This is a genomic window from Streptomyces sp. NPDC046557, assembly GCF_040645975.1.
Lineage (GTDB): Bacteria > Actinomycetota > Actinomycetes > Streptomycetales > Streptomycetaceae > Streptomyces.
The window spans coordinates 57,672-166,791 of the sequence record NZ_JBEYZH010000004.1; the positions used below are offsets into that span (position 1 = coordinate 57,672).

Below are 109,120 nucleotides of genomic sequence, written 5' to 3' on the forward strand. Positions count from 1 at the left end.
CGCACCGGCCGAACCGATCGACATCAGCGCCCTGGCACCCGCCGACTACCGGCTGCCGATCTGGTTCTTCGCCTTCGAAGGCGTGCTCGCGGCCGCGTTCGACATACTCCAGGCGTTCCCCTCGGCATGGCCCGTGCTTCTGGTGGCCCTGGCTGTGAACATCACCGTTTCCCTGACGTTGATGCGCAAGCGCATCGGTCTGGCCAAGGCATTGTGGCGCGGAAAGGAAACCCGCAAGATCGCCTTCGGGCTCATCGCTCTGCGCGTCGGCAGTCACTTCGCCCTCAAGGCCTTGGGACTGACGATCACTTCCACCTTCGGCCACGCCCTTTTCGCCGTCGTCATGAGCGCGATCACCATCGGCCTGCTCGCCTACTCCCAGCACATCGCCATCCGCGCCCTGACCACGGCCAGGCGGTCCGCGCCCACCGGCCTGGCGATATGACCCGGGTCATGTCCAGCCGGCGAGACCGTCCTTGAACAACCGGCACGCTCCGGCCGGGCGGGCGGGCGGGCGGGTGAACCCCGGCCGGCTCAGCCCGTCTCCGTCTCCGCCTCCACGCAAGGGGTGAGCCGCATCGTTCGCCTCACCCATGAGGCAGCCCGAACCGTATCTCTGTCACGCGGTCCCGCTGGCCACGATCGAGCAGAACCAGGGAAGTGACGCCCGGGAGCCTGCTCAACCCTTGGCGTTCGACTCGCGACAGCAGTCTCGTCAGACCCCTTTGGTGGAGGTGGAAAACACGGCGCGACGCCAGCCGACGACGGGCGTACTGACCCGACAGCGCCTCTTCGGGGCCGACGTCCAGCATGACCATGTGCAGCGGGCGCCCCGCCCGGCGAGCCGTATGCGCGAGCCAGCGCCGCATCCAGCCCCTGCTGCCACAGTCGTGGATGAGCACAGGGCGGTGGTGGCCCCGTAGTTCTCCACGCGTCCGGTGCATGTGCTCCAGCCGCGCCCACGGCCGGTAGGCCGAGTAGGGAAGCCACGTCGGCATGCGCGCTTCGCAGGCGGTGCGGGTGACGCGGGGATCGACCACTGTGGCGGTAGGGGACCACGCGCGGAGCAACGTGCTTTTCCCGCTGCCGGGAAGTCCGGCGACCACAACCGCCGCGTCGCACGGGTAGGAGAGCCGGACATCCCGACCGGCCGGCCCTCGGAGGTCGACGATTCCGCGTGGGGATATGTGACCGCTCGCCCACGGGCCCCCGAGCCGGTCCGCGGGCGACCGACAGCCCGGTCGGGGTTCCGACGCGTGCTCGGTGCTCGGGTGCGTGCTCACAGGTGATAGGCCGTCCGCTACGAGGTCTGGGAGTACGTCGACATTACGTGAGCCCTCTGTCCAACGGGGCAGGACCATCTCCCCCCGCCCCGCCCCCCCCGCCCTGCCGCACCGCACCGCACCGCACCGCACCGCAGGAGATCAACACCTGACCGCCGGCATCGGAGGCGGTGATGTAGTGGGCGCCGGAGGTCACCGCACTGCTGGCCAACGACCCGTAGGTCCGCGCCTTGCGCGCTTCGGCGAACCCGGCACGTTCCAGCACCATGACTCCCGCGCCCTCGCCAATGACGAAGCCGGACCGCGCCACGTCGAACGGGCGGGACACCGCCTCCGGGTTCTCGGACGCCGCGGACAACACCTTCACCTGGGCGAAGGCCGCAAGCGTGAAGGGGTGCAGGCACGCCTCGACGCCGCCGGCGACCACCACGTCGGCCCGCCGGCGCGGATCAGGTCCTGGCCCATGGCGAGGGCTTCGGCTCCGGACGCGCAGGCGCCGGCGTCCGCGCGCCACCCTTCGCACCGAGGTCAGCCGGACCGGTCGGACCGGTCGGACCGGTCGGACCGGTCGGACCGCTTCCGGTGGACGCCATGGCGCTACGACGCCGGCAGGGCGGCAGTCGCCCGCTCCCGTTAACCGGGGAGGCGGAAGCCGTCGAACAGGTCGTCCATGCCGCGTAGGGCGAAACGGGCCGGGGTGGCGCGGACCGCGAGGTCGCGGGCCGCCACCGCGAGCGGGTTGCGGAGGGCGCCCAGGCGGCCGACGCGGCGGGCCCGGACGCGCACGGCGTCAGTGCGGTCGCGGCGGGCGGCGGTGTAGGCGGCGAGGGCGGCCGGGATGCGATCCGAGCCGTCCGCGCCGTCCCCCGCCGGCAGGAGGTGGGCGAGGACCACGGCGTCCTCGATGGCCTGGCAGCCGCCCTGGCCGAGATTGGGCGCCATGGCGTGGGCGGCATCGCCGAGCCAGGCGATCCGGCCGTGATGCAGGCGTGGCAGCGGGGCGGCCAGATCGTAGAGGTCGTTGCGGAGGATGTCGGCGGGGTCGAGGCGGTCGACGCGGTCCAACAGCGCCGGGATCGGGTCGTGCCACGAACCGAAGCGACGGCGGAGTTCGGCGCGGGGGTCGACCGACCCTGTGTCGGCCGGGACGACCGCGGTGGCGTAGAGGTACAACCGGCCGTCGGACAGCGGGGTCACGCCGAACCGCTCGCCCCGCCCCAACGTCTCGCTCATGGTGGATATGTGCAGGTCCGGGGCGTCGACGATGGTCCGCCAGGCGGTCTCCCCGATGTAGTGCAGACCGGGGTGGGCGGGAAGTACGCGCGCCGCAAGGGGCTGTGGATTCCGTCGGCGGCGACGACCAGATCGGCGGGAAGGTCCGGGCCGCTCGCCGTGCGGGCCGGTCCGGTTGCCATACGATCCGGGCCCGTTGCCGTACGGATGACCGGGCGGCCGGCGTCGTCGACGGCGGTCACCGCGACGCCGTAGCAGAGCGCCTCCGGCGGCAGGGCGGCGGCCAAGGCGGCGGTGAGGGCTTGGCGGGGGACGGCGATCGGCGGCATTCCGTAGCGGGCCGCCATGTCGGCGGTGTCGGTCCGGGTGAGCCACTGGCCGTCGGGACGGCGTACGCCCATCGTCGTGGGTACGCCGCTGCCGGCGGCGTGGGCCGCGTCCACGCCGATTGCGTCGAATGCGCGCAGCGCGTTGGGCGCGAGGCCGATGCCGGCGCCGGTGCTGCGCGGCTCGGAGGCCCGTTCGCAGACAGTGACCCGCCAGCCCCGGCGGTGCAGTGCGACGGCGGCCGTGAGGCCGCCGATTCCGGCCCCGACCACAACCGCGTGCCGACTCGCCATGGGACACCTCATCCGATCCGTTCGAGCATCGCACCCTCTACGAATGTAGAGGGTTTCCTCACTCTACAGCTATAGAGTGAGGACATGTCCACTTCCGACCGACGCACCCTCATCGCGGACACGGCGATCGCCACCGTGGCCGCGGCCGGCCTGCGAGGACTCACACATCGCGCGATCGACACCGCGGCGGCGCTGCCCGCCGGCAGCACCTCGTACTACTTCCGTACGCGTACGGCGCTGATCGGCGCCTGCTACGCCCGCATCGAGGAACTCGACCTGGATGACATCGAGCCGGCGCAGCCGGTCTCTCGGGACGAAGCCGCAGCCCGCCTCGGGGCAACGCTCCACCGCTGGCTGACCGCGGGCCGCGAACGCCAACTAGCCCGCTACGAGCTCAGCCTTGAGGCCGCGCGCACAGCGGAGTTGGAGTCTGCCTTCCATCGGGCCGGCCTGGCGTCCCGCGCCCGTGCGACCGCCGTGCTCGCGGCGCTGGGCGCCGCCAGGCCCCACGAGTCCGCCGAGCTGCTGGTCGCCTGGACCGAAGGCGTACTCTTCGACCGTCTCGCCGGCGCGATGGCCCGCACCCGACCGGCGCCCGACCTGGCGGAACTCACGGCGGTCGCCGGCCGAATGCTCGACGCCGCCCTGCACAGCTAGTCGGTACGCGGTACGTCGCGACGAACTGCCGCATGTCGAGTGTGAGTTCCTACGGCTGGCCCGTCGGCACCCCCGACCTCCACGTCCTCAACGGCACCGGCAGGCAGGTCCACCACGGCGATGTCCTGGTCATGCTGACCAACGGGCGCATCACCGCCAACGCCGTCCAGTTCGCGAAGTCCCAACGGCTCCACCTGGTCGACCGCCACCTGCTCGCCGAATGGGCCGGCGGCGCCCGCCCCCTGTGGGACCTCTTACGTGCGCTCCCTCCTGCCGGCAAGCAGACCGGCCCCTGAAGGCGCGCCGAACTCGGCCCGCGCCCGCCCGTTCGTCACCGGTGAGCCGGGCCGGGCTCGGGCGGCCGCGCTTGCGGCCATTTTCCGCCGCGGCCCTTGCCCTGGGTGGTGCGCGGCGAGATGGCGCAGTCGAGGTGACCCCACCCGTTGCACCACCAGATGGCCTCGCCTCCGCGGACGACGGCATGAAGGCCCAGGCCATGAGTGCGACAGAGCGGCCACACCGTGACGTGGCGGTCGGCGACGTACGTCTGAACGGCGTCGGCGACTTCCGCCCACACTCCTTGGCGATCGAACGACTGAATGGCCGATCCCGCGACGGCCACGTTACCCATGGGCAAATCCGCACTGGGGGGCAGGAATTCCGGCGTGGTGGGGATGTCGAGTCGCGTGGCGGTTCCCGCGGCATCCGCTACGCACTTCAAGGCGCCCGACGTGGTCCGCGCCTTGCGGTCGAAGGCCAGGAGGGCGAAGCGGCTCGCCGGCAGCTCACCGTGCTCACGATAGAGATCCCGGATCCAGTCGATCGACCGGCCTTCGGGCCCCGGAAGAAAGGCGAGCTCGCTGTCGACCTTCCGCAGCCAGCACTTGAACCGCTGCTCGTAGCGGAGCTCGAACCGGCGGCGGACCTCGAACTGACCGACTTCCATCATGCTTGACCCCTCCGGCCGATGTGAAGGCACCTCGGTGAATCGCAGGCCGATTTCGGCCGGTGCCACAACCAATGGGGTTCGGCGCCGTGGTGCCACGACGGACCTACCGCAGGAACCTACGCCCCACCGTCCCGGCCGAGGAGTACGACGGGCCGGCCTACATCGCCGTCACCTCGGGCTCCGAACCGCTCTCCCACCGCGAGGGCTGACGGACCGCCCCGCCAGGCGCGCGACGCCTCGTCGACGGGCCCCCGGACGATCTGACGTCGCCTCACGGCATGATCAGGTACATGACCGCCGAGGAAGCACGCGTGAGCACATTCACCGCCTACAGGCGGGTCCTCTCGGGTCGACTGTTCCGCCGGTACTTCCTCGGTGAGAGCTTGTCCGGCTTCGGGGACGCGATGAGCGAGGTCACCGTCGTGGTGTTCGCCATGCGGCTGGCGCACGGAGACACCAAACCGATCGCCATCGCCCTCGCGAGCGCGGCGTACCTGGTCCCGGGCATCGCCACCAGCATGCCGGCCGCGCGCCGCATCGCGCGGGTACGCTCCCGCACCCTCCTGCTGATCGACAGCGGCTGGCGCGGTGGTGTCCTGGGCGCGGCGGCCCTGCTCGCACTGTTCGACGGGCTCGACTTGGCGGGCTACTTGATCCTGCTCGGCCTGGCTTCTCTCACCCGCCCCCTGGCCGGGGCCGGTGCGCGGGCGATGACCCGGGAACTGGTCGAGCCCCAGATGCTGTTCACGGCGAACACCCTGCTCGCGAACGCCGTACAGGGCGCGTCGATGGTGGGACCGGCGCTCGCCGGCCTGCTGATCTCCCTCACCGACGCCGGGCTCGTCCTCGGCATCGACGCCCTGAGCTTCCTTTTCTACTCGGCCCTGCTCCTGACCCTGCCCGGCGGGCCGCACGAACCACAGGAGCCGCAGGGAGAGACGCACGCGCGGGCGCGGGTCGGGGAGGGACCCCGACGCCGCCGCCTCCTGGGTGGTGGGCTCCGCGACCATCCGGACGTCCTGGGCCTGTTCGTCCTGGCGGCGCTCTTCCTCCTCCTCTACGGGCCGTTCGTCGTCGGCCTGCCGTTGATCGCACAGGAGCGCGCGGGCGGCCGGAGCGCGGAATCCGTGCTCGGCGGCCTGTGGGCGGCATTCGGCATCGGCGCCGTCCTGGGGAACCTGCTCGTCGGCGCCCGCCGCTCATCGGCCCACGGGCGGTACGCGGCGTTGATCGCGGCGGCCTGGGGGGCCGTGACCGTCGTCGTGGCCGTCCCGACGCACCTGGCCGTGGCCTGGGCGGCCATGCTGGTCGGCGGCCTGATCTACGCCCCGTTCCCGGCGATCATCAGCACCGTGATGCAGCAGCATCTTCCCGAACGGCATCTCAAGGAGGCCGGCGCCTACTACGTCGCCCTCACCAGCACGTTCGGCCCGCTGGGAACCTTGCTCGGCGGCATCCTCATCGCCTCGGTCAGCGCCGGCACGGGTCTGGCCGTCGACGGGGCGTTGCTCGTCATGGTGGGACTGGCCATGGCATGGCTGCTGCGTACCGACGCCGCGCCCGCAGTCACCCCGGACGCGGCGGGGAAGCCCGCCGCCTGACCATGACCGTCCGATGTGGCGGCTCGCGCAGATATTCGAACACCTGATTGAATAAGTGGATGAAGTCCCTCCCCTTCCCCGATGACCTCATCCAGCTCCAGCAAAGGTGGACCCGTACGTACAATCTGCTCGCCCTCCGGCCCGACGGGAGCGGGGGCGGAGCCGGGCTGCGGCGGGAGCTGATCCGGCTGTCGTGCCGGATCAGCGCGCATCCCTACTGGCGCAGCGGCGGGTACAGCGGGGCGCGTCGGGTGGAGCTGCGGCGTGCGGCGGAGGCCGCTTCGGGCGGGGAGCGGGAGCTGGTGGTGCGCTACGTGGACGGGACCTTCGCGGTGTCCGATCCGGTGTCCGATCCGGTGTCCGATCCGGATCTCGGCCGCAGCGACCGGGACCCGGGACCGGCGTGAGCAGCGTGAGTGGCATGAGAGGCGGCGGACCGCCCGGGTGAACGGACATCGCCCGGCGCCCTCCCCCGCACCGCGGGGGGCCCGGGTACTCAAGACGAGGTGAGTACGCGAGCGCTTCCCGGGCGCCGGCCGGGGCAGGGACGCTGGGGCCATGCGCCCGAGACCGTGGAAATCCACCCCCGTACACTTCCCCTTCGCTTTCCTCTTCCTGCTTCTCGCGCCGGTTGCGGCATGGGGCGCCTGGCTGGGCTGGGACCAGCGTCGCGACGTGCACCCCGACGGGTCGGTGACCGGCCCCTATGAGGCCTGGCAGGTGATCGGGCTCGTGGTGACCCTGGTGGGGCCGGTGTGCTGGGCGGCATCCCGGCGGCACACCCCGATCGCCGTGTTCGGCACCACGGCCGGTCTGACCGCCGCCGCCTGGTACGACTGGTCCGACGACTCCAGCGGCCTGTTCGTGATCGGCGTCGGCCTCATCATGGTGACGACGCTGGTGGTGACCTTCGCGCTCTCCGCCTTGATCACCTTCGTGACGCGGGACGGACGCCGCGCGCCGGAGGCGTGAAGCTCGGCCCCTCACGCGCCGTTGCCGCGTTTGCGCAGCGATTGCGGCTTGTGGACGGCCCTACGGCCGGACGCGTCGCTTTCCACCTCGTACTGCGGCTCGTCCTTCGAGGCGTCGACGATGCGGCCTGCCGGCTTCGTCCGCTTGGTGATCTTCTTCTTCACCTCGCCCGACACGGTCGTGCCGTGGCCGTTCCAGGTGACCCGGTCGCCCTAACCGAGCTTGTCGTCCTTGGTCATGGCGGTGTCCTCTTCTTTCATCCGATTGGATGCGCCTTCTATCGGATTCATCCGCGCGCAGGTGGACCGGCAGGCGTCGGATCCGGTGCCTATGGTGAGAGAACGACTCGCCGGGCCCACGCGGTGCGAGGCGCCGGCGGGGGCACCTTCCGTAGCGAGGAGGACCACGTGACGACAGGCTCTGTACGTCCTCTGCAAGACCGCACTGCCGTCGTGACCGGCGCCGCCCGCGGACTGGGCGCGGCGCTGGCGCGGGAACTCGCCCGACGGGGAGCCGCGGTCGCCCTCCTCGGCCGGGAGGAGTCGACCCTCGCCGAGGTCCGGGATTCGATCCCCGGAGTGGCGCGGTGCTGGGAGGTCGACGTGACCGACGACGACGGGATGCGCCGGGTGGCCGCCGCCGTACGGGACAGCCTGGGGCCCCCCTCCATCGTGATCGCGAACGCCGGGGTGGCCGAGGGCGGCCCCTTCGCCGAGTCCGACCCCTCGCTCTGGCGCCGGGTGATCGAGGTGAACCTCATCGGGAGCGCCGCCACCGCCCGCGTCTTCCTGCCCGACCTGCGCGCCTGCCGCGGCTACTACCTGCAGATCGCCTCGCTGGCCTCGATCGGGGCGGCGCCCATGATGAGCGCCTACTGCGCCTCGAAGGCCGGTGTGGAGTCGTTCGCCCACTCGTTGCGGGCGGAGGTCGCCCACGAGGGCGTCGACGTGGGCATCGCATATCTCAACTGGACCGACACCGACATGATCCGCGACGCGGACGACCATCCCGTCCTGCGCGAGCTGCGGGCACACATGCCGCGACCCGCCAGGAAGGTCTATCCGGTCAAGACGGTGGCCGACCGTATGGTGCGGGCCGTCGAGCGGCGCAGCGCGGCCGTGTACGCCCCGGCCTGGCTCCGGGCCACCCAGCCCGTCCGCGCCGCGATGCCGCCGGTGGTCACCTTCCTCTCGAAGCGGGAACTCCCGCGCCTCCAGCGGCGGAGCGCCCTCCAGTCGACGGGCCTCCTCGGGGCCGGCGGTCGGGCGGACTCCGCCGTAACCCGGCCCGCGCGCCCACAGGCCGACTGACCGCCGGTCACCGCGTCGACGTCGACCAGGGCGCGGTGCGGAGGTCGGCAGCGCTGCGGCGCTGCCGTACCGCGGGCGGCTCGTCGGCCGCCCCGCCTATCGCGAGCATGGAGACGATCTCCCACCCCGGGTCGGGGGCCAACTCCTTGGTGAGGGCTTCGAGGTCGAAGGCCCGGAACTGGTGGGTGGCCAGCCCCATGCTCTGGGCTTGGAGGCTCAGGTGGGCAACCGCTTGGCCGAGGTCGTAGTCGGCGAACTCGGAGTACACGAGCGGAGAATCGTCGACGTAGCGTCGGGTCAGCGTGACGACGAGCAAGCCGGCGTCCTTCGCCCACCGGAAGGAGCTGGGCGCGAGGTGTGGCAGTACCCGCGCGTGATCCCGCTCGCCGGGCCTGGCCGGCAGGAAGCCCCACGGTTGGGAGTTCCCGGCGGACGGCGTCCAGCGGGCGGCTTCGAGGAGCAGATGGAGGGTGTGATCGTCGACGCGACGGGACGGGTCGAACGCATAGGGGCTGAAGCGGTCGGCCAGCAGGGGATGGACGCGGTCGGTCCGGCGGGAATCGTGAGACACGCCCCGTACAACCGCCCGCAGTCGTGATCCATTTCCCCGGTCCGCCCTCCTCAACAGTTGTCGCCGACCGCGTCCATCTTGGAGCCGAAGCGCTGTCCGTAGTTGCTGCCGTAGTCACCCTTGTGGACGGGGTGGCAGTCCTTGCCCTTCGCCCAGTCGATGAACGCTCCGGTCCTGTTGGCCCGGAAGGAATAGACGTGGTCGACGAACTTGGCGGGCAGGTCAACATATCCGCCCCGCCAGACGTAGAGGTCCCCGGTGCCGTCCTGGAACCTCCACAAGCAGATCGCGTTGCTCGGGCACGCCGGCAGCGCCTGGGCCGGCGTCGTGGTGGCGAGCGTGGTCAGGAGCACCGCCCCGAAGACGACCCAAGCACGCGGGTGACGTGCCAGACGTGCGCGTAAGCCTGGCGCCCATGGCCCGGGAGCCACGAGCCCGTGCGTGCCGTGTCCTCATTCGTCCTCCTCGGCGAGCCGGTTCTCCCATCGTCCTCGTCTCGGACGGGAAAATGTGAGGAAACGACGACATCACCCGACTCGCGCCTCGGCGCAGACGCAGACGCAGACGCTGTCGCTGTCGCTGTCAGGCCGGCGTGAACACATCGTCGCGCGCGCCGTCGAGAACGAAGCCGTTGTCGAAGCGGACCCGGACCGTGACGCCCGCGCCGTGCGCCTGGTGGGCGGTCCATGCGGGCTCCAGGGAGGCGATCTTCTCCTCCAACTCCCTCTTGCTCTGCGGCGGCATGTCGTGGCCGAAGGAGTCGAGGAGCGAGGCGAGCCGCTCGTACTCGCGGACCTCCCGGCCCGGATCCCGCTCCCCCACCACCCGATCCACGGTGCCCTCGGTTCCCGCCGCCAGGATCAGGAACCCCGCGCCCGCCCCCGTCGGGGAACCCGCGGTCAGGGCAACCGCCTCGGTCAGCCCGATGTCCACCGCCAGCTTCACCCGCCGGCCTTCCGTCAGCGTCATGACCGTCCACTCTCTTGATGGGAGTCGCCATTATCCGTCCCGCTCGGCCCGCTCCGGCGACCCGGGCGGAAGGGGGCCGGGCAGCCACCAGGCTGCGGGCGTGCCGTCGTATTCCATCGGGCAGGCCGCCGATCCGCTGCGCGTGAGTTCCCGGGACCGTCCGCCGGTGGGGGGAGTCGGGTCGGCTCCGCTCCCACCGCACGCCGGAGGGGGCCCGGTGCGTCGACGGCGCGGTCCTCGCCGCGTTCGCCAAGAAGCGCGCCGCCGGGCCGCATCGGCTGCGGGGCCGACGAGCGCGGGGAGGTCACCACGCCCGCCTTCCGCCGCTACCGGCTCCCGCAGTTCGCGGACGTCCCGCGCACGGAGGTGCACTTCATGGAGACGTTGGACGCGATCGGGCCGCTGGGCGCGAAGTCGATGAGCGAGAGCCCCTTCAACCCGGTGGCCCCGGCCTTCGCCAACGCCCTGCGCGACACGACGGGTGTTCGCTTCACCGAGACGCCGGTGACACGGGACGTCGAATGGCGAAGCACGATCGGAAGATGCGAGGAAGAAACGCATGAACGCCTGACACCTGCGAGTTGTATCAGGCTTTCGAACTCGCAGATGAGGTTCCGGGAGGCGACGTTCCGGGAATGACGTACGCATGGCCAAACTCATGCTGCACGGCGACCTGGACCACCCGGCGACCCTGAGCGTCGCCGACCTGCGGGACTGGGCACAGCACCGAGCCGCGGTCACCTTCGACTGCGCGACGAACGGTCCCCAACACCATGTGTTCGAAGGCCCCTTGCTCCGTGACGTGGTCGCGGACGCGGGGCCGGCCTTCGATGCCCGGCGGCGCAAGGACCGAAGCCGCTTCCTGCTCGCGGTCGGCGGCGGCGACGGGCACCACACCGTCCTGTCCTGGGCCGAGCTGGACACCGACTTCGGCGGCAGCCCGGTCCTGCTGGCCACCCGCCTCGACGGGGACGACCTCGACGAGGCGGGCTGCCAGCTGGTGGTCCCCTCGGACCGGTGCGGGGCGCGCTACGTCAGCGCCGTCACGCACGTGTGGTTCGGCGCGCTGTCCCCGCCGGGCCTGGGTCTGTAGGCCAAGGCCGCCGGCGACTCGGCCATTCGGCTTGCGATTGCCCGTGCACGGGATGGGCGGCGCGACACCGCGGCGGGCCCTCCCTACCTTCTAGGGTGTTCCTTACCCGAACGAAAAAGGTGGATTCGTGCGATCTGTACGTGCTCTCGTCACCCTGCTCGCCGCCGGTGTCGTCATCCTCGGCGGTGCGTCCGCCGCCAACGCCGACGTGAACGTCACCTACCAGCCCGAGCCCTCGTACACCTTCGTCTTCGGCAACTGGCTCCAGTTCGCGGCCGACGACGTGTTCAACGCGGGCCACGACAACACGGTCGGCTCCAACAACTGACCGCAACACGCGGCGATGCCCCCCTGCCGGACGGCAGGGGGCATCGCCATGGGCGCGGGCGCCCAGGTCACCGCCGGTTCACGGCGTCGACGGCGGTTGGGCGGCTTCCCGACCGAGCGGGGTGGGCCGGAGGGCGGTGGGGCGGGGCAGGAGGCAGGCCAGGGCGCCGAGGAGGCAGCCGTAGACGGCCACCAGACCGTGGCCGTTGGACTGCGCGAACCACATGACCAGGCCCGACACGGGCACGGCGAGGGCGAGCAGGGCTTCCTTCGCGTTCACCCCGCCCCGGCCGGCGCGCAGGGCGCGGAGCAGAAGGGGTGCGGCGAGCGTCGCGGCGAGGAAGTAGGTGGCACCCGAACTGCCGGCGAAATTACGCGGGTCGGTGCTGTGGGCGGTCTCACCGAACAGCATGTCGATGTAGGTCGGCAGGAGGATTCCGGCGACGAACAGGCCCAGCATGAGGGGTGCGCCCCAGAACCACTCGGTGAGCGCGGCGACCACGGCGATGGTCGCGAGGTTCCACGCGTCGCCGAACAGGCCGCCGTTCTGCATGAAGACCGAGGTGACGACGCGCCACCACCCGGACTTGGAGGGGTCGCTGTCGAAGGCGTCCATCGCGCCCGACCAGCAGAACTGCGTCACCAGTCCGGCCACGACGAGGCCGGTGAGGCCCACTGCCGCCCAGGGCGTGCGACGCCCGCGCAGGGTGTCCTCGCCGAGCAGGGCCAGTCCGCCCTTGAACATCACAACCATCAATGCCGCCGTGGTCACGCTGAACACCAATGAGCCCATCGTCACCACCCCCCTTCGGTCCCCGTCACTTGTCTCGGGCATGACAGTAGTCGTACGCCCGACCAATTTCAAACAGTGTTTGAAAAGCGCGGGTAGGCTGCCTCCATGAAGCTGACAGCGGAGCGGATCATCGAGGCCGGCATGGCGGTGTTCGCCGAGTCGGGGTACCACGGCCTGTCCATGCGCAAGGTGGCCCAGCGGCTCGACGTCCATGCCGGGAGCCTCTACTACCACGTGGCCGGCAAGGCCGAGTTGATCCGGCTGATGGCGGACCGGGTCGCGCGGGAGGCGTACGAGGCGGGGACCGCCGCCCTGGCCGCGCTGGGCCCCGAGGTGCGCTGGCAGGAACGGGTCGAGGCCCAACTCGTCGCGCTGCGCCGCACGATCCGGCGCCACCCCGGCGGGGCCGTGATGTTCGCCGACAGCCCCAAGGTGCTCAGCACCGGGGCGCTGACCTTGATGGAGCGACTGCTGGAGACCTTGCGCGAGGCCGGCCTGCCCGCCCGGCACGGTGGTGTCGGGGCGGACGCCCTGCTGAGCCATGCCACCGGCTTCGTCCTGCAGGAGCAGAGCGAATCCCCCTCCGTGGCCATCGGGGTCGAGGAGAGCGCGGCCCTGCGGGAGCGGTACCCCATGACCGTCGCCGCCGCCTTCGCGGTGAAGGCGGACGAGAAGTACGTCCGCAGCGTACGGCTCCTGTGCGCGGGGTTGGAGACCCTCCTGACGGAGGCCCCCTGAGGGGCGGGCGGGAGGGGAGCCGGCGGGGAGGGAAGCCCGACGCCTGTCGGCCTGCCCGGACGGCGGGCGGCCGAATCGCGGGCTCCGAAAGGGCCCGGCATGGAACGGATCGACGGATAAGCCTGTCTAAGCTGACGCGCGCCGAACCCGGCTGCGACCGGGACGCCCGCGGCGGCCCGTTCCGATACGACGCAGAGGCTTTACCGACCCGTGAGTCTGACAAGCGCCACCCCCTTGCTCATCGCCGTACTGGTCCTCGCCCTCACGTTCGCCGCCGCGATCCGGTGGTGGCCTCGGCTCGGGGGGCGGGGCCGGAGACGGGTGGCGGGGCGGGTGGGGTTGCTGTGCCTGATACAGGTGCTGCTCCTGGCCACGGTCGGGCTCGTCGCGAACCGCACCTTCCTGCTCTACGGATCCTGGGCCGAACTGGCGGGCAACTCGCAGCCGGCGCCTCCGCCCGCTCGGGACGCCGCCGACAAGCCCGTACGGGTCCTCGGCCGGCAGCAGACCGGGACGCCCGGCGGCGGGCCGCCCCAGGTGGCCGGCGTGATCGAGAAGGTCATGGTGCACGGCGCCCGCTCCGCGGTCGACGTTCCCGCGTACGTGTACCTGCCGCCCGAGTACTTCCAAAAGGGCAACGAGGACCGGACGTTCCCGACGACCGTCGTCCTCACCGGGTTCCCGGGCATGGCGGAGAACCTGATCAAGGGGCTGGACTACCCGAAGAAGGCGTGGGCCCTCGTCAAGGAGAAGAAGACACCGCCGATGATCCTGGTCATGATGCGGCCGACCACCGAATCGGCCCGCAACACCCAGTGCGTCGACGTCCCGGGCGGCCCGCGCAGCGAGACCTTCTTCGCCGCCGACCTCCCGAACGCGGTGTCCGCCACCTACCGCACCGCGCCCCACCGCGGCGGCGCGACCGCCCGCGGCTGGGCCGTGATGGGAGACTCCACCGGAGGCTATTGCGCGTTGAAGCTCGCGCTGCAGCACCCGGAGAGCTACGCGGCCGGGGTGGGCCTGTCTGCGGACTACGCCCCGGAGGTGGACGGGTACTCGGGTGACCTCTTCCACGGCAACAGTGCCGAGGAACGCCGCTCGGACCTGCTGTGGAGCCTGGACCACCTGCCGCAGGGCAAGACGTCCTTCCTCGTGACGACCTCGACTCAGGGTGAGGCGAACTACAAGCCCACGCAGAAGTTCATCGAGAAGGTGAAGGCTCCCGCCCGCGTCTCGTCGATCACGCTGGACCACGGCGGCCACAACTTCGCCACCTGGCGCCGCGAGATCCCGCCCGCGCTGGAATGGATCGGCAACCGCATCGGCCGCGACTGACCTCCTGCCGCGCCAACGGCCGCGACGCGCGGGTCAGCAGGGGGTCGAGGAGCCCTTCTGACGGGTGAGGTTGTCGTTGGACATCCAGCCCGCAGTGTTCGTGCCCTCGATGCGGACGTACGTCCACTTGTTGCCGTGCGCGTTGACGACGTAACAGTGGTACCAGACCTTGGTGCCGGACTTCGCCAGGGTGACGGCGGGGCAGGTTTGGTAGGGCCCGGTCTCCAGGTGGTGGTCGCCGGCCATGTAGGCGTAGCTGCCCGGGTTGGGGTCCTTGTGGCTCCATCCGGCGCAGCCCGTCGGTACGGGGCCGGGGCGGGCCGCGGTCGCCGACGTGCTCGGGCCCGCCCCGTGGGCACCGGCCGTGCCCGACGGCGAGGGCTTGGCCGACCGCTTCCCGCCGGTAGGGGAGGGGGCCGCGCTCGGAGCCGTCGTCGGCCGGTCGCCGCCCGCCGAGGGGGTGTTCGCCGGCAGCGCCGCCGGGGCCCGGCCGCCCTTCCCGCCACCGTGGCCGCCGGTGAGGGCGTACGCGATGCCGCCCGCGCCGAGTACGGCGACGGCCGCGGCCACCGCGATGAGGGAACGGCCGCGTCCCCGTGCGGAGCCGCCCGACGAATGTCCCCGCGGCGGGGTCACGGGTGGCCCGGCGACCGGTGCGTGACCGGGGTGGGGAGCCGGACGAAAGGCGGGAGCCGGGCCGAAGTCGGCCGCCGGAGCGAAGCCGGGAGCGGGGCTGGGAGCGGGGCCGAAGTCGGGCGCCGGAGCGAAGCCGGGCGCCGGGCCGAAGGCGGGCGCGGCGGGAGTCGGCGCCCCCACGGACGGGTGCGCCGGCGGCGCCACGACGGCCGTGGCCGGCGACGGGGCGCCCCGCGTCCCGGGGCTCTCGGCCACCTCCGACAGCATCGTGCGCGCCCGCTCCGCCGTGGGGCGGTGGGCGGGGTCCTTCGCCATGAGCGCCCGGAGCACCGGGCCGAGCGGTCCCGCCCGGCGGGGCTCGGGCAGCGGGTCGGCGACGATCGCCGACAGGGTGGACCACACCGAGGTGCGGCGGAACGGTGACGTGCCCTCCACGGCCGCGTACAGCGTCATGCCGAGCGACCAGATGTCGGAGGCCGGCCCGGGCTCCTGCCCCTGCGCGCGCTCGGGCGGCAGGTAGTCCAGCGAGCCGACGAGTTCACCGTGGCGCGTCAGTTTGGCGAGTGACTCGTCGCCCGGGGCTTCCATCGTGGCGATGCCGAAGTCGGTCAGCACGACCCGGCCGCCGTGCTCCAGCAGCACGTTGCCCGGCTTCACGTCCCGGTGCAGCACCCCCGCGCGGTGCGCGGCGTCGAGGGCGTCCATCAGCTTGGCGCCGATCGCCGCCGCCTCGTACGGGTCCAGTGGGCCGCGCTCGGTCAGGACGTCGTCGAGGGACGGCCCCTCGACGAGCTCCATCACGATGACGGGCAGGCCCTGTTCCGAGGTCACGTCGTGCACGGTGACCACACCCTCGTGCCGGATCCGGGCCGCGGCCTGCGCCTCGCGTTGCATCCGGGCGCGCAGGTCGGCGAGTTCGGGGCCGCCCGCGTCCGTGTACGCGCGCAGGACCTTGACGGCGACCTCACGGCCCAGCAGCGTGTCCTGGGCCCGGGCGACCACGCCCATTCCACCGCGGCCGATCATCGCCGTCACCCGGTAGCGTCCCCCGAGCGTCCTGCCGACCAACTCATCGCTCGTCTCCCCCGTCGGCACCGCACACTCCGTTTCGCAACCGCTCGTCAAGTAGCCCTCTTGCGGCACCAGATTAGATGCACGATCACGGGGCCGCTCGCGAGGCGGGCGCCTCCGTCTAGAAGTGCGGGAGTTCCACGGACAGTTGCGGGTCAAGGGCCTGGAGGAAGTCCGCCGCGTCGAACATCGCGCCGGCCGAGGCCAGGCCCGTCGTGCGGGTGCGCCCGTCGAGGAGGCGCCGTACGGCCTCCACCGCCAGCGGCGCGGTGACCGCGTAGATGTCCCGGCCCCGGGCCGTGGCGCGGCGCTCGACGCCGCCCGCGCGGACCAGGACGTCCACGACGAACGTTTGGTCCGACCGCCCCAGGTCGTCGACCGGCCGCGGTTCCGGCGCGTCCTGCCCGGCCAGGTCCCGGGCGGCCTCGACGGTCATGTACGTGCGGACCGCGGGCACGGAAAGGTGGCTGGGGACGGTGACCACGTCGGCCATGGTGAATTCCGCGAGCACCGACCGCCGGCCCAGCGGCTCCGGAAAGAGCCACTCCTGCTCCACCGGCTCGTCGTCGTGGTACTGCAGCGCGCCGTCCGCGAACCGCACCCGGCGGCCTCCGCGACGTTCTTGGGAGACCTGGCCGGCCTGCCGGGTCCCCGGCGTGGGGTGCCAACTGCTCAGCCCGTACGCGACGTGCACCTCGTCCGCGGCGCGCCACTCCCCCATCGCGGCCGTCACCAGCAGGTCGCCCAGTCCGCCGTAGAACGCCATCGCCGGCACCACGGGCGTGCAGGTCTTCCGGGCCGCTTCCGCGTGGTCGACGAACATCGACGCGTTGGCCTCGATCTCCGCCGCCACGTCGACGTACGGAACGCCGGCGCGCAGGGCCGCCTCGACGACGGGGCCCGCGGTCACCGCGAACGGTCCCGCGCAGTTGACGACCGCCGCAGCGCCGGCGAGGGCCCGGTCCAGCGAGGCCGGGTCGTCCACGGCGGCCGGTCGTACCACCACGTCCGGCCACTCGGCGGCCAACTGCTCCAGCCGGGCCGCGTCACGGCCGGAGACGATGGTGGCGAAACCGTGCCTGCGCAGTTCCGCGACGACGAACCGACCCGTGTGACCCGTCGCCCCGTACACCACTACCGCAGCCGTCGTACTCATGATGTCCCCGTTCTCGATGTGCTGAGGGCTCCAGTCTCGTCGGGGACCGGACGTGGCCGTGATGGTCCGGAACGACAGCACCCGCACACTTTCGGACATGCCCACTGTCGCGTTGCTCTCCGGCCGCGCCCTCGCGGTGTTTCTGTTTCTCCTGCTCCCGGCGTTGGAGTTCGGCCTCCTCCGCTGATCCGGGGGCCGCGTACGCGCACCGGATGAGCGTCCCGAGGGGGCGCGGGGCGTCAGTTCGGGCACCGGCTCGGACACGATCCGGACGTCCGGCATGTAGCGCGGTCCTGGAGGTACGCGCCGTGCACCAGCCACCAGATCGCGATGCCGAGCCCGAGGGCGCCGCCCACCCAGGCGAGGGGCCACCATCGCGGCTCCCCCGCCCCCGTCGCGCCGCTTCCCGCGCCCCGCCTTCCCGTGCAGCAGCCTCACGGCCGGCCACAGCGCCCCGGCGGCGACCGCGACCGGGAGCGGGGCGGCCGACCAGGCGAGGAGCTTGCGTAGTTCCCAGACCACCATCGTCGTGTAGTACGAGCCGTACCAGAGCGCGAGCGCCGCCAGAAGTATCCCCGTGCCGCAGCGCAGTGCCCGGCCCATCAGCGCCCGCCGACGTCGTTTCCCCGATTGTCCACGCCCCGTCGGCACATGTCAGTAGTCCCGGGAACGCGTGCGGCCGCCCGGCGGGCCGGGCGGGGTAGGTCGGCGTCGGAGGGGATCAGACGATGCCTTCGGCGATCTCCGCCTGCTCGCGGGCGTTCCCGTAGGCCGCCGGGGTCCCGTAGGAGCGCCGGGCGACGGACCACCACACGCTGGCGAGGATCAGGACGACCGCCAGGGCGTACACCGCGTAGTTCATGGAGTCGATGGTGACCGGCGACTTCTGCGGCAGGCAGAACAGGACGGTGACGACCGCGACCCAGACGACGGCTGTCCAGCCGATCGGCCTGCTCCAGCGCCCCAGGCTCCACGGGCCGGGCTGGAACCGCTTGCCGGCGCGCAGCCGCAGGTAGATCGGGATGGCGTAGGCGGGCGTGATGCCGATGACGTTGATGGCGGTCACGGCGCCGTAGGCGGTGGCGGACCAGAGCGACGGCAGCGCGAGCACGCCGGCGACGACGACCGACAGCCAGACGGCGGGGACCGGAGTCTGGGTACGGCCGCTGACCTTGCGCCACAGGGCGGATCCGGGCAGGGCGTTGTCACGGCTGAACGCGAAGACCATCCGGCTCGCGGCTGCCACCTCGGCGTTGCCGCAGAAGAGTTGCGCGACGATGACGACGAGGAGCAGGGCGCTCGCACCCCCGGAGCCGAGGGCGTCGAGGAAGATCTGGGCGGGCGGGACGCCGGTGGTGCTGCCCTGGACGGCCGCGTAGTCCTGGATGGCGAAGGTGAGGCCGGCGAGGAGGGCGAATCCGGCGATCCAGGAGACCCAGATGGACCGGACGATGCCCCTGGCGGCGGAGACGGACGCGTTCGACGTCTCCTCCGAGAGGTGCGCGGAGGCGTCGTAGCCGGAGAAGGTGTACTGGGCGAGCAGCAGACCGATCGCGGCCACGTAGAGCGGGTTGGTCCAGCCGGTGTCGTTGACGAATTCGGTGAAGACGAACGAGGGCGACTGGTGGTGGTCGGGGACGATGGCGAGGGCGCCGACGATCAGGGCGACGCCGCCCAGGTGCCACCAGACGCTGACGGAGTTGAGCACGCTGACGAGCCGGACGCCGAAGAGGTTGAGGGCGGCGTGCAGCAGCAGGATGCACAGGAAGATCAGGAAGGTCGATCCGGCGGTGGGCACGAAGCCGAACTGGAGGTTGAGGAAGGCTCCGGTGAACAGGGCGGCGCCGTAGTCGATCCCGGCGATCGCGCCGAGCAGGCCGAGCAGGTTCAGCCAGCCCGTGTACCAGCCCCAGCGGCGTCCGCCGAGCCGGTCGGCCATGTAGTAGAGCGCCCCCGAGGTGGGGTAGGCGCTGGTCACCTCGGCCAGGGCGAGACCCACGCAGAGCACGAAGAGGCCGACGCCGGCCCAGCCCCAGAGCATGACGGCCGGACCGCCGGTGCCGAGCCCGAAGCCGTAGAGGGTCATGCAGCCGGAGAGGACGGATATGACGGAGAAGCTGATGGCGAAGTTGCCGAAGCCGCCCATCCGACGGGCCAGCACGGGCTGATAGCCGAGCTCTCTGAGCCGTTCCTCCTCGTCCTGCGGGCGTGGGGCGTTGCGGCCCTGGCGGGCTGCCCATGCGGTTCGGGACACGGTGGTACCTCCGGGTGGGTGGTGGAGCAGGGGGACGGGAGCGGGGGGTGAAGAGGGGTGAGCGGGGGGGGGACAGTCAGTCCCGGCCGGCCAGGCTGCGGGACCTGGCCTGCAGGAACACCTCCTCGGCCAGTTCCTGGTCGGCCGGGGAGCGGGTCCGGTAGGCCCAGGGCAACGGGGTCCAGTACGGGCCGATCGCGTCGAAGACGCGGGCCGCCTCCTCGAACCGGAGGGCTCCCCACAGCGCGTGGGCGAGGTGGTTCAGATCGAGCGGGGAGGCGTGCCGGGGCTCGACGTGGTGGAACCAGCGGTCCAGGCCGTGGCCGGCGTCGCGGACGGATTCCTCGGCGACCCAGTGCAGGTCGAGGGCCCGCTCCTGGCCGCGTTCGCGCCGGTAGCGCTCGACGCGCACGTAGAGCGGCAGGACGTGGGCGGCGGACCCCGGCGGCGCGGAACCGGCGGCCCAATGAACGAAGTTGGCGGCCTCGGAGAGCGGTCCGGGGTTGCCCGCGTACACGAACTGGAGCATCCGGTGGTACGCCTCGCGGTTGTGCGGGTCGCGCTTGTCGGCCTCGGCGAGGATGCCCCAGGGGCCGGTGGGCAGCATCGGGCCGGGCGGCGCGAGCCGGTGCTCGTCCATCCGGCGCTGTTCGTCGAGGGGCGCGAGGGCGAGCAGGCATACCCACGGCACGGGGTCGGCGGGGCTGAGGCCGGCGGTGTCCCGGCAGGCGCTCCACGCTTCCTGCCACAGCTCATGGGTGCGGGGGTGCCCGGCCCGATGGGCGCGGACGGCCCGTTCGACAGCGACGCGGGTGTGCATCACGGTCGCGGCGACGTTGTGCGGTTCTTCGGTGCGCCACGCCTGGACCACGTCCGATCCGGCGGCGACCGCGGCGAGGACCTGGGTGCGCTGGGTCCACAGCCCCCAGCCGTCGGTCCGTTCCAGCAGGCGCGCCATCGACACCCAGCGGCCGGTGCGCAGGTCCTGCACGGCGACGCGCAGCTCGTTGTCGTGGCCGGCGGGGTGGTAGACGGGCCGGAAGTCGCCGGCCGCCATCATCTCGTCCCGGTCGACGGGCGGCCCGGACGGGCGCGTCCTGCGGTGGTCGTGGTCATCAGTCCTCGGATCGCGTAGAGAGTGGGTCCGTCCGGCGCCGGCGCCCGGTCGCGGCGCCGCGACCGTGCCGTGCCGTGGATCGCGAGAGCCGGTGTAAGTGCGCTCCCCGTCCCCGGCGTTGACCCGCGGTCGGCGTCCTTCCCGTTGATCGGCGATCACTATAGGGCGACCGGGCGGTTACGTATCCAGATTCTTGTTCGAACGCAAACAACCGGCCATGACCTACCGATGACTTTGCGTCAGCGCCGGTGCGGACACCGGGTGGATCTTGACGAGCGCCGTCCGCTGATGGAGGCTTCCGAGCGACGATCCGACGATCAAGACGCCGACACCAGGGACGGAGTGGTGATGACGGGCCCGGTGCTCGCGGTCGACCAGGGCACCTCGGGAACCAAGGCCCTCGTCGTCTGTCCGGTCCGCGGGGTCATCGGCTCGGGGTCCGCAGCCGTACGCGCCCGGTACCTGCCGGGCGGCCGGGTGGAGGTCGACCCCCGTGCGCTGCTGGACTCGGTCGTCGACGCCGGACGGGCGGCGCTGGCCGCGGCCGGTGAGCCGGTCGTCGCCGTGGGCCTGGCCAACCAGGGCGAGACCGTTCTCGCCTGGGACCCGGCGAGCGGTGAACCGCTGACCGACGCGATCGTCTGGCAGGACCGGCGCGCCGCACCGCTCTGCACCGAACTGGCCGCGCACGAGACGTGGTTGCGGGAGACGACCGGCCTGCCGCTCGACCCCTATTTCGCCGCGCCCAAGATGGCGTGGATACGCCGCCACCTCACCCGGGACGGCGTCGTCACGACCAGCGACGCCTGGCTGACGCACCGCCTCACCGGCGCGTTCGTGACCGACGCGGCAACAGCCGGCCGCACCCAGTTGCTCGACCTCGACACCGTGGACTGGTCGCCTGCGGCACTCGATGTCTTCGGCCTCGCCGACGAGCGGCTGCCCGAGATCGTCGACGCCGACACCCGGGTCGGTACCACCACCGCCTTCGGAACCGCGCTGCCGTTGACCGGGCTGCTCGTCGACCAACAGGCGGCCCTGCTCGCCCAGCACGCCACCGAGCCCGGCACCGCCAAGTGCACCTACGGAACCGGGGCGTTCCTGCTGGCACAGACCGGCCCGCTCCCCCGCCGCAGCGCCTCGGGGCTGGTCGGCTGTGTCGCGTGGCGGCTCGCCGGACGCACCAGTTACTGCCTGGACGGGCAGGTCTACACGGCCGCCTCCGCCGTCCGCTGGCTGACCGATCTCGGCGTGATCTCCGGTGCCGAGGACATCGACACCGTGGGCGGCGGTGTCGCGGACGCGGGCGGCGTCACCTTCGTCCCGGCGCTCGCCGGGCTCGCCGCCCCCTGGTGGCGGGGCGATCTGCGGGGCTCGGTCACCGGTCTCGGCCTCGACACGACGGCCGGGCACCTGGTGCGCGCCCTGTGCGACGGCATCGCCGCGCAGGTGGCGGAGCTCGCGGACGCGGTCGCCGGTGATCTGGGGGCGCCGCTCACCACCCTGCGCGTCGACGGCGGTCTGACCCGGTCCGCGCTGCTCATGCAGGCCCAGGCGGACCTGCTCGGGGTCCCCGTCGAGGTCTCGGCGCTGCCGGACGCCACCGCGCTCGGCGTCGGCGCGGTGGCCCGGCTGGGGCTCGATCGGACGCTCACCGTCCGGGAGGCCGTCCCGGAGTGGGAGCCGTCCGCCGTCTACGAACCGAGGGCCGGCGCCGGAGAGGCCGCGGAGCGCCGCGCCCGCTTCCGCACGGCGGTGGCGGCCCTGCTCGACGGCCCGGCATGACCGTCACCGGTGGCGCCGTCCTGCCCGGCGGTCCCGCATGAGCATCACCAGGGGCGGAGCGCTTCCCGGCGGGGCGTACGACGTGACCGTGATCGGCGCCGGGGTGGTCGGTTCGGCCATCGCCCGCGAACTGGCCCGGCTCCCCCTGCGGATCGCCCTGGTCGAGGCGTCCGATGATGTCGGCGACGGCACCTCCAAGGCCAACACCGCCATCCTGCACACCGGTTTCGACGCGGTGCCCGGCTCCCTGGAGTCCCGGCTCGTCCGCGAGGGACAGCGGCGGCTCACCGCGTACGCCGCCGACAGCGGCATCCCGGTGGAGCCGCTCGGAGCACTTCTCGTGGCCTGGGACGAGGAACAGTCGGCGGCGCTGCCGGGCCTCGCCGACAAGGCCGTGCGCAACGGCTACCGCTCGGCCCGGATCATCTCCGCAGAGGAGGTACGGGCCCGCGAACCGGAGCTCGGCCCCGGGGTGTTGGGGGCGCTCGACGTACCGGGGGAGTCCGTCGTCTGCCCCTGGACGACCACGCTCGCCTACGCCACCCAGGCCGTCCGCGCGGGCACCGACCTCCACTTCAACTGCCGTGTCACCTCGGTGGCTCCGGGCGATCCACACCTCCTGGGCACCAGCCGGGGCCAACTGCGCACCCGCCATCTGGTCAACGCCGCGGGCCTGTACGCCGACGCGGTCGACCGGCTCCTCGGCCACGCGGACTTCACCGTGACGCCCCGGCGCGGGCAGTTGATCGTCTTCGACGAACTCGCCCGCCCCCTGGTGCGGCACATCCTGCTGCCGGTGCCCGGCGCGCTCGGCAAGGGGGTCCTGGTGACGCCCACGGTGTACGGGAACGTGCTGCTCGGGCCGACCGCCGAGGACCTGGACGACAAGACGGCCACGGGATCGACCGCTGAAGGGCTCGCGCTGCTGCGGGAGAAGGGCCGGCGCATCCTGCCGGCGCTCCTGGACGAGGAGGTCACCGCCGTGTACGCCGGGCTGCGCGCCGCCACCGGAGACGAGGACTACGCCATCCGCGCCCACCCGGCGCAGCGGTACGTCACCGTGGGCGGGATCCGCTCGACGGGCCTGACCGCCTCCATGGCCATCGCCGCCCATGTGGTGGAGTTGCTGGCGGACGGCGGCCTGCCGGTGAAGGGCGCACGGGAGCCGGATCCGGTGCGGATGCCGAACCTGGGCGAGGCGTTCCCCCGGCCGTACCGGGACGCGGAGCTGATCGCGGCGGACCCGGAGTACGGCAGGATCGTCTGCCACTGCGAGCGGGTGACGCGCGGGGAGATCCGGGACGCGCTCGCGTCCACCGTCCCGCCCGGCTCGCCGGACGGTCTACGACGGCGCACACGGGCGCGGGCCGGCCGCTGCCAGGGCTTCCACTGCGGCGCCGCCGTCCGCGCGCTGTTCGAGGAGGGACGCCGGTGAACCGTACGGTCGACGTCCTGGTGGTCGGGGCCGGGCCCGCCGGGCTGGCGCTGGCGGCCCGCCTCGCGGGCGCGGGCGCGGGGCGGGTCGAGGTCCTGGAACGCGAGCAGGACGCGGGAGGCGTACCGCGCCACTGCCACCACGGCGGGTTCGGCCGGCCGCCCCTTCCCTGGCTGCGGGGACCGGCGTACGCGCGGCAGGCGGTGGACGCGGCGGTCGGGGCCGGAGCCTCGATCCGTACGGGCGTCACCGCCACCGGCTGGGCCGGCCTCTCGTCCTTGGACACCACGAGCCCGGCCGGCCTGGAGCGGATCACGGCGCGGGCCGTCGTCCTCGCCACGGGCGCCCGGGAGCGCCCGCGCAGCGCCCGCCTGGTGCCGGGCTCCCGTCCGGCGGGGGTGCTGACCACCGGGGAGTTGCAGCAGTCCGTGCACCTGTACGGGCAGTCGGTCGGTCGGCGGGCGGTGGTGGTGGGTGCCGAGCCGGTGGCCCGGCACGCCGTGCGCGCGCTGCGCCGATCGGGCGCGGAGGTGGTGGCGATGGTCACCGAGCAGGCGCGCGGCGCGGCGGTATCGGGTGTTCCGCTGCTCACGGCGACGGCGGTGGCCGAACTCCATGGCCGGTACCGCCTGTTCGGCGTATCCGTACGCCACGCGGACGGCCGGTCGGGCCTTCTCGCCTGCGATACGGTGGTGTTCACCGGCGACTGGATCCCCGACCACGAACTGGCCCGCCGCGGCGGCGTCGCCGTGGACCCCGGCACTCGCGGTCCCCGCGTGGACGCCTCGTTCCGTACCTCGGCACCGGGTGTCTTCGCAGTGGGCAACGCCCTGCACGGCGTCGAGAGCGCGGCCACCGCGGCCACGGAGGGTACCGCCGCGGCGACGGCGGTGCTGGCCCATCTGTCGGGCGAGCGGTGGCCGGAGTGCGGCCCGCCGCTGCTGGTGCGGCCACCGCTGCTGTGGGTGACGCCGAACCGGGTCACCGGTCTCACGGAGCGGCCGCTGCTGCTGCGGTCAGGGGAACCTTTGGACTTTCCGGTGGTGACGGTGCGTCAGGACGGGCGACTGTTGTGGCGCCGGCGGTTCCCGGGCCGGGTGTCCCCGTCGCGGTCGCTGCGGCTGCCACCGCGGTGGACGGCCCGGGTCGACCGGGCGGGCGGTCCGGTGACGGTCGAGGTCGACTGACGGCCCGTCACCTGTTCGGTTCGGGGTCCTGCACCGGCCCTGCCTCCCGCCGGAGGACGGCGGCAGCATGGGCAGCACGGGCTGGAAGGTGGCGCGGGACAGGTCGACGGTGCGCCCCTCGAACCGGGCGTAGCGCGCCGTGCCGTCCGGTGCGGCGGAGCCGGCACTCGCCGGGATCCCCTCATCCCGGGACGGCGCCGGCGCCCGTCCTGGAACGAACGCGCACGGGCGGTCCCGGCCGCGGTCCCGGCCCGCGTGGCCGGCGCGGTGCCGCGCCGGCCACACACGCCGGTCAGCCGTCGGTGCGGCTCGCCCGGGCGCGCTGGCGCAGTGCGATCCGGTTGCCGTCCGGGTCCACCGCCTCGATGCGGACTCCGAAGGGATAGTCCTCCGGCTCGGCCTGCTCGAAGGTCACACCGCGGTCGCGAAGCGTCTCGAAGTCCTTCCGCAGATCGTCCGATTCGAGGAACACCGGACCGACCGTCGTACCCGCCCGCACGTCGGCCCGCTGCCCCCCGGCGGCCTGCGGCCAGAGGATGATCTCCACGGGACCGCCGGGGACGCCGACGGTGAGGAAGCGTCCGTCGGGGCCGGTGTGGTCGACGCGCTTCTCCAGGCCGAGCTGCTCCGTGTAGAACCGCAGCGCGCGGTCCTGGTCGGTCACGTGGAGTGTCACGTACATGATGTTCGTCAGCATCGTGTGGTCCTGTCCGTCCGTCGGTTCGGTCGACCCCCGCGCCGAGGCGCAATACGTCGCTCCGGGTGGGGGCGTGCCGCGTCATCAACCCCTTGACGGACCGCGACAGGAGGATGTGACGCACGGACGGGAAGAATTCGCCGCGACGCTCAGGCCGACAGGGCCTCCCCGCCGTGCTCGATGTCCTGCGCGCACGCCGCGACCAGGGCGTCCAGCGACAGATCCAGGGCGTGGGCCAGGGCCGCCACGGTGAAGAAGGCCGGGGTCGGGGCCCGGCCGGTCTCGATCTTGCGGAGGGTCTCGGCGGAGACGCCGGCCGCCGCCGCCACGTCCGCCATGCTCCGCTGACCACGGGCCTGGCGGAGGAGGGCGCCGAAACGCTCCCCGCGTTGCCGCTCTTGCGGGCTCAAAGGAACTCTCACCATGACCGTGATACTAATACCGGTATAAGTATTGGGAAGCACCGCATGGCAGGAGTCACGCCACATGATGGAGATCAAGACCGACACGGCACTGGAAGCGATGCGGGAGGCCGGGCGCGTCGTGGCCAACGCGCTCGCGGCCGCGCAGGCGGCGGCAGCCGTGGGCGTCCGCCTGACCGAACTCGACGAGGCCGCCCGCACCGTCCTGACAGGGGCCGGGGCACGCTCGCCCTTCCTGGGCTACCGGCCCTCCTTCGCCCCCACCCCCTTCCCCGCCGTCATCTGCGCCTCGGTCAACGACGCGATCGTGCACGGCGTACCCGACGACTACCGTCTGCGCGACGGCGACCTGGTGAGCATCGACTGCGGGGCCGAACTCGACGGCTGGACCGGTGACGCCGCGATCAGCTTCACCGTCGGCACCGCCCGCCCCGCCGACCTGGAACTCATCGCCGCCACCCGCCGCGCTCTCGACGCGGGCATCGCCGCGGCTCGCGTGGGGCATCGCGTCGGGGACATCTCCCATGCCGTCAGCACGGTCGCGAGCGAGGCCCGGTGCGGTATGCCGGCCGACTTCGGCGGCCACGGCATCGGCCGCAGCATGCACGAGGAACCCCACGTCCCGAACCACGGCCGCCCCGGCCGCGGCCCCCGCCTGCGCCACGGGCTCGCACTCGCCATCGAGCCCATGCTGATGGCCGGGGGACGGGACGACTACCGCACCGACGCCGACGGGTGGACGCTGCGCACGGTCGACGGGAGCCGGGCCGCCCACATCGAGCACACGGTCGCCATCACCGACGACGGCCCCCGCATCCTCACCCTGCCCTGACCGTTCGGGACGGGGCCCCGGCCCGACGGTTCAGGACCCGGTCCCGGCCAGGACACCGATCTTGTCGAGGCGGTGTTCGGGGTTGTCCTGCGCATCGCGCCAGTGGTTGCCCGCCGCGTCGTCCTCCGGCGTGAGACAGGTGGACAAGGTGATCATGGCGCTGGAGGGGGCCGTCCCGCTGGAGCCGGGAACCGCAGCGCGCTGCTCCTCCATGGAGGACGGTGACCGGAAGGATGTCGTCCGGGTGGAGGTGATGACATAGCGGTACGTCACGCCGCCCGCCGTGACGAAAACGGAGGAGCCGTCGGACAGCGACGGCATGGCGCGCAGCGGCCCGCCCGCGACGCTGCGGTGCGCGGTGACGATGTAGTTGCCCACGTCGCCGGGGCCGACGCCGCCGCCGGGGCCGTACGGGCTCGCGGCCACCCCCTGGTCCTGGATCCGGGTGCCCGGCGCGTCGTCGGGACTTCCCTCATACGGGACGACGGGCAGCCCGGAGAGGCCGATGTCCGGTATCGACAGGGTGGCGCCGCGGATGTCGGCGACGGCCGCGGCGGGCGCCGACGCGGTCGCGGGCCGGTCGGTTCCGGCCCGCGCCGCGAGGGCGCCGGGAGCCGTCAACAGGACGGCGAGGGAGACGCCGGCGAGGGCCGACGGCAGGCTGCGCGAAGAGCTGAAGAGATGTGGAGACATGGCGGTGTCCAAGGTCTGCCGGGGTCGTTCGGTCCAGCCGGCCGGTCTGCCCCTCCAGCCTGACACAGGGCAAGAGGCGCGGCAGTGCGACGCCGGGGGCGCCGCCTCCACCGGGCCTGCCGGTAGGGGCGGGGCGGGTGGGCGTGCGGAGACGGCGGTGAGTGGCCGGAACGCGCCGGTGGGGCGGCGTAGAAACGGACCGGATCGGGGTGTTCCGGCCCTGGGGTCGACCGGGCGGAGGAAGGGTGGTCCACCGCATCACCGCCGTAGCGGACCGGACCCCGGAGGCCCCATGGACCCGACCCCGTTCCTCCCCGAACCTCCTTTTTCACGCGAGGAGTTCGCGTCCGAGCTGACCCGGCTGCGGGAGAAGGCCGACCTCACCGTCCGAGCCGTCGCCGCGCGCGTCGACGCACCGGGCGCCCACAGCACCATCGGCGGCTGGTTCGCCGGCCAGAATCTGCCGTCGATCGGCTCCCTGCCCCTGTTCCGCCGGGTCCTGCACGTCTGCGGGGTCACCGACCCGGCCGAGGTCGAACGCCGGCTGGAACGGCTCGCGGAACTGCGACGCTCAAGGGTCCTGCGCGTCGCGGGAGGCACCTCGCCCTACCGGGGGCTCGCGGGCTTCGAGGAGCGGCACGCCGACTGGTTCTTCGGGCGGGACCGCCTGCGTGCGGCCGTCGTGGACCGGATCCTCACCCAGGGCGCCGACGTCCCCCAACTGCTGGTCGGCGCCTCCGGGTCCGGCAAGTCCTCCCTCCTTCGGGCGGGCGTGCTTCCCGTACTCCGGGGCGAACACGGCTTCACTCCGCTGCTGTTGACACCGGGCCGCGACCCGATGGGCGCGCTGGCATCCGCCCTGTCCGCCCTGTCCGCCCTGTCCGCCCTGTCCGCGCATTGGGAGGCGGAGCAGGGCGCGAAGTGGGCGAACGTGGCACGGGACCCGCTCGAACTGGCCGATCACTTACGGGCGTTGGGCGCGCGGGAGGCCGTACGCGTGGTGGTCGCCGTCGACCAGCTGGAGGAGGTGTTCACCGCGTGCGAGGAGCCGGCCGAACGGGAACTGTTCCTGCGGTGCCTGGCCGCCCTACCCTCCCCCGACGTGCGCGTCGCGGGTTGCCTGCGCGCCGACTTCTACGGCCAGGCCCTTGCCCAACACCCCCTCGCGAGCGCCTTGCAGCACGGCCAGACCGTCGTCGGGGCGCTCAGCGAGGACGAGATCCGCGCCGTCGTCGGCGGGCCGGCCGCCAAGGCCGGTCTGGTCCTGGACGTAGGGTTCATCGACGTACTCCTCGCCGATCTGCGGGACTGCGGCCCCGGGGCGCTGCCGCTCCTGTCGCACGCCTTGCTGTCGACCTGGGAGCGCGGACGCGGCGCCGCCCTGACGATCGCCGACTACCGGGCGGGCGGCGGGATGTCCGCCGCCGTCGCCGGGACCGCGGAGGAGGTGTACGCGGGACTGTCGGAGTCCGAGTGCGCGCTGGCGCGGCAGTTGTTCCTGCGGATGGTCGCGGTCGGCGACGGTGTGCCCGACACGCGCAGACTGCTGCCGTTGCCACCGCCCACCGGCCCGCCCGATCGGGCCGGGCAGGCGTACGGAGTGCTGGAGCGCTTCGTCGACCGGCGGCTGGTCACGCTGGACGGCGACGGAGCCAGGATCACCCACGAGGCGCTGCTCACCGCCTGGCCCCGGCTGCGCGGCTGGATCGACGCCGACCGGGCCGGGCAGATCGTGTGGCAGGACCTGACGCGTGACGCGGACCGCTGGCTCGCGCACGCCCGTGATCCCTCGCTGCTCTACCGGGGCACCCGCCTCGCCGTGGCCTCCGGTTGGGCCCGGGACAGCGGACGCGCCGCGGAACCGGACGCCCGGGAGAGCGAGTTCCTCCACGCGAGCCGCGAGGCGGAGGAGGTCCGCGTCAAACGCGAGCGGCGCGGGGCCCGGCGGCTGCGCCGGCTCCTCGTGCTGCTGTCGGTGCTCGTCGTCGTGTCGGGCACGCTCACCGGCGTCGCCGTGGTCCAGCGCCGGGACGCGCAGAGACAGCAGGCCGTCGCCCTGTCCCGGCTGGTGGCGGCCCGCGCCGAGCGGTTGCGGGGCAGCGACCTCGCCCTCGCCTCGCAGCTCGCTCTGGTGGCGTACCGTACGGCGCCCACCGCCGAGGCCCGGGCGGCGCTGATGGACGCCTCGGCGCTGCCGGCCGTGACCCGGATTCTCGCGTTCCGCGGCGTCGTACAGGCGGTGGCCCTCAGCCCGGACGGGCACACGCTCGCCGCGGGCGGCCTGGACCACCAGGTCGCGCTGTGGGACCTGCGCGATCCGGAGCGGCCCAAGCCGTTGGGGGCGGCGCCGATCACGTTCGCCGACACCGTGTACGCGTTGGCCTTCAGCCCGGACGGCCGTCGGCTCGCCGCCGGGTCCGGGGACGGCACCGTACGGGTGTGGGAGCCGTCGGGCCCGAATCCGGCGGCGAATCGGGCCCGGGTATTGAAGGGGCCCGAATCGGCCGTGTACGGAGTGGCCTTCGCACCGGACGGCAAGGCGCTGGCCGCGGCGGGCGGCGACGGCGACGTCTACGTGTGGCCGGACTCGGCGGCTCGCGCAGCCGCGGAAGGCTCCGGCCCGACCGGCGCAACCGGCGAACCCGCCACTCCCACCCCCGCCACCCCTGCCACCGCCACCGTCCAGCGGCTCACCGGTTTCACCGGGCCGGTGCACGCCCTCGCGTTCCGTCCGGGAAGCGGCACGCCCCTGCTGGCGGCGGGGGGATCGGACGGCTCCGTACGCCTGTGGGACCTCACCGATCCCGGCCGGCCGCTGCCGTACGGGCAACCGCTGACAGGAGCGGCGGCCGGCCCGGTGTTCGGCCTGGCCTTCACGCCCGACGGCGCACGGCTCGTCGCCGGGAGCCAGGACCGGTCCACGCGGATCTGGACCGTCCCGGCCCCCGGCTCCGACGCGGAACCACCCACCGTGATCGGCGGGGCCCCGGCCGTTGCCGACGGCCCGACCAGCTATGTCAACGCGGTCGCCTACAGCCCCGACGGACAGTGGCTGGCGACCGGCAGCGCGGACAACCAGGTGCGCCTCTACGACGCGCGGACGCACGCCCTCGCCGGGGTGTTCCCGCACCCGGGCCCGGTCACCTCGCTCGCGTTCCATCCCGCCGGCCGGCAACTGGTGACGGGCTCCGCCGACGGGACCGTACGCCTGTGGCAGCTCCCTCCCCGACCGCTGCGCGGCTTCCAGGGCACGGTCAACGCGATCGGATTCGCGCCGAACGGGAAGCTGCTGGCCGTCGCGGGGCGCGACGTACAGCTCTGGGACGTCTCCGACCCCTGGGCCCCGCGCCCCGTCGGGCCGCCGCTGACGAATCCGACCGGGTACTCCGCGACGGTCGCGTTCACCCCGGACGGGCGGACCCTCGCCGTCGGCGGCCGGGAAGGCAAGCTGTGGCTGTGGGACGTCTCCGGCCCCGACCGTGCCGTGCCCTACGGCGAACCGCTGACAGGCGGCGCCGGAACCATTCAGTCCGCGGCGTTCGACCGGACCGGCCGGACGCTGGCCGTGGGCAGCGAGGGGCGCACCCTGCGTCTCTGGGACACGGGGGACCCGGCGCACCCGCGGCTCTCCGTCGAACTGTCGGAGCCCACGAACTACGTCTATTCGGTGGCGTTCAGCCCGGACGGGCGGCGGCTCGCCGCCGGCACGGTCGACAAGCAGGTGCTGCTGTGGCGGCTGCCCACGGGCGGCGGCCGACCGGCACTGGAGTCCACCCTGCGCGGGCCGGGCAGCTACGTGATGTCCGTCGTGTTCAGCCCCGACAGCCGGACCTTGGCCGCCGGCACGGCGGACCGCGACGTGTGGCTGTGGGACGTGAGCGGGGACCGGCCGCGCACCGTCGGGCCGACGCTGACAGGGCCGAGCAGTTACGTGTACGCCCTGTCGTTCAGCCCGGAGGGCAAGACGCTCGCCGCGGCGAGCACGGACGGGACGGTGTGGCTGTGGGACACCGGTGACATCCGCCGCCCCCGGCTCGGCACCGTGTTGAACGGGCTCGGCGGCAAGGCGTACGCCGTCGCGTACAGCCCGGACGGGCGGTCCCTGGCGGCGGGCGGCGCGGGCCCGGTGGCCCTGCTGTGGACGCGGGACGAGGAGGAGATCGCCCGGCGCCTTTGCGCGCGGGCCGGGACGGCCGTCACCGCCCAGGAGTGGGCCCAGCTCGTTCCCGGTCTGCCGTACGCACCGCCGTGCCGATGAGCGGGCGAGGCCCGGTTCCGCTCTGTACGGAGTTGTACGGAGCGCCGTACGGGCCTGGTCGACCTGCGGCTTTCTCCTTCCCACGGCCGCCGTCGGGCCGGCTCTCTGGTGGAGCGCCGCCGGGTCCACCGGGGCGCCGCACCACCACCGTGAGTCTTCCGAGGGAGAACGACGATGCGCATCACGACCACCACTCTGCGGTCCCGGGCCGGACTGGCCGCCGCCGCGGCAGCCGTCGCGCTGACCGGTCTGCTCGCCGGTGCCGGCGGCGCCGACGCGGCCGGCAGCTACATCTCGTCCAACAGCGGCGGGGCGAACGAGCGCACCTGCGCCAACACGGGGTGCGGTTCGCTCGGTTACCTGTCCAACGGGACGGGCGTCACGATGCTGTGCTGGACCGACAGCCAGTGGGTCTACCCGCCGAGCTCCAACTACGCCTCCAACCGGTGGTTCCGCGTCTCCAGCCCCGTCGGGACCGGCTACGTCCACTCGTCGCTCGTGGCCGGCCAGACCAGCGTCGGACACTGCTGACGGGCCGCTACCGGTCCGTCGAAGGGTTCTGCGCCGTCTCCAGGGCCTGGGCGGCGATGGTGATCGCCTCTTGATCGCGCCCCGCCGCCTTCGCCGCCCGGGCCTGGCTGAGGGAGACCTGGAGCAGCTCCTTGGTGTGCTCCGGCAGCGAGCGGGACGCCACGGCGTCTTCCAGTTTCCGGATGGTGTCCGCGGCCAGATCGTCGGGCATCGCGCGGCCTCTCGTGCTGGTGGGTCGATCAGGGCTTGCGACGGTGCCACGCCACAGCGGGCGGAACAAGGGGACGGGCGGCCGAACCACTCTCATGCGTGACCCGGGGTGATCTCTCCGGTCCAGAGCGAGCCCGCCGCAGGGTGACCTGCGGCGGGCTCTCGCACGTCGTCCGCCGCCCGGAGGGACTTGGCGCGTTCGTACGGCGCTTCGACCCTCGGGCATGTCTTCCAGCCACCGGACCCGGTCCCCGCATGCATTCATCTGCGGTTTTGCATGCGCCGGTGCTTGCCTTTGCGAAGGTTTTAGGACTTAGGAGCCGATCCAGTTTGCGTGGAGCAACCAACTACTTCTACAGTTGCCTAGAGCAACGAAATGGAGGCGTGGTGGCCGAGCGGACGCAGTACGAGGAGCTGGCGCGCGAACTCAGCGCCATCGGTGCCGTCAAGCGGGACCTGGCGCGGATCCTGCCGCACGACTGTCCCGCCGGTTCCGCCGCCGTCCTGACCCTGCTCGACCGGCACGGCGCCATGCGGATGAGCAAACTCGCCGAGCTGCTCTCCGTCGACACCTCCGTCACCAGTCGGCACGTCACGCACGTCGCCGACCGCGGCTGGATCGAACGGTCCCCGGACCCGGGCGACCGGCGCTCACGCATTTTGCGCCTGACCCCGGCGGGGCAGGAGCGGCTCGACGAGCTCTCCCGGCGCACGTCGCGGCTCCTCGCCGAGCGGCTGGGCGACTGGTCCGACGACGACGTCGGCGGGCTGATCCGGCTCATGACGCGGCTGCGCACGAGCTTCGGCGACTGCCGCTCGACCGGGCGGCTACCGCACCCGAACGAACCGACCACCCGTACACCCGCATAAGAACGTAAGGAAGCCCATGGCAACGACCACACCAGCCGGTGTGCGGGCCTCTCACGCCAAGCACGGAGCCGGCGGCGGCCACGAGCACGCACCGATGACGCACCGGCAGATCATGGAGGCGCTCTCCGGGCTGCTGCTCGGCATGTTCGTCGCGATCCTGTCGTCGACGATCGTCTCCAACGCCCTCCCTCACATCATCGGCGACCTCGGCGGCGGCCAGTCCGCCTACACCTGGGTCGTCACGGCCGCCCTGCTGTCCATGACGGCGGCCACTCCCCTGTGGGGCAAGCTCTCCGACCTCTACAGCAAGAAGGCGCTCGTCCAGATAGCGCTGGTGATCTACGTGCTGGGGTCGGCGGTCGCCGGCATGTCGCAGAACGCGGGCATGTTGATCGCCTGCCGCGTGGTCCAGGGCATCGGTGTCGGCGGCCTGTCCGCGCTCGCCCAGATCGTGATGGCGGCGATGATCTCCCCGCGCGAGCGCGGCCGTTACAGCGGCTACCTCGGCGCGACCTTTGCAGTCGCCACCGTCGGCGGCCCGCTGCTCGGCGGCGTGATCACCGACACAGACTGGCTGGGCTGGCGCTGGTGCTTCTACGTCGGCGTCCCGTTCGCGATCATCGCCCTGATCGTGCTCCAGAAGACCCTCCACCTGCCCGTCGTCAAGCGCGAGGTCAAGGTCGACTGGGGCGGCGCGTTCTTCGTCTCGGCCGCCGTCTCGCTGCTGCTGCTGTGGGTCACCTTCGCCGGCGACAAGTACGACTGGCTGTCGTGGCAGACGTACGCGATGGTCGGAGGCTCGCTCGTCCTGGGCGCCCTGTTCGTCCTCGTCGAGTCCAAGGCGAGCGAACCGATCATCCCGCTGCGCCTGTTCCGCAACCGCACCATCGCGCTGTCCTCGATCGCGTCGCTCTTCGTCGGTGTCGCGATGTTCACCGGCACCGTGTTCTTCAGCCAGTACTTCCAGCTCGCCCGCGACAAGTCCCCGACCATGTCGGGTGTGATGACGATCCCGATGATCGCCGGTCTGTTCGTCTCCTCCACCGTGTCGGGGCAGGTCATCACCAAGACCGGCCGGTGGAAGGCGTGGCTGTTGTGCGGTGGCGTGCTGGTGACGGCGGGCCTCGGTCTGCTCGGCACGATCCGCTACGACACGACGTACTGGCACATCGCGATCTTCATGGTCCTGCTGGGCCTCGGCATCGGCATGATGATGCAGAACCTGGTGCTGTGCACGCAGAACCAGGTCGCGCCGTCCGACCTCGGATCGGCCAGCTCCACAGTGACGTTCTTCCGCTCCCTCGGCGGCGCCATCGGTGTCTCGGCCCTCGGCGCGATCATGGCCAACCGGATCACCCACTACGCCAAGGACGGGCTCGCCACCCTCGACCCGAAGTACGCGGCCGCCGCGGCCCGGCAGAGCTCCGGCGGCAGCATCCCGGACATGAACAGCCTGCCCGGACCGCTGCGCACGGTGATGGAGAGCGCGTACGGCCACGGCATCGCGGACGTGTTCCTGATCGCCGCGCCGCTGGCACTGATCGCCTTTCTGGTGACGCTGTTCATCAAGGAGGTCCCGCTGCGGACCTCGGGCGGCATGGCGCAGGCGTCCCAGGCCGCGGAGGCACAGGGCTCCCCGGACGTCCCGGCCCCGCGGGCCGGCGCGGGCGCGGGAGCGAAGGCCGAGGCCGACGGTCCGGTCTTCGCGAGCGCCCCCGAGCAGGCCGTCGACACGGCGGCCGGCGGAGCGTCCGGTGCCCCGCGCGACGGTGTTCCCGTACGGGGCCACGTGCGCGGCGCCGAGCGCAGGCCCGTGCCGCAGGCCGCGGTGACGCTGATCTCGCTCGCGGGACGTCAACTCGGCCGGTCGGTCGCACAGGCCGACGGCTCGTACGCGGTCGACGCGCCGGGCAGCGGCTCGTACGTGCTGATCGCGGCCGCCGACGGCTTCCAGCCGCTGGCCTCGACGATCGTCGTCAACGGTGAGCCGGTCTCCTACGACATCCTGCTGAGCGGGACGAGCGGTCTGAGCGGCGTCGTACGGACCGCGGAGACCGGGGCACCGGTCGAGGGCGCCATGGTCATCGTGACCGATGTGCGCGGGGACGTACTGGCCACCGGGACCACCGACGGTCAGGGCGGGTTCACCTTCGCCGAACTGGTGCCGGGCTCGGTGACCGTCGCCGTGAACGCCCCCGGGCGCCGTCCGAAGGCCCTGCACGTGGAGGTCGGCGGAGCGGGCGTCACCCGGGTGGAGGTCGAGCTGAGTTCGGGCGCCCAGGTCCAGGGCGTCGTGCGGGCGCCGGGCGGGCCGCTCAGTGACGCGCGGGTCACACTGGTCGACGCCGCGGGCAACGTGGTCGCCACCGCGCGGACCGGCGTGGACGGCGCGTACGCCTTCACCGACCTGGACGGCGGCGAGTACACCGTCATCGCGACGGGCTATCCGCCGGTGGCCACGGCGCTGACCGTGACCGGTCGCGGCGTCGACGCCCACGACATCGAACTCGCCCACCCCGGCGAGTAGACGGGCGCCGGTCCCTGGGGCGCGTCCCTTCGTCGGGGCGCCCCCACGGACCGGTTCTCTTTCGGCTGACTCGACATGCTTTCGCAGGGAGAAAACGGGATGGGACTCACCGCACGGATCCGCACGCGCGACGGATGGGCCGTGTCGCACGCGGTCGTCACGGTGACGGACATGACGGGCACACAGGTCGTGCGCGCCCAGGCCGACGGCGATGGCGCCGTGCGCGACACGACCGCGCTGGCGCCGGGCGCGTACACGGTCATAGTCACGGCGGTCGGGTACGCGCCCACCGCGTCGAGCACGATCGTCACGGCGAGCGGGCGCGCGGAGGTCGGCAATGTGGTCCTCGCCCGGCAGGGGGGCGCCGAGTTGCCGCCGCCCGGGCCGTGGACGATCGACCCGGCGCACTCCTCGGTGGCCGCCGTCGCCCAGCACCTGGGGATCTCCAGCGTGCACGGCCGCTTCACGGACTTCGCGGGACGGATCGTGATCGATCCGCAGGACGTGTCCGCGTCGCGGGTGGAGGCGTTGATCGAGGCCGCCTCCATCGACACGGGCAACGGCCTGCGCGACGGTCACCTCAAGTCACCGGACTTCCTGGACGTGGCGGCGTACCCGAAGATCGGTTACCGCTCGACGGGCCTGACCCCGGCCGGCCCCGACCGCTGGACGGTCCACGGCGACCTGACGCTGCGCGGCGTCGTGCGCCCCGTCGACCTGGACCTGGCCTACCTGGGCACCGGCGCCGACCCCTGGGGCGGCACCCGCGCCGCGTTCCGCGCCACCGCCGAACTGCACCGCGAGGACTTCGCGATGAACTACAACCAGGTCGTCCAGGTGGGCATCGCCGCCATCGGCGCGACGCTGAGGGTGGAGCTGGACATCCAGGCGGTGCAGGGCGACTCCCTGCCCCAGGCGTAACGCGCGGCAGGCCCACGGCAGACCGCGGGGCTCGCCGAGCACCGGACCCGGGCGACCGTACGAAGGCGTCGCCGGGCCGGTGCGCCGGCCGGCCCATTCGCCGGCCGGCCGGTTCTCCGGGGGCCGGTTCGGTCCGGGCGACGGTGATCTCGTCGAGCGGTGGCGTGAACGAAGCCCGGGGATCACGAAGACGTCGCCGACACGGAGCGACGGTGACCGGCCCTTCTCGGCGCGCTAGGGGTGGCGCGGGCGTTCACCCGTGGACGTCGACCAGGCGGCGCAGGGAGAACGGCTCGGCAAGGATCTCGTTCAGCACTTCGGCGACGTGCCGGAAGTGCGGCAATGACGCTGATGATCTACAGCGCGCCCGTGGGCTCGGACGCCGCGACGGCCCTTGCGTCCCTGGTCGGGCTCAGCGCGGGAGTGGGTCTTTGAGGCGGGCGTACCGGGCGGGTGTGGTGCCCACGATCCGCTTGAAGTGCCGGGTGAGGTGCGACTGGTCGTAGAAGCCGGCGGTGGTCGCCACGTCGCCCGGCGGTTGCCCGTCGAGCAGCAGTCGGCGGGCCAGATCGACGCGGCGGGAGGTCACGTACTGGTGCGGTGCGATGCCGAACGCGCCGCTGAACGCGCGGACGAGGTGCGTGGGGTGGGCGTGGAGGAGGCGCGCGGCCTCCTCCAGGGTGAGGGGTTCGAGGATCCGTTCGTCGAGGAGTTCGCGCAGGGTCCGCGCCACACGGTGGTCCGGTCGGGTGCCGAGTCCGGCCGCTCCGTCGACGGGCCCGGGGCGCAGGTGCGCGCGCAGGCGTTCGCTTACGAGGGCCAGGCGGCTCTCCGCCTCGAACGCGTCGCCCGGGTGGGCGAGGGCCGTGTGCAGTTGCCCGACGCGGGTGCGCAGGAGTGGGTCGGCAAGGTCCGGGCCGTCCACCGCCGGTCCGATGAGGCTCGCGTCGAGGTGGGTCATGTCGAGGTAGAGCACGCGTTTGCGGAAGCCGTCGGTGGTGGCGGGTGAGCCGTTGTGAGCGACCTGCGGCGGGAGGAGGCTGACGGTGTCGCCGGGGGTGGCGCGCTCGTGGCGGTCCAGGTCGTAGCGGACCGTGCCGTCATCGACGATGAGCAGCGTCCAGGCGTCGTGGACGTGCATGGGGTAGGTGTGCTCGGTGAAGTGGGCGTGGAGGACCTCCACGACACCCGCCACCGGCGGGCGCCAGGCCGAGGTCTCCCGCCGGGGCGTCATGCAAGGAACGTACAAGACGCGGGCGGAGGGCACCGCGCAGTCTCGAAGCATGAGAATCATGAACGAGACCGACACCCGGAACCGTGCCGACGTGGAAGGTGCGCCGGCGGCCGTCCGCTTCGACACCAAGATCGCCGTGGTGCTGCGGGACGACCTCGAAACCTGGCAGCGGCTGAACGTGACCGCGTTCCTGGTCAGCGGGCTCGGCTCGGCCGCCCCCGAGGTGATCGGCGAGCCGTACGCGGACGCCGACGGGACGGCCTACCTGCCGATGTTCCGCCAGCCCGTACTGGTCTTCGAGGCGACGAAGGAGCACCTGACCGCCGCGCACGGCCGCGCCGTGAGCCGAGCGCTGCCGACCGCCGTGTTCACGTCGGACCTGTTCGGGACGGGCAACGACCGTGACAACCGGGCGGCCGTGCGGGCCGTGGGCTCCGCCCACCTCGACCTGGTGGGAACGGCCGTGTACGGGCCCCGGAACGCCGTGGACAAGGTGCTCAAGGGCGCGCGCATGCACCCCTGATCCGGCGGCGCCGGGGGAGGTCGTCAGGCCGGGTCGACACGGCGGGACCGTCAGCCCAGGCTGACAGTCGTGGAAACGGGAGATCTGACGGAACGTCTCAGGTCGCACGACCCCGCCGTGGGACTACGGGCGGTGGGCGCCCTGCACCGGCTCGCCGAGCAGGTGGAAGCGGCGGCGGTGGCGCGGGCCCGGCAGCAGGGATGGTCATGGGAACAGATCGGGGACGCCCTCGGCGTGTCCCGACAGCCCGCACACGCCAAACACGGGAAGTGAGACGACGGAGTTCGAGTTCACAGCGGGTGCCCGCACGGCCGTCACCCACGCACTGGAGGAAGCCCGACTGCGCGGCGATCGCCGGATCGGGACCGAGCACCTCCTCCTGGACGTCCTCCACGAGCCCGGCTCGCCCGCCGTCCGGTGTCTGGGCATCGGCCTCGACGACGCGCGGAGCGCACTGGCGGACCTGGACCGGTCGGCGCTGACCGCGATCGGGATCGACGTCCCGGGTGTGGACCGGCCGCCCGTTCCCGCCTCGCGCAAGCGCACGCCCTTCACCTCCGGGGCCCGCTCGGTCCTGCCGCGCGCCCTCGGGGAGATGAAGAGTACCGGCGGACGACGCCTCGGGCCGGAGCACCTGCTGCTCGCGCTCCTCGCCGGTGAACACACCGATCCCGCGGCGGAGTCGCTGGACCGGCTCGGCGTCGACCGCTCGGCCGCCCGAGAACGCCTCCGGGGAACGGACGCCGCCTAGGGCCGGGTGGCGCCCACCGACCTGCGGAGCGGCGGACGCCCCGACAACCCGGTTGTCGCGGCCGGTCGGCTTACGTAAGATCGCCGCCGTGAACACCGGACCGGCGATACGCCACACACGGACGGGTTACCCGGTGGAGGACTGATCCCTCCGCGGGTGCGAAGAAGGCACCCCCACGGTTCGGCACGCGGACCCCCTCGCGCTCCTGCGCCAGCGTCCCTTTTCCGTGCCGAACACACCGAGGTCAACCGCATGACAGTCACGTTCAACCACACCATCATCGCCGCCGAGGATCGCGACGAGTCGGCCCGCTTCTTCCGCGAGCTGTTGGAGCTTCCCGAGGCACCGTCCTGGGGCCCGTTCACCAACGTCCGGCTCCCCGACGGGGTGCTGCTCCAGTTCGCGGAGCCGCCGGTGGAGATCCAGATGCAGCACTACGCGTTCCTGGTCGACGACGCGCTGTTCGACCGGGCGTACCGCCGGCTCCGTGACCGCGACATCGAGCACTGGGCCGACCCCCACATGCGCCGCCCCGGCGAGACCAACACCGAGCACGGGGGCCGGGGCGTGTACTTCAAGGATCCCGCGGGTCACGCCATCGAGTTGCTCACCCGTCCGTACCTGTAGCCCGCCACCGGCAGCGCCTGCCGGTGGCCGCTCTCCCGTCCGGCCGTCATCCCGTGGCGGCCGGACGGTGCTTGAGTTCCTCCTCCGACACGTCCTCCAGGTGTGTGAGGAATACGCGGATGTGACCCGAAGGGTCCTTGAGGATGACGGTGCGGTCGCCGTGGAACATGTTCGTCGGCGGTTGGAGGATCTCGGCTCCGGCCGCCCGCGCGCGCTCGCCAGGCCTCGACGTCCGGTACGAAGACGTGCAGCGTGGCGGTCGTCCCTCCGCCGAGCGCCGCCGGCGACGCGAAGGACCGCCGGTCCGCCGGGGCGGGCGGGGACCGCCCCTTTCCCCTGCCGTGTGATCATGGCCCGTCGGCACACCCGCGCCTCATGGGGGGACCATGCGCACCCGGACCACCACCGCCACCACCGTCACCACCGCCGCCGCGAAGGGCCTCGTCGCCGCACTCGCGGCCCTGCTCCTCCTCGCCGCTTGCACCGCACCGGGCGAGCCGCGGCAAGGGGGCGCCGGCGCTTCGACTCCCGCGCCCACGCAGAGCGGCGGGTCCGCCTTCGAGGGGTACCAGGGGCCCCGGCCGCAGGACCAGAACCTGTTGGCCTGGACCGGTGACCCCAATGACGCGGGCCACGTCACCGCGCAGTCGGCCGCCGGGGTCGGCGGCCGGATCACCCTCGTACGGATCGTCCTGCGCGAGCCGATCACCTGGTCGAACATCTGGTTGGGGCTGGCCGGAGTCGACCAGAACGCCCAGCTCGCCAACTGCTACCTCGGCGTGTACGACGGCGCGGGCACCCTGCGCGGGGCGACCTCGGACATCTCGCCCCAGCTGATGGGCGAGGCGGTCGCCAAGTCGCTGCCCCTCGGCAAGCCGTTCACCGCCGCCCCCGGGACCTACTTCATCGCCCTGCTGCTCAACGGCAATTGGGCGACCAATGCCCTCACCCTGAAATCCACGGGGGCGGGCATCTCGGTCAACGCCGGTCTGACGCCGCCGCAGCTCCGGTACAGCACCGTCCTGACCGGCCAGACCGCGTTGCCCGCGACCGTGAACCTCGCCGAGCAGTCCACCGGCATCATCAACACCGGCTGGGGCAGCCAGTGGTACGGGATCTCCTGAGCCGGTCGAGCGCCCCGTCCGGCGCACGGAGCAACACGGGTACACACGTACGAAGAACGGCCGGGACCAGGCATTCCCCGGCTCTCGGCCACGCCCCTTTGGCAAAGGGACAGTTACCGACATGTCTGTATTCGGCAACACGAGGCGATTTCACGCTGTCCGGCAGCGTATGTGAGCCAAAGTATGGCTTCTCGGCCACATGCCGAGAACCGCTCGCAGCCCGCCCGGCTTGTTCGCACCCCGGGGCGGGCCAACGTTGGAAGGGGCCATTGTCATGTCTGCTTCTCTCACTCCCCGCCGCCTCGTCGCCGCGTTCCTGGCCGCCGGCGCCCTGGTCGGCGCCGCCGCCCTGCCGGCCACCGCCGCCGGCGACCACGGGAACGGCCGCCACGCGCGCTCCGCGGTCGTCATCGGCTCCGTCCAGCACGAGAGCCACGCTCGCAACGACCGTTCCAATCACGCGCTGAACCGGGAATGGGTCGAGGTGAAGAACACCGGCCGCCACGGGGTCGACCTGCGCGGCTACACCCTCACCGACCAGCAGGGCAACCGCTACCGCTTCGCGGGCCTGCGCCTGGCGGGCGGCCACAGCGTCAAGGTCCACACCGGTCAGGGCCGCAACACGCACACGGACGTCTACCAGAACCGCAGCCGGCAGATCTGGGACGCGCGTGACACCGCGACCCTGCGCGACGACCGCGGCCGTGTCATCGACACCGAGTCCTGGGGCGGCCGCCAGGGCCGCGGTCACCACAGCTGACCCAAGCGACCCAACCCACCCAAACGCCCGTCACGTCCCTCGCCGACCGTGACGTGACCACGTTCCGGTACGGCGTGCCGCGGGAATCCGCCCGTGGCACGCCGTATCCGTGTCCCCGCGAGTAGGATCCCGCGCGGGCGGGGACACCTCTGCGGTTCCTCCCTTCGGATTGACCGGACCGGCAACAGGGGGGAATTGACGTGATATCGACTTTGCTGCGCCGCGCGCTCGGCGTCACCATCGCCAGCGGCGCCCTGCTCACCGTCTCCGCGCCGGCCCAGGCGGCCGCGGCTCCGCCGGTCTCCGCCGCCGGTGCGTTCCTGATGGACGGCACCACCGGGGCGACGCTCAGCTCCAAGGCCGCCGACACCAAGCGCCAGATGGCGAGCACCACGAAGATCATGACGACGGTGGTGGTCACCACCCAGCCGAACCTGGACCTGGACAAGAGGGTCACCGTCAAGCAGGAGTACCTGGACTACGTGGTCCGGGAGGGCGCGAGCTCGGCCCACCTCAAGGCCGGCGCCCGACCGACGGTCCGTCAACTGCTGTACGCGTTGATGCTGCCGTCGGGCTGTGACGCGGCGTACGCGCTCGCCGACACCTTCGGTACGGGCACGACCACGAAGGCCCGCACGGAGAGCTTCATCGCGAAGATGAACGCCAAGGCGAAATCGCTGGGCCTGCGCAATACCGTGTACGACTCCTTCGACGGCATCTCGCCGACGGGCAACAACCTCACCACCCCGCGCGACCTCGCGAAGCTCACCAAGTACGCGATGGGTGGCAGCACCTTCCGGACGCTGGTGAAGACCACGTCCATCAGCACCGGCGCCACCTCCACCAGCGCGACGTGGTCGAACAGCAACCTGCTGATCCAGCCGCGCCCGACCGGGTACGCGTACCCGGGTGCGATCGGTGTCAAGACCGGCACCGGCACGGCGGCGGGCAAGTGCCTCGTCTTCTCCGTGACCCGCAACGGCAAGACGATCATCGGTGTGCTGTTGAACGACGAGGAGCGGTACGCGGACTCGATGGCGCTCTCCGACTGGGCCCTGGGCCCGGCCGCCGGTTCCAAGACCGCCCTCCGGCGCAGCACCACGGAGCCGATCCCGGACGTCCTCGACTGACGGTGCCACGGGACGGCGCCGGCGCGCACGGCCGCACTGACGCACTGACGCACTGACGCACTGACGCAGCGAACGTGCCGACGTGAAGAGACGACGGCGTGGAGCGGATACCCCGGTATCCGCTCCACGTGCGAGAGGGTCGGATCGGGGTCAGTGGTCGTCGAGTCGGGCGCTGATCAGGTACGCGGCCTCCTCCGACAGCCGCGTGCGCCGCTCCTCCTGCGACTCGGCGCCCAGCGCGAGGCGCAACGCCAGTTCGGTACGCAGCATCGTCGTCCGGGGCACGGGAACCCGCTGCCCGGGCTTCTCCGTGAACGGCTGTAGTTCCACCGCGGCCGCTTGCGCCTCGTCCGAGCCGCTGCGTCGCAGGGACAGGAACACACGGGCGAGCCAGTCGGCGGGAATCGTCAGCATGGAATCGGTCATGCCACTGCAACGATCCAAACCCCTCGCAGGTCAGTCCCTTCCGGCCGGAGCAGGAGCGGTAGTGCAGGGGCGCTCCTGAGGTCCTCCATCGCGGCGCGAGTCGCGATCGAGGCCGGCAACAGTCGGGGCTGGGACCGTGTCGGAGACGACGCGGACCGGAGCCACCCCCCGGGCCGGGGGCATTGCGGTGCCGCTGCCGACGGTGCTCTCCCGTCCGCGCGTTCGGCCCGACCGTCGGGGCCGCGACAAGAGAGGTCCGGGAAACACGGGCGAACGTTCCGGACCGAGGAGAGAGGTTTGATGTGGCCAAGATCGTTCTGGTATCCGGCAGCACGCGCCGGGACTCGCTGAACACCGCTGTGCCGACGACCGTGCGCCACATCCTGGCGGAGCTGCCCGGTGACCACGAAGCCGTGACGCTGTCCGTGGCCGGACCGCCGTTCTACGAGGCCGGGCTGGAGCGTGCCGACGGCTCGGCCGAGGTACGCGCGGCCAAGGAAAAGGTCGCCGGCGCGGACGCGCTGTTCATCAGCACCCCCTCCTACAACGGCGAGATGCCCGGCACGCTCAAGAACGCGCTGGACTGGCTGTCCCGGCCGGGCGGCCGGAGCCCGCTCACCGGCAAGATGACGGCCCTGACCAGCGCCTCCCCCGGAGCGCGCGGCGGGATCGACGCGCAGCCCCGCCTGGTCGGCGTACTCGGTCGCTGCGGCGCCCGGGTCGTCGAGCACGAGCCGGTCGCCCTCGGCGGCGCCTGCCCGCGGGCCGGCGCGGACGGCCGCTACACGGACCCGGACATCGTGGGCCCCCTGGAAAGCCCGACCCGCGCCCTCCTCACCGAACTCAGCCGGCTCGACGAGCGGGCCGAGGTGCTGGTCTGATGGCGACGACCGACCGACCCGGCCTCCTGCGGATCATGAAGGAAGACCTGGACGTGGTGGTGGCCCGCGACCCGTCCATGCGCAACCGCCGGGAAGCACTCCTGCACGCGGCGCTGCCCGCCCTGTGGGCCCACCGGATCGCCCACCGGCTGCACCGGCACGGCCTGCGGTTCCTCGCACGGACCATCGCCTGGTACGCCCGCCGCGGCACCGCCGTGGAGATCCACCCCGGCGCGGTGCTCGGCCGGCGGGTGTTCATCGACCACGGCGCGGCCGTCGTGATCGGCGAGACCGCCGTGGTCGGGGACGACGTGACCATCTATCACCAGGTGACACTGGGAGCGGTGGGCTGGTGGAGCGACAACGACCGGCCCGTGGGGGAACGCCGCCATCCCGTGGTGGGCCACCACGTCGTGCTCGGTACGAACGCGACCGTGCTGGGCCCCGTCACCATCGGCGACCACGCCGTCATCGGAGCGCAGGCCCTGGTCAACAAGGACGTGCCGCCGGGAGCACGGGTGCTCGCCGCCACCGCCGTGATCAAGGCGGTCGGCAAGGCTCCGCAGCCCATGGAGGACCTGTACGCCGTCACCGCCTCGGCCGGCTCCTGGTAGTCCGCACCCTTCCCGTCCCGGGGATCCCGCTCCGACCGGCGGGTTCCCCCCGCGTGGACCGTACCGGCGCACGACGCACCGTACGACCGACACACATCGCCCCACCGAACGACTTGTGAGGAACAGACGTGGAAAGCCGCCGGAAGCGCAACATAGCCGACAGCATCGAGGACTTGATCGGCTCGACCCCACTGATCCGCCTGCGCTTCGACGACACCGCCCCGGGCACCGAAGTGCTCGCGAAGCTGGAATCGGCCAACCCGATGTCCACCAGCAAGGACCGGGCCGCCCTGTACATGCTGCGCGCCGCGGAACTACGCGGTGACCTCAGCCCGGGCAACGGCACCGTCATCGAGGCGACGTCCGGCAACACGGGCATCTCACTGGCCGCGCTCTGCGCCGCCCGCGGCTACCGCTGCGTGATCGTGCTGCCCGACAGCGCCACCGCCGAGCGGGTGTCCCTGCTCAAGGCGCTGGGCGCGGAGGTGGTGCAGACCCCGCGCGACAGCGGCTACGCCGGTGCGATCGCCAAGGCCGAGGAACTGCACGCGGCGACGCCGGGCTCCTGGTTCCCCCGCCAGCACGACAATCCCGACAACGTGCGGGCCCACTACGAGACCACAGGTCCGGAGATCTGGACCGACACGGCGGGCCGCATCGACGTCATGGTCTGCGGTGTGGGCACGGGTGGCACCCTCAGCGGCATCGCGCGGTACTTGAAGGAGCAGAATCCGGGGATCCGCGTCGTCGCGGTCGAACCGGAACGCTCCCCCGTGCTGTCCCAGGGCGTCGGCGGCCTGCACCGGATTCCCGGTCTCAACGGCGGCTTCGTCGCCCCCACCACCGATGTCGATCTGATCGACAGTGTCGTGACGGTCTCCGACGAGGACGCCATGCTCGCCGCCCGCGCCCTCGCCCGCCGCCAGGGTGTCTTCGCCGGGGTCTCCTCCGGTGCCGTCGCCCACGCCTGCGCCCGGCTGGCCGCGCACCCCGACTACATCGGGGCCACGATCGTCACGGTCCTCCCCGACACGGGCGAGCGCTACCTCAGCCTGTGGAGCGAGAGCGACACGCCCGCCGCCCGCGCCGTCGAACAGCCCGTGACCCGGCCGGGCGAGCAGAGTGCCGACCGAGCCGCCGAGCAGGCCGCCGCCCTCACCGTCAAGCCCTGACCACCGAGCCCGCCATCAAGCCCTGAGCCGGCCCCCCAGCTCTCCGATCTCACCGATCTCACCGAGCCCAACCGGGCCCGCCGCGCCGTCGCACCGTCCGACGCCCGACTCCCCCACTCCGCAAAGGAACCCGACATGCCGGTGATCACCGTCGACTGGTGGCGGGGCAACGACCGTGCCCCGCGCACCGAGCTCGTCCGCGCAACGACCGGAGGCCGATCATGAACTTCCGCGAACTGCACCCGAACATCAAGCTGAGGATGGGCGTCGGCTTCGTCCAACGGCTGCTCGGGATCATGCTGATGCCGCTGATGGTCATCCACCTGGCCACCCTGTACGGCGCTGCCGCGGCCGGCGTGCTCACCCTGATCGTCGCGGCGGCGGGCATCGCCGGCAACTTCCTCGGCGGCCACCTCGCCGACGTCCACGGCCGCAGGCCGTTGATGGTGGCGGGCGAGGTCGGGGCGGCCCTCACGTTCGGGCTGCTGGCCCTGGCCAACTCGCCCTGGTGGCAGTCGGGAGCCGTGACGTTCGTCCTCTTCCTGCTCAACACCTGCCTGGCGAGCGCGGCCACCCCGGCCGCCGAGGCGATGATGATCGACGTCTCCACCCCCGAGAACCGGAACTTCGTCTACACGGTCAACTACTGGTCGATCAATATGGCGTTCACCGCCGGCGCCCTCATCGGCGGCTTCTTCTACGGTGATCACTTCACCCTGCTGCTGACCGCCGCGGCCGTGCTCTCCGCGGCGACCGCCCTGGTCACGTGGTGGTGGATCGCGGAGAGCGCCCCGGAGTCCGCCAAGGAGCAGGCGCCCGGCATCCCGGCCATGCTCCGCGGCTACCTCGCGGTCTCCCGGGACCGTGTGTTCCTGCGGCTCCTGGCCGCGGCGACGTTCAGCCGGGCCATCGAGGTGCAGATCGGCTACTACATCGCGGTTCGGCTCGCCGACGACTTCCCCAAGCAGGCGCTGGCCGGCCTGGACCGCTGGTTCCCCGCAGTGGACGGCGTCGCGATGCTCGGCATCCTGCGGGCCGTCAACACCGCCCTGATCGTCGTGTTCGCGCTCTTCGCGGGCAGCATGTTCCGCCGGCTGTCCGACCGGGTCCGGCTGTACGCGGGCCTCACCGTCTTCACCGCCGGCTACATGGTCCTCGCCGTCAGCAACAGCGGCTGGCTGCTGATCGCCGCCGCGGTCCTGCTGACGGTGGGCGAGATCGCCAACGTACCGGTCAAGCAGGCGCTGCTGGCCGACCTCGTCGACCCGGCCGCCCGCACCAAGTACCTGGCCGCCTACGGTCTCAACGCCCGCGTCGGCCTGCTCATCGGCTCGCTCTGCGTGACCGTCGGAGCCTTCCTCTCCCCGGTCGGCATGAGTCTGCTGTACGCGGCCTTCGGCCTGGGCGCCATTCTCGTCTACCGCTCCCTGCTGCCGCTGCGCGAGGCGCGCCAGGCAGCGGTGGCCGCGGCGGAGCAGGACACCGCCGAAGCGGAACCGGCCCGGCCGGTCGCCGCCTCGGCCCCGAACGGAGCCACGTCATGACCCACCCCCCGACCCCCGGCCACCTCCTGATGGTGATGCCGTACGAGCAGCTCGTCCGCAAGGCCGTGGAGGCGGGCTTCCGGGTCTGGTCCATCTGGGACCCGGCGCTGCGGCCGGCCGCCTACCTCGACCAGGTCGCGGCCCACTCCGAGGAACTGGCCCTCGTCGACTTCGAGGACGAGGCCGCGCTCCGCGCGCTGGTGGCGCGGATGGCGAGGGAGCACGACGTCCGGCACGTACTGCACCTGGGCAGCGAGTCCAGCATGGCGCCGGTGGTCGCCGAGGCCGAGGCCCTGGGCCTGTCGCCGAACAGCGCCGAGTCCGTCCGGCTGCTCAACGACAAGAACGCGATGCGCCACCTGCTCAACCACAACGGCGTCTCGGTCGTCCGCGCCCGGGAAGCCGCGACGCTCGGCGAAGTGGCGCCGCTGCTCGCCGAATTCGGCCTGCCGGCCGTGGTCAAGCCCGCCAACTCGGCGGGCAGCCGCGGGATCGCGCTCGTCCGCACGGCCTCGGACCTCGCGGAATGGACCGAACGCGTCAAGTCGGTCGGCATCGAAGGCCCGTACATCATCGAGGACTTCCTGGAGGGTCCCGAGTTCAGCGTCGAGACGCTGACCGTCGGCGGCCGGCACGAGATCGTCGGGATCACGGCCAAGCAGACCAGTGGACCGCCCGGGTTCGTGGAGACCGGGCACGTCCACCCGGCGCCGCTGCCCGCCGTCGACGCGGCGGCGATCCGTTCCACCGTGACCGCCCTGCTCGACCTGGCCGGCTATGCGTTCGGTCCGGCGCACACCGAGGTGATCCTCACTCCCGCGGGCCCGCGCATCGTGGAGTCGCAGGCCCGCCTCGGAGGCGACAAGATCCCGCTGCTCGTGGAGGTGGCCACCGGCCTCGATCTGGAAGCGGCGATCTTCCGGGCCCTGGCCGGCAAGGACGTCAGGACGCCCACGCCCCGGCGCTACGCCTCAGTCGGCTTCTTCCGACTGCCCCCCGGGCGTCTGGAATCCGTGGAGGGTCTGGCCGAACTGTGCGCCGAGGAACACGTGCACGGCGTGCACTTCCCCTACCGGCCCGGTGACGTCCTGCCGCGCACCACCGACTCCGGCACCCGGCACGGCTTCGCGGTCGTCGACGCCGCGAGCCCCGCCGAGGCCGCCGAACGGATCGGGGCGGCCTTCGCCACGCTGCGCACCACGATCACCCGGAGCACGGCGAGTACCCCCAGTACCCCCAGCACATCGAGTACCCCCAGCACCCTGAGCACCTCCGGCACGAAGGAAGCCCTGTCATGAGCGCGAGGACCGCGACGACCGCAGCCGCCCCACCCGCGACGCCTGCCGCCGAACGGACGATGCTGTTGGTCGGCGGAACCGACCAACACCTCGAACGTGCGAAGGCCCTGGGGGTCCGCGTGGTGCTGCTCCAACACCCCGACAAGATCAACCCCTTCCAGACCGGGCTGGCCGACGTCCTGCTGATGGTCGACTACACCGACTGGGACACCGTACGGCCGCTGGCCGAGGCCGCCCGGGAGGTGTGGGGGTTCGACGTGATCGTCTCGCTCACCGAGGGCGGTCTCGACATGGCGGCCCGACTCAACGACCACTTCGGCTTCCCGGGCACCCGGCCCGAGGTGAGCCGTCGGATGCGCGACAAATACCTGATGCGCCGCCACCTGGCGGAGCACGGGCGGCTCTCCATCCACTGGGACCGGGTCACCGACCGCGCCTCACTGGAGACCTTCGCCCTGAAGGCGGGCTTCCCCTTCATCGTCAAGCCGACGGACGCGACCGCGAGCTTCGGCCTGATCCGGGTCGGCGGCGCCGCCGACCTGGAGGCGGCGTGGGAGCGCATCGAGGAGCTGCGCGGCCGGCGCACCGACCGCGGCTCGACCCTGTTCACGGTGCGCGAGTTCCTGATGGAGTCCTATCTCGACGGCCCCGAGTTCAGCGTGGAGGGGTTCAGTTTCGGCGGTCGCCACGTGGTGGTGGCGGTGACCGAGAAGCTCGTCGACGACACGCACTTCGCGGAGCTGGGGCACGCCCTGCCCGCCCGGCTGACGCCGCAGGCGTACGACCGGGTGACCACCGCGGTCGCGGACTTCCTCGACACCATGGGCATCACCGACGGGCCGAGCCACACGGAGTTGCGCCTGACCTCGCGCGGACCGGTCGTCATCGAGTCCCACAACCGGGTCGGCGGCGGCCACATCAACGAACTGGTCGAGGCCGCCTACGGGATCGACCTGCTCTGGTACGGCGTCGCCTGGCCGCTGGGCCTGGTGGAGGAGTTGCCGGAACCCCCGATGGCCCGCGCGGGCGCCTGCACCCGCTTCGTGCTCCGCGATCCGGGAACGGTCACGGCCGTGTCGGGCGTGGAGGAGGTCGCGGCCCGACCGGACGTGCTGGCCGTGGAGGTCTCCGTACGCCCCGGCGACGAGGTCCGCCCGCTGCGGGACAACTGGGACCGGCTCGGCTTCGCCGCGGTGACGGCGGCCGACACCGATGCCGCCATCGCCCTCTGCGAACGGCTGACCTCGGAGATCCGCATCGACGTGACCCCCGCGCAGGCGCCCGCCGCGCGGCTGGTGGAGGTGGCGGCGTGACCGCGCTCGTCCTGCACCGGTTCCCGCTGGAGCCCTTCCCGTACGACCGGTGGCTGGCGGAGCTCGACGGCGGCGTGGTGATGATCGCCGCCCGGGACAAGATCCTGGGAGGCCGCGAGCAGGTCCCGGACGGCCCCGGCGGCTACCGTCACCTGGAGATCATCGACACCTTCGACGATGAGGACCTCGTCGACCGGCTCGCCGTCGACCTGGTCCAGGAGTACGGGGTCACGCACGTCATCGCGCACCACGAGGCCGACCTGATCCGGGCCGCGGCGCTGCGGGAGAAGTTCGGCCTGCCCGGCCAACTGCCCGACGAGGTGCTGCCCTTCCGGGACAAGGTGCTGATGAAGGGGAAGCTGGCGGCGGCGGGCATCGCCGTCGCCCCGCACACGCTGCCGGGGACGGCGCGGGAGGCGCGGGTCTTCGCGTCGGCGCACGGCCTGCCGCTCGTCTGCAAGGCGCGCGACGGCTTCGGCTCCGTCGGGCTGCGGGTCGTACGGACCGCGGAGGAGCTGGAGGGGTACCTGGCCGAGTCCTTCGCACCGGGCGCCGCGCCCCGCGAGGACCTGCTGCTGGAGGCGTACGTCCCGGGCCGAATGTGCCACGTGGACGGCGTGGTGGCGGGCGGCCGTACGGTCATGGCCTGGCCCTCCCAGTACCAGTACGAGCTGTCGTCCTTCCAGGCCGACAGCGGCGCCCGGGTGGACCTCACCCTGGACCCCTCGGACCCGCTGACGCCGCGGCTGCTGGAGCTGGCGGAGGAGGCGCTCGCGGCACTGGGCGGACCGGCCGACTTCGCCTTCCACGCGGAGGTGTTCCACACGCCCGACGACCGGCTGGTGGTCTGCGAGGTCGCGGCCCGACCGGCGGGAGCGCGGATTCGGGAGGTGCTGACCGCCGTCTTCGCGGTGCACCCCGTGGAGCTGGCGTCGCGGGCGCACACGGGCCTGCGGCTCGCCGGGCTCGGCGAGCGCCGCCCGGACGGCGCGTTCGGGCGGTTGGAACCGGTCCGGATGGCGGGTCAGGTCCTGATGATGAAGCGACCGGGCACGGTGCGCGGGATCCCGGCGACGCCCGAGGAGCCGTGGGTGGAGTTCTACGGCGTCTTCGCGGAGCCGGGCGAGGTCCTCGCCGAGGCCGCCCTGTCCTCGGACTTCCTCGCCGCGGCGGTGCTGTCGGCGGCGACGCGGGAGGAGTGCGAGAAGCGACTGCGGGCGTTGGGCGCCCGATTCGAGTCGGAGATCGTGATCGACTGAGCCGCGCGCGGGCCGCCCCGCGTCGGAAACTGCGGGCGGCCCGGCGCCACCGGCCCTTCTCGACGGGGCCGGTGGTCCTCCTCCGTCGCACTGTTCGATAAGGTCCGGGGTCGCATGGGACCGATCGAGGAGTGCTTGTATGACCAGCGGAACGTCTTCGGTCCCCAGTCTCACGGCGAAGCCGGGTGCCGGGTTCGAGGGAGACGAGCGGATCACCCGTATCCGCAGGCGTCTGGAGCGGCTCATCGGCATCGCCGCGACCGAGGGCAACAGCGTGAGCCCGCTGCGCAACGGCGACGAGATCTTCGCCGCGATGCTCTCCGCGATCGAGGGAGCCCGCCACACGGTCGACATGATGACGTTCGTCTACTGGCGCGGGGACATCGCCCGGCGGTTCGCCGCGGCGCTGGCCGACCGTGCCCGCGCCGGCCTGCGGGTGCGGCTGCTGCTGGACGGGTTCGGCAGCCGTCTCATAGAACCCGAGCTCCTGGAGGAGATGGACGCCGCGGGCGTCCAGGTCGCCTGGTTCCGCAAGCCCCTTCACCTGTCCCCGCTCAAGCAGAACCACCGCTGCCACCGCAAGGTGCTGGTGGTGGACGAGCGGACCGCCTTCACCGGCGGCGTCGGCATCGCGGAGGAGTGGTGCGGCGACGCCCGCAACGAACGGGAGTGGCGGGACACGCACGTCGAGGTGCGGGGCCCGGCGGTCGACGGCGTCGCCGCCGCGTTCGCCCAGAACTGGGCGGAGTGTCACGCGGAGCTCTTCGACGACCGGGACCGCTTCGTCGGCCACGAGCCGGCGGGCGACGCGATCGTGCAGGTCGTGCGCGGATCGGCCAGCTTCGGCTGGCAGGACATGCAGACCCTGATCCGCGTCGTCCTGGAGTCGGCCGAGGAGCGGGTGCGGCTGGCGACGGCGTACTTCGCGCCCGACACGTACTTCGTCGACCTGCTGTGCGCGACGGCGCGTCGCGGCGTGCGGGTCCAGATCCTGCTGCCCGGCCCGCACACCGACAAGCGGGTGTGCCGGCTGGCGGGTCAGCGCCACTACGAGGCGCTGACCGCCGCCGGCGTGGAGATCTTCGAGTACCAGCCGACCATGATGCACGCGAAGGTCATCACCATGGACGGCGTCGTGTCGCTGATCGGCTCCACCAATTTCAACCGGCGCTCCCTCGACCACGACGAGGAGGTCATGCTCGCCGTCATGGACCGGGGCTTCACCGCCGTGCTCGACGCGCACTACGACACCGACCTCAAGGTCAGTGACCGCATTCGTCCCGGCCGGTGGAAGAACCGCCCGCTCGTGCAGCGCGCACGCGAGGCCGCTGTGGTCCCCATCCGCCGCTACCTCTGACGAGCGCGCCGCCGACGGCCGGCGCGGGCCGGGCCGGGCGGCGGGCGCGGGCGCGAACCGGGCGGTGCGCGCCGGATCGGAGCCGGTCAGCCCCGGTCGGAGTCGTCGCCCCGCGCTTGGTCGCCGGAGCGCCGCTGGGCGCCGGTGCTCGGGGAGAGCGCGTCGGCCGCCTCTCCCGGCTCGCCGTCCGCGAGCTCGTCCTGCGGGCCGCGCTCGGCCCGTTCGGCTTCCCGTCGTGCTTCCTCGTCCCCGGCCTCACCCGGAGCGTGGGACGGGGTGGTGCGCGGCGGCTCGTTCCGTTCGCGATCGGTCATGGTCGCATCCTTTCCTCTCCACCGGCCGGCGAGCGCTTCGGTGGGCGTAACCCCGCCTACCCGGTCGCGGGCGTCCCAAGCCGGTCGACGGCCTCCCAAGATCGCGTACGGGCGCAAGTCGCGGGAGATGCTGTTCGTCTCGGCCCCGCTGTTGCTGTCGGCGGTGGGCCCGCTGGTCCTGATCCTGCTGTCCGGCCTCGGGGTGATGGGGCTGCGCACCGCCCTGCTCGTCGCGGCCGCGGTGGACGTGGGGGTGCTGCTCGGACGGGGGTGGTACGGCGGGGTCCGGATGGGCGGCACCACGGCCGCCGCGCTGCCGGCCGGGGTCGCCTACGCGGCGATCGGCGGCGCCGTCGTCCTGGTCAAAACCGTCGGCCACTGACCTCGGCGGTCGGCCACTGACGTCGGCGCGCGGCGGACCGCCGGCGGACCGTCGACTTCGCGGTGCGGTCCGCCGGGGCCGGGGCCGGGCATCAGCCGTGCGCGGCGAACGCCTTCGTGAAGGCGAGCGGGGCCTGGGTGATGGAGGAGCAGGTCGGGTCGGCGAAGTTCTTCGCACCGCCGGCGCACTGCCGGTCGCGGGCTCCGGACCACATCGCGAGCCGGCCGATGCCCTTGGAGCGGGCGAAGGCCGCCAGTTGCGTGGCGTCCTCGACCGTGAAGACCTCGGTGGCGACGTCGTTCACGCCGATCATCGGGGTCACGGCCACCGTCTTCCACGCCGCGGCGTCGGAGAGGCCGAGAACGCCCTTGATCTGCGCCTGGGTCGCGGTCGCGGCCTGGATGGCGTACCCGCCCATGTCCCCGGCGTACGCGGGTCCGTAGTCCATGGCCATGATGTTGACGGCGGAGATCGCCACCCCGCCCCGCCGGGCGTTGGCGAGCAGGTCGAGGCCCGCCTGGGTGAGGCCCTCGGGCATCACCGGGAGGGTGAAGGAGACGTCGAGTCCGGGGTGGCTCTTCTGCAACTGGGCTATGGCCTGCGCCCTGCGGGTGTTCGCGGCCGTGTCGGGCAGGGCGCCGCCCTCGATGTCGAAGTCGACCTTCGTCAACCCGTACGCGTCGACGACCTTCCCGTAGGCGGCGGCGAGGCCGGTGGCGGAGTCGCACGCCAGCGCGAGCTCGGAGCCGGCGGCGCCGCCGAACGACACCCGTACGTCACCGCCCTCGGCCCGCAGCGCGGGGAGTTGGGAGGCGACGCGGTCGTCGCCCAAGGCGGTGGTCCCGCCCCACAGGGGGGTGCAGCCGCCGCCGGAGGTGACGAAGGCGAGGTTGAACTCCTTGACCCCGGTCTTCGCGGCGGTGTCCAGGAGGTCGTAGGCCGGGTAGAGCGAGGTGTCGACGTAGGGCGCGAATCCGGCGGAAGCGGGGTTGCCGCCTCCGGTGCCGCCGGTGGGGGCCGACGTGGAGGGGGCCGGAGCGGTGGGCTTCGCCGTGTGACCGGTCGTGGGGTGGGAGGTGGGTTCGGTGGACCGGGCCGGGGTCGCCGCGGCGGTGGGGCGCGTGGTCGGCCGGCCGCCGGGGGCGGGGGTGGGGCCGGTGCCCGGGGAACACTTCTCCTTGTTGATGAGACAGCCCGTGGGATCGCCGGCGCCGCCGGTCGCGGAGGTGACGAACCCGACCGTCAGGGAGGTGCCGGGTGCGAGTCCCGCGGTGTCCCAGCGGGGCGGCTTGACCGTGACGTGCCGGCCGCTGACCCTCTGTTCGCCGTTCCAGAGGGAGGCGAGGGCGGTGCCCTCCGGCAGGTCGAATTCGAGGGTCCAGTCCCCCAGGGCCTTACCCGTCCGGTTGGTGATCACGTACTGCCCGGTATAACCGGTGGTCCAACTGCTCGACTTGGTGAAGACCGCGCCGATCGAGGCCGCTTGGGCGGTACCGGTCAGGGCGACGGCGGTCGCCCCGACGGCCGCCGCGACGGCGAGGGCCGCCGCCGCCTTCGCCTTGGTGCTCGGGGTGCGGCGATGGGAATTGCCAGCCATGGAGGACCTGCTTCTGCGTGGGGATGAGGGATCGACCAGCACGCTAGCGACCACGAAACGGACAAACGTGCGGTTCGTGCCTCTGGCCGGAGAGCTTGAGACGGCCTTAAGGAAGAGATCGGGGGCGGTTAATGACCCGGCTGTCAGTGCGGGCCGGCAGGATCGACGGCATGACGACTGTGCTTCCCATCGACAGCGAACGGGCCGTCCACGGCAGGGGAATGAGTGGTCCGGAGGCGGGCGGGGCCGGGTGAACCGGCCGACGCACGGCGCGCTGCACCACGTCGAGATCTGGGTGCCCGACCTCGCCCGGGCCGTGGACTCGTTCGGCCGGCTGTTGGAGGCCCTGGGGTACACGCCGTTCCAGAGCTGGAGCAACGGACGGAGTTGGCGGCTCGGCGCGGTCTACCTCGTCTTCGAGGAGTCGCCGGCCCTGACCGCCGTCCACCACGACCGTCGCCGCCCCGGGCTGAACCATCTGGCGTTCCACGTCGAGGACGCCGCGGCGGTGGAGGAACTGGCGGCCGAGGCGGTGCGACACGGCTGGCGGCTGATGTTCGGCGACCGGCACCCGTACGCCGGTGGCGCGGGGCACTACGCGGCCTACCTGGAGAACGAGGACGGCTTCGAGGTCGAGCTGGTCGCGATCCCCTGATCCGGGCTCGGCGTCGTCACCCGGATGCGGGGTCCGCCCGCATGGGGGAAGCTGGCAGAGCGGCGACTGACCGCCGACAGCGACGGGCGAGGAGGCCACGTGGACGGTTCAGGACACGGCGGGCGGGCCCGCGGGCCCCGGCCCGGAGCGCGGACGGCCGGCCTGCTCTGTACGGCGGCGGCCCTCGCGGCGACCGCCGTTCCGGCCTCCGCACGGCCGGCCCCCGCCACGGCGGCCGATCCGCCGGCCGACCCGGTGGTGGTCGTCGACTGCTTCTCCAAGGCCCAGGTACGCCCCGAGGAGTACCTGCTGGCCTGCGGCGACGGCAACAACAACCTCGTCCGGCTCCGCTGGGAGACCTGGGGGCCGCGCGTCGCGACGGCCTCGGGAACCGACATGGTCAACGACTGCCGCCCGTACTGCGCGGCGGGCCGGTTCCACGCCTATCCCGTGACCGTGACCCTCAGCAAGCCGGAACCGTGGCCCGACCGCCCCGGTGTGCGGCGCTTCACCACCATCCGGCTGCTCTACACCGACACCGCGCCGGCCCCGGCCCCCAAGGACGTGACCCTCAAGCTCGTCTACTGACCCCGGTGGCCCGTGCGGCGGGCCGCCGCCGCGTCCGTGACGTCGAGGAACACCCGGTCGAGTTCGGGCCAGCGTTCCTGGAGTTCGGTGCGGACGCGGACCATCGCGTCCTCGACGGTCTCGCTGTCGTAGCCGGCCGTCAGGTCGATGCCGGCGGCCAGGAGCGCGGAGTCGGGCCCGAGGCGCATCGTCAGCAGGGATGTCACCGCGTCGATCTCCGGCTCGCCTTCGAGCAGGGCGCGGACCTCGCGCTGCAGGCCGGGGTCGACCGCCTCGCCGATCAGCTGGGTCCGGGCCTGCTTGCCGAGCACGTAGGCGACGTAGACGAGCAGGACGCCGATCAGGACGGAGGCGCCCGCCTCGTAGGCCACCTCGCCCGTCACCATGTGCAACGCCATGCCCGCCATGGCGAGGACGACGCCCAGGCAGGCCGTGCTGTCCTCCGCCAGGACGGTGCGCAGGGCGGGATCGCGCCCCGCCCGAACCTCCGCCGCCATTCCGCGCCCGGCGGCCCGTGCCGCGCGGCGCACCTGGAGGACGGCCCGCATGAGGGAGACGCTTTCCGCGAGGAGCGCCACGAAGAGCACGATCAGGCCGATCACGTACCCGCTGTGCGATTCGTCGCCGCCGGAGCGGAATGCCTCCACCCCTTGGAAGACCGAGAAGCAGCCGCCGGTGACGAAGATGCCTACGGCGGCGAGCAGCGACCAGAAGAATCGTTCCTTGCCGTAGCCGAAGGGGTGGCGGGTGTCGGCGGGGCGTCGGCTGCGCTTGACCGACGCGAGCAGGAAGACCTCGTTGATGGAGTCGGCGACGGAGTGCGCCGCCTCCGAGAGCAGGGCGGGTGAGCCGGCGATGACGCCGCCGATGGCCTTGGCGACGCAGATGGCGAGGTTGGCCGCGAGGGCCACCCACACCGTGAGCCGGGTTTCGCCGTCCTGCCCACCGCCCGGCCCACCGGCCTGTCCGCTGTCCTGCCCGCTGTCCTGCCCGCCGGCCTTTTGCGCCGGACGCTCGGGCCCGGTCGTCCGGGCGGTCCCCTCTGCGGTCATCCGCTCACCACGGCGCGTACGTTCTCGACGCTGCCGCAGTCGGCGGCCAGGTGCCGCTCGCGTGCACGCAGGAAGGCCTCCCCCAGTTCGGCGCGCCGTTCGTCGGGCACGCTCTCCCGGGCACCGTTGAGGATCGTCCGCTCCTCCTCGTCGATGTGGTGGGACACCGCCTTCGCCAGTTCCTCCAAGCGCTCGTCCCACTCGTCCGAGCCGACCTCGGAGACTTCGAGCAGCGCCAGCAGAGCCTCGTTCCCCTCGGCGTGCTCCTCGGAGCCGTGGTCCACCTCTTCGTCGTCGACCCCCTTGAACCGCTTGAGCGCGCCGTACACCTCGGCTTCCTCGGCCTCGCCGTGCGCGATGAGCAGCGCGGAGAACTCGCGCAGGGCGGCGGCCCGGTCGGCCTCCACGCTCCGCATCCGACGGAAGAGGTCCTCCATGCGCCGGTGGTCTTCGAGGATCACCGCGACGACGTCCTGTTCCACTGCCATTGGTCCACTCCTGCTCACTACGCACCGTGTCGTCCGGGCCGCGGGGAAGGCGTCGATGCCCACTCCCGGCAGCCGGGCCCGGCGGTCTGTCTCCGGTTGGTCACCTTCGGGGGTGCTCGCTGCGGGAGAATTCAAACGTGGCGGGTACGAGGGAGCGCCGGCACATGCATCGGCCCAGCGCTCAGCCGGCGCAGGAGGGGCAGAGGCCGCGGTAGGTGACGTCGGCGCCGGAGAGGGTGAAGCCGAACCGCTCGTCGGCCGGGAGGTGGGTGAGCGGATCGCCGACGGGGTGGACGTCGCGGATGAGGCCACAGCCCGAGCAGACCAAGTGCTGGTGCGGCCGGTGGGCGTTGGGGTCGTAGCGTTTCACGCGTCCGTCGGTGGAGACCTCCACGACCTCGCCCAGGGCGACGAGTTCGCCCAGGGCGTTGTAGACGGTGGCGCGGGAGATCTCCGGCAGGAGCCGTACCGCGCGGGCGTGCACCTCGTCGGCGGTGAGGTGGACGTGGTCGCCGTCGAGCACCTCCGCAACGACCCGGCGCTGGGCGGTCATTCGCCAGCCACGGCCTCGCAGTCGTTCCAGCAGGTCACTCATGTCGGCTCACCCTTCTGGACCGGCCTTCCGGTCCGGCGGGACCCCTCGAATCCCACTCGTGAACGCGCGGAATCCGGTTGGATACGGGCTTGGTGTGCTTCTTGACTTGGACTGCGTCCATCGTAGGATCGGTTCCGTTGCCGGCCAAGGGACAGGAAGATTCCACAACGGCAGGAGACGAAGACGTGAGCGGCCCCCGCCGGGGCACCGCGCGGCGGTGCCGACCTGCGCGTGGCGGCGGCCCCGCGTCCCGCTGCCGGAAACCGTCCGGACGGTGACCACCTCGGCGTCGAGGCGACCGACGAGGCCGAGGCCGGCTACCGGGGGCCTGTGCCCCGCTTGATCGACCGCATGCACAACCGAGCACCACGATCCGCCTGGTCCGGAAGGATTCCCATGTCTGAGAACCATGATGCAATCGTCGTAGACGCCAAAACGGAAGGCGGAGGCGGCTGTCCCGTCGCTCACGAGCGCGCCCCGCACCCCACGCAGGGCGGCGGGAACCGTCAGTGGTGGCCGGAACGACTCAACCTGAAGATCCTCGCCAAGAACCCCGCCGTCGCCAACCCCCTCGGCGGGGACTTCGATTACGCGGCTGCCTTCGCGTCCCTCGACCTCCCCGCGGTGAAGCAGGACATCGCCGAGGTACTGACGACCTCGCAGGACTGGTGGCCCGCCGACTTCGGCCACTACGGCCCGTTCATGATCCGCATGGCTTGGCACAGCGCGGGGACCTACCGCATCAGCGACGGACGCGGCGGCGCCGGTGCCGGGCAGCAGCGCTTCGCCCCGCTCAACAGCTGGCCGGACAACGGCAACCTCGACAAGGCCCGTCGTCTGCTGTGGCCGGTCAAGAAGAAGTACGGCCAGAGCCTTTCCTGGGCCGACCTCATGATCCTCGCCGGCAACGTCGCCCTGGAGTCGATGGGATTCGAGACCTTCGGCTTCGCCGGTGGTCGCGCGGACGTCTGGGAGCCCGACGAGGACGTGTACTGGGGTCCGGAGACCACCTGGCTCGGCGACGAGCGCTACACCGGTGACCGGGATCTGGAGAGCCCGCTCGGCGCGGTCCAGATGGGGCTGATCTACGTCAACCCCGAGGGCCCGAACGGAAATCCGGACCCGCTGGCAGCGGCCCGCGACATCCGCGAGACGTTCCGCCGGATGGCGATGAACGACGAGGAGACGGTCGCCCTGATCGCGGGCGGTCACACCTTCGGCAAGACCCACGGCGCCGGCCCCGCGGACCACGTCGGCGCCGACCCCGAGGCCGCCCCGCTGGAGGCGCAGGGACTGGGCTGGAGCAACAGCTTCGGCACCGGCAAGGGCGGCGACGCCATCACCAGCGGCCTTGAGGGCATCTGGACGAACACCCCTATCACGTGGGACAACAGCTTCTTCGAGATCCTCTTCGGTTACGAGTGGGAGCTCTTCAAGAGCCCTGCCGGCGCGCACCAGTGGCGGCCGAAGGACGGCGCGGGGGCCGGTACGGTACCCGATGCCCACGACGCGTCGAAGACCCACGCGCCGACGATGCTGACGACCGACCTCTCGCTCCGCTTCGATCCGGCCTACGAGCAGATCTCGCGCCGTTTCCTGGAGAACCCGGCCGAGTTCGCCGACGCGTTCGCCCGCGCCTGGTTCAAGCTGACCCACCGTGACATGGGCCCGAAGGTGCGCTACCTCGGCCCGGAGGTCCCGTCGGAGACGCTGCTGTGGCAGGACCCGCTGCCCGAGCTCGCGCACGAGCCGGTCGACGCGGCGGACATCGCTTCCCTCAAGGAGCGGATCCTCGCCTCGGACCTGTCGGTGTCGCAGCTCGTGTCCACCGCGTGGGCGTCGGCCTCCTCGTTCCGCGGCAGCGACAAGCGCGGCGGCGCCAACGGCGCGCGCATCCGCCTCCAGCCGCAGAGCGGTTGGGAGGTCAACGAGCCCGACCAGCTGGCGACGGTGCTGCGCACGCTGACGGGGATCCAGGAGTCCTTCAACTCCGCGCAGAGCGGCGGCAAGCGGATCTCGCTCGCCGACCTGATCGTCCTCGCGGGCGCGGCGGCCGTCGAGAAGGCCGCCGCGGACGCCGGCTTCGACGTCCGGGTCCCCTTCACACCGGGCCGGGTGGACGCTTCGCAGGAGCAGACCGACGTCGAGTCGTTCGCCGCGCTGGAGCCGGCCGCCGACGGGTTCCGCAACTACCTCGGCAAGGGCAACCGGCTTCCGGCCGAATTCCTGCTCATCGACAGGGCGAACCTGCTGAACCTGAGCGCTCCCGAGATGACGGCCCTGGTCGGCGGTCTGCGCGTGCTGGGCGCGAACCACCAACAGTCGCCGCTCGGCGTGCTCACCACGACCCCGGGCACCCTGACGAACGACTTCTTCGTCAACCTGCTCGACCTGGGCACGACGTGGACGGCGACGTCCGGGGACGCGAACACCTTCGAGGGCCGCGACGCCGCCTCGGGCGAGGTCAAGTGGACCGGCAGCCGGGCCGACCTCGTCTTCGGTTCGAATTCGGAGCTCCGGGCGCTCGCCGAGGTCTACGCGAGCGACGACGCGAAGGAGAAGTTCGTGCAGGACTTCGTCGCCGCGTGGGACAAGGTCATGAACCTGGACCGGTTCGACCTCGTCTGACCGCCGTGTCGGGGCCGGCCCTACACGGGCCGGCCCAGACGCGTATCCGGGACGGGGCGACGGCGTGCCGCCCCGTCAGCGGGCGAAACCGAGCCCGAGGCCCAAGGCCCACCAGCACGGAGCCGATCGCCCGGTTCAGCGCCTTCTGCGCCCGGAGCATCCGCTCGCGCAGCCGCTCGTTCGAGAAGAACAGCGCCACCGCGCCGAACCAGCCAAGGTGCGCCGCGGACATGAAGAGTCCGTAGCCGGCCTGCTGCCACGCGAGCGTGTCCGCGTGCACGACCTGCGTGAAGGTCGAGACGACGAACAGCGTGGTCTTCGGGTTGAGCACGTTGGTCAGGAACCCGGTCCGCAACGCGCCGAGCCGCGTCAGCCGCGGCCTCGACTCCAGGTCCACGGTGAGCTCGCTCCGCGTCCGGAACGTACGGATGCCGATCCACACGAGGTACGCGGCGCCCGCCAGCTTGATCACCGTGAACATGGCGGTGGAAGAGGCGATGAGCAGCCCGGTGACGAAGTCACGACCACGCCCCGGACAGCTGACGGGCGTACCCCAACCCCCTTGAAGAGGTGGCCGGTTGTCGTCGGTGGGGTGCGGGGTCCTGGCATGATCGGGCCTCACGTTACTTGCCAGTAACGCGACTCGCCCTACCAGAAGGTCATCACGTACGTGCGCAAGCTCGCCCCACGCGTCCTGCTCTCCTGCCTCGCCACCCTGGCGCTCACCGCCACCGGCTGCTCCTCGACCGGGCACACCGCGGCGGTGGACGCGGCAACGCCCGCCTCCGTCAACGCCGTTGCCGACGACACACGAAGGCTGGACGTCACGCCGGCCCCGCAGGACGCCGACGCGACCGCCGCGGTCACCCGCGCGGACGGCGCCGGCAAGGGGACACCGGCCAAGACGTCGCTCAAGGTCGCCTCCTACGATCCGGTGACCCGTAAAGCCGTCATAGCCACGCCCGCGAAGGGCGACACCCCCCGACCGAGCCGCGCGCCCGGCCACTCCGCGACCCCCGCCCCCACCCCGGCGCCCGAAAGGCCGGTCGCGATCGGTGACGTCATCGCCAGCGCACCGGCGCCGGGCGCCCCCGACGGCCTCCTCGCCAAGGTCACCGAAGTCGGCGCGAAGACCGACCGCGGCACCGAGGTCACCACGGCCGCCACCCCCCTGTCCTCCGTACTGGGCGACGACAAGGCCGACGGCAAGGTCCCCGTCGACCCCGCCTCGGTCACGGTGGAGCCGCTGCTGAAGGGCGTCACCCTCTCGTGGGCGAAGGGCCAAGGCGCCCGGTTCGGCCCCCAGGGCGCGACACTGCCCCTGGGCACCCTGCGTCTCGACCTCGACGCCCCGATCGACACCGCCCCCGACGCCCCCGTCTCGGCGAGCGCCTCCGTCTCCGGCTTCGTCCGGCTCGCCCCCACGGTCGAGTTCGCGTACGACGGCTCGGGCGGCTCCGGGCCCCGCTCGGCCTTCCTCGGCATGAGCGGCGACTGGTCCTCGCAGTGGAGCCTCAAAGGCCGCGCCGCGGCGAGCACCGGCGCCCCCAAGCGCATCCCGTTCGCCAAACTGCACAGCGCCCCGGTCATCCAGGTGGGTCCCGTACCGGTCGTCGTCAACCTCGACCTGACCTGTTACGTACAGGTCGAGGCCGACGGACGCGTCACCCTCGACGTGCGTCAGGACGTCAAGGGCGACTTCCGGATCGGCGGCAGCTACGCGACGGGCAAGGGCTGGACCCCGGTCAGCACCTCGAACGTCCACGGTTCCCCGGTCAAGGCCGAGGTCACCGCCGCCGGCCGGGTCAAGGGCGCCCTCGGCGCCGAGGCGTCCGTCGGCCTGTACGGAGCCGTGGGCGTCTCGGCGGACTTCGCCCCCTACCTGCGCGGCGAGGCCGACGCCAAGGCGTCCGCGTCCACGGACGGCAAGACCGCCGTGAGCGGCGCCTGGGCGCTCTACGGCGGCTTCGACCTCAGCGGACAGCTACACCTCCAACTGTCCCTGTTCGGCACCCCGCTCCTCGAACGCCGCATCCCGCTCGGCGCGCTCAACCGCGAGTGGCCGCTCGCCGGCGGCAAGCCCGGTCGCTGACACGGATCGTCGCGCGGCGCAAGCCGGGCGGGAGGCTGCACCCGTTTGCTTGCTCCGCATGGTGGGGTCCCCCGATGTGCTGCATCGTGACGGCGAGTGGACATCTCCTCACGTTGTGGGGGCCCGCCCCCAGCCGTGCGCGGTCGTCACGCGACGGTCAACCCGGACGGAGCGTTCTATGAGTGACTACCCCCCACCCCAGGCCGGGGACGAGGAGCCGACCGCGCCGGCGGAAGCCGGCGCCGGCCCCGCCGACACAGCCGTCCCCACGGTCCCCGCGGTCCCGGCCACCGGCGACGACGGCCTGCGCATGCTGTTGCAGACGGCGGTCGCCTGCCGGCCCCTGGAAGAGGTCGCGGACCTGGTGACGCTGTTGCGGCGATCCGGCCAGGTCCCCGACGCCGCGAACGAGGCGCTGCGGGCCGCCGCCGTCAGCCGTCCCGTCGAGGACGTCGTCTCCCTCGCACTGCTCCTGAGCAATGAGGAGGAAGCGGTGGTCGCGCCCCGGCCCGACCGAATAGAAGACGGCATCGGAGCCACACGGCGCGCCCCCCGGGCCACCCGCGCGGAGAAGGCCGGACGACGCCGTTCCGCGCGGCCCGCCGGGGCGCCGGGCAGGGGACTGCGGTGGCCCGCCGTGGCCGTCCTCGCGCTGTCCGCGCTCCTGTACCTGCCCCGCCATCCCTCCCGCCTGCTGTCCGAGGGCGGCGCGGGGAGCTGGGTGCTGCTGGGCGTCGCGGCGCTGTGCGCGGCGCTCGGCGTGTGCCTGGTGGTGCGGGACCGCACCAGGGTGTGGGCCGCCGCCGCCGCGGCCGGTCTCGGCATCCTGGCGGTGCACGCGCTGGCGGCCATGACGGGACTGTCCCCCTTGAGCGGCGCCGTCGGCGGCCTGCTGCCGTGGCCCACGGGCTTGGCGGTCCTGCTGGCGGCCCTCGGCGCCGCCCTCGCGGGTATGGCCCTGCTCTACCGGTCCGAGGAACCGACCACGGACCTGTCGGCCCCGGAACCCGTCGTCCACCCGGCGGTGCTCGCGCTGGACGTCGTCCTGCCGTACGAGGACGCGGACACCGCCGAGGCGGGGACGACGACTGCGTAGGGGCGACTCCGTAGGCCGGTCCGGTCGGACCGGCCGGTGGGCGCCGCTCCCCTGCCCGGCACGGACGCGGCGTCGCCGGTCACCCGGCGTCGCCCGCCCGTCGACGCAGGACGGCGATCTCCTCGTCCACCGCACCCGTCTCCGACCGGCCCCCCATGACGGTTGCTCCCGGTAACCGGTCAACGCGGCGGCGCGCAGCGCCGGAACCCGTCACCCCGAGGCGGCTGCCGGCACGGGGACCGCCGGCCGGGTGAAGCAGGGGCCGCGCCGCAGGGCCGTCAGGGCCGCTGCGCAGGCGACGCCCACCGCGGCCAGTGCCGTCCACGGCACCCACGGGACTCCGAAGCGGCTCGCGATGTCGAACAAGGCGCCCACGCCCAGGTTCCCCACCGCGACGGCGATGCCGGAGGCGGTGCTGTACGCCCCGTAGTAGGTGGCGACCAGCCGTTCGCCGGAGAGCCGGGCCAGGGTGTCCATCTCGAACGGGTACAACAACGCCGATCCCCCGGCCAACAGTGCCGCGCACCCGACCAGGGCGACCGCCCCGCCCCGGCGACCCTCGGGCAGCAGCATGGGGAGGAAGGCGGCGCCCATCACCGCGAGGCCGATCGCGATGGCCCTCGGGGCGTCCAGGCGCTCGCGGGCCCAGTCGGTCAGCCGGAGCTGGCCCACGACCGCCACCAGCGCCGACACGGCGAAGGCGACGCCCATGGCGGTGCCCGCCCCGTCGCCGAACAGGGTCCGCGCCCGCAGCGGCAGCGCCAGGTAGGTCTGGAACGCCAGCAGGTAGGAACCGGCCATCGCGGCGGAGAAGAGGACGAAGGGCCGATTGCGCGCGATCGCCCGCCAGTCGGCGACGACGCCACGCAAGCCGACCGCCCGCCCCGGGTCCGGCCGCCGCGCGGGCAGCGCCCGGGCCTGTACGACGGCCAGCACACCGAAGACGCCCGCCGCGGCCGCGCAGACGAGCCGGAAGTCGAGCAGCAACAAGGCGAGTCCTGCGAGCGGCCCGAGCAGGATGCCGGCCTGGTAGAAGACGTTGAAGCAGGCGAAGACCTCCACTCGGCGGGGCCCGGCGCCCGCGGCGACGTAGGCCCGTACGGCGGGGTTGAACAGCGCTCCGGCGAAGCCGGTGGCCGCCGAGGCGACGACGAGCGCGGGCAGGGTGTCGGCGACGGCCAGCAGCGTGAACGCCCCGGCGCGCAGCGCGCACCCGGCCAGGATCATCGGCTTGTAGCCGATCCGGTCCGCGAGGGTGCCGCCCAGCCAGAACATTCCTTGCTGGGAGAGGTTCCGTACGCCGAGGACCAGGCCGACGGCCCAGGCGGCGAGGCCGAGGCCGTGCCCGAGGTGGTCGGCGAGGTAGGGCATGAGCATGTAGAAGCCGAGGTTGATGCCGAACTGGTTGACCATCAGCAGCCGCACGCCGGGGTCGAAGGAGCGCATCCGGGCGCGCATCCGCCTCATCGCGCACCGGCCAGGGCGGTGGCGGCGTGCGGTGCCGGCGCGGTGACGTCGGTGCAGCGGGTCCAGGACGTGACGACCCGCTCATCCGGGTGGCGGATCTCCTGCGGGGCGTCGGGGAGCGTGCCTCCGAGCAGCCCGTGGCCGTGGCACCAGTTGTCGTCGTAGACCGTGTCGAGATAGCGGTGGGGGCCGTCGGGGAAGACGGCGGCGATCCGGGTCCCGGCCGGGCGGGTGCGCGCGGCCCAGCCGGCGACGAGTGCGACCGCCCCCACGCTCCAGCCGCCGGTGGCGTAGTGGTGGCGGGCCAGGGCGCGGCAGGCGGTGACGGCTTCGTCGGGGGCTACCCAGTGGACTTCCGCGAATGCCTCGTGGGCCACGTTCGCGGGGTGGATGCTGGACCCGAGGCCCCGCATCAGACGTCGTCCGGCGGGCTGCCCGAAGATCGTCGAGCCGGTGGAGTCCACGCCGATGAGGGCGAGCGCGGGGAAGGTCCGGCGCAGTGCGGCGGAGATCCCGGCGGAGTGTCCGCCGGTGCCGACCGAGGCGACCAGTACGTCGACCCGTCCCAGTTGGGCGACGAGTTCGGCGGCCATCGAGACATAGGCGGCGGCGTTGTCGGGGTTGTTGTACTGGTCCGGGCACCACGCGCCCGGGTGGCGGCGGAGCAGCTCGGCGACCCTGTCCCGGCGGGCCTGCTGCCAGCCGCCGGCCGGGTGCGCCGCGGTGACCGTGTCGACGTGGACCCCGTACGCGGCGAGGGCCCGGCCGATCGAGGGCTCCAGGCCGGGGTCGGTGACCACGGTCACCGGATGCCCGTAGGTGATGCCCGCCAGGGCCAGTCCGAGCGCCAGGGTGCCGCTGGAGGACTCGATGATCGGCGCACCGTCGGCGAGGTCTCCCCGGGCCCGGGCGCGGGCCACCATGTGCAGGGCCGGGCGGTCCTTGATGCCGCCCGGGTTGGCGCCCTCCAGCTTGGCCCAGAATCCGCGGCCGGTGTCCGCGAAGGGCTCCCCTACCCACAGCACCGGCGTGCGGCCGACGAGGTCGGCGGGCCGGTGTGCGGGCAGGGGAGCGGACTCGTAACGGGAGGCCGGGGCGTGGTGGGAGACGGAGGGTGCGGTCAGGGAGGCAGGTGCGGTCAGGGAGGCAGGTGTGGTCAGGGAAGCGGGGCTCTGCACGGAGGTGTGCGGCATCGGTGTCACGGCTCCTCGGCCCCGGACGCGCGGCGGCGCGGGGCATCGGCGGTTCGGGGCGCGGACGCACGGCCGGGTGTTCCGCCGGGAGGGTGCGCACGAGGGACGCGGGCAGGCCGGACGGAACGGCGGCGGCCGTACCGGACCTGTCAGGTCCGCGCCACACAGGTCACCGCGAGAACCCCTTTGCCGCCCGACCCCCGGTCCGCGGCCGAGGCGACCGCGGCCGTTCCCCGCGACACGGCGACCCCCGCGTCGGGCTCCGCGTCGGCGAGCGGCGTACGGGCCGCCGGCGGCGCGACGTGGGCGTCCGCCCGTACCCGGTCGACCGCGTGGTCGAGCCCGTCGGGACAGTGCTCGCCCCGCTCGACACGGTCCACCGGCAACCCGGCGTCGGCCGGGAGCACGGGAAGGGGAGCGGCGGAATGCGGCGGCGCGGCGGGATCGGACCGCAGGTGCGGGCCGTCCCCCGCCGGGCCGTGGAGACATCCGAGGAGATGGACGGCTACCGCCAGCAGCAGTGCGAGGACGGCCACGCTCCGCATGCGGTGATCCACCGCAGGAGCCGACGCCGTACCGATCATCTACACAAAGTAGCGCGACGATCACGTGAAGTCACATCGGACCCGCGCACGGCGGGCCCACCACCTCACGTCGGCCACCTCGCCGGCAGTAGACCGAAATCCATCCGCTTAACTCGCGCGGATGCGGTCAGACGCACCGCATGAGCGCACACGAGAACTCCCCCAACTCCAAGGCCGCGTCGCCCGGTTCCCGCGCCGACGGGTCGGCGGCCACCAAGCGGCGGACTCCCGGCCCCGAAGCCACGGGCACGGGCACGGGCGCACACGTGGGCACGGACGCACCGACCGCGCTGCCGGCGCCCCTCGCCGAAAAGACCCGCGCAGCGGCGATGGCCCTGCGGGGCGCCGTCGGGCCCACCGGATGGCTGTGGACGGCCGTCCGGGCCCGCAAGGGCGTCACGGCGGGCGCCGCGACCGGCACGGCCGCCCTCGCCGCCGCCTGCTACGCGGCCGGCCGCCGGGCCGGGCTGCGGCGCCGCGGCCCCCTCTCCCGCCTGACCGGCGGCCGTCCCTGACCCGGCCCCCCGTGAGGACCCGCCCGCCGTGAGGACCGTACGCCCGTGAAGACGCTCCCCGTGAAGACGCCGGCCGTGAAGACATCCGCCGTGAAGACCCACCGCCCCGAAGACCCTCGCCCGCACGCCGCCGAGGGCGGCACCCGCTACCTGGAGGCGCACATGTCGGCACGGGGACGACTGTCCACGCGCGAGCTCGCCGCGTGGCGCACCCGATCCGAATCCCGGCCGCAGCCGACCCGGGCCGCCGCAACGCCCGGCCGGCCACCTCTCACCCGGGCCCTCGCCGCGGCGCTCCTGGGCACGTGCCTGGTACTCCTCGTCGCGGGCGCCGTCAGTGGTTCGACGGCCATGGCCTGGGCCGCGGTGACGGCATGGATAGGCGTGGTGAGCACCGTCTCCGCGGTGTGCGGCCACTCCTCCCGCCGTCCCACCAACGCTGACCGAGCCGCCCCGCGCGGCACGGCTGCCACGCCGTGACCCTTCCCACGTGGTGCGGGCGATTGGGACGCGTATTCGGGGACATCCTCTGCACCTGTGTAGCGATCCGCAGGTGATCCGCATCTGTGTGGTGATCCGCCGGAAACACCCCGGGGCTTTCCGCCGGGGCGCCCCGTGCGTATATTTGCCATCAGACAACCATTGCCATGCGTTAAGTCTCGACGTCGGGCACAGCGAAGGGAGACCCGCGTGATCAGCAGTTCGGCCGGTGCCGCCGATGTCCGCCAACTCGTGGTGGAGTCGTTGAAGGGACGCGCGGACGACATAGCTGATCGCTGGGTTCTGCTCCAACTGGAGCGCGCTCCAATGGATCCGGCCAACGGCGAGCGCGATCTGCGCTACGAGGCCGACACCGTGGCCTCCGCTCTGCTCGCCGGCCTCGACACCTCCCTACCGGTAGACCAGATCGTGAACCAGCACCGTGAACTGCGCGAGGCCGTGAGGGAGTTGTCCCTGCGCAGGGCGCGGGCCGGGGCGCCGCCCACAGCGACCTCGATGTCGGTGCTGGCCCTCAAGGACGTCCTGCTGGAGATCCTGCGGGAGACCATCGACGACACCGGCCGGCTGTTCTCGGCGGCTTTGCTGATCGACCGGTTGCTCGACGCCGCCGGCGCCCTGTCCTTCGCCACCTACGTCGAAGGCCGGGAGGAGATCATCCGGCGTCAGAGCAGGCAGCTGCTGGAGGTCTCGACGCCCGTGGTCCGCCTGTGGCGGCAGGTCGTCGCCGTGCCGTTGATCGGCACGCTGGACACCGCACGGACCCAGGTGGTGATGGAGAACCTGCTCCAGGCCATCCAGGACGAGGACGCGCAGGTCGCGATCATCGACATCACCGGTGTGCCGACCGTGGACACCGCGGTCGCCCAGCACCTCATGCAGACGGTACGGGCGGTGCGGCTGATGGGCGCCGACTGCGTCATCAGCGGTATCCGCCCCACGATCGCGCAGACCATCGCGCAGTTGGGCATCGACCTGGTCGACATCCTGACCCGGGCGACGCTCGCCGAAGCCCTGTCCGAAGCGATGAAGATCACCGGCGGTTCCGCGCCCGTCCCGCGCGCCCCGGTCGTCCGATGAGTGGCCACTCCTCCGCCGTCCCGATCCTGCGCCTGGGCGACGTGTTGGTCACCGGGCTGCTCAACGAACTGGACGACAAGTCCGCCGTGGCCTTCGCGCGGGAACTCACCGAGCGGATCTCCGCCGACCGGGCCCGGGGCGTCCTCATCGACATCTCGCGCCTGGAGATCATCGACTCGTTCGTGGCGCGCAATCTGATGGAGCTCACCGGGATGGCCCGGCTGTTGGGCGCCCGGGTCATCGTGGCCGGGATGCGCCCTCCGGTGGCCATCACCCTCGTGGAACTGGGACTGGAACTGACCGGGGTGGAAACCGCGCTGCACGCCGAGCAGGGCATGGCGGCGTTGGGCTGGGTGCAGGTTCCACAGCCCCGGGAAGGGGCGCCGCATGACGCCACTGGCTGACGGCAACCGGACGACGGGCGGCCCGGACACCGGCAGCCCGGACACGGGCACCCCCGACACGGTCGGCCCGGAGACGGTCGGCCGGGACACGGCGCGAGCGGACGGCTCCGACACCGGGCTCGTCCGGCTCTCACTGGCCACGGAGGACGATCTGCTGACTGTCCGGCACGCCGTGCGGTTCGCCGCCGTGGCGGCCGGGTTCTCCATCATCGACCAGACACGGTTGATCACGGCGGCCAGCGAACTGGCGCGCAACGCCTACATCCACGGCGGCGGCGGAGACCTCGTGGTCGACTCCGCGCTCGCGGAGGGCCGTACGGGCCTCCGGCTGACGATCAGTGACCGTGGGCCGGGCATCCCCGACGTGGAAGCCGCCCTGACCGACGGCTACAGCACCGGCGTGGGGCTCGGCCACGGACTGGGAGGCGCGCGCCGGCTGATGGACGAGTTCGAGGTGCGCAGCGCACCGGGCGAGGGCACGACGGTCGTCACCACCCGCTGGCGGCGCTGATGTTGCCGGTCCCCGTGGCGCCGACGCGTCAGGTCCGCATCGACCACTACAGCGCGGTGCACGTCGCGGCCGAGACGGCGCGCGCGGTGGCGAGGGAGTGCGCGCTGCCCGGCGCGCTGCCCGACCAAGCCGCCGTGGTCGCGTCGGAGCTGGCCGGCAACATCGACAAGCACGCCCGCGACGGGGTCCTCTACATCCAGCCGTTGCCGTTGGGCGGCGGTATCGAAGTCGTGGCCGCGGACCGGGGTCCGGGGATAGCGGAGGTCGCTCGGTGCCTGACCGACGGCTACACCACCACCGGGACGCTCGGTGCCGGTCTGGGCGCGGTCGGACGGATCGCGACGGAGATCGCCATCAGTTCGCGGACCGACACCGGCACCGTGGTCTGCGCCCGCCTCGCGCTACCGCGACAGCGTGAGGCGGCGCGGCAGCCGGTGGGACTGGTCTGTGTGCCGGCCGCCAACCAGGAGGAGTGCGGAGACGCCGCCCTCGTGGTCGAGGTCGACGACACGCGTACCGCACTGGTCGTCGACGGTCTGGGGCACGGCCAAGAGGCGGCGGAGGCCGCCCAGGCCGCCGTGCGTTCCTTCCGCGGCGCCGCCGACGGCGATCTCCCGGAGGTGATGACGGTCCTGCACCGGGCGCTCCGGCATACCAGGGGGGCCGCGGTGGCGCTGCTTCGGCTGCGCGCAGGGGCGGCCGAGTACTGCGGGATCGGCAATGTCCGGATGGTGGCGCTCTCACCCCAGGAGGCGCACCACCGGCTGACGGGTCAGCCGGGCGTCGTGGGCTGGCGGATGCCCGCCCCGCTCACCCATCGCGTCCCCCTGACCGGGGCGACCCTCACCGCGCTGCACACCGACGGCATCGACCTGCGGTGGGCGCACACCCCGCCCGGCCACTTCCTGCGTCTGCCCGCCCCGCTCCTCGCGGCGACCGTCGCGCACGGTTACCACCGCACCCGTGACGATGCCACCGTGCTGGTGGCCAGAGCCCCCGACCGTCCGTCATGAGCAGGCTCTTCCGGGACGTGATGGTGCTCCGGGAGGAGGTGCGCGATCTCGCCCGCCGGTACCGGCTGCCCGCCGACGTGCGGGGTCGGCTGGTGCTGTCCGTGACGGACCTGGCCTCCCCCGAGTTCGAGGCCGGGCATCCCGTCACGTTGACCACGGTGCACGACGGTGCGCAGGAGGTTCCCCAGCTGAACGTCACGCTGACCGCCCCGCGCGCGGCCGGGCCGCTGAGCGGCGCAGACGTGCCGTTGACCGCGCACCTCACCTCGGTGAACTCGGTGACCTGGCACATCGCCCTGCCCGACCGGCACGGCGGCCCGTTCGAGGAGGTCCTCGCGCCCGAGAGGACTTCGGCCTCGCTGCCGGTGCGGGTGCGCGAGGCCGACGAGGAGCTGCGCGCAGCCCTCGCCCGGGCGGATTCGCTCACGGCCGGCCACCGGATGCTCAAACACGAATTGGCGGAGACCAACGCCGGTGTCCTGGCCCTCTACGTGCAACTGGACGAGCGTGACGAGCAGTTGAGGAGGGCGCACGGCCGGGTGCTGCGCGAGTTGGAGGACGCGCTGCGTCCGCCGCCTCCGAAGGTCGACGGCCTGGAACTGGCCGTGCACTACGCGCCCGCGGACCCGGCAGCCCCGACCGGCGGCGACCTCTACGACTGGTTCACCCTGCCCGACGGGACGGTGCACGTCACCGTGGTCGACGCGTTGGGCCACGGCGTGCGCAGCACCCGCGGCGCGGTCACCGTCACCCACGCGGTCCGCACCCTGGCCCTGCAGGGGCACCCCCTGCACTCCATCCTCGCCCGTACGCACCACCTCCTGATGCCGTTCAACGCGGACCTGATGGCGACGGTGCTCCTGGTGCGACTCGACCCCGCCACCGGGGAACTCCAGGTGGCGAGCGGCAGCCACCCTCCCCCGCTGCTCGCACGGGAGGGCGGCGCGCCACAGTTCCTCGAGGCGACCGGCCGGGGCATCGGCTTCCCCGCCCCCGGCAGCGACGCGGTCCTGCGCGACCACATGGGGCCGGGTGATCTCCTGCTGCTCTACACCGACGGCCTGACCGAGAGCCGCAGGGACCTGATCGAGGGCGAGTCCCGGCTCGTGAAGGCCGTCGAACAGCACGCCCACCGCGCGATAGCGGAGATCCCCGATGCCGTGGCCGGCGAGATGCACACCGTCGTCCTCCATGCCGACGACACCCTCGCCCTGGCCATGCGGATCACCGCGGACGCCCCGGTGACCGCCGCCTGGGCGGGGGGCGTTCGCCGCCTGCCGCCGCAAGGCGGGCGGGCTGACAAACGGTCTAGCGGATGAGAGAGTAGTGCGATGCCGCACAGCTTCCCCTTGCCACCCCTGCAGGCCGCACAGGTGGCTACCGAGGCATCCGCTCTCCTGGAGCTGTTGGACGTCCTCTGGGGTCGCGGTCAGGAAGCCGTGCCCGCTCCCGTGCCCCCCTCGCAGCTACGGGCACTGACCGTGATCGACGAGCGCGAGCACGTCAACCTCCGGGACCTGGGCGAAGCGCTCGGTTCCACGCCGCCCTCGGTGAGCCGGCTCTGCGACCGGCTCGAAGCGGCCGGTCTCGTCCAGCGTTCCCGGGCGACGGCGAACCGCCGGGAGGTGGAGGTACGGCTGAGCCGCAGCGGCCGGAGCGTCCTCGCGTCCGTGCGCGCGGCCCGGTCCCGGGAACTCGAAACGGTACTGACGTGCCTCAGCCGTGAGCAACGACGGGCGCTGTTCGACGGGCTGGCCGCCTTCCGCGACGCCGCAGCCGCGCACACACGCCCCGAGCACCCGGACCGGCGGGAACGCTCGTCCGGCGGCGCGAGCGTCAGCGACATCGCCTGACCGGGACGTCGGCTCGGTCGGCGCCGTGACGGTCGGACGCCCCGACGTACCGGGCGGCCCGTTCGGGCGTGCGCCGACCGGCCGAACGGGCCCTCCCACGGGGGTCAGGCCGGGCGGCCGCCGAAGGGGGCCCCGGTGCCGTAGTACGTGCCGAGCCGCGCGTGGTATCCGGCGTCGTCCAGGTGCTTGTCCCGGTGGAACTCGGGCGCGTTCTCGATCTGCTCCTTGGTGAGGTCCACCAGGACGCGCTTCTCGTCCGGGTCGATGAGCGTGACGGCGCCCGCCGGGATCAGCACCTCCTTGCCGAAGATCCACACACCGGTGTCGACGACGAGGTAGGCGGAGCCCACCTCGTCCGAATGCTTGTCGACCTTGCCGATGACGCCTTCGGTCGCCTCCACCTTGTAGCCCGTCAGGTCCGTTCCCTCCAGGTGCCCGGCCGTCTCACGGAAAGCCCACATGTGACCACTTCTCCTTGCTCGTCGAACGGTCCGTCGGCTGCCCGCCTGCCCCGGCCGCTGCTCCCCATGCGGCCGGGGCACGTGCCCGGCCGGAATCCGGCGACGCGCAGGTCGTTCGGTGGAGGGGGGCGGTGGGATGAGGCCGGAGGTGGCGTCACACCGGCCGGTCTGTCGGCGTCGCCTGTTCGACGCCCGCGTCGCTCCCGGCCTCCGCGCGCCGGAACTCGGCGTTGATGCGCTGCGCCTCGGCGAGCTGGTCCTCCAGGATCACGATCCGGCAGGCGGCCTCGATCGGAGTGCCGGCGTCCACGAGTTCGCGGGCGCGGGCGGCGATCCGCAACTGGTACCGGGAGTAGCGGCGGTGGCCGCCCTGCGACCGCAGCGGGGTGATCAAACGGGCCTCGCCGATCGCCCGGAGGAAGCCGGGGGTGGTACCGAGCATCTCGGCGGCCCTACCCATGGTGTAGGCGGGGTAGTCGTCGTCGTCGAGACGCCCGAGCGAGTTCTCTGCTGTCACTTTCACCTCTGTGTACGGGAATGCGTCGAGGGGCCCTGGTGCCGTACGGCACCAGGGCCCCGAAGGAAATTCAACACCATCAGCCGGGCTCTACTGCCGCCGGCTCTTCATGTCCGCAGACTCCCGGGAAGGCCGGGCTGCGAGGATCTCGGACGCGTGACCGGAAACCACCTTCCCCTCGGGTCTCCGACGGTGACCGGGCGGCTGTCGCTCACCCGGGCGAGTCTCTGCTTGACCCTGTCTACGAAAGAAACGCTAACCGGCCCAGCCCCCGATGTCTATCGCAGCCACCATAGATTTTGGCATTCACCTGAATGAGCCGGCTCGCTCGGCAGCCGCGGGGGGCGTCGTGGGGCGGTCCGGGTCCCTCCGGCGAGAATGGCACCCATGGCAGACACCTTCACCACCCGCACCCTGGACCTCACGACCGGCTCCACCGAGACGGTCCACGACCTGACCGACGCCTGCGCGCGGTTCCTGCAGGAGGCCGCGCGAGGGCGGGACGGGCTGCTCAACGTGTTCACCCCACACGCGACGGCCGGGCTGGCCGTGATCGAGACGGGCGCGGGGAGCGACGACGACCTTCTGGAGACGCTGCGCACGCTGCTGCCCGCCGACGACCGCTGGCGGCACCGGCACGGCTCGCCCGGGCACGGCCGCGACCACGTGCTGCCCGCCTTCCTGCCACCGCACGCCACCCTGCCGGTCGTCGGCGGCGCGCCGGCCCTCGGCACCTGGCAGTCGGTGGTCCTGGTGGACACCAACCGCGACAATCCGCACCGCACCGTGCGGCTGTCGTTCCTGGGCTGACCCGGCGGTTCGGCAGCCCGCCGCCCCGCCGTGTGGGTCGGTGGCGTGGGCCGGTCGTGCGGGCCGGTCGTGCGGGTCAGTCGTGCACCCGGGCGGTGCCGAGCCGACTGACCATGGCGGGGTCGCGGTGGTCGAAGAAGAGCGAGCGTCCGGTGTCCATGGCGGCGATGCGCGCCATCTCCCCATCGGTGAGGGTGAAGTCGAAGACGTCGAAGTTCCCGGCCATCCGGTCGGCCCGGACGGACTTCGGGATCACGACGACTTCCCGCTGGACGAGCCAGCGCAGCACCACCTGCGGCACTGACTTGCCGTGCTCCTTCGCGATGTCACCGAGGACGGGGTCGGAGAAGAGGTTGTTGCGGCCCTCGGCGAAGGGTCCCCACGACTCGATCCGCACCCCGCGCTCCCGCATGAGCTCCTGGTCGGCCGTGCGCTGGAAGAAGGGGTGGGTCTCCACCTGGTTCACCGCGGGCGTGACCTCGTTGTGGTCGATGAGGTCCACGAGCCGGTCGGGGTAGAAGTTGGAGACCCCGATCGCCTTGACCCGGCCCTCGTGGTAGAGGCGCTGCATGGCGCGCCAGGAGCCGTACACGTCGCCGTAGGGCTGGTGGATCAGGTACAGGTCGAGGTGGTCGAGGCCGAGCTTGCGCAGGGAGGTGTCGAAGGCGTGGCGGGCGTTCTCCTCGCCGGCGTCCTGGATCCAGAGCTTGGTGGTGACGAACAGTTCTTCGCGCGGGATGCCACTGCTCTTGATCGCCCGGCCGACGGCCTCCTCGTTCTGGTAGGCGGCCGCGGTGTCGAGCAGCCGGTATCCGACTTCGAGCGCCTCGGTGACGGCCCGTTCGGTCTGCTCGGGCGGGATCTGGTAGACGCCGAAGCCGAGGATCGGCATCACGACACCGTTGTTCAGGGTGACCGTCTGCATGGGACTTCCTTCCTGGGTGCCCGGGGCCGGTCGAACGCCCTCACGGCACAGTGGGCGCCGTCCGGCGCCCACTGTGCCACCGCGTCCGGGCCGCCGCCGTTCGACGTGCGACCCGGTGCGGCGGAAGGTGTCCCGCGGGAGGTCAGCCCTCGATGCGGTGCTGGGTCCAGAAGGAGGTCAGGTCCGTGGTCGTGGCGGCCTGGGCGGCCGCCTTGAACTCGGCGGTGGTGGAGACGCCGTACCAGTGCGAGGTGGCGTAGTCCTTGAGCAGCTTGGCCATGACGCTGTCACCGAGGACGCGCCGCAGGTCGTGCAGTGCGCACTTGCCGTAACCGTAGACGACGGTGGAGTACCGGGAGGAATGGGCGTCCCAGTAGGCCATCGGGTTGGTGATCGTCTCGGCGGTCGACGCCCAGGAGACGCCGCTCCAGCAGTCGGTGCCCGTCTTGTTCTGTGCCAGGTCGGTGGCGTAGTCGGTGAACGCCTCGTCGAGCCAGGGGCTGGTGTACTCGTCGTCGCCGACGATCCCGTACCACCACTGGTGTCCGATCTCGTGGGTGAGCGCGGTGGTGCTGACCAGGTCGAGGACGAACCCGGGGTATTCCATGCCGCCGAACCAGTAGTTGTTGTCGATCACCGCGTCCAGTTCGCCGTACGGGTAGGCGCCGAACCTGGCGGCATGGGCGTCCACGGCGGACTTGGCGGTGGTGAGCATCGACTGGGAGTCTGCGGAGCTGATGCCCGAGACGGAGTAGATGTTGATCGGGGTGCCGCCGGGCGAGGTGCCGGAGATCTTGGTGAAGGGGCCGGCCGCCCAGGCGAAGTCGCGGACCTTGGAGGCGGTGGCGGTGGTGACCGTACGACCGCTCGACCCGGCGGTGTCGACCGAGGTGCCGGTGGCCGGGACCAGGAGCGCGGTCGGGTGGTCGAGGGTCACGCGGAAGTCGGCGGCGAGGGAGTAGAACGACTCGCCGTTGTTGGTGTAGGGGTCCAGGTGCCAGCCGGCCGCGTCCTTGACCGCGAGCACGGGAAGGGCGTTGCCGATGTTGTTGAACGCCCCGTCATGGCCGAAGCGGTCGGCGCCGCTGGGGACGGTGATGCCCAGGTCGAACCCGATCGTGGCGCTCTGGCCCTGTGCCAGCGGTGTGGGCAGGGTGATCTGGAGGGCCGTGCAGCCGACCGAGAGGGCGCCCGCGGTACCGCCGGTGACGTTGCCGACGGTGATGGGCATGGCGGAGCAGGTGCCGTGGTAGTTGTCCCAGAGCCTCAGGTACACCTCGTTCAGTGCGGTGGCCGAGGCGTTGGTGAAGGTCGCGCTCTCGTGGCCGCTCCATACGCTGCCGCTCGTGTCGCTGCTGAGGCTGACGGTGTACGAGGGGGCGGCCGGTGTACGGGTGGGGTCGCCGGGCGGGGTCGTACCGCCGGAGGTGCCGAGGGCGATGTCGTCGACGACGAAACTCGTCTGGAGGCTGGAGTCCTCGGTGCCGGTGAAGGCCAGGCTCACGGTCTGCCCGACGAACGACGAGACGTCGAACGACTTTTGGACGTAACCGGTGTTCTTGTCGAGGTTCGAGTAGGTCGCGAGCGTCGTACTGCCGATCTTCGCCGTCAACTTGTCGTACTTGGTCGAGGTGGTCGTCTCGGCGGTGTCGATGTGCAGCCAGAAGGTGAGACGGGCGCTGCTGCATCCGGACGGGATGGTGACGCTCTGGGAGAGCGTGTCGGTGTGCGTGCCGCCGACGCCGTTCAGCCAGGCGAACGTCGTGCCCGTGTGGGCGCTCTGGCCCGCGCGGCTGGTGATCACACTGGTGGACGACTGGCTCCAGGGCGAACTCCCGCTTTCGAAGCCGCCGTTGGTGACGACCTGGGCGGGGGTACAGGCGGCGGCGCGGGGAGCCGCGGACGGCTCCGCCGCTGCCGGGGTGGTGCCGAGCGAGGCTGCGGCCAGCGCGGCGACCGTGAGCACGGTCGTGGCGAAGGCCTTGTGGGGGGTCGATCTCACACGGAACTCCTTTGCGCTGCGGCGGCCGGGATTCCGGCCTGCTCGGTGACCGCTCGACCGGCTGGGTGAGCCGGAGGGCGGCCGCGGGCTGCGCGCATCGCTTGCGCGATCGCTGGGGTGAGATTCCTTGCGGTCGCGCACCTGGGTCAGGGCGACGACTGGCGGAAGCCTGGCAGATTTGTCCGGAGCATGCCATCAGGCGCGAGTAAAAGTGTCCCCCGCCTTCGACCCCGCCCCCCTCCGCTCCCGCTCCCGTTCCCGTTCCCGCCTGAGGCCATCTGGCGGAGCTGCCCGGACGTCGTGCACCATCTCCTTGCCGCTCCCTGGTCGCACCTTGCACCGCCAACCCACCGTGCACGGCAAGCCGCAGGAGGCACGCTCAGATGAAGCTCCGCCCGATCCTCACCGCCCTCACCCTCGCCCTCGCCACCGTGGTCGCGCCCGGCGTGGCGCGCGTGATCTCCTCCATGCGTTTGAGGTGCACGTCGGTGAAGACTTGGTGCCGGTACTTCGTCACGAAAACCAAGTGGGCATGGAGGGCGAAAATGCCATGCCGACCAGTACGAATGTTCTGATATTCAGCCATAAACCGACCGTAGTACGCTGATCGCCGTGCAGCTGAGGTACTCCTTCCGGATGTACCCGAACGGTCCGCAGCGCTCGGCGCTGGCCAGGGCGTTCGGGTGCTCGCGGGTGGTCTACAACGATGCGCTTCGCGCTCGTGAGACCGCCCGCTGCGAGGGTGCGCCGTTCCCGAAGACCGGGGACCTGTCGAAGCTGCTGATCACGGAGGCGAAGAAGACCGGCGAACGGGCCTGGCTTGGCGAGGTCTCCGCCGTCGTGCTCCAGCAGTCCCTTCGGGACCTGGATACCGCCTACCGGAACTTCTTCGATGGCCTCAAGGGCAAGCGTCCGCGCATGGGTGCACCCCGGTTCAAGAGCCGCAAGGACAACCGGCAGGCCGTACGCTTCACCGCGAACGCCCGGTGGAAGATCACGACCGGCGGGGACCTGTCGTTGCCGAAGATCGGCGATGTCCGGGTGAAGTGGTCCCGCAACCTGCCGTCCAACCCGTCCACAGTGACGGTGGTCAAGGATGCGGCCGGACGGTACTTCTGCTCGTTCGTGGTCGAGACCAGCCGGGATGAGACGCTGCCCGAGACGGCCACCCAGGTCGGAGTCGACCTGGGCCTGACGCACTTCGCGATCCTCTCCGACGGTACGAAGATCGACAGCCCCCGCTTCCTGCGCCGGGCGGAGAAGAAACTCAAGCGGGAACAGCGCCGCCTGTCCCGCAAGGCCAAAGGAAGCAACAACCGGACGAAGGCCCGTATCAAGGTCGCCCGCGCCCACGCACGGGTGGCCGACGCGCGGCGCGAGTTCCACCACCGGCTCTCCACGAGGCTGATCCGCGAAAACCAAGCGGTCGCGGTGGAAGACCTGGCGGTCAGGGGACTCGCCCGCACGCGCATGGCCAAGTCCGTACACGACGCCGGGTGGTCGGCGTTCGTGACGATGCTGGAGTACAAGGCCGCCCGGTACGGGCGCACCCTCGTGCGCATCGGACGTTTCGAGCCGACCTCTCAAGTGTGCTCGCAGTGCGGTGTCAAGGACGGCCCCAAGCCCCTCCACGTCCGCATCTGGCAGTGTCAGGCATGCGGGACGTGGCTGGACCGGGACATCAACGCGGCGGTCAACGTCGCCAAGGCCGCAGGACTTGCGGTATCAGCCTGTCGAGCACGGGTAAGACCGGGACCCGTCCCGGCACAGCGCGAAGAAGCAGGAACCCACCGAGACGGTCAACCGACCGTGGTAGGAATCTCCTCCCTTTAGGGAGGGGAGCGGAAGTCAAAAGATCGACTTCGCCAAGTCCACGTGCCTCGGCACCTACATCAAGAACACGTTCACCTACATCGGTCCGCGCGGCGACGGGGCCCTTCAGTGGAAGTCCGGCTCTGGGAACGTCTACGCCGACGAGGGCAACCACTGGGACGTCACCTACTACAACTGCGGCGGCTGCTGACCCGCACGGACGGGCGGTGGAACGACGAAGTCCCCGGGAGCGGCTCGCGCTCCCGGGGACCTCGGTCCGCAGCTGCGATTCAGTCCTCGCCGAGGATGATGTGGTCCTCCGTGGTGCCCGTCTCCCGGATCGGCTCGGAACTCCCGCGGACGCTCTCCGCCGCCTGGCGGCGTGGTCTCGCGCGCTCCTCGGGCTGGTCGGCCGCCCGCGTGGAGTCGTTGCGGATCGTGTTGCGCACCATGTTCAGCTCCTCCTCTGGCCGTGGCGGGCGACGACGTGCCCCACCGGGACCTCCGCGCATCTCGAACGTGACGTCCACTGCGCGATGCAGCAGCACGCACCCCACACTCTGACCGCCCCCACCGCCGGGCGCCCCCGCTGGACGCCGATCGGGTGAACAGCCCCCGACGGCCGGCCCCCTTCCCGGCGCCGTCGCGCCCGGCCCGCGCCCTACGCCGGAGCGGCGCAGTCGGGGTGGCCCCAGCTCGCACCGTGCTTGGCGATCTTGTCTCCGGCCGCGTAGGCCGTCCCGCAGGGGCACGTGCCCTTGAACTTCGCCGTGATGGTCCGTGCGCCGCGACCCGCGGCGCCGGCGCCGGACGCGCGCTCCGAGGCGGCGGCCGGCTTTCGGCGCGCGGCGGACGTGCGCGCGGGGGACGTGCGCGCGGGGGACGTGCGGGTCGGGGCCGGTACCGGGATGGCGTGGTCGCCGAGGGCGGTGCCGGCGGGCTGCTGCGTGGTGGCGGCGTCACTCGCCGCCTGGTCGGCGATCGCGTTCAGGTGGTCGCCGTCCTCGCGGTGGGCGGGGACGTAGCGGAACTCGACGTCGCGCTCGGCGAGCAGCGCGTCGATGCGTTCGACGAGTTCCCGGTTGGCGACCGGCTTGCCGGCCGCCGTCTTCCAGCCGTTGCGCTTCCACGCCGGCAGCCATTGCGTCACCGCCTTCATGGCGTACTGGGAATCCATCCGCACCTCGATCGCCGTCCCCGGGGCGACGGCCTCCAGCAGCTTCTCCAGCGCCGTGAGCTCGCCCACGTTGTTCGTGGCCCGGCCCAGCGCGCCGGCTTCCCAGCGCTCGGGACGACCCTGCGCGTCGCCGATGACCCAGGCCCATCCGGCAGGCCCGGGATTCCCCTTCGCCGCCCCGTCGCAGGCGGCAATGATGCGTTCAGACATCCCCCGATCATGCCCCACCGGGCTGCCTCCGACGGACCACCGCACCTCCTGGGGGCATCGCTTCCCGGTGCGTGAGACGGGGCACATTTTTACCCCGTTTGGTCCGATTGGGCTCACGATGGTCCGTGGTCTGCCGCCTCGGATCCGCGCGGGTGCCGGGCCCTACCGCGACATCCGCCACCGGGAGTGACATGCGAACCACACACCGTCGGACCGACACCGGGCGACTGGCCCTGCCCGCGGCCGTCGCCGCCGCGGCCCTCGGCCTCGGGGGGCTCGCCGCGGGCTCGGCGTCCGCCGCCGGAGACGGAACCGGCGGGGTGCCCGCGCCCCGGCAGGCCGCCGCCCCGGCCGAGCGGCAGATGTCCTCGTTCACGGTCGCGTTCCCGTCCGCTCCCTACCGCACCCACAACATCGCGCGGGCCGTGGAGCTGATCGACGGCTCCGTGGTCTCCCCGGGCGCGACCTGGAGCTTCAACAAGACGGTCGGCGAGCGCACGAAGGAGAACGGCTTCGTCGACGGCATCATGATCAACGACGGCCGGTACGTGAAGGCACCCGGCGGCGGTATCTCCGCCGTCGCCACGACGATGTACAACGCCATGTTCTTCGCGGGTCTGAAGCCGGTGGAGCACGGCGCCCACTCCTTCTACATCGAGCGCTATCCGGAAGGCCGCGAGGCCACGGTCGCCTGGGGCACCCTCGACCTGCGCTGGAAGAACGACTCGGGCCATCCCGTCCGCATCCGGGCGGCCTCCACCGACACGTCGGTGACCATCACCCTCCTCGGCACGAAGAAGTACGACGCGATACGCACCACCAAGGGCCCCCGGACCCACATCACCCCGCCGGCCAAGCGCACGGCCACCGGCGACACCTGCGAGGAGCAAACCCCGCTGGAGGGCTTCGACGTCTCCGTCGACCGCGTCTTCGTCAAGGACGGCCGGGAGCTGGGGCGCGAGACGTTCCGCACCCACTACACCCCGCGCGACGAGGTCACCTGCCTCCCGGAGCCGTCACCGACACCGGCCTCCCCGGCGGCCTCGGCCACCCCTGCCCCGCAGGGCGTCCCCGCCGACACGACGGCCACGCCCGCGCCGAACCACGGCTGACCGCCCGGGCGGCACCACCGCCCGGGCGGCACCACCGCCCGCGCGGCCCGCCGCCCCCGGTAAGGTGACCACGCGAATCGCGTACCGACGGGGGATTACAAGACAATGAGCGAGCCCGCAACCGGCCCGGTGTTCCAGCCACTTGGGCCCGACGATCCCACCACGGTCGCCGGATACCGCCTCGCGGCCCGACTCGGGGCCGGCGGCATGGGCAAGGTGTACCTGTCGCACACGCCCGGCGGGCGTCCCGTGGCGATCAAGGTGATCCGCCCCGAGTTCGCCGAAGACCCCCAGTTCCGCAGCCGGTTCCGGCAGGAAGTGCACTCCGCCCAGCGGGTGCAGGGTCTTTACACCGCCCCCGTCATCGACAGTGACACCGACGGTCCGACGCCCTGGCTGGCCACCGCCTACGTGCCGGGGCCCACCCTGGCCGCCGCCGTCGCCGAGAGCGGGCCGCTGCCCCCGCGCACGGTGCTCATGCTGGTCGCCGGCATCGCCGAGGCCCTCCAGGTCATCCACGGCGCGGGCATCGTGCACCGGGACTTGAAACCCTCCAACGTTCTGCTGGCTTCCGACGGCCCCCGGGTGATCGACTTCGGCATCGCGCGGGCCGCCGACACCACCTCCCTCACCGCGAGCGGCGTTTCCGTCGGCACTCCGTCGTTCATGTCCCCCGAGCAGGCGTCCGGTCGGGATGTCGGCAGGGCCACCGACGTGTTCGCGCTCGGGTTGATCGCCGCCTTCGCCGCCCTCGGCACCTCCGTCTACGGTGACGGCCCCTCGCACGCGGTCCTCTACCGCATCGTCCACGAGGAGCCCGAACTCACCGGATTGTCGGATGAGTTGCGTCCGCTCGTCACCCGCTGTCTGGCCAAGGACCCGCTGGAGCGGGCCTCGTTGACGGAGATCCTGGGGTTGTGCCGCAGCGCCGCGGACCAGACCCAGCTGCGCCGCCCGGAGGACTGGCTGCCGCAGAGCGTCGCGGCGGGGCTGGCCCGGCGGCCCGCGGTCCCCGCGCCGGTCGCCGAGCGCCCCGCCACCGGCCCGCACCCGCTGACCGCGCCCGACTACCCGGTCGCGCCTCCCGCCTACCAGCCGACGGTCGGCGTCCCCGCCCACCCGGCCGCGCCCCCCGCGTACCAGCCGGCGCCGACTCCGGTGCCGGGGCAGGTGACCGGGCCCCCGACGGTGGCGCCGGCCGGTCCGTACGGGAACCCGTACGGCGGCCCCTACGGGTACCCGCAGCCCCATGCGCACCCGCAACCGCACATGCAGCCGCCGCAACCGGTGGCCGGTGCCTCCGCCGGTCGCCGCGCCGGCATCGTCATCGCGTCGATCGTCGGGGCGCTGGCCCTGCTGGCCGGCTGTGGCGCCGTCGTCAGCATGCTCGGCGACAACGGCAAGGGGAACACGGCCCGCGGGAGCGGCGGGAGCGCCGCGAGCCCGGACCCGTCACGGTCCGGCGGGACACAGCCCTCGGGCGGGACGCAGCAACCCCGGACGGACCCCAAACCGGCGGTGTACACGGGCTTCCAGTTCCCTGCCGGCTATCACCTGGAGTTCGGGGACGACCCGTTGCAGCCCCGGGACTCCAACTACGACGACCTGTACCTGCTGTGCGCGTCCAGTGGCTGCACCCTGGGCGGTTACTCCTCCAAGCTCGTCGTCCTCGACGGCAGTGAGAAGGGATCGCTGGCGACGTGCCGGGCCGCGACCCGCTTCACCGACTCGGTCAGTGTCGCGTCGCTGTCGAAGGGCACGGAGCTCTGTGTGCGCACCAAGGCCGGCAACATCGCCCTCGTGGTGTACGGGGGTGCGTCGTCGCCGTCCGATCCGAGCAAGTACATCACCGTGGACGTCACCGTGTGGCGAGGGGCCATCCGCGACGACGGGTGACGGGGCGGGGCGGTACGCCCGCCGGGCTCAGGACCCGGCGGGCTGGAAGGCGGTGGCCCGGACCGTGTCGCCGCAGAGGGCGAACCCGTCGGCGTTGGTGGGGCCCAACTGCTCCTTGATCCCCGCGTAGCCGACCACGAGCGAGGGGGCGACGGTCGGGTCCGCGCCGGAGGCGCAGTACCCGTCCGCCTCTCCCAGCACCGGGGTGAACGTCAGGTGGGTCACGGCCCGGCCCCCGGCGGCGAGTTGCACGGAACGCTCACTTCCCTGCCGTAGGACGGTCAGCGGCTTGTTCCGGTCCGGGGAGCCCTGGCCGGCGAGGGCGACGGTGGGAAAGCCCTTGAGTACGCACGGCTTCGACCCCTTGTTGGTCACGGTCACCGTGACCTGGGTGGAGCCCGCCGCGCTCGCCGACAGCTGACCGCCCTTGCAGACGGGTGCCGGGGCCGACGCCGCCGACTGGGCGCCGACCAGCACCCCGGCGGACAGGACGGCACTCAGCAGCAGCGAGCAACAGGCAGCGGTGGTCGTGCTCCTTCGTCCTGCACATTTCATGGTGGTTCTCCCATGGTCCGTCCGGAACGCCGAGCCTCTCCCCCCTGCCTTCCAGCGTGGCACGCTGTCGCGTCGCCCGCTCCCCGGCGGGGAGATTCAGCGCGTGGCCCGGCCGTGCGGTGCCCGGCGCGGGCCACATGCTGCCGCTGGAGCGGCCCGAGCCGGTCGTGTCCGCCGTGTCCGAACTCGCCTCCCGGTGACCTCCGGACGATGATCGAGGCACTCCTGCCGCCGGGCGTCACGTCATAGGAAGCCTTCGACGACGAGGCGCCCGCGCCGCTCTTCCCCACCGAGGCGGCCCTCATGGAGGGCCGCCTCGCACGCCGTCGCCGCCAGTTCGCCACGGCCCGCGCCTGCGCCCGCCGCTGCCTGGCCTCCCTCGGCCACTCCCCCGCTCCCCTGCTGCGAATCCGTGGAAGTGCGGCGCGAGCGCGTCCAGTCCGTGTTCGCTGGAATGGTGCGGCTGGTGCGTGGGCATCGGGGGCCTCCTGCCGGTCGGTGCGGCGTGCGTACGGGCTCCGTGTGGGGCGGGGTGGGGCGGCGGGGCGGACGCCCGGAAGGCGACCGCTCCGCGCCCACACGTGTGCCCGGCGCGGTCAGACGTCCCAGACTCCGGTCGCCGCGGCCTCGCGCGCGAAGTCGGCGAAGTCCTTGGGCTTGCGGCCCAGGGCTTCCTCCACTCCGTGCACGAGGTGCGCGTTGCGACCGTCCAGGATCATGGTGAACAGGTCGGCGAACTCCTCCGGGAGGTCGTTCTCGCGCAGGACCGCGCGGTACTCCTCGTTGGTGACGGACACGTAGGTGATCTGCCGGCCGGTGGCCTCCGACAGTTCGGCGGCCACGTCGCTGTAGCTGAGCAGGCGCGGCCCGGACAGTTCGTAGGTCTTGCGGATGTGCTTGTCGTCGGTCAGGGCGGCCACGACCACGTCCGCGATGTCGTCGGCGTCGACGAACGCCTCCACGGCGTCGGCGGTGGGCAGGGCGATCTCGCCGGCCAGGACCGGCTCCAGGAAGAAGCTCTCGTTGAAGTTCTGGTTGAACCAGCTTGAGCGGACGATGGTCCACTCGGCGCCGGACGCCTTGAGGTTGTCCTCGCTGACCCGGGCGGCCTCCTCGCCCCGGCCCGAGAGCAGGACCAGGCGGCGGGCGCCGTTGTCGACTGCCACCTTGGCGAACGCGCCGACCTGTTCGGCGGCCCCCGGAAAGGCGAGGTCGGGGTAGTAGGTGACGTACACCCGGTCGACGCCCTCCAACGCGGGCACCCAGGTGTCAGGGTCGTTCCAGTCGAAGGCGGGCTCTCCCGAGCGGGAACCGACCCGGACCGGGAGGCTCTGGGCGGAGAGCTTCTCGGCGACGCGTCGGCCGGTCTTGCCGGTGCCGCCGATGACGAGTGTGGTCCGGATGTTCTGCGTGGTCCGAGTCATGAGTACAGTCAAGTCCCTCGGCGCGAGACGGGACATGGCCGCGAAGCTCACTTCCATATGCGTGCGTCTACGCGCGGTCCTGTCGCGTGACGGGGTCGGGGGGTACGGCGCCGGGATGCGGCGGGGTCAGAAGCGGCCGAGTCCGCCGCAGACGTTCAGGGCCTGGGCGGTGATGGACGCCGCCGTGTCGGTCGTCAAATAGCCTACGAGACCGGCGACTTCGTCGGCGGTGGAGAAGCGGCCCAAGGGTATCTGGGCCTCGAACTGCTGCTGCACGTACTGCTCGGTCGTGTCCCACACCCGGGCGTACCCGGCCCGTACGCGGGCCGCCATCGGCGTCTCGACGTATCCGGGGCAGACCGCGTTGACGGTGATGCCCAGGGGTGCCAATTCCTTGCCGAGGGCCTTGGTCAGGCCGACCACGGCGTGCTTGGACGCCGAGTAGGGGGCACCCAACAACACTCCCTGCTTGCCCGCGGTGGAGGCGATGTTGATGATCCGGCCGCGGCCGGCGGCGGCGAGACCGCCGTTGGTGAGTGCCTCCCGGGTGACCAGGAAAACACTGTTGAGGTTGGTGTCGATGACCTCGTTCCAGAGTTCGTCGGTGAGGTCGGCGGTGGTGCCGCCGCCGCTGCGTCCGGCGTTGTTCACCAGGATCCTGACCGGGCTTTCGAAGGTGGCGACGGCTGCCGCGACCAGTCCCTTGACCTCGGCCCGGTTGCGCACGTCCGCGGTCGCGCCCCCGACGTCCAGCCCTTCGGCGCGCAAGTCTTCCACCGTCTGTTTGACGTCAGTCTCCGTGCGCGCGCAGATGAACACCCGGTGGCCCCGAGCGCCCAAGTCGCGCGCGACGGCCAAACCGATACCGCTGGTCGCCCCGGTGACCAAGGCGAGGGACCCGTCGGCGGCCTGACCGGCCCCCGGCGTCGACTGTGTCTTCATCGGGCGCCCTCCGTTGCTCGCTGATGCCCAGACGATGCCGGGGACGACTCGGGGCGCGCCGGAGAGGCGATGGAGGGGCCGTTCAGCCCGGCTGTAGTGCGGTCAGCCGGAACTCCCGGAACCGCAGACCTTGTTGAAGGCCGCGTCGACGCCCTGCTGCCACGCCTTCCAGTAGGCGTCGGAGTGCTGCTGGTTCTTGTTGGGCGTGAGGTGGCTGTCGCAGCCCTTCTGCGCGGCGGAGCGTCCGGCACGGTAGCCGTCGCCGTAACCGCGTCCCTTGTCCTTCATGTTGTTGTTCGGATTGTTGTTCGGGTTGTTGGGGTTGGTGGTCGAGCCGTCGGTCTTGACGACCTTGCAGTTGACGAAGGTGAAGTTCTGTCCCTCCTTGACGGCGAGGACCGTGTAGTCCACGTTCTTCTGGAATCGCGTCACCTGGAAGTTCCCGTTCGCGTCGACGTTCAGGGGCTCGGTGCTCTGGCCGTCGTTGAGGCTGCGCGGGGCCGTGAAGCCCTCGCCCCTGATGGTGACGGAGGTGCCGTTCGCGTTCGGGGTGACCGTACAGCTCGCCGTGGGCACGGCGGCGCCGGCCGACGGGGCCAGGGCGACCGCGCCGGACAGTGCGAAGGAGGATGCGAGCAGCGCGGTGATCACGGTGCGTCGTGTGGGTCGGGCCATGGTGGTGCTCCCCTTCCGAAAAGAGACGATGCGGGAGCGGAGGGGCGGTCGGTCACGCGCGCGCGGCGTCATGGGCGCGGCGCGGGGCGCCGGGCAACCCGGCCACCACACCTCTCGGCGGCGGCCCGCGGTCCCGCGGGCTCCGCCCTCTCCATCCTCCCTCCGGCCCTACGGGATGTCGACCGGGCCGGTGTCGGCCGGCATCGGCCCCATGTCGGGCGTCGCGGACCGGTATCCGGTCCGAGCGGTCCCGTTCGCCGCGCGTCCGGCCTCCCTTCGCCGCCGGGCGGACGTCTGTCAACACGACGGCGCCGGCGTCATCCCCACGGGGCCGACCGGTTCCTTCGCCGCGGAGCCGGCACCGCGCCCGCCTGCGGCCGGGGTCCGCGCGGGGTGCCCGGGCGCGGGGGTGACCGACCGGGGCGCGGGGCGCGTCCGGGTGCTCGCATTCGGTGCCACCATGCCTGCGCGAACAGCGGGTACGGCGGCGCGGCCGTCGCCCAGGGACGAGAGGGAGCACATCGGTGAGCCAGGTGGTCGACGGAACGACGCGGCACGTCCCGGCCCAACAGGGGTCCGAGGACGCCGGGAGGAGCGCCCCGGCACGGACCGACGCGGAACTGCTCATCGCGGCGTCGATCCTGCTGGCGGACGCGGCGCTCACCGCCAAACAGGCGGGCGCGGAGCTGACCGGGGCGCTCTCCAGCCTCCGGTTCGGGTGGGAGGCGCTGCGCCGCCCCGGCTGGGCGCTGGGCACGGCCGTCTCCTGTGCGAAGGCGCTCACCAGCCCGGCGGGACTCGGCTTCGGGGCGAACGGTGGTCTCTTCGGGGAACTGGCTCGGATGGCGGGGAGCATGACGTACCGCCGCCCGGCGAAAGTGGCCATGGCGGTGGACGCGTTCGCCATGCGCATCCGCGCCGTTGCGGTCGAGCACCCGAACCTGGACTCCCCCTTGGCCAGGCGGCTGACGGACGCGATGGTCGCCGGCAATCGGCTGGAGGCGCTGCGGGCGATGTACGCGCTGGTCGAGCGGCTGGGTGTGACCCGTGCCCTGACCACGGTGTCGCCCGTCATCATGGAGTTGCTCGCCCTTTCCGGACTGCTCGACGAGAACCCCGTCAACGACGACTTCTCGTGGGTGACCCTCGCCGGCGGGGTGCCCACCACCGATCCCTTCCTGGGGCTGCCCAGTTCGCTGTTGGGTTACCTCAACCCCGGCCCCGGACGCGCGGAGCGGGCCGAGCCGGACTCCATCCTGGCGAGGGTGCTGGAAACATCCCGCAACGACATCGTCAGCTATGTCAACGACATCGGGGCGCTGGGCAACCACGGCCTGGTCCTGCTGCGCCGCGTGGCGTGCGCCGACGGACAGCAGCGGCACGTCCTGCTGCTGCCCGGGACCAGCTTCGGCCTGCTGAGCAACAGCACCCCCCAGGACCTGGTCGGCGCGTTCGACGGACTGCTCCGCACCGATACGACGTACACGCGCGCCGTGAAGCGGCTGATCCTGCGGTCCGGACTGCCGGCCGGGGCGGAGCTGATGATCGTCGGGCACAGTCTGGGCGGCCTGACCGCGATGAACCTCGCGATGGACGTGGACCTGGCGTCGACGTACCGCATCACGCACGTGATCACGGTGGGTTCCCCGATCGACGGGAAGCGGCCCGCCGACCACACCACCCAGGTGATCAGCCTCGTCAACAAGCACGACGTGATCCCCATGCTGGACGGGCGCGGGCCGGCCTCGCCCAACGACATCCCCGACAGCTGGGTCGAGTTGGCCTGGCTCGACGAGTCGTACGACTACCCGCTGTCGCACGCCCCGCAGGCGTACTCGGACACCCTGCGCGGGGAGTTGACCACCTACCGGGAACAGGTCAACAAACTGATCACGGCCTACGACGGCGAAGTGGTCGCGAACCAGCCGTACATGCTCCGTGACAAGTGACGACCACGAGGGAGAGCGACCGATGACGATTGCCGAAAGCCCGGCCGGCGCGGTGCGACGGCCGGCGACCGCCTTGGCGCTGGAGAACGCCGTGTTCAGCGCGGCCATGCTCGCGCGCCGGCTGCCGTGGACCGACGCCCCGGCCCGGGCGCTGGGGTGGGACGCGCTCACGCGCGAGGGGATGACGAGCGGACTGCTGGCACACCTGCGGCGTACCCGGTCCGGGCGGCCCGTACGGCTGCGCACCGCGTTCGGGACCTTCCTCGTACCGTCGACCCGGGTCGACGCCGCGGGCCTCCTCGCCCGGGCGGAGGAGGCGGGCGTGCTCGGCGCGCCGTCCGGTCTGACGCCGGGCGGGCTGCGGTACGGGCTCTCCCCGCACGTGCCATTGGGGCGGGAGGTGCCGGTGGCGCGGGCGCAGTGGGCGGCCCTCCTCGCCGAGGACGTGGACGGGGTGCTCGCGGCCCGGCGCGGGGACGGCACGCTCGACTGGGACACGTGGCGGCGCGGCATGGAACGGGTCGCGCGGCGGATCGTGCTGGGCGCGGCGGCGGCCGATGACACCCTGCTGAGCGAGATCGTCGCCCGTGCGGCGGCTGAGTCGGGGCGCCGTTCCCAGGGGGCCCGCGGCGCGGCCCTGGCACGGCGGCTGGCCCCGTACCTCGCGGATTGCGACCCCGCTTCGCTGGCCGGATGGCCGGCGGCCGACGGGGCCGGACCCGAGAGCGCGGCCCCGGCCCTCGCGCACGCGCTCGCCGTGGTCGGGGGGGCCGCGGCCGGGGCCACCCTCCAGGCGCTGGCCCTGATCGGCGTGGGGGCGGTGGCCGAGGCCGGCGAGGCGGTGGCCGAGGCCATGCGCCGCTTCCCGGCCGTCCCCGCCGCCGTGTATCCGGTGGGCGGCGCCTTCGTGTGGGAGTCCCTGGCGGTCGAGGCCGGGACGGAGATCCTGTGGGCGCCCGGCTGGGCACGCGACGACGACCACTCGGGCGCCGGGCCGTCGGCGCTGTGCGGGGCCCCGTCCGGCTGCGCGGCGGCACGCTTCGCGGAACACGTCGCCGAGGCGGTCGTGAGCCGCGTGCTGGAGGCGGTACACCCGGTGGTGATCTCGCCCCGGCTCAGCGCCGACCGGCTGCCGGAGGCGCTGGACCCGGCCACGCTGCTCGTCGCGTTCCGCGAGGTCGAGGGGTTGCCCCGGGACGGGCGCGTGACGGTCGGCCTGCCGGCGGCGGTGCCGCTCTCGGCGCACGGCTACGCGCCCGCCGCTTACGGGGCGCTCGCCCATGCCAGTGCGGACCGGCTGGAGCGCCACGCGGAGAGCCTCGCCGCCTGCGCCGCGAACGGCGGCTGGGACACCGACGAGGCGGGCGAGGGGTTCCGCATGACCCTCCTCGCCCACGCCGAGCGGTGCGCCAAGGCCGCCGACGACGTGCGGCGGGCAGCGCAGCGGCTGGCCGGCTGATGACGGCGCGGGTATCCGGTACCGGCCGGGGCGCGGTGGTGGCGGGACTCGGCTCCTACGTGCCGCCGCGGGTCGTCACCAACGCCGACTTGTGCGGGAACCGGCCCGTCGGCGACGAATGGATCCGTGCCCGTATCGGCGTGGGCAGCCGGCGCGTCGCCGAGGGTGAGGCCACGGTCGACCTCGGCGTGCGGGCCGGCCGCAACGCGCTGGAGGCCGCCGGGGTCGGGCGGTGCGACGCGGTGGTCCTGGTCACCATCTCGCCGGACCGGCTCCTGCCGGGCGGGGCGCCGGAGGTGGCCGCGCGGCTGGGGTGCGGGACGGTACCGGCGTTCGATCTGGCGTCGGGGTGCAGCGGGTTCCTGTACGGCTTGGGCGTCGCCTCGTCGATGATCGTCTCGGGGGCCTTCGACAGCGTGCTGCTGGTGGCCTCGGACGTGTTCAGCGCCTTCCTCGATCCGGACGACTGGCTGATGGCGGCCATCTTCGGCGACGGCGCCGGGGCGGTGGTCCTGCGGGCGGGCGACGCCGACGAGCCGGGTGCGCTCGGTCCGTTCGACCTGGGCAGTGACGGTGCCCAAGCCGACCTGCTGGAGGTCCCCGGGGGCGGGGCGCGGGCCCGCAAGCGCGCCTTGGCGGCGGGCGAGGAGTTCTCGCCCTACTTCCGGATGGACGGGCCGGTGGTACGCAAGCAGGCGATCGTCGGCATGTGCGATTCGGTGACGAAGGCGGCGCACCTGGCGGGGTGGGCGGTCGACGACCTGGACGCGGTCGCCGCCCACCAGGCCAACCAGCGCATCCTGGACGGCCTCGCCGCCGAACTGGGGCTTCGGCCGGGGCGGATGCTGTCGGGCATCGAGGCGTACGGGAACACGGGGGCGGCCTCCGTGCCCGTGCTGCTGGCCCAGGCCGCCGCGGCGGGAACGCTGCGGCCGGGGATGCGGGTGGCGCTGACGGCGTACGGCGCGGGGCTGGCCTGGGGGTCGACCACCCTGGTCTGGCCCGACGTGCGGGCGGTGAGCGACGACGGGTGACCCGGCCCCCTCGCCACCGGCCCGGGTCACCACCGGCCCGGGTCACCAGAAAGGCGTCTCGCGCCGGCTCCGCTCCCGGTCCACCAACTCCTGCACGGCGGCCTGGGCCTCGGCGCAGAGGTTACGGGCGGCGGCCGAGCGCCCGGCGAGGGACTCGGCCCGCGGCGGCGCGGGGATCGGCTCGCCGATGGTGATCAGCCACTTGGACGGCAGCGGGAAGGGCGGCGTGATCGGGAAGTAGGGCAGGTCGAGAAGACGTGCCAGCGCCGGTACGTCGCCGAGCCTCGGGCATGCCTCCTCGGCCCCGATGACGGAGACGGGGACGACGGGCGCACCGGCCCGGACGGCGGTGACGGCGAATCCGGGGCTGAACGGACGCAGCCGGTATCGCTCGTCGAACGGCTTTTCCAATCCGGCCATTCCCTCGGGAAACACCCCGACGAGTCCCCCGGCGTTCAGGTGTTCCCATCCCAGTGTCGGGTCGAGCGGAATGGCGCCCTTCTTCCGCGCATACGACCCGATCACCGGGACGCGGAAAACCAATGGGGCGGCGGGCACGTGCAGCGGCCGGTCCAGTCCGCGGTCGAGTACGTTCTGCAGGACGAAGGCGTCGAGTCCCCAGGCACCCGAATGATTGGCGACCAGGACGGCGGGTCCTTCGGCCGGGATGTTCTCCCACCCCGTGACCTCCAGGCGGAAGTACTCGTCGACGAGCCAGCCGAGGAGCCGCTCCCAGGCGCTCTCTCCGACCTTCTCCAACACCCGCTTGAGGTGGCGGAGTTCCACGCCCGCCACGTCGAGGACATCGGCCACGGCGACCGGATCGACGATCGGGTCGACGGGGTCGACCGGCTCAACGGTCGAATCGGTCACGATTTCCGACATGAATGATCCTCACTCTCCCCGACAGGGGTCGCCAAAAGGCCGATCGCGGACGCGTTTTGAGTAATTAGGCGGCCGTGGTACTTATGTGGGAACGAGGCCCCAGCCCACGACCTCTGGGATAATCGCTTTTCCGTTCCCCTTCGACCGTCGGCCACCGCGTCAGAGTGCTGCACGAGGCCGCGAAACCGCAAATGAGAGATGCCGTGACCATTTCCGCGCAGGAATCCGTCCTCCACGCGATCAGCGAACTGCTCGTCGAGAAGTTCGAGGTCCCCGCCGACGAGGTGCGGGCGGACGCGCCGATGCGCGAGCTGCTGACCGACTCGCTCATGGTGGTCGAGATGGCCATCGCCGTACACGAGACGCTGGACGTCAAGGTCGAGGAGGAGGAACTGCGCGCCATGACGCTCGCGGAGCTCGCCGAGGCCGTCGGCGCGCGACGCACGGGCCGTTGACCCGACGCCCGGCGCCCGTCGTCACGGGGATCGGCCTGGTCACTCCGGCCGGCTGCGACCGGGACACCACCTGGTCGGCGGTCCTCGCCGGCCGCCCCACCTCCGCCCCCGACCCCGCGCTGGACGGTCTGCCCGTCTCCCTCAGCTGTCGCGTACCGGAACTGGACCATCCCGTCCTGCGCCACCGCGGCTCGGGACGTCTCGACCGGGTCGACCGCTTCGCCTTGGCGGCGGTCGCCCAGGCGATCGAGCAGGCCGGGCTCGACCCGGCGCGGTGGGACGGCAGCCGGGTCGCCGTCGTCACGGGCGGCGGCCTGGGGGGACTCCTGACGCAGGAGACGGCGCTCGCCCGGCTGGCCGAGCGGGGGCCGGAGTTCGTCTCGCCCTACTTCCTCACCGGCTATCTGATCAACATGGCGTGCGCCAACATCGCACTTCGCTTCGAGGTCACCGGCCCCACCCTCTCCACCTCCACGGCGTGCGCCTCCGGCACCACCGCGCTCGGCCTCGCCCGGGACCTGCTCTCGACCGACCGATGCGACATCGCCCTCGTATGCGGCGCCGACGCGGCCGTCACCCGGCTGGTGGTCGCGGGCTTCACCCAGATCGGCGCCCTGTCCGGCACGGGCTCGCGGCCGTTCGACGCCACCCGGGACGGCTTCGTCATCGCGGAAGGCGCCGGCGCCCTGGTCCTGGAGCGACCCGAACACGCGGCGGCACGCGCGGCCCGACCCCTGGCGCGGCTCATCGGGTACGCGGCCTCCACCGACGCCCACCACCTGGTGGCCCCGCACCCGCAGGGGCGCGGCGCCGAGCAGGCCGTCCGCGCCGCCCTCGCGGACGCCGGCGTGGCGCCCGCGGAGGTCGGCCACGTCAACGCCCACGGCACCTCGACACGGCAGAACGACGACATCGAAGCGGGCGTCCTGCGGCGCGTGTTCCCCCACCGGCCGCCGGTCACCTCGTCCAAGGGGGCCCTGGGACACACACTGGGGGCCGCGGGGGCCATCGAGGCGGCGCTGACGGTGCTCGCCCTGACCGAGGGCACCGTTCCGCCGACGGCCGGCCTGGGCGAGCCCGACACCGGGGCGGGGATCGACGTCGTCGCGGGCCCTGCCCGCGAGCACGCCTTCGAGATCGCGGTGAGCAACTCATTCGGTTTCGGCGGCCACAACGCGGTCGCGGTCCTCGCCCGGCCCTGAACCGACCTGGGTCGCGTGGGGCCCCGTCTTCCCGCAGGGGGGCCGGTCGGCGAAGATGCGGAGGTCACCCCTGCGCAGCGCGAGGAGCGTTACCCCAGATGTCGCCTTCCGGTACCGGTGCCCGGCCGCCCACGATCGCCGATGTGGCCCGGGCCGCCTCGGTCTCACGGACGACCGTCTCCCATGCCCTGAACGGGATCGGGAAGGTCGACCCCCGGACCCGCGAACGCATCAAGGCGATCGCCGCGGAGCTCGGGTACCGGCCGAACCTGCGCGCGCAGCGCCTGCGCCGCGGTGAGGCGAAGGCCATCGCTCTGGCCTCCTCGATGCCGTTCGCCGTGGCGGGCGGCCCCTCACGGCTCGGCTTCTACATGGAGGTCGCCGCCGCGGCGGCGGAGCGGGCGCTGGTCCACGGCTACGCGCTGGTCCTCGTCCCGCCGGTCCGCAGCGGGTCCCCGTTGTATTCGGTGGACATCGACGGGGCCATCGTCGTGGAGCCCGACACGGACGACGTCGCGGTGGCGCAGTTGCGGGAGCGGGGACTGCCGTACGTGGCGCTGGGACGGCCGGTCTCCCCCGCCGACGCCGCCCCCTACGTCGACCTGCGCGGCACGCCCGTCGCGGAACTGCTGCTCGGGCACCTGCGGGAGCAGGGCGCGCGGCGGCCCGCGCTGATCGTCGGGGACGGCGCGCGCCACTCCGGCGTCGACGCCCGGGCGGTGTTCGAGGAGGCCGCGGCCCGGCACGGCGGGCAGCCGCTGGTGGCGACCGCTCCCGAGGAGGGCGGCGAACAGGCGGGGTACGACGCCTGCGCGACGCTGATCGCCGCCCACCCCGACATCGACGCCGTCTGCGCCCTGGTGGACACCTTCGCCGTCGGCGCGGTCCGGGCACTGAAGGACAGCGGTCGGCGGATTCCCGAGGACGTCATGGTCGTCACCCGCTACGACGGGCTGCGGGCCCGGACCTGCGAGCCCCCGCTCACGGCGGTCGACCTGCACCTGGACGACGCCGCGTCGCAGGCGGTGGAGCTGCTGCTCGGCCGACTGCGCGGCGAGGACGCCCCACCCGTCGCCACGGCCCCCGCTCCCCGCCTGGTCGCCCGCGCGTCCTCCCTGCGCACGCGCCCGTCGAAGACCCCCTAACCGAGCATCAGCACCACCCCGGAGACCAGGGCGAAGCCGAGGACGAACAGGCGCGTCCGGCGGGCGTCGAGGCGGTGGTGGACCAGGCGGCTCAGCCAGGCCCCGACCGCCAGGGCGGGCAGCAGCAGCAATGCCGGCAGGAGCTGGCCCGGGTGGCCCTGGCCGGTCGCGAACAGCAGCGCGAGCGAGGCGACTTCGCCGACGAGGAAGCACACGGCGATGGTGGCCCGCAGCTCCGCGGGCGGCCGGTGCTGGTAGACCAGCGCGAGCGGCGGGCCGCCCACCCCCGTCGCGGTTTCCGTGAGGCCGGTGATCAGGCCGGCGCCCAGGTACGCGCCCCGGCCGGGGGTGAAGGCGGGCGCGGCGAGACTGACCAGCGCCGCCAGGACCGTGGCGACACCGACGAAGAGTCCGAGCCGGTCGTCGGGGATGGCCCACAGCAGGACGAGGCCGAGCGGGGTGGCCGCCAGCCGCGCCCCGGTGATCCAGCCGGCGCCCCGCAGGTCCAGGCTGTCCCGCTCGCGCCAGGCCACGTAGGCGTTGAGCGGGATCATCGACGCGAGGACGAACACGGGCAGCAGCGCGGGATCCAGCAGACCGGCCACCGGGGCGACGATCAGGGCGAACCCGAGCCCGCTGGTCCCCTGCACGAACGCGGCGAGCGCTACCGTGGCGGCCAGCAAGGCAAGGGCCTGGGTGCTCACCGTGCCACGCTCCGGGCCTGGTGTCGGTCGGCGCGGGCGGCCGTGGAGGTGGGGTGGGTCCGGGTGACCGCGGCGCGCCCCAGTACGGAACGGGAGAGTTCGGCCGCCTGCCGCACCAGCGCCGGGCCGTCCCAGTCGATGGGCCAGCCGCGCCACAACCGTAGCCGGCCACCGACGAACACGGCGCTGATCTGGTCGCGGTTGCCGCGCCGCACCAGTTCCCAGGGCAGGTCCCAGGAGAGCCGCATCTCGGGGGTCGATATGTCGATGAGCAGGAAGTCGGCGGCGGCCCCTTCGGAGACGGTTCCGGTGAAGGAGCCCAGGCCGAGGGCGTCGGCGCCGCCCCGGGAGCCGTGCTCCAGCCAGGTCCAGCCCGCTCCGCAGGAGGAGTCGCCGGAGGCGAGGCCGTAGGCGAGCCGCTGGGCGGACTCCGCGGCGTCGGCGAGCCGGAAGGCGTCGCCCCGGGTGCCGTCGGTGCCGAGCCCGAAGCGGATGCCGCGCTCGGCCATGAGGGCGGCGGGGGCGACGGCGTTCCCCTTCCAGGCACTGGCCACCGGGTTGTAGCTGACGGCGGCACCGCTGTCGGCGAGGAGGGTGAGCTCGGCGGGGGTGAGGAGGGTGGCGTGGGCGGCCACCAACTGCGGTCCGAGGGCGCCCACGTGGTGCAGGTGTTCCAGGGGACGCAGACCGTGCCGGACGAGGGAGCGTTCGACGGCGACGAGGTGCTCGTTGACGTGGATCTGTACGACGGCTCCGGCCTCGGCCGCCAGGCAGGCGGTCTCCCGCAGGGTGCGGGCGGTCGCGGCCTCGGGGATGGAGACGGCGAGGGCCGGGTGGATCAGGTCGTCGGTGTCGTAGCGGGCCAGGTGTTTGTGCGCCTGGGCCATGACGTCCGCGGCGTCCTCGCCCGGGGCGTCGTTGCACAGGAGGCCGAGCACGCAGCGGATCCCGGCGTCCCGCGCGGCGGCCGCGACGACATCGGCCTCGACGGCGGCCCGGGTGCCCGCCTCCGCGACGGTGGTGAAGCCGCCGCGCAGGGACTCCAGCGCGGCCAGCTTCGCGGCCACGTAGGCGGACTCCTCGTCCAGCGCGCCCTCCAGGGGTGCCCACACCCGGCGGAAGATCTCGGAGGGTTCACCGAACGCGAGGGCCGCGCCGAAGCTTTGGGTGAGGTGGTGGTGGGTGTCGACGAAGCCGGGCATCAGCGCGTGCCCGGGCAGCCGTACGGGTGTCAACCGGGGGTGCAGGGAGCGCAGTTGGGCGGCCGGGCCGATGGCGCCGAAGGAGCCGTCGGCCACGACGACGGCGTGTGCGTCGAGCGGCCCGTCGGGGGTGATCACCACGTCGGGCAGGAGCAGCCGCGGGCCGGTGCCGGCGAGGTGGTCGGGGGACACGTCGTTCATGGTTCTCTTTCCGATGAGGGGAGTTCAGCCGCGCGGCACGGGCGCGTGGAGGGGCTGCGCCCCCGGCTCGGGCTGCGGCGCGGCCTCGGCGGCTTCTGCGGCCTCGGCCGGGCGGGCCCGGTTCGGCTTCGGGTGGTGGAAGAGCACGTTGAGGAGGGCGGCGGTGAACGCCCCGACCGCGACGCCGCTTTCCAGGAGGATGCGGGGCCCCGACGGCAGGCTGCCGTAGACGCCTGGGATCAGGATGGGCAGCAGTCCGAGGGCGAGGGACACGGCGCAGATGAAGGTGTTGGTGTGCCGGTCGAGTTCGGCGCGGCCCAGCATCTGGATGCCGAGTACCGCGATCACGGCGAAGACGACCATGGCGGTGCCGCCGACGACGGCCGCGGGTACGACGCTGATCGCGCGCGTCACGGGAGCGAGGAACCCGACGCAGATGAGGACGACACCGGCCGCGGCGGTGACGAAGCGGCTCCGGACGCCGGTGACGCGGACGATGCCGATGTTCTCTCCGCTGGTGACCATCAGCGGCAGTCCGAAGAAGCCGCCGAGGAGGGAGACGACCGCGTCGCCGCGGATGGTCTTGGGCACGTCGACGCGCCGGTCGATGGGCTTTCCTACCGCTTCCGCGTTGATGACCGTCTGCCCGGTGGCTTCCGCCATGGAGGCGAGGCTGTAGAGCATCAGCGGCAGCGCGGCGACCAGGTTGAACTGCGGCGAGCCGAACGGCAGCAGTTCGGGCGCGCCGAGCAGCGGACCGTGGAGGGCCCGGCCGAAGTCGACGTCGCCGAGGGCGAAGGCGAGGACGGTACCGGCGATCAGGCCGAGCATGACGGCGAGCTGGCGCAGGACGCCGGTGAAGAGCCGGTAGAAGGCAATGGTGAAGCCGATGGTGGCCAGGCCCAGCACGAGGTGGTTGGGATCGGCGAAGCCGGGCTCGCCGGGCCGGCCGGTGACCAGGAGCGCCCCGACCTTCACGAGGTTCACGCCGACGATGACGATCATCGTGCCGATGACGAGGGCGGGGAAGAAGGCCAGCAACCGGGAGAAGACGGGCAGCACTACGAAGTAGAAGGCGGCCGTGAGGATCACGGCGCCGGTCGCGGTGGGCAGGCCGTACTGCTGGGCGATGGCGAGGAACAGGATGAGCGGAGCGCCCCCGGGCAGCATGACGAACGGGAGCCGGGGGCCGAACTTCCAGGGACCGAGGGACTGGATCAGCGAGCCGATCCCGGACAGGACGAAGGCGGCGGAGAGGAGTTTGACCGTGAGCCGGGAGTCCAGCCCCAGGGTCGCGCTCATCAGGAAGATCGCCGAGATGGGGGTCGCGGCCATCACCAGGACGTGCTGGATGCCGAAGAGCAGGATCCGGCCCAGGGGGCGGGTCTGGTCCACGGGATGGGGCTGCTGTGCCGACTGCGGCTCTTCCACGGGGTGGTCCTGGGCGGACCCGTCCTCCGAGGGGGGCTGTGACGGCAGGGGACGGCGGTTGGCGGTACGGAAACCGGGCACGTTCGAGCTCCGTTCGGCTCGTTCCGGATATGGCTGTCCCACGTCCCGGGACGGGGGGCGTGACGACAAGGCCAAATCGATTTGGCCGCCAGTATGTGAGGGCCGTTCGGCCGCGTCAAGAGATCGGGACGAGACGGGTCGGCGTCGTCCGGTTGCAAACACGGGGCCAAAAAAACTCCCCCTCCCCCACGAGGGGGTCGGGGGAGTAATGTGCCCCGGTGCGGGTCACTGCGGAGTGTGGAAGCGGCCCGCACCGCGCTGCTGGGGAACGGTCTTCAGCCGGTGCGCGCCGGAACGCCGGCGCTCGGGAACGGGGTTGCGCCGCGTGGGGGCCGAAGGGGCCACGACCAGGAGGGCGATGAGGGCGAAGACCGCGACGAGGATGAGCCCGGCAACGAGGTTCATGTTCCTGCCTTCCGTCGGGTACTGACGGTCTGACTGTCTTTCACTACATCCTGTAACCGAAAATCACGTCGGTAAACACGCCGGGTGAGAGGGGGAGTTGCGCCGCGACGCGCGGCGGCCCTCCGTGTCAGGCCCCGAAGAGTCCCAGCGAGGCCCACAGGGCGACCGTGGAGGCGGCGAGGGCGGCGGGGACGGTGAGGAGGCCGAGTCGGGTGAACTGCCCCAGGCTGACCTGGTGGTCGTGCCCGTGGGCGATGCGCCGCCACAACAGGGTGGCCAACGATCCGGCGTAGGTGAGGTTGGGTCCGATGTTCACGCCGAGGAGCACGGCGAGCACCGCGCCGGGGCCGGCGGGGGCGGCCAGCGGGACCAGGGCCAGCACGGCCGGCAGGTTGTTGATCAGGTTGGCCAGCAGCGCGGCGAGCGCGGCGGTGCCGAGCAGCGCGGGCAGCCCCGTGCCACCGGGCAGGACGTGGCCGAGGGCGTCGCCGAGCCCGTGGTCCACGACGGCCCGGACCACGATGCCGAGCGCGAGTACGAAGGCGAGGAAGGACGGGGCCGCGGAGCGCAGCACGGCGCCGGCCGTGGTGCGGCGGCGCGCGAGCGCCCGTACGGCCATCACCAGCGCCCCGGCGGCCGCGGCCCAGGCCGGGTCGATGCCGACGGCGGACGCGACCGCGAACCCGGCGAGGGTGGCGGCGACGGTCACGAGCGCGAACAGCGGCAGTTCGGGCTGTTCCGTCACCTCGGGCCGCTCCGCGGGCGCGTTCAGGTCCGCGGCGAAGAAACGGCGGAAGGCCAGGTACTCGACGCCGATCGCGGCCAGCCAGGGCAGCGTCATCAGCAGCGCGAAGCGCGTGAAGGTGAGGCCGCTGGCGGTGTAGGCCAGCAGGTTCGTCAGGTTCGACACCGGCAGGAGCAGCGAGGCCGAATTGGACAGGTGGGCGGCGGCGTAGACGTGGGGCGTGGGCCGTGCGCCCATGCGGGCTGCCGTCGCGAACACCACCGGGGTCAGCAGGACCACGGTGGCGTCGAGACTCAGCGCCGCGGTGATCAGCGACGCGAGGACGAAGACCGCGCCGAGCAGCCGGCGGGGGCGCCCGGCCGCCCAGCGTCCCATCCAGGTGCCGCAGGCGTGGAAGAGCCCGTCGTCGTCACAGAGTTTGGCGAGGACGAGGACCGCGGCGAGGAAGCCGATCACCGGCCCGAGTCGCTCCGCTTCCTCGCGCACGTGGCTCAGCGTGATCCCGCCGACGGCGATGACCACCCCTGCGGCCGGTACCGCGAACACCGCCTCCGACCGGCCGAAGGGGCGGACGACGGCGCAGACCAGGACGACGACCAGGGCGGTCAGGGAGATGAGCTCGACGGGCATGCCCCTGATCATCGCGTAGCGCCGACGGGGGCGGCGGACGCCGCCCCCGGTTCCGGCGCGCCCGCCGGGGTCAGGCGGCGCTGCGGGCGGGCTGCGGGGTGAGGAGCTGCGCCCGGCCGAAGAGGAGCGCCCAGCCTTCGGGCAGCCCGGAGAGGACGCGGGCGAGGAGGTCGGGCCCGGCCAGGGCCGCGACGACGGTGAGGACCGCGCCCGCTTCCCAGCGGGCGGTGGCGGGCGTGCCGCCGGTCCGCGCCGCGAGGTCCTTGACGAAGGCCCAGCCGGTGAGGGGCCGGGGGTCGGGGACTTGTGCGGTGAAGGCGAGGGCGGCTTCCACGGGCAGGCGGGCGGCCAGGTCCACGCGCTCGTCGCCCGTGATCTGGCGGCCGAGGGCGGACATGACGTCGCGGACGGCGGTCTCGGCTCGCTCCCGGGTGGGGTACGCGCCTTCGTACCGCACCTTCTCCACCATCTGGTCGTAGGTCATGTCCGGCGCCTGCCGAAGCCGTTCAGGCCTGTGGAACATGGATGCTGTGCGCCTTTCTCGTCGAGGGATCCGGGGGTGGCGGAAGGGGATGGGAGAGGGGTTCAGGTCGGTTGCGGGCTCCCGAAGAGGAGGTCGTAGCCAGGAGGCAGTTGGAGAAGGATCCGGCGGGTGAGGTCCTCGCCGGCCGCGTCGGCGACGACGCTGAGCACGGCGCCGACGTCCCAGGCCGCCGTCGCCTGCGAGGCACCCTCGATCCAGGCCGCCGTGGCGCGTACGAAGCGCTCCGGCGAGAGCGGCTCCACCGCCTGCAGCGGGTTGAGGAGGATCAGGGCGTACGTCTCGGGCAGACGGGCCGCCAGCTCGGCGCGTTCGGTGCCGACGATGTGGGCGCCGAGCAGGGCCAGGACGACCCGGGCGGCCCGATCGGCTTCTTGAGGGGTGTCGTATTCGCCGCGTTCCCGGACCTGGTCGAGGAACGCCTCCCAACGCAATGCCATGGGCCTGTCCTCCTCGGTGCGTGTGCTCGCTGGGACGGGGGCCCGCGGGACGGTGCTCGCGGGGACGGTCTCCGGGGCGGGGGCCCGCGGGCCCCCGCACGTGGGACGGAGGACGGGACTGCCGGGGGGAGTGAGCGACCCGTCCTCCGCGTCTCTGCCCTGTCCGGGCGGATCTCCGCACGCACGCGGTGTGGGGCCACGGGCCCGGCCTGGAGGCCGGGGGCCACGGGCCCGCGTCCGCCGGGACCCGGACAGGGCAAGCGGCCGAGGGGCCGATCAGCCGGAGATCTCCTTGCGCCCGTTGCCGGTGGCGCTGATGGTGACCTTGCGCGGCTTCGCGCGCTCGGCGATCGGGATGCGCAGGGTCAGGACACCCGCGTCGTAGTCGGCCTTGATGTTCTCGGTGTCCAGGGTGTCGGCGAGCACGATCTGCCGGGAGAACACGCCGAGCGGACGCTCGGAGAGTTCCATCTGCACGTCCTCGCCCTTGGCCGCCGGCCGGCGCTCGGCCCGGACGGTCAGCATGTTCCGCTCGACGTCGATGTCGATCGCGTCCGCGGAGACACCCGGGAGATCGAAGGCGATCACGTAGTCGTCGCCCTCGCGGTAGGCGTCCATCGGCATCACGGACGGCTTCGACCAGGTGCCGGTGGTCCCCATCAGCTGCTGGGTGAGCCGGTCGAGCTCGCGGAACGGGTCGGTGCGCATCAACATCGCGAAACACCTCCAGTCGGTTCAGGCAGGAACTGCCAATGCGCTTCAACGTGCTTCCGTTGTAACATGTCGTCCAGGCGATGACAAGTGAAACGTCATCGGGAGGATGACGAGAGCGACTTACGGAGAAGCCCATGACCCCATCCGTGCAGCCCACCCCCCGAGCGGGTACGGGGCCGGCCTCGTTCCTCGCCGCGGCGGCGGCCCTCGAAACGATCGACCGAGCCGTCCGGGAGGCCCAGAACACCGACGCCGCGGACCATCGGGCGGACCACGTCGCGGACGGCCCGCACCCGGCCCTGGCCAGCCTCGTGCTGCTGCGCCGTGTGCGGGAGCAGCTCGCCGGCTGGGAGGCCGGGCTGATCGAGACCGCCCGCGAGGCCGGCGCCAGTTGGGCGGACCTGGCCGGGCCCCTCGGCGTGGCCAGCCGCCAGGCCGCCGAGCGGCGCTACCTGCGCCAGCGCTCCGGCGAGTCCGGGGTGACCGGTGAGCAGCGGGTGCAGGCCGTGCGCGACCGGCGGGCGGCCGACCGCACCGTCACCGCGTGGGCCCGGGACAACGCCGCGGGCCTGCGCCGGCTCGCCGGGCAGGTCACCGCCCTGACGGACCTACCCGCCAGCGCCGACCGGCAGTTGGGGGAGCTCAACCGGGCGCTCGCCCGCGACGACGCGGCCCACCTCGTCCGCCCGCTCACCGACACCCGGCGCCACCTGCGCCCCGAGCACTCCGAGCTCGCCGAGCGCATCGACGAGATGACCCGCCACACGCACCGGCTGCGCCGGGACAGCGACACACAGCGCCGGGAGATCTGAGAGAGGCGGACCCCGGTCGCCGCGCGGCGAGGAGGAAGGAGCAAGCGATGGCCACGCGTCGATACATGCCCGGCCCCACGCCGGACGAGGTCGCGGCCGCCGTCACGACGAGCCGCTCCGACGGTCGCATCACCGTGGCGGTGACAGGGGAGATCGACATCGCGACCGCACCGCTGCTGGCCGAGGCCCTCACCGAGGCGCTCGCCGACGGCGCGACGCGCATCGAGGCCGACTTCAGCGATGTCTCCTTCTGCGACTGCTCCGGTCTGAACGTCCTGCTCCGCGCGGAGCGGGACGCCCGCGCCGGCGGCCGGACGCTGCGCGTCGCGAGAGTACGGTCGCCCCAGGTGCGGCGCCTGCTCGAAATGACCGGGACGACCACCATCACCGCCGAGGAGCCGACCTCCGGGGCGACCCCCGGGCCCGAGCCCCCGGCCGGTCCGATGCCCGCCTCCCCGCCCTCCGCCCCGTAGGGGAGGGCGGCTCTCTTTACGCAACCGATACACCGCTTGAACCTGCAAATCACCAGAAATCCCCCGACCGGGAGGAAGACTGGTCGGCCGTCGAGAGCCAAGCGCATATCAATCAAGACCGGCCCCGGATGCGGGGCTGTTCCTGCAACCCAATGCGGAGGTATCACGATGGCCCCCTACCGAACCGAACACGCGCATTCCCCCGAAGAATCCGGGCCCACGACCCCCTCGCCCCGAGTCCTCGCCCTGTCCTTCCTCGGCCTGTTCCTCGCCGCCTCGACGGTGACCGGCAGCGCCACACCGGCCCACGCCGTCGTATCGCACGGCGTAAAAGCCGTCGCGGTGGCCGCCTCCAAACGGGGGGCCCCGTACGCCTACGGCGCGGCGGGGCCCAAACGTTTCGACTGCTCGGGACTGACCTTCTACGCGTTCCGCAAGGCGGGAAGCCGGCTGCCGCGCACCGCGGAACAGCAATGGGAACAGACGCGGCACATCCCACCCGGCCGGCGCGCCCCCGGTGACCTCGTCTTCTTCCCCCGGGGCGCCACCATGCAACACGTCGGCATCTACGCCGGGGGCGGCAAGATCTGGCACGCCCCGCGGCCGGGCGGCCGGGTCCGCCTCGAACGGATCTGGACCTCCGACGTGCGCTACGGCCGCGCGGGCTGACCGGGCCACCCCGCACCGGGCCACCGCACCGGCTACCGCACGGGCCGCGCCGCCCTCGCGCGGCGGCCGCCCCCTTCGCCCATGATGGAAGGAGGAGAGCCCTCGACGGGCCCGACGGAAGGAGGCCCCAGGTGAGCGCCGAGCGCTACGAACTGGTGCTTCCCGGCGAGCCCGGTGCGGAGCCCGACACGGTGGTCGTCTCCCGGACCCAGCAGTCGGGGCCGGGCGGCCATCCCGTGTACGAGGACCGGACCGGCATCGTACGGGCGGAGATCAGCGACCGTGGCGAGGTACGCATGCTGCCGTCGGGCGGCCACCAGGACCCCGTCCCGGCGCTGGAGGCGCGCCCGCTCCGATGAGGGCGTCGCGGCCCGTTCGGACCGGCTCACTCCCCCGCCGTGCCGGCTTCGGCCGGGCGGGACCAGCGGTGCCACCAGTGCCTGCGGCGGGGGTGGACGGCGCGCCCGAGGCGCCGTCCGACCAGCAGGTACCCCAGCAGCGCGCCCGTGGTGTTCAGGATGACGTCGTCGACGTCGAAGGCCCGCCCGCTCACCAGGGCGCCCTGGATCAGCTCCACCAGCGTCATCAGGACCGCCGTCACGACGGCGACCCTCAGCAGGCCGCGGGCCGGCGGGACGAGCACCGGCAGCAGCACCCCGAGCGGCACGCCGAGCAGGACGTTGCCGCCGAGCTGGCGCGCGGCCTCGCGCACGGACGGCCCGTGCAGGTAGGCGTCGATGGAGCGGCCGGGGTGCACGTTGCTGTGGACGAGCGCCACCGACGCCGCGGAGGGTTCCAGGGTGAGGCGGGCCAGCACCACGCTGAACCCCACGGTCGCCGCGAAGGCACCGACCATGGCCACCGCCCGGACGACCGGTGAGGCCGGAGGCCGACCGTGCATCGCGGCCCGGGTGGGGGCGCGGGGTGTGTCGGGGGCGGTCGGCTCGTCGGTTCTTCTCGTACGCCACCACTTGGGCCTCGTTGTCATGCGGGCCCTTGTACCCCGGCGGCGACTTCCAACGCGCCCTGGTCCGAGCCGCGTTGGGAGCCGGGTATCTCAGGACGGGTGCTCCTCGGTCTGTCCGCACACCCAGGCCAGGGCGTCGTGCACCCCCTGGATGTGGGCGTGCGGCACGGAGCGCCGCGGTTGCTCCTCCAGCCGCACGACGGCGGCGTCCACCTCCGCGATCAGCAGGTCGATGCCCGGCGGCCCCTCGGCGTGGACCCCGGTGACGGGCCCTTCGTCCTCCCGGCCGAGAGCCCACTGGTAACCGGTCGCGGCGCCTCGGGAGAAGGGGGTGGTCCGCTCCAGGCTTCCGTACACCCGTTCGATGTCGGCCCGGCGGCGGGTCCCGACCATCTCCTCGCCGTCGCGGCCAGTGGATCGAGTCGCCATACGTACCCCACCTCCCGGGTTCGTCACCACCGACCCCGCGAGCGGCGCGGGGCGTCTGTTTGCCCGCCTGCCCGGTCAGGGGACGGGCATGCCCCGGCCGGGTCGGTGGGGGAACACCGTACGCGCGCACGGAAGGCACGCATCTTTTCGGCTTTCGAGGGCACTTCGGTGATCAGTCCCGTGAACCGGCCCGAAAGGACCTTCCATGTTGATGCCGTCCCCGATCGTCGTCCGTTCCCTCCTCGCCCGGTACGCCTCCCTGGCCGGCCAGGACTCCGCGACCGCGCGGCAGGAGCTGGAGCAGGTCTCCTACACCCTCTGCGTCACGACAGCGACGACCACGATCGAGGACGCCCTGGCCGCGGCCGCGATCATGGCCGACCGTGAACTTCCGACGACCCGCCAGGAGATGCGACCCGCCGCCTAGGCGCCGGAACACCGGCCGCCTCGGCCCCTATGCATGTATGGACCATGCATAAAAAGGGGCGAATGAGGCAGACGGTGGATAACGCACATCGGCCCAGATTCGGATTTCCTCATGGCTGAGCACACCACCGCACCGCACTACACCGTGCCGGGGATGTCGAAGGAGGAAGCCGTTCGCGTCGTGGACGTACTGCGCATGCGGCTGCACTCGCTCAACGACCTGGCGCTGACGCTCAAGCACGTCCACTGGAATGTGGTCGGACCCCATTTCATCGCCGTCCACGAGATGCTGGACCCCCAGGTGGACGCGGTGCGGGAGATGATCGACACCACCGCGGAACGGATCTCGACCCTCGGCGGCGTCCCCGCCGGCACCCCGGGCGCCCTGGTCGCCGAGCGGACCTGGGACGACTACGACGTGGGTCGGGCCGACGCGGTCGCCCACCTGGGGGCGCTGGACCTGGTCTACACGGGGGTCATCGAGGACCACCGGGCCGCGATGAAGATCACCGATGAGCTCGACCCGGTCACCCAGGACATGCTCATCGGTCAGCTCGCCCGGCTGGAGCTCTTCCAGTGGTTCGTCCGCGCCCACCTGGAGAGCAGCGGCGGGCGCCTGAGCACCGCCGGCGCCCACACCCTGGACGAGGCCGCCGACCAGGCCGTCCGGAACGCGCGACGCATGGCCTGACACCGCTCCCCCGCACCCGGGGGGCATACGCCGGGGCCGCCCGTTCCCCAGGAGGGAGCGGGCGGCCCCGGCGGCGGTGTGTGCGCGGCGGCCCGGTCGCGCCGCGACCGGGCCGTTCGGGCCCGGACCCGGGTCATCCCCGGCCGACGTAGGTCACCGCCGGGTACCGGGTCCTCAGTTGAGGGAAGGTTCCGGCGGCGCCGGCTTGGGTGCGGGCCGTCCGGTGACCAGCCGGTCCGCGTCGATCTCCGCCCAGACGGACTTGCCGTGCTCGTGGCGGACGGAGCCCCAGCGGTCGGAGAGGCGCCGCACGATGTAGAGGCCCTGGCTTCCCGGGGCTCCGCGCTGGTGCTTGAGGGCGGGACGGGGAGGCTCGGGGTCCCCGTCGAACACCTCGATCCGCAGGGATTCGCCCGCCACGAGCAGCAGCTGTTCGCAGCCGCCCGCGTGGACGTTGGCGTTGGTCACCAGCTCCGAGACGATGAGGAGCGCGTCGTCGGCGGTCTCGCTCCCGTCCCAGCCCCAGTCGCGCAGGGCCCGGTGCGTGAACTCCCGGCCCTTGGCGACCTGGCCGCGGGTACCGCCGAGGGTGAGCCGACGGCGCTGGCCCATGACCGGCGGTCCGGTGGGCAGTGGATCGCTGGTGTCCGATCCGATGGTCTTCACTGTGGTCTCACCCCCGTCGTTGACGCTGTTCGTCGTATGTAGCGAGTTACCGGTGTCTCCGGGCTGCCGGGCGTGGTCGCCCTCGGTGCCTCAGGTGGTGCGTATGCCCGGTCTGACCACCCGGACACGTGGATACCCCGATCGGCGCAGTGCCCCCGGTGTATGCGGGCAGGACATGTAGTGGGCACGCGCGGACTCAGGGGGCGCCGAGCGCGGCGTCGACGGTGGTGTCGACGGTGAAGACGGTGTCCGCGCCCGTGATCTCAAGGAGCCGCAGGAGCTGCTGTGTGGGCGCGGCCAGCCGCACCCCGAGCCCGGCCTTCTCCGCGTCCAGACGCGCGGCGAGGAGCAGGTTGAGGCCCGAGGAGTCGCAGAAGCCCAATCCGGTCAGATCGATCACCAGCCGGTTCGCGCCCGACCTGATCGCCTGCTCCAGCAGCGGGCGGACGGCGCCGAGGCCGTCCAGGTCCAGGTCTCCGGTGATGGCGCACACCACGGCTCCCGTCCCGCTCTCGCGGAGTTCCGCGCCCTGCGGTCCGTCTGTCGCCGTGCCCCCCTGCGGAGTCACTTCGCCG

At 72.5% G+C, this 109,120-nt stretch carries 116 protein-coding genes and 7 pseudogenes (1 of these 123 running past the window's edge); 69 read left to right on the forward strand and 54 right to left on the reverse strand.

Translation table 11 applies throughout. The features are described from left to right. Positions 1–445, forward strand: partial view of a hypothetical protein gene (locus ABZ934_RS11345; RefSeq protein ID WP_361311530.1) — the 3' portion only. The gene continues 23 nt to the left of window position 1, outside the view; only the last 445 of its 468 coding nucleotides appear in the window; the start codon falls outside the window, past its left edge; the stop codon is at positions 443–445. Positions 446–587: 142 nt separating this feature from the next. Here ABZ934_RS11345 and ABZ934_RS11350 read toward each other — a convergent pair whose 3' ends face one another. The 4 genes from ABZ934_RS11350 to ABZ934_RS11365 form a co-directional block, all read right to left on the reverse strand. After that, complete coding sequence (locus ABZ934_RS11350; protein ID WP_361311532.1) at positions 588–1,361, reverse strand: AAA family ATPase; 774 nt, start codon at positions 1,359–1,361, stop codon at positions 588–590. After that, complete coding sequence (locus ABZ934_RS11355; RefSeq protein WP_361311535.1) at positions 1,327–1,713, reverse strand: beta-ketoacyl synthase N-terminal-like domain-containing protein; 387 nt, start codon at positions 1,711–1,713, stop codon at positions 1,327–1,329. The genes ABZ934_RS11350 and ABZ934_RS11355 overlap by 35 nt, the downstream gene beginning before the upstream one ends. Positions 1,714–1,916: 203 nt before the next feature. After that, positions 1,917–2,516 (reverse strand): FAD-dependent monooxygenase, encoded by a 600-nt coding sequence (locus ABZ934_RS11360; protein WP_361311538.1) that lies wholly within the window; start codon positions 2,514–2,516, stop codon positions 1,917–1,919. Then, a complete protein-coding gene (locus ABZ934_RS11365; RefSeq protein ID WP_361311541.1) occupies positions 2,513–3,136 on the reverse strand; it encodes an FAD-dependent oxidoreductase in 624 nt (207 codons plus the stop codon). Before ABZ934_RS11365 ends, ABZ934_RS11360 begins: the two co-directional genes overlap by 4 nt. A gap of 84 nt (positions 3,137–3,220) precedes the next feature. Between ABZ934_RS11365 and ABZ934_RS11370 the strand changes: the two genes are divergently transcribed. Both ABZ934_RS11370 and ABZ934_RS11375 read left to right on the forward strand, forming a co-directional pair. Further along, complete coding sequence (locus tag ABZ934_RS11370) at positions 3,221–3,793, forward strand: TetR family transcriptional regulator (protein WP_361311544.1); 573 nt, start codon at positions 3,221–3,223, stop codon at positions 3,791–3,793. Between the two features lie 62 nt (positions 3,794–3,855). Beyond that, positions 3,856–4,089, forward strand: a pseudogene (locus ABZ934_RS11375) (restriction endonuclease); the annotation flags it as partial. 35 nt (positions 4,090–4,124) lie between these two features. Here the strand turns inward: ABZ934_RS11375 and ABZ934_RS11380 are convergent. After that, positions 4,125–4,742 (reverse strand): hypothetical protein, encoded by a 618-nt coding sequence (locus ABZ934_RS11380; protein WP_361311547.1) that lies wholly within the window; start codon positions 4,740–4,742, stop codon positions 4,125–4,127. Between the two features lie 86 nt (positions 4,743–4,828). On the opposite strand from ABZ934_RS11380, the gene ABZ934_RS11385 reads away from it, so the two are divergent. The 4 genes from ABZ934_RS11385 to ABZ934_RS11400 all read left to right on the forward strand — a co-directional run bounded on the left by ABZ934_RS11385 (position 4,829) and on the right by ABZ934_RS11400 (position 7,315). Next, positions 4,829–4,951, forward strand: a complete 123-nt coding sequence (locus ABZ934_RS11385) for a hypothetical protein (protein WP_361311549.1) — start codon at positions 4,829–4,831, stop codon at positions 4,949–4,951. 102 nt (positions 4,952–5,053) lie between these two features. After that, positions 5,054–6,343, forward strand: a complete 1,290-nt coding sequence (locus tag ABZ934_RS11390) for an MFS transporter (RefSeq protein WP_361311551.1) — start codon at positions 5,054–5,056, stop codon at positions 6,341–6,343. A gap of 59 nt (positions 6,344–6,402) precedes the next feature. Further along, a complete protein-coding gene (locus ABZ934_RS11395; protein WP_361311554.1) occupies positions 6,403–6,750 on the forward strand; it encodes a hypothetical protein in 348 nt (115 codons plus the stop codon). Between the two features lie 151 nt (positions 6,751–6,901). Then, a complete protein-coding gene (locus ABZ934_RS11400) occupies positions 6,902–7,315 on the forward strand; it encodes a hypothetical protein (RefSeq protein WP_361311557.1) in 414 nt (137 codons plus the stop codon). Positions 7,316–7,326: 11 nt separating this feature from the next. Here the strand turns inward: ABZ934_RS11400 and ABZ934_RS11405 are convergent. After that, positions 7,327–7,554, reverse strand: a pseudogene (locus ABZ934_RS11405) (DUF2945 domain-containing protein). A 168-nt stretch (positions 7,555–7,722) separates the two neighbouring features. On the opposite strand from ABZ934_RS11405, the gene ABZ934_RS11410 reads away from it, so the two are divergent. Next, positions 7,723–8,625, forward strand: coding sequence for an SDR family oxidoreductase (locus ABZ934_RS11410; protein WP_361311559.1), 903 nt, complete (start codon positions 7,723–7,725; stop codon positions 8,623–8,625). Positions 8,626–8,632: 7 nt separating this feature from the next. Here the strand turns inward: ABZ934_RS11410 and ABZ934_RS11415 are convergent, their stop codons facing one another. From ABZ934_RS11415 to ABZ934_RS11425, 3 genes are all read right to left on the reverse strand, one after another. Continuing rightward, positions 8,633–9,196: a nitroreductase family protein gene (locus tag ABZ934_RS11415; RefSeq protein ID WP_361311562.1), complete on the reverse strand. Its 564-nt coding sequence runs from the start codon at positions 9,194–9,196 to the stop codon at positions 8,633–8,635. A gap of 50 nt (positions 9,197–9,246) precedes the next feature. Next, positions 9,247–9,549, reverse strand: a complete 303-nt coding sequence (locus tag ABZ934_RS11420; protein WP_361311564.1) for a peptidase inhibitor family I36 protein — start codon at positions 9,547–9,549, stop codon at positions 9,247–9,249. A 229-nt stretch (positions 9,550–9,778) separates the two neighbouring features. After that, complete coding sequence (locus ABZ934_RS11425) at positions 9,779–10,165, reverse strand: hypothetical protein (RefSeq protein ID WP_361311567.1); 387 nt, start codon at positions 10,163–10,165, stop codon at positions 9,779–9,781. 288 nt (positions 10,166–10,453) lie between these two features. Between ABZ934_RS11425 and ABZ934_RS11430 the strand changes: the two are divergent. From ABZ934_RS11430 to ABZ934_RS11440, 3 genes and pseudogenes are all read left to right on the forward strand, one after another. Continuing rightward, positions 10,454–10,804 (forward strand): annotated as a pseudogene (locus ABZ934_RS11430) (hypothetical protein); the annotation flags it as partial. A gap of 7 nt (positions 10,805–10,811) precedes the next feature. Next, positions 10,812–11,258 carry a molybdopterin-dependent oxidoreductase gene (locus ABZ934_RS11435; RefSeq protein ID WP_361311570.1) on the forward strand — a complete coding sequence of 149 codons (447 nt, stop codon included), beginning with the start codon at positions 10,812–10,814 and terminating at the stop codon, positions 11,256–11,258. 127 nt (positions 11,259–11,385) lie between these two features. Beyond that, positions 11,386–11,586: a hypothetical protein gene (locus ABZ934_RS11440; RefSeq protein WP_361311573.1), complete on the forward strand. Its 201-nt coding sequence runs from the start codon at positions 11,386–11,388 to the stop codon at positions 11,584–11,586. Positions 11,587–11,664: 78 nt separating this feature from the next. Here the strand turns inward: ABZ934_RS11440 and ABZ934_RS11445 are convergent, their stop codons facing one another. Beyond that, the gene (locus ABZ934_RS11445) at positions 11,665–12,420 is read right to left on the reverse strand and encodes a hypothetical protein (RefSeq protein ID WP_361311576.1); all 756 of its coding nucleotides are present in this window, start codon (positions 12,418–12,420) and stop codon (positions 11,665–11,667) included. 63 nt (positions 12,421–12,483) lie between these two features. Here ABZ934_RS11445 and ABZ934_RS11450 point away from each other — a divergent pair, with 63 nt between their 5' ends. Both ABZ934_RS11450 and ABZ934_RS11455 read left to right on the forward strand, forming a co-directional pair. Next, entirely contained in the window at positions 12,484–13,116 is a 633-nt protein-coding gene (locus ABZ934_RS11450; protein ID WP_361311578.1) for a TetR/AcrR family transcriptional regulator, read from the forward strand. 210 nt (positions 13,117–13,326) lie between these two features. Then, a complete protein-coding gene (locus ABZ934_RS11455; protein WP_361311581.1) occupies positions 13,327–14,451 on the forward strand; it encodes an alpha/beta hydrolase-fold protein in 1,125 nt (374 codons plus the stop codon). A gap of 33 nt (positions 14,452–14,484) precedes the next feature. On the opposite strand, the gene ABZ934_RS11460 is transcribed toward ABZ934_RS11455, so the two are convergent. The 4 genes from ABZ934_RS11460 to ABZ934_RS11475 all read right to left on the reverse strand — a co-directional run bounded on the left by ABZ934_RS11460 (position 14,485) and on the right by ABZ934_RS11475 (position 20,625). Continuing rightward, positions 14,485–16,182 carry a protein kinase gene (locus tag ABZ934_RS11460; RefSeq protein ID WP_361311584.1) on the reverse strand — a complete coding sequence of 566 codons (1,698 nt, stop codon included), beginning with the start codon at positions 16,180–16,182 and terminating at the stop codon, positions 14,485–14,487. 97 nt (positions 16,183–16,279) lie between these two features. Continuing rightward, positions 16,280–17,314 (reverse strand): saccharopine dehydrogenase NADP-binding domain-containing protein, encoded by a 1,035-nt coding sequence (locus ABZ934_RS11465; RefSeq protein WP_361311586.1) that lies wholly within the window; start codon positions 17,312–17,314, stop codon positions 16,280–16,282. Positions 17,315–18,035: 721 nt separating this feature from the next. Further along, positions 18,036–19,568, reverse strand: a complete 1,533-nt coding sequence (locus ABZ934_RS11470; protein ID WP_361311589.1) for an amino acid permease — start codon at positions 19,566–19,568, stop codon at positions 18,036–18,038. A gap of 76 nt (positions 19,569–19,644) precedes the next feature. Then, the gene (locus tag ABZ934_RS11475) at positions 19,645–20,625 is read right to left on the reverse strand and encodes a hypothetical protein (protein WP_361312184.1); all 981 of its coding nucleotides are present in this window, start codon (positions 20,623–20,625) and stop codon (positions 19,645–19,647) included. A 408-nt stretch (positions 20,626–21,033) separates the two neighbouring features. Here ABZ934_RS11475 and ABZ934_RS11480 point away from each other — a divergent pair, with 408 nt between their 5' ends. Genes ABZ934_RS11480 through ABZ934_RS11490 form a run of 3 tightly spaced genes read left to right on the forward strand, consistent with a single transcriptional unit; the run spans position 21,034 to position 25,092 of the window. Further along, the gene (locus tag ABZ934_RS11480; protein WP_361311591.1) at positions 21,034–22,470 is read left to right on the forward strand and encodes an FGGY family carbohydrate kinase; all 1,437 of its coding nucleotides are present in this window, start codon (positions 21,034–21,036) and stop codon (positions 22,468–22,470) included. Between the two features lie 37 nt (positions 22,471–22,507). Beyond that, positions 22,508–23,905, forward strand: a complete 1,398-nt coding sequence (locus ABZ934_RS11485) for an FAD-dependent oxidoreductase (RefSeq protein ID WP_361311594.1) — start codon at positions 22,508–22,510, stop codon at positions 23,903–23,905. Beyond that, positions 23,902–25,092, forward strand: a complete 1,191-nt coding sequence (locus ABZ934_RS11490; RefSeq protein ID WP_361311597.1) for an FAD-dependent oxidoreductase — start codon at positions 23,902–23,904, stop codon at positions 25,090–25,092. Before ABZ934_RS11485 ends, ABZ934_RS11490 begins: the two co-directional genes overlap by 4 nt. Positions 25,093–25,384: 292 nt before the next feature. Here the strand turns inward: ABZ934_RS11490 and ABZ934_RS11495 are convergent, their stop codons facing one another. Continuing rightward, positions 25,385–25,789 (reverse strand): VOC family protein, encoded by a 405-nt coding sequence (locus ABZ934_RS11495; protein WP_361311600.1) that lies wholly within the window; start codon positions 25,787–25,789, stop codon positions 25,385–25,387. Between the two features lie 149 nt (positions 25,790–25,938). Then, positions 25,939–26,214 carry a helix-turn-helix transcriptional regulator gene (locus tag ABZ934_RS11500; protein ID WP_361311601.1) on the reverse strand — a complete coding sequence of 92 codons (276 nt, stop codon included), beginning with the start codon at positions 26,212–26,214 and terminating at the stop codon, positions 25,939–25,941. Positions 26,215–26,275: 61 nt separating this feature from the next. On the opposite strand from ABZ934_RS11500, the gene map reads away from it, so the two are divergent. Further along, on the forward strand, positions 26,276–27,043 hold the full coding sequence (gene map, locus ABZ934_RS11505) for a type I methionyl aminopeptidase (RefSeq protein ID WP_361311604.1): 768 nt from the start codon (positions 26,276–26,278) through the stop codon (positions 27,041–27,043). A gap of 30 nt (positions 27,044–27,073) precedes the next feature. Here map and ABZ934_RS11510 read toward each other — a convergent pair whose 3' ends face one another. Next, the gene (locus ABZ934_RS11510; protein ID WP_361311607.1) at positions 27,074–27,736 is read right to left on the reverse strand and encodes a sortase; all 663 of its coding nucleotides are present in this window, start codon (positions 27,734–27,736) and stop codon (positions 27,074–27,076) included. Positions 27,737–28,028: 292 nt separating this feature from the next. On the opposite strand from ABZ934_RS11510, the gene ABZ934_RS11515 reads away from it, so the two are divergent. Continuing rightward, on the forward strand, positions 28,029–31,994 hold the full coding sequence (locus tag ABZ934_RS11515) for a WD40 repeat domain-containing protein (protein ID WP_361311610.1): 3,966 nt from the start codon (positions 28,029–28,031) through the stop codon (positions 31,992–31,994). Between the two features lie 174 nt (positions 31,995–32,168). After that, on the forward strand, positions 32,169–32,525 hold the full coding sequence (locus tag ABZ934_RS11520; protein ID WP_361311613.1) for a hypothetical protein: 357 nt from the start codon (positions 32,169–32,171) through the stop codon (positions 32,523–32,525). 7 nt (positions 32,526–32,532) lie between these two features. On the opposite strand, the gene ABZ934_RS11525 is transcribed toward ABZ934_RS11520, so the two are convergent. Further along, positions 32,533–32,736: a hypothetical protein gene (locus tag ABZ934_RS11525; RefSeq protein ID WP_361311616.1), complete on the reverse strand. Its 204-nt coding sequence runs from the start codon at positions 32,734–32,736 to the stop codon at positions 32,533–32,535. A gap of 386 nt (positions 32,737–33,122) precedes the next feature. Here ABZ934_RS11525 and ABZ934_RS11530 point away from each other — a divergent pair, with 386 nt between their 5' ends. From ABZ934_RS11530 to ABZ934_RS11540, 3 genes are all read left to right on the forward strand, one after another. After that, positions 33,123–33,605: a MarR family transcriptional regulator gene (locus tag ABZ934_RS11530; protein ID WP_361311619.1), complete on the forward strand. Its 483-nt coding sequence runs from the start codon at positions 33,123–33,125 to the stop codon at positions 33,603–33,605. A gap of 16 nt (positions 33,606–33,621) precedes the next feature. Continuing rightward, on the forward strand, positions 33,622–36,132 hold the full coding sequence (locus ABZ934_RS11535; protein ID WP_361311620.1) for an MFS transporter: 2,511 nt from the start codon (positions 33,622–33,624) through the stop codon (positions 36,130–36,132). Between the two features lie 99 nt (positions 36,133–36,231). Continuing rightward, complete coding sequence (locus ABZ934_RS11540) at positions 36,232–37,053, forward strand: YceI family protein (protein ID WP_361311623.1); 822 nt, start codon at positions 36,232–36,234, stop codon at positions 37,051–37,053. A 412-nt stretch (positions 37,054–37,465) separates the two neighbouring features. Here ABZ934_RS11540 and ABZ934_RS11545 read toward each other — a convergent pair whose 3' ends face one another. Continuing rightward, positions 37,466–38,287, reverse strand: a complete 822-nt coding sequence (locus ABZ934_RS11545) for an AraC family transcriptional regulator (protein WP_361311625.1) — start codon at positions 38,285–38,287, stop codon at positions 37,466–37,468. 58 nt (positions 38,288–38,345) lie between these two features. Between ABZ934_RS11545 and ABZ934_RS11550 the strand changes: the two genes are divergently transcribed. The 5 genes and pseudogenes from ABZ934_RS11550 (at position 38,346) to ABZ934_RS11570 (ending at position 40,188) form a co-directional block, all read left to right on the forward strand. After that, positions 38,346–38,810, forward strand: coding sequence for a DUF2000 domain-containing protein (locus ABZ934_RS11550; protein ID WP_361311628.1), 465 nt, complete (start codon positions 38,346–38,348; stop codon positions 38,808–38,810). A gap of 69 nt (positions 38,811–38,879) precedes the next feature. After that, positions 38,880–39,083: a helix-turn-helix domain-containing protein gene (locus ABZ934_RS11555; protein ID WP_361311631.1), complete on the forward strand. Its 204-nt coding sequence runs from the start codon at positions 38,880–38,882 to the stop codon at positions 39,081–39,083. A 52-nt stretch (positions 39,084–39,135) separates the two neighbouring features. After that, positions 39,136–39,255, forward strand: a pseudogene (locus ABZ934_RS11560) (Clp protease N-terminal domain-containing protein); the annotation flags it as partial. Between the two features lie 63 nt (positions 39,256–39,318). Further along, positions 39,319–39,561, forward strand: coding sequence for a Clp protease N-terminal domain-containing protein (locus ABZ934_RS11565; RefSeq protein WP_361311633.1), 243 nt, complete (start codon positions 39,319–39,321; stop codon positions 39,559–39,561). A 252-nt stretch (positions 39,562–39,813) separates the two neighbouring features. Beyond that, complete coding sequence (locus ABZ934_RS11570) at positions 39,814–40,188, forward strand: VOC family protein (RefSeq protein WP_361311636.1); 375 nt, start codon at positions 39,814–39,816, stop codon at positions 40,186–40,188. A 46-nt stretch (positions 40,189–40,234) separates the two neighbouring features. On the opposite strand, the gene ABZ934_RS11575 is transcribed toward ABZ934_RS11570, so the two are convergent. Further along, a complete protein-coding gene (locus ABZ934_RS11575; protein ID WP_361311639.1) occupies positions 40,235–40,357 on the reverse strand; it encodes a hypothetical protein in 123 nt (40 codons plus the stop codon). Between the two features lie 217 nt (positions 40,358–40,574). Here ABZ934_RS11575 and ABZ934_RS11580 point away from each other — a divergent pair, with 217 nt between their 5' ends. The 3 genes from ABZ934_RS11580 (at position 40,575) to ABZ934_RS11590 (ending at position 43,202) form a co-directional block, all read left to right on the forward strand. After that, positions 40,575–41,312 carry a hypothetical protein gene (locus tag ABZ934_RS11580; protein WP_361311642.1) on the forward strand — a complete coding sequence of 246 codons (738 nt, stop codon included), beginning with the start codon at positions 40,575–40,577 and terminating at the stop codon, positions 41,310–41,312. Between the two features lie 274 nt (positions 41,313–41,586). Continuing rightward, positions 41,587–42,072 (forward strand): lamin tail domain-containing protein, encoded by a 486-nt coding sequence (locus ABZ934_RS11585; protein ID WP_361311645.1) that lies wholly within the window; start codon positions 41,587–41,589, stop codon positions 42,070–42,072. A 200-nt stretch (positions 42,073–42,272) separates the two neighbouring features. Beyond that, positions 42,273–43,202, forward strand: a complete 930-nt coding sequence (locus ABZ934_RS11590; RefSeq protein ID WP_361311648.1) for a serine hydrolase — start codon at positions 42,273–42,275, stop codon at positions 43,200–43,202. Between the two features lie 150 nt (positions 43,203–43,352). Here the strand turns inward: ABZ934_RS11590 and ABZ934_RS11595 are convergent, their stop codons facing one another. Continuing rightward, the gene (locus tag ABZ934_RS11595) at positions 43,353–43,616 is read right to left on the reverse strand and encodes a hypothetical protein (RefSeq protein ID WP_361311650.1); all 264 of its coding nucleotides are present in this window, start codon (positions 43,614–43,616) and stop codon (positions 43,353–43,355) included. Positions 43,617–43,930: 314 nt separating this feature from the next. Between ABZ934_RS11595 and ABZ934_RS11600 the strand changes: the two genes are divergently transcribed. From ABZ934_RS11600 to ABZ934_RS11635, 8 genes are all read left to right on the forward strand, one after another. Further along, the gene (locus tag ABZ934_RS11600; protein ID WP_361311653.1) at positions 43,931–44,509 is read left to right on the forward strand and encodes an NAD(P)H-dependent oxidoreductase; all 579 of its coding nucleotides are present in this window, start codon (positions 43,931–43,933) and stop codon (positions 44,507–44,509) included. Next, complete coding sequence (epsC, locus tag ABZ934_RS11605; protein WP_361311656.1) at positions 44,509–45,123, forward strand: serine O-acetyltransferase EpsC; 615 nt, start codon at positions 44,509–44,511, stop codon at positions 45,121–45,123. Before ABZ934_RS11600 ends, epsC begins: the two co-directional genes overlap by 1 nt. 128 nt (positions 45,124–45,251) lie before the next feature. Next, positions 45,252–46,295: a cysteine synthase family protein gene (locus tag ABZ934_RS11610; protein WP_361311659.1), complete on the forward strand. Its 1,044-nt coding sequence runs from the start codon at positions 45,252–45,254 to the stop codon at positions 46,293–46,295. A gap of 221 nt (positions 46,296–46,516) precedes the next feature. Beyond that, positions 46,517–47,839, forward strand: coding sequence for an MFS transporter (locus ABZ934_RS11615; RefSeq protein WP_361311662.1), 1,323 nt, complete (start codon positions 46,517–46,519; stop codon positions 47,837–47,839). Beyond that, positions 47,836–49,137, forward strand: coding sequence for an ATP-grasp domain-containing protein (locus ABZ934_RS11620; RefSeq protein ID WP_361311665.1), 1,302 nt, complete (start codon positions 47,836–47,838; stop codon positions 49,135–49,137). The genes ABZ934_RS11615 and ABZ934_RS11620 overlap by 4 nt, the downstream gene beginning before the upstream one ends. Continuing rightward, the gene (locus tag ABZ934_RS11625; RefSeq protein ID WP_361311667.1) at positions 49,134–50,450 is read left to right on the forward strand and encodes an ATP-grasp domain-containing protein; all 1,317 of its coding nucleotides are present in this window, start codon (positions 49,134–49,136) and stop codon (positions 50,448–50,450) included. The genes ABZ934_RS11620 and ABZ934_RS11625 overlap by 4 nt, the downstream gene beginning before the upstream one ends. After that, the gene (locus tag ABZ934_RS11630) at positions 50,447–51,709 is read left to right on the forward strand and encodes a hypothetical protein (RefSeq protein ID WP_361311669.1); all 1,263 of its coding nucleotides are present in this window, start codon (positions 50,447–50,449) and stop codon (positions 51,707–51,709) included. Before ABZ934_RS11625 ends, ABZ934_RS11630 begins: the two co-directional genes overlap by 4 nt. Before the next feature lie 139 nt (positions 51,710–51,848). Further along, positions 51,849–53,066 carry a phospholipase D-like domain-containing protein gene (locus ABZ934_RS11635; protein ID WP_361311671.1) on the forward strand — a complete coding sequence of 406 codons (1,218 nt, stop codon included), beginning with the start codon at positions 51,849–51,851 and terminating at the stop codon, positions 53,064–53,066. 86 nt (positions 53,067–53,152) lie between these two features. Here ABZ934_RS11635 and ABZ934_RS11640 read toward each other — a convergent pair whose 3' ends face one another. Next, positions 53,153–53,380 carry a hypothetical protein gene (locus tag ABZ934_RS11640; RefSeq protein ID WP_361311674.1) on the reverse strand — a complete coding sequence of 76 codons (228 nt, stop codon included), beginning with the start codon at positions 53,378–53,380 and terminating at the stop codon, positions 53,153–53,155. Between the two features lie 127 nt (positions 53,381–53,507). Here ABZ934_RS11640 and ABZ934_RS11645 point away from each other — a divergent pair, with 127 nt between their 5' ends. Next, positions 53,508–53,762, forward strand: coding sequence for a hypothetical protein (locus tag ABZ934_RS11645; protein WP_361311676.1), 255 nt, complete (start codon positions 53,508–53,510; stop codon positions 53,760–53,762). Positions 53,763–53,853: 91 nt separating this feature from the next. Here the strand turns inward: ABZ934_RS11645 and ABZ934_RS11650 are convergent, their stop codons facing one another. After that, positions 53,854–55,359, reverse strand: a complete 1,506-nt coding sequence (locus tag ABZ934_RS11650) for a cellulose binding domain-containing protein (RefSeq protein WP_361311679.1) — start codon at positions 55,357–55,359, stop codon at positions 53,854–53,856. 250 nt (positions 55,360–55,609) lie between these two features. Here ABZ934_RS11650 and ABZ934_RS11655 point away from each other — a divergent pair, with 250 nt between their 5' ends. Both ABZ934_RS11655 and ABZ934_RS11660 read left to right on the forward strand, forming a co-directional pair. Beyond that, the gene (locus ABZ934_RS11655) at positions 55,610–56,014 is read left to right on the forward strand and encodes a VOC family protein (RefSeq protein ID WP_361311682.1); all 405 of its coding nucleotides are present in this window, start codon (positions 55,610–55,612) and stop codon (positions 56,012–56,014) included. Positions 56,015–56,113: 99 nt separating this feature from the next. Then, positions 56,114–56,602: a hypothetical protein gene (locus ABZ934_RS11660; protein WP_361311684.1), complete on the forward strand. Its 489-nt coding sequence runs from the start codon at positions 56,114–56,116 to the stop codon at positions 56,600–56,602. Here ABZ934_RS11660 and ABZ934_RS11665 read toward each other — a convergent pair. The 3 genes from ABZ934_RS11665 to ABZ934_RS11675 all read right to left on the reverse strand — a co-directional run bounded on the left by ABZ934_RS11665 (position 56,596) and on the right by ABZ934_RS11675 (position 58,737). Continuing rightward, positions 56,596–57,654: a cation diffusion facilitator family transporter gene (locus ABZ934_RS11665; protein WP_361311686.1), complete on the reverse strand. Its 1,059-nt coding sequence runs from the start codon at positions 57,652–57,654 to the stop codon at positions 56,596–56,598. The genes ABZ934_RS11660 and ABZ934_RS11665 overlap by 7 nt on opposite strands. After that, complete coding sequence (locus ABZ934_RS11670) at positions 57,651–58,142, reverse strand: hemerythrin domain-containing protein (RefSeq protein WP_361311688.1); 492 nt, start codon at positions 58,140–58,142, stop codon at positions 57,651–57,653. Before ABZ934_RS11670 ends, ABZ934_RS11665 begins: the two co-directional genes overlap by 4 nt. Positions 58,143–58,323: 181 nt before the next feature. Continuing rightward, positions 58,324–58,737 carry a Fur family transcriptional regulator gene (locus ABZ934_RS11675; RefSeq protein ID WP_361311690.1) on the reverse strand — a complete coding sequence of 138 codons (414 nt, stop codon included), beginning with the start codon at positions 58,735–58,737 and terminating at the stop codon, positions 58,324–58,326. Positions 58,738–59,133: 396 nt separating this feature from the next. Here ABZ934_RS11675 and katG point away from each other — a divergent pair, with 396 nt between their 5' ends. Next, positions 59,134–61,365 (forward strand): catalase/peroxidase HPI, encoded by a 2,232-nt coding sequence (gene katG, locus ABZ934_RS11680; RefSeq protein ID WP_361311693.1) that lies wholly within the window; start codon positions 59,134–59,136, stop codon positions 61,363–61,365. Positions 61,366–61,465: 100 nt separating this feature from the next. On the opposite strand, the pseudogene ABZ934_RS11685 reads toward katG, so the two are convergent. Further along, positions 61,466–61,873, reverse strand: a pseudogene (locus tag ABZ934_RS11685) (LysE family transporter); the annotation flags it as partial. Positions 61,874–62,035: 162 nt separating this feature from the next. On the opposite strand from ABZ934_RS11685, the gene ABZ934_RS11690 reads away from it, so the two are divergent. Continuing rightward, positions 62,036–63,457, forward strand: coding sequence for a hypothetical protein (locus tag ABZ934_RS11690; RefSeq protein WP_361311695.1), 1,422 nt, complete (start codon positions 62,036–62,038; stop codon positions 63,455–63,457). Between the two features lie 178 nt (positions 63,458–63,635). After that, a complete protein-coding gene (locus ABZ934_RS11695) occupies positions 63,636–64,553 on the forward strand; it encodes a hypothetical protein (RefSeq protein ID WP_361311697.1) in 918 nt (305 codons plus the stop codon). 210 nt (positions 64,554–64,763) lie between these two features. Here the strand turns inward: ABZ934_RS11695 and ABZ934_RS11700 are convergent, their stop codons facing one another. The 3 genes from ABZ934_RS11700 to ABZ934_RS11710 form a co-directional block, all read right to left on the reverse strand. Continuing rightward, positions 64,764–66,020, reverse strand: a complete 1,257-nt coding sequence (locus ABZ934_RS11700; protein ID WP_361311700.1) for an MFS transporter — start codon at positions 66,018–66,020, stop codon at positions 64,764–64,766. Continuing rightward, positions 66,017–67,213: a PLP-dependent cysteine synthase family protein gene (locus ABZ934_RS11705; protein WP_361311702.1), complete on the reverse strand. Its 1,197-nt coding sequence runs from the start codon at positions 67,211–67,213 to the stop codon at positions 66,017–66,019. The genes ABZ934_RS11700 and ABZ934_RS11705 overlap by 4 nt, the downstream gene beginning before the upstream one ends. A gap of 149 nt (positions 67,214–67,362) precedes the next feature. Next, entirely contained in the window at positions 67,363–67,758 is a 396-nt protein-coding gene (locus ABZ934_RS11710) for a hypothetical protein (protein ID WP_361311705.1), read from the reverse strand. A gap of 179 nt (positions 67,759–67,937) precedes the next feature. Here ABZ934_RS11710 and ABZ934_RS11715 point away from each other — a divergent pair, with 179 nt between their 5' ends. From ABZ934_RS11715 to ABZ934_RS11750, 8 genes are all read left to right on the forward strand, one after another. Continuing rightward, positions 67,938–68,312 carry a hypothetical protein gene (locus tag ABZ934_RS11715; RefSeq protein ID WP_361311707.1) on the forward strand — a complete coding sequence of 125 codons (375 nt, stop codon included), beginning with the start codon at positions 67,938–67,940 and terminating at the stop codon, positions 68,310–68,312. 45 nt (positions 68,313–68,357) lie between these two features. Beyond that, positions 68,358–68,792 (forward strand): hypothetical protein, encoded by a 435-nt coding sequence (locus ABZ934_RS11720; protein WP_361311710.1) that lies wholly within the window; start codon positions 68,358–68,360, stop codon positions 68,790–68,792. Between the two features lie 210 nt (positions 68,793–69,002). Next, entirely contained in the window at positions 69,003–69,890 is an 888-nt protein-coding gene (locus ABZ934_RS11725; RefSeq protein ID WP_361311713.1) for an STAS domain-containing protein, read from the forward strand. Continuing rightward, positions 69,887–70,294, forward strand: coding sequence for an STAS domain-containing protein (locus tag ABZ934_RS11730; protein WP_361311715.1), 408 nt, complete (start codon positions 69,887–69,889; stop codon positions 70,292–70,294). The genes ABZ934_RS11725 and ABZ934_RS11730 overlap by 4 nt, the downstream gene beginning before the upstream one ends. Beyond that, the gene (locus ABZ934_RS11735) at positions 70,278–70,805 is read left to right on the forward strand and encodes an ATP-binding protein (protein WP_361311718.1); all 528 of its coding nucleotides are present in this window, start codon (positions 70,278–70,280) and stop codon (positions 70,803–70,805) included. The genes ABZ934_RS11730 and ABZ934_RS11735 overlap by 17 nt, the downstream gene beginning before the upstream one ends. After that, entirely contained in the window at positions 70,805–71,818 is a 1,014-nt protein-coding gene (locus ABZ934_RS11740; RefSeq protein ID WP_361311720.1) for a SpoIIE family protein phosphatase, read from the forward strand. Before ABZ934_RS11735 ends, ABZ934_RS11740 begins: the two co-directional genes overlap by 1 nt. Next, positions 71,815–73,137, forward strand: a complete 1,323-nt coding sequence (locus ABZ934_RS11745; protein WP_361311722.1) for a PP2C family protein-serine/threonine phosphatase — start codon at positions 71,815–71,817, stop codon at positions 73,135–73,137. Before ABZ934_RS11740 ends, ABZ934_RS11745 begins: the two co-directional genes overlap by 4 nt. Before the next feature lie 54 nt (positions 73,138–73,191). Further along, the gene (locus ABZ934_RS11750) at positions 73,192–73,671 is read left to right on the forward strand and encodes a MarR family transcriptional regulator (protein WP_361311724.1); all 480 of its coding nucleotides are present in this window, start codon (positions 73,192–73,194) and stop codon (positions 73,669–73,671) included. 104 nt (positions 73,672–73,775) lie between these two features. On the opposite strand, the gene ABZ934_RS11755 is transcribed toward ABZ934_RS11750, so the two are convergent. Both ABZ934_RS11755 and ABZ934_RS11760 read right to left on the reverse strand, forming a co-directional pair. Then, complete coding sequence (locus tag ABZ934_RS11755) at positions 73,776–74,132, reverse strand: PRC-barrel domain-containing protein (RefSeq protein WP_361311727.1); 357 nt, start codon at positions 74,130–74,132, stop codon at positions 73,776–73,778. A gap of 154 nt (positions 74,133–74,286) precedes the next feature. After that, complete coding sequence (locus tag ABZ934_RS11760; protein WP_361311730.1) at positions 74,287–74,649, reverse strand: MerR family transcriptional regulator; 363 nt, start codon at positions 74,647–74,649, stop codon at positions 74,287–74,289. A gap of 387 nt (positions 74,650–75,036) precedes the next feature. On the opposite strand from ABZ934_RS11760, the gene ABZ934_RS11765 reads away from it, so the two are divergent. Next, complete coding sequence (locus ABZ934_RS11765) at positions 75,037–75,459, forward strand: YjbQ family protein (protein ID WP_361311732.1); 423 nt, start codon at positions 75,037–75,039, stop codon at positions 75,457–75,459. Between the two features lie 76 nt (positions 75,460–75,535). Here the strand turns inward: ABZ934_RS11765 and ABZ934_RS11770 are convergent, their stop codons facing one another. The 3 genes from ABZ934_RS11770 to ABZ934_RS11780 all read right to left on the reverse strand — a co-directional run bounded on the left by ABZ934_RS11770 (position 75,536) and on the right by ABZ934_RS11780 (position 78,972). Next, positions 75,536–76,384, reverse strand: a complete 849-nt coding sequence (locus tag ABZ934_RS11770; protein ID WP_361311735.1) for an aldo/keto reductase — start codon at positions 76,382–76,384, stop codon at positions 75,536–75,538. 142 nt (positions 76,385–76,526) lie between these two features. Then, positions 76,527–78,386, reverse strand: coding sequence for a M1 family aminopeptidase (locus ABZ934_RS11775; protein ID WP_361311738.1), 1,860 nt, complete (start codon positions 78,384–78,386; stop codon positions 76,527–76,529). Between the two features lie 379 nt (positions 78,387–78,765). After that, on the reverse strand, positions 78,766–78,972 hold the full coding sequence (locus tag ABZ934_RS11780) for a transposase (RefSeq protein ID WP_361311741.1): 207 nt from the start codon (positions 78,970–78,972) through the stop codon (positions 78,766–78,768). Between the two features lie 26 nt (positions 78,973–78,998). Here ABZ934_RS11780 and ABZ934_RS11785 point away from each other — a divergent pair, with 26 nt between their 5' ends. Further along, a complete protein-coding gene (locus tag ABZ934_RS11785; protein ID WP_361311744.1) occupies positions 78,999–80,219 on the forward strand; it encodes an RNA-guided endonuclease TnpB family protein in 1,221 nt (406 codons plus the stop codon). A gap of 269 nt (positions 80,220–80,488) precedes the next feature. Here ABZ934_RS11785 and ABZ934_RS11790 read toward each other — a convergent pair whose 3' ends face one another. Then, positions 80,489–80,650: a hypothetical protein gene (locus ABZ934_RS11790; RefSeq protein WP_361311746.1), complete on the reverse strand. Its 162-nt coding sequence runs from the start codon at positions 80,648–80,650 to the stop codon at positions 80,489–80,491. Positions 80,651–80,859: 209 nt separating this feature from the next. Beyond that, positions 80,860–81,585, reverse strand: a complete 726-nt coding sequence (locus ABZ934_RS11795) for a ribonuclease H (protein WP_361311749.1) — start codon at positions 81,583–81,585, stop codon at positions 80,860–80,862. Positions 81,586–81,944: 359 nt separating this feature from the next. Between ABZ934_RS11795 and ABZ934_RS11800 the strand changes: the two are divergent. Together ABZ934_RS11800 and ABZ934_RS11805 are read left to right on the forward strand one after the other, a co-directional pair. Further along, a pseudogene (locus tag ABZ934_RS11800) lies at positions 81,945–82,697 on the forward strand (VanW family protein); the annotation flags it as partial. A gap of 105 nt (positions 82,698–82,802) precedes the next feature. Next, positions 82,803–84,593 carry a protein kinase gene (locus tag ABZ934_RS11805; RefSeq protein ID WP_361311752.1) on the forward strand — a complete coding sequence of 597 codons (1,791 nt, stop codon included), beginning with the start codon at positions 82,803–82,805 and terminating at the stop codon, positions 84,591–84,593. Between the two features lie 27 nt (positions 84,594–84,620). Here ABZ934_RS11805 and ABZ934_RS11810 read toward each other — a convergent pair whose 3' ends face one another. Next, on the reverse strand, positions 84,621–85,148 hold the full coding sequence (locus tag ABZ934_RS11810; protein ID WP_361311755.1) for a DUF4232 domain-containing protein: 528 nt from the start codon (positions 85,146–85,148) through the stop codon (positions 84,621–84,623). 303 nt (positions 85,149–85,451) lie between these two features. On the opposite strand from ABZ934_RS11810, the pseudogene ABZ934_RS11815 reads away from it, so the two are divergent. Next, positions 85,452–85,544: pseudogene (locus tag ABZ934_RS11815) on the forward strand (phosphopantetheinyl transferase); the annotation flags it as partial. 200 nt (positions 85,545–85,744) lie between these two features. Here ABZ934_RS11815 and ABZ934_RS11820 read toward each other — a convergent pair. The 3 genes from ABZ934_RS11820 to ABZ934_RS11830 form a co-directional block, all read right to left on the reverse strand. Then, positions 85,745–86,572 (reverse strand): NAD(P)H-binding protein, encoded by an 828-nt coding sequence (locus ABZ934_RS11820; RefSeq protein ID WP_361311757.1) that lies wholly within the window; start codon positions 86,570–86,572, stop codon positions 85,745–85,747. 126 nt (positions 86,573–86,698) lie between these two features. Next, complete coding sequence (locus ABZ934_RS11825) at positions 86,699–87,514, reverse strand: SDR family NAD(P)-dependent oxidoreductase (protein WP_361311760.1); 816 nt, start codon at positions 87,512–87,514, stop codon at positions 86,699–86,701. Positions 87,515–87,616: 102 nt separating this feature from the next. Continuing rightward, positions 87,617–88,189: a hypothetical protein gene (locus ABZ934_RS11830; protein WP_361311762.1), complete on the reverse strand. Its 573-nt coding sequence runs from the start codon at positions 88,187–88,189 to the stop codon at positions 87,617–87,619. A gap of 524 nt (positions 88,190–88,713) precedes the next feature. Here ABZ934_RS11830 and ABZ934_RS11835 point away from each other — a divergent pair. From ABZ934_RS11835 to ABZ934_RS11845, 3 genes are read left to right on the forward strand one after another with little or no spacing between them, the layout of a single operon-like run. Continuing rightward, on the forward strand, positions 88,714–90,138 hold the full coding sequence (locus ABZ934_RS11835) for a hypothetical protein (protein ID WP_361311765.1): 1,425 nt from the start codon (positions 88,714–88,716) through the stop codon (positions 90,136–90,138). A gap of 22 nt (positions 90,139–90,160) precedes the next feature. Continuing rightward, positions 90,161–91,597 (forward strand): hypothetical protein, encoded by a 1,437-nt coding sequence (locus ABZ934_RS11840; RefSeq protein ID WP_361311767.1) that lies wholly within the window; start codon positions 90,161–90,163, stop codon positions 91,595–91,597. Further along, on the forward strand, positions 91,597–92,631 hold the full coding sequence (locus ABZ934_RS11845; RefSeq protein ID WP_361311770.1) for a beta-ketoacyl-ACP synthase 3: 1,035 nt from the start codon (positions 91,597–91,599) through the stop codon (positions 92,629–92,631). Before ABZ934_RS11840 ends, ABZ934_RS11845 begins: the two co-directional genes overlap by 1 nt. Before the next feature lie 42 nt (positions 92,632–92,673). Here ABZ934_RS11845 and ABZ934_RS11850 read toward each other — a convergent pair whose 3' ends face one another. Beyond that, positions 92,674–93,516, reverse strand: coding sequence for a lysophospholipid acyltransferase family protein (locus ABZ934_RS11850; RefSeq protein ID WP_361311772.1), 843 nt, complete (start codon positions 93,514–93,516; stop codon positions 92,674–92,676). Between the two features lie 203 nt (positions 93,517–93,719). On the opposite strand from ABZ934_RS11850, the gene ABZ934_RS11855 reads away from it, so the two are divergent. The 3 genes from ABZ934_RS11855 (at position 93,720) to ABZ934_RS11865 (ending at position 96,318) form a co-directional block, all read left to right on the forward strand. Further along, complete coding sequence (locus tag ABZ934_RS11855) at positions 93,720–93,971, forward strand: acyl carrier protein (protein ID WP_361311775.1); 252 nt, start codon at positions 93,720–93,722, stop codon at positions 93,969–93,971. Further along, entirely contained in the window at positions 93,968–95,173 is a 1,206-nt protein-coding gene (locus ABZ934_RS11860; protein ID WP_361311778.1) for a beta-ketoacyl-[acyl-carrier-protein] synthase family protein, read from the forward strand. The genes ABZ934_RS11855 and ABZ934_RS11860 overlap by 4 nt, the downstream gene beginning before the upstream one ends. Before the next feature lie 98 nt (positions 95,174–95,271). Further along, on the forward strand, positions 95,272–96,318 hold the full coding sequence (locus ABZ934_RS11865) for a LacI family DNA-binding transcriptional regulator (protein WP_361311781.1): 1,047 nt from the start codon (positions 95,272–95,274) through the stop codon (positions 96,316–96,318). Here ABZ934_RS11865 and ABZ934_RS11870 read toward each other — a convergent pair. From ABZ934_RS11870 to ABZ934_RS11905, 8 genes are all read right to left on the reverse strand, one after another. Beyond that, positions 96,315–97,022 (reverse strand): sulfite exporter TauE/SafE family protein, encoded by a 708-nt coding sequence (locus ABZ934_RS11870; RefSeq protein WP_361311783.1) that lies wholly within the window; start codon positions 97,020–97,022, stop codon positions 96,315–96,317. The two genes, ABZ934_RS11865 and ABZ934_RS11870, sit on opposite strands and share 4 nt — an antisense overlap. Next, positions 97,019–98,425, reverse strand: coding sequence for an amidohydrolase family protein (locus ABZ934_RS11875; RefSeq protein WP_361311785.1), 1,407 nt, complete (start codon positions 98,423–98,425; stop codon positions 97,019–97,021). Before ABZ934_RS11875 ends, ABZ934_RS11870 begins: the two co-directional genes overlap by 4 nt. Before the next feature lie 24 nt (positions 98,426–98,449). Further along, positions 98,450–99,937 (reverse strand): uracil-xanthine permease family protein, encoded by a 1,488-nt coding sequence (locus tag ABZ934_RS11880; protein ID WP_361311788.1) that lies wholly within the window; start codon positions 99,935–99,937, stop codon positions 98,450–98,452. 225 nt (positions 99,938–100,162) lie between these two features. Further along, positions 100,163–100,342 (reverse strand): hypothetical protein, encoded by a 180-nt coding sequence (locus tag ABZ934_RS11885; RefSeq protein ID WP_361311791.1) that lies wholly within the window; start codon positions 100,340–100,342, stop codon positions 100,163–100,165. A gap of 127 nt (positions 100,343–100,469) precedes the next feature. Continuing rightward, positions 100,470–101,717, reverse strand: a complete 1,248-nt coding sequence (locus ABZ934_RS11890; protein WP_361311794.1) for an SLC13 family permease — start codon at positions 101,715–101,717, stop codon at positions 100,470–100,472. 70 nt (positions 101,718–101,787) lie between these two features. Then, entirely contained in the window at positions 101,788–102,201 is a 414-nt protein-coding gene (locus tag ABZ934_RS11895) for a DUF2267 domain-containing protein (protein WP_361311796.1), read from the reverse strand. Positions 102,202–102,302: 101 nt separating this feature from the next. Next, the gene (locus ABZ934_RS11900; RefSeq protein ID WP_361311798.1) at positions 102,303–102,698 is read right to left on the reverse strand and encodes a DUF2267 domain-containing protein; all 396 of its coding nucleotides are present in this window, start codon (positions 102,696–102,698) and stop codon (positions 102,303–102,305) included. 276 nt (positions 102,699–102,974) lie between these two features. After that, positions 102,975–103,412 (reverse strand): Hsp20/alpha crystallin family protein, encoded by a 438-nt coding sequence (locus tag ABZ934_RS11905; protein ID WP_361311801.1) that lies wholly within the window; start codon positions 103,410–103,412, stop codon positions 102,975–102,977. 134 nt (positions 103,413–103,546) lie between these two features. On the opposite strand from ABZ934_RS11905, the gene ABZ934_RS11910 reads away from it, so the two are divergent. The 4 genes from ABZ934_RS11910 to ABZ934_RS11925 all read left to right on the forward strand — a co-directional run bounded on the left by ABZ934_RS11910 (position 103,547) and on the right by ABZ934_RS11925 (position 105,725). Next, positions 103,547–104,224: an HSP18 transcriptional regulator gene (locus tag ABZ934_RS11910; RefSeq protein WP_361311804.1), complete on the forward strand. Its 678-nt coding sequence runs from the start codon at positions 103,547–103,549 to the stop codon at positions 104,222–104,224. A 47-nt stretch (positions 104,225–104,271) separates the two neighbouring features. Continuing rightward, positions 104,272–104,697 carry an STAS domain-containing protein gene (locus ABZ934_RS11915; RefSeq protein WP_361311807.1) on the forward strand — a complete coding sequence of 142 codons (426 nt, stop codon included), beginning with the start codon at positions 104,272–104,274 and terminating at the stop codon, positions 104,695–104,697. 168 nt (positions 104,698–104,865) lie between these two features. Next, positions 104,866–105,366, forward strand: a complete 501-nt coding sequence (locus tag ABZ934_RS11920; protein WP_361311809.1) for a C40 family peptidase — start codon at positions 104,866–104,868, stop codon at positions 105,364–105,366. A 131-nt stretch (positions 105,367–105,497) separates the two neighbouring features. Further along, positions 105,498–105,725: a DUF6296 family protein gene (locus ABZ934_RS11925; RefSeq protein ID WP_361311812.1), complete on the forward strand. Its 228-nt coding sequence runs from the start codon at positions 105,498–105,500 to the stop codon at positions 105,723–105,725. Positions 105,726–105,751: 26 nt separating this feature from the next. Here the strand turns inward: ABZ934_RS11925 and ABZ934_RS11930 are convergent, their stop codons facing one another. Together ABZ934_RS11930 and ABZ934_RS11935 are read right to left on the reverse strand one after the other, a co-directional pair. After that, complete coding sequence (locus ABZ934_RS11930) at positions 105,752–106,354, reverse strand: VanZ family protein (RefSeq protein ID WP_361311815.1); 603 nt, start codon at positions 106,352–106,354, stop codon at positions 105,752–105,754. A 69-nt stretch (positions 106,355–106,423) separates the two neighbouring features. Then, positions 106,424–106,762, reverse strand: coding sequence for a hypothetical protein (locus ABZ934_RS11935; RefSeq protein WP_361311818.1), 339 nt, complete (start codon positions 106,760–106,762; stop codon positions 106,424–106,426). Positions 106,763–106,967: 205 nt separating this feature from the next. Between ABZ934_RS11935 and ABZ934_RS11940 the strand changes: the two genes are divergently transcribed. Both ABZ934_RS11940 and ABZ934_RS11945 read left to right on the forward strand, forming a co-directional pair. Next, positions 106,968–107,189 carry a DUF5133 domain-containing protein gene (locus ABZ934_RS11940; protein WP_361311821.1) on the forward strand — a complete coding sequence of 74 codons (222 nt, stop codon included), beginning with the start codon at positions 106,968–106,970 and terminating at the stop codon, positions 107,187–107,189. Positions 107,190–107,300: 111 nt separating this feature from the next. Beyond that, complete coding sequence (locus tag ABZ934_RS11945; protein WP_361311824.1) at positions 107,301–107,879, forward strand: DNA starvation/stationary phase protection protein; 579 nt, start codon at positions 107,301–107,303, stop codon at positions 107,877–107,879. Between the two features lie 174 nt (positions 107,880–108,053). Here the strand turns inward: ABZ934_RS11945 and ABZ934_RS11950 are convergent, their stop codons facing one another. After that, the gene (locus ABZ934_RS11950) at positions 108,054–108,491 is read right to left on the reverse strand and encodes an ATP-binding protein (RefSeq protein ID WP_361312185.1); all 438 of its coding nucleotides are present in this window, start codon (positions 108,489–108,491) and stop codon (positions 108,054–108,056) included. 250 nt (positions 108,492–108,741) lie between these two features. Then, complete coding sequence (locus tag ABZ934_RS11955; RefSeq protein WP_361311826.1) at positions 108,742–109,113, reverse strand: STAS domain-containing protein; 372 nt, start codon at positions 109,111–109,113, stop codon at positions 108,742–108,744. Positions 109,114–109,120: the final 7 nt, after the last annotated feature.

What these genes read in the sequence shown, in the direction of transcription:
- ABZ934_RS11885 (WP_361311791.1), bottom strand. Translation starts at nt 100,342, where the DNA reads ATGAACCTCGTTGCCGGGCTCATCCTCGTCGCGGTCTTCGCCCTCATC.
- ABZ934_RS11810 (WP_361311755.1), bottom strand. Translation starts at nt 85,148, where the DNA reads ATGAAATGTGCAGGACGAAGGAGCACGACCACCGCTGCCTGTTGCTCG.
- ABZ934_RS11475 (WP_361312184.1), bottom strand. Translation starts at nt 20,625, where the DNA reads ATGGCGGCCGGCGACTTCCGGCCCGTCTACCACCCCGCCGGCCACGAC.
- ABZ934_RS11865 (WP_361311781.1), top strand. Translation starts at nt 95,272, where the DNA reads ATGTCGCCTTCCGGTACCGGTGCCCGGCCGCCCACGATCGCCGATGTG.
- ABZ934_RS11485 (WP_361311594.1), top strand. Translation starts at nt 22,508, where the DNA reads ATGAGCATCACCAGGGGCGGAGCGCTTCCCGGCGGGGCGTACGACGTG.
- ABZ934_RS11570 (WP_361311636.1), top strand. Translation starts at nt 39,814, where the DNA reads ATGACAGTCACGTTCAACCACACCATCATCGCCGCCGAGGATCGCGAC.
- ABZ934_RS11915 (WP_361311807.1), top strand. Translation starts at nt 104,272, where the DNA reads ATGGCCACGCGTCGATACATGCCCGGCCCCACGCCGGACGAGGTCGCG.
- ABZ934_RS11780 (WP_361311741.1), bottom strand. Translation starts at nt 78,972, where the DNA reads ATGGCTGAATATCAGAACATTCGTACTGGTCGGCATGGCATTTTCGCC.
- ABZ934_RS11465 (WP_361311586.1), bottom strand. Translation starts at nt 17,314, where the DNA reads ATGAGTACGACGGCTGCGGTAGTGGTGTACGGGGCGACGGGTCACACG.
- ABZ934_RS11895 (WP_361311796.1), bottom strand. Translation starts at nt 102,201, where the DNA reads ATGACCTACGACCAGATGGTGGAGAAGGTGCGGTACGAAGGCGCGTAC.
- ABZ934_RS11940 (WP_361311821.1), top strand. Translation starts at nt 106,968, where the DNA reads ATGTTGATGCCGTCCCCGATCGTCGTCCGTTCCCTCCTCGCCCGGTAC.
- ABZ934_RS11920 (WP_361311809.1), top strand. Translation starts at nt 104,866, where the DNA reads ATGGCCCCCTACCGAACCGAACACGCGCATTCCCCCGAAGAATCCGGG.
- ABZ934_RS11635 (WP_361311671.1), top strand. Translation starts at nt 51,849, where the DNA reads ATGACCAGCGGAACGTCTTCGGTCCCCAGTCTCACGGCGAAGCCGGGT.
- ABZ934_RS11370 (WP_361311544.1), top strand. Translation starts at nt 3,221, where the DNA reads ATGTCCACTTCCGACCGACGCACCCTCATCGCGGACACGGCGATCGCC.
- ABZ934_RS11755 (WP_361311727.1), bottom strand. Translation starts at nt 74,132, where the DNA reads ATGTGGGCTTTCCGTGAGACGGCCGGGCACCTGGAGGGAACGGACCTG.
- ABZ934_RS11480 (WP_361311591.1), top strand. Translation starts at nt 21,034, where the DNA reads ATGACGGGCCCGGTGCTCGCGGTCGACCAGGGCACCTCGGGAACCAAG.
- ABZ934_RS11435 (WP_361311570.1), top strand. Translation starts at nt 10,812, where the DNA reads ATGGCCAAACTCATGCTGCACGGCGACCTGGACCACCCGGCGACCCTG.
- ABZ934_RS11700 (WP_361311700.1), bottom strand. Translation starts at nt 66,020, where the DNA reads ATGAGGCGGATGCGCGCCCGGATGCGCTCCTTCGACCCCGGCGTGCGG.
- ABZ934_RS11710 (WP_361311705.1), bottom strand. Translation starts at nt 67,758, where the DNA reads ATGCGGAGCGTGGCCGTCCTCGCACTGCTGCTGGCGGTAGCCGTCCAT.
- ABZ934_RS11890 (WP_361311794.1), bottom strand. Translation starts at nt 101,717, where the DNA reads ATGCCCGTCGAGCTCATCTCCCTGACCGCCCTGGTCGTCGTCCTGGTC.
- ABZ934_RS11585 (WP_361311645.1), top strand. Translation starts at nt 41,587, where the DNA reads ATGTCTGCTTCTCTCACTCCCCGCCGCCTCGTCGCCGCGTTCCTGGCC.
- ABZ934_RS11520 (WP_361311613.1), top strand. Translation starts at nt 32,169, where the DNA reads ATGCGCATCACGACCACCACTCTGCGGTCCCGGGCCGGACTGGCCGCC.
- map (WP_361311604.1), top strand. Translation starts at nt 26,276, where the DNA reads ATGATGGAGATCAAGACCGACACGGCACTGGAAGCGATGCGGGAGGCC.
- ABZ934_RS11845 (WP_361311770.1), top strand. Translation starts at nt 91,597, where the DNA reads ATGACGGCGCGGGTATCCGGTACCGGCCGGGGCGCGGTGGTGGCGGGA.
- ABZ934_RS11510 (WP_361311607.1), bottom strand. Translation starts at nt 27,736, where the DNA reads ATGTCTCCACATCTCTTCAGCTCTTCGCGCAGCCTGCCGTCGGCCCTC.
- ABZ934_RS11930 (WP_361311815.1), bottom strand. Translation starts at nt 106,354, where the DNA reads ATGACAACGAGGCCCAAGTGGTGGCGTACGAGAAGAACCGACGAGCCG.
- ABZ934_RS11575 (WP_361311639.1), bottom strand. Translation starts at nt 40,357, where the DNA reads ATGTTCCACGGCGACCGCACCGTCATCCTCAAGGACCCTTCGGGTCAC.
- ABZ934_RS11675 (WP_361311690.1), bottom strand. Translation starts at nt 58,737, where the DNA reads ATGAGTGACCTGCTGGAACGACTGCGAGGCCGTGGCTGGCGAATGACC.
- ABZ934_RS11395 (WP_361311554.1), top strand. Translation starts at nt 6,403, where the DNA reads ATGAAGTCCCTCCCCTTCCCCGATGACCTCATCCAGCTCCAGCAAAGG.
- ABZ934_RS11550 (WP_361311628.1), top strand. Translation starts at nt 38,346, where the DNA reads ATGAACGAGACCGACACCCGGAACCGTGCCGACGTGGAAGGTGCGCCG.
- ABZ934_RS11650 (WP_361311679.1), bottom strand. Translation starts at nt 55,359, where the DNA reads ATGGCTGGCAATTCCCATCGCCGCACCCCGAGCACCAAGGCGAAGGCG.
- ABZ934_RS11850 (WP_361311772.1), bottom strand. Translation starts at nt 93,516, where the DNA reads ATGTCGGAAATCGTGACCGATTCGACCGTTGAGCCGGTCGACCCCGTC.
- ABZ934_RS11380 (WP_361311547.1), bottom strand. Translation starts at nt 4,742, where the DNA reads ATGATGGAAGTCGGTCAGTTCGAGGTCCGCCGCCGGTTCGAGCTCCGC.
- ABZ934_RS11615 (WP_361311662.1), top strand. Translation starts at nt 46,517, where the DNA reads ATGAACTTCCGCGAACTGCACCCGAACATCAAGCTGAGGATGGGCGTC.
- ABZ934_RS11950 (WP_361312185.1), bottom strand. Translation starts at nt 108,491, where the DNA reads ATGGGCCAGCGCCGTCGGCTCACCCTCGGCGGTACCCGCGGCCAGGTC.
- ABZ934_RS11910 (WP_361311804.1), top strand. Translation starts at nt 103,547, where the DNA reads ATGACCCCATCCGTGCAGCCCACCCCCCGAGCGGGTACGGGGCCGGCC.
- ABZ934_RS11640 (WP_361311674.1), bottom strand. Translation starts at nt 53,380, where the DNA reads ATGACCGATCGCGAACGGAACGAGCCGCCGCGCACCACCCCGTCCCAC.
- ABZ934_RS11595 (WP_361311650.1), bottom strand. Translation starts at nt 43,616, where the DNA reads ATGCTGACGATTCCCGCCGACTGGCTCGCCCGTGTGTTCCTGTCCCTG.
- ABZ934_RS11740 (WP_361311720.1), top strand. Translation starts at nt 70,805, where the DNA reads ATGTTGCCGGTCCCCGTGGCGCCGACGCGTCAGGTCCGCATCGACCAC.
- ABZ934_RS11535 (WP_361311620.1), top strand. Translation starts at nt 33,622, where the DNA reads ATGGCAACGACCACACCAGCCGGTGTGCGGGCCTCTCACGCCAAGCAC.
- ABZ934_RS11830 (WP_361311762.1), bottom strand. Translation starts at nt 88,189, where the DNA reads ATGGCCCGACCCACACGACGCACCGTGATCACCGCGCTGCTCGCATCC.
- ABZ934_RS11795 (WP_361311749.1), bottom strand. Translation starts at nt 81,585, where the DNA reads ATGTCTGAACGCATCATTGCCGCCTGCGACGGGGCGGCGAAGGGGAAT.
- ABZ934_RS11350 (WP_361311532.1), bottom strand. Translation starts at nt 1,361, where the DNA reads ATGGTCCTGCCCCGTTGGACAGAGGGCTCACGTAATGTCGACGTACTC.
- ABZ934_RS11765 (WP_361311732.1), top strand. Translation starts at nt 75,037, where the DNA reads ATGGCAGACACCTTCACCACCCGCACCCTGGACCTCACGACCGGCTCC.
- ABZ934_RS11360 (WP_361311538.1), bottom strand. Translation starts at nt 2,516, where the DNA reads ATGAGCGAGACGTTGGGGCGGGGCGAGCGGTTCGGCGTGACCCCGCTG.
- ABZ934_RS11645 (WP_361311676.1), top strand. Translation starts at nt 53,508, where the DNA reads ATGCTGTTCGTCTCGGCCCCGCTGTTGCTGTCGGCGGTGGGCCCGCTG.
- ABZ934_RS11745 (WP_361311722.1), top strand. Translation starts at nt 71,815, where the DNA reads ATGAGCAGGCTCTTCCGGGACGTGATGGTGCTCCGGGAGGAGGTGCGC.
- ABZ934_RS11540 (WP_361311623.1), top strand. Translation starts at nt 36,232, where the DNA reads ATGGGACTCACCGCACGGATCCGCACGCGCGACGGATGGGCCGTGTCG.
- ABZ934_RS11665 (WP_361311686.1), bottom strand. Translation starts at nt 57,654, where the DNA reads ATGACCGCAGAGGGGACCGCCCGGACGACCGGGCCCGAGCGTCCGGCG.
- ABZ934_RS11445 (WP_361311576.1), bottom strand. Translation starts at nt 12,420, where the DNA reads ATGCCCGAGACAAGTGACGGGGACCGAAGGGGGGTGGTGACGATGGGC.
- ABZ934_RS11495 (WP_361311600.1), bottom strand. Translation starts at nt 25,789, where the DNA reads ATGCTGACGAACATCATGTACGTGACACTCCACGTGACCGACCAGGAC.
- ABZ934_RS11735 (WP_361311718.1), top strand. Translation starts at nt 70,278, where the DNA reads ATGACGCCACTGGCTGACGGCAACCGGACGACGGGCGGCCCGGACACC.
- ABZ934_RS11840 (WP_361311767.1), top strand. Translation starts at nt 90,161, where the DNA reads ATGACGATTGCCGAAAGCCCGGCCGGCGCGGTGCGACGGCCGGCGACC.
- ABZ934_RS11515 (WP_361311610.1), top strand. Translation starts at nt 28,029, where the DNA reads ATGGACCCGACCCCGTTCCTCCCCGAACCTCCTTTTTCACGCGAGGAG.
- ABZ934_RS11875 (WP_361311785.1), bottom strand. Translation starts at nt 98,425, where the DNA reads ATGAACGACGTGTCCCCCGACCACCTCGCCGGCACCGGCCCGCGGCTG.
- ABZ934_RS11365 (WP_361311541.1), bottom strand. Translation starts at nt 3,136, where the DNA reads ATGGCGAGTCGGCACGCGGTTGTGGTCGGGGCCGGAATCGGCGGCCTC.
- ABZ934_RS11715 (WP_361311707.1), top strand. Translation starts at nt 67,938, where the DNA reads ATGAGCGCACACGAGAACTCCCCCAACTCCAAGGCCGCGTCGCCCGGT.
- ABZ934_RS11670 (WP_361311688.1), bottom strand. Translation starts at nt 58,142, where the DNA reads ATGGCAGTGGAACAGGACGTCGTCGCGGTGATCCTCGAAGACCACCGG.
- ABZ934_RS11425 (WP_361311567.1), bottom strand. Translation starts at nt 10,165, where the DNA reads ATGACGCTGACGGAAGGCCGGCGGGTGAAGCTGGCGGTGGACATCGGG.
- ABZ934_RS11805 (WP_361311752.1), top strand. Translation starts at nt 82,803, where the DNA reads ATGAGCGAGCCCGCAACCGGCCCGGTGTTCCAGCCACTTGGGCCCGAC.
- ABZ934_RS11730 (WP_361311715.1), top strand. Translation starts at nt 69,887, where the DNA reads ATGAGTGGCCACTCCTCCGCCGTCCCGATCCTGCGCCTGGGCGACGTG.
- ABZ934_RS11945 (WP_361311824.1), top strand. Translation starts at nt 107,301, where the DNA reads ATGGCTGAGCACACCACCGCACCGCACTACACCGTGCCGGGGATGTCG.
- katG (WP_361311693.1), top strand. Translation starts at nt 59,134, where the DNA reads ATGTCTGAGAACCATGATGCAATCGTCGTAGACGCCAAAACGGAAGGC.
- ABZ934_RS11900 (WP_361311798.1), bottom strand. Translation starts at nt 102,698, where the DNA reads ATGGCATTGCGTTGGGAGGCGTTCCTCGACCAGGTCCGGGAACGCGGC.
- ABZ934_RS11935 (WP_361311818.1), bottom strand. Translation starts at nt 106,762, where the DNA reads ATGGCGACTCGATCCACTGGCCGCGACGGCGAGGAGATGGTCGGGACC.
- ABZ934_RS11820 (WP_361311757.1), bottom strand. Translation starts at nt 86,572, where the DNA reads ATGACTCGGACCACGCAGAACATCCGGACCACACTCGTCATCGGCGGC.
- ABZ934_RS11500 (WP_361311601.1), bottom strand. Translation starts at nt 26,214, where the DNA reads ATGGTGAGAGTTCCTTTGAGCCCGCAAGAGCGGCAACGCGGGGAGCGT.
- ABZ934_RS11770 (WP_361311735.1), bottom strand. Translation starts at nt 76,384, where the DNA reads ATGCAGACGGTCACCCTGAACAACGGTGTCGTGATGCCGATCCTCGGC.
- ABZ934_RS11400 (WP_361311557.1), top strand. Translation starts at nt 6,902, where the DNA reads ATGCGCCCGAGACCGTGGAAATCCACCCCCGTACACTTCCCCTTCGCT.
- ABZ934_RS11790 (WP_361311746.1), bottom strand. Translation starts at nt 80,650, where the DNA reads ATGGTGCGCAACACGATCCGCAACGACTCCACGCGGGCGGCCGACCAG.
- ABZ934_RS11695 (WP_361311697.1), top strand. Translation starts at nt 63,636, where the DNA reads ATGAGTGACTACCCCCCACCCCAGGCCGGGGACGAGGAGCCGACCGCG.
- ABZ934_RS11525 (WP_361311616.1), bottom strand. Translation starts at nt 32,736, where the DNA reads ATGCCCGACGATCTGGCCGCGGACACCATCCGGAAACTGGAAGACGCC.
- epsC (WP_361311656.1), top strand. Translation starts at nt 44,509, where the DNA reads ATGGCGACGACCGACCGACCCGGCCTCCTGCGGATCATGAAGGAAGAC.
- ABZ934_RS11450 (WP_361311578.1), top strand. Translation starts at nt 12,484, where the DNA reads ATGAAGCTGACAGCGGAGCGGATCATCGAGGCCGGCATGGCGGTGTTC.
- ABZ934_RS11580 (WP_361311642.1), top strand. Translation starts at nt 40,575, where the DNA reads ATGCGCACCCGGACCACCACCGCCACCACCGTCACCACCGCCGCCGCG.
- ABZ934_RS11545 (WP_361311625.1), bottom strand. Translation starts at nt 38,287, where the DNA reads ATGACGCCCCGGCGGGAGACCTCGGCCTGGCGCCCGCCGGTGGCGGGT.
- ABZ934_RS11905 (WP_361311801.1), bottom strand. Translation starts at nt 103,412, where the DNA reads ATGTTGATGCGCACCGACCCGTTCCGCGAGCTCGACCGGCTCACCCAG.
- ABZ934_RS11620 (WP_361311665.1), top strand. Translation starts at nt 47,836, where the DNA reads ATGACCCACCCCCCGACCCCCGGCCACCTCCTGATGGTGATGCCGTAC.
- ABZ934_RS11625 (WP_361311667.1), top strand. Translation starts at nt 49,134, where the DNA reads ATGAGCGCGAGGACCGCGACGACCGCAGCCGCCCCACCCGCGACGCCT.
- ABZ934_RS11705 (WP_361311702.1), bottom strand. Translation starts at nt 67,213, where the DNA reads ATGCCGCACACCTCCGTGCAGAGCCCCGCTTCCCTGACCACACCTGCC.
- ABZ934_RS11825 (WP_361311760.1), bottom strand. Translation starts at nt 87,514, where the DNA reads ATGAAGACACAGTCGACGCCGGGGGCCGGTCAGGCCGCCGACGGGTCC.